Source organism: Nonomuraea sp. NPDC000554, assembly GCF_040300065.1.
Taxonomy (GTDB): domain Bacteria; phylum Actinomycetota; class Actinomycetes; order Streptosporangiales; family Streptosporangiaceae; genus Nonomuraea.
In genome coordinates, this window is the sequence record NZ_JBEPDC010000014.1 from 57055 (window position 1) to 168750 (window position 111696).

Sequence of the window (111696 nt, forward strand, 5' to 3'; positions counted from 1 at the left end):
CGTCGTACATGCCAGCGAAGCGGGGGTCGTCGACGTACATGGCCCCCAGGCCTTTCACCATCTCGATCGAGCGCTCCCGGTCGCCCTCGGCGGTGGGGGTACCCGGGATCTGGCTCAGCCACTGGACATGCCGGGCAGCCAGTGACTGAGCGTGTTCCGATGTCGGAGAAACCCCGGCCTTCACCGCTGCGACCCATGCGGCGACGAGGTCTTCGGTGGCCTGCTTCCAGGCCCGCTGCTGGTCAAGGGTCTTGCCGTGCCACCAGTCGTTGCTCACTTGGAACGCGCGCTCGCCCCAGCGTGAGATCACCTCGTCCTTGTAGCGGTCGTTGAACCCCGCCAACATGACGTCCATCCGCGGTTCCGCCCCCGCCTGCAGGGCCTCGAGCGTGTGACGCACAGACCGGATCTGCCGTTCGATGCGGTCCCGTTCCTCTTCCAGCGCGGCGATGTGGGCGCGGAGCCCGTCGCACGTGTCCACCTCGTCGGCCAGGACCTCGGCGATGGCCGGCAAGCCCATGCCGAGCTGGCGCATGAGCAGGATCCGCTGTAGCCGGGCGACCGCCGCAGGGTTGTAGTAGCGGTACCCGTTCGCGCCGACCCGGGACGGGGCCAGGAGCCCCACACGGTCGTAGTGACGCAGGGTCCGGCTGGTGATGCCGGCCCTCGCCGCGAGCTCCTGGATCGTCCACTCCATCGTTCCAGTGTTACCCGCGGCGGAGCGTGGTTGCGATGATCTCCGAGCTTTCGGCGTGCAGGGCCTGCGCCGCCGTCTGCCCGGTCGCCGCCAGGTAGGTGTCGACCAGCCGGTTGCCCGCGGAGTACCCGGCGCCCATCGGCAGTCCCACCGGGGTGAGGCCGAAGCGCTCGGCACTGGGGTCGCCGTGTACCCAGGCAGTGAAGTTCTGCATGCCTGTCACGTCGAGCCCGGTGAGTACCTTGCCGAAGATCTCGTCGTCGTGCAGGTGTGGCACGCCGATGCGGGTGGGGCCGAGCTCGTCTCCGTAGAGCTGTCGGGCGAAGGCGTCGGCCAGGCCCTCGGAGACGATGTGATCGCCGACCGTGACGGTCATCGGGTCCCACACAACCCCGCCCGGGCCGAACCGCAGGTTGTGGTTGAGTTCGTGCACGGCGGTGGCCTCCAGCCGCTCCACGTTCTCAGGGAAGGGCCAGAGCGTGATCACGATGTGGCCCGAGATGCCGCCGAACCCGGTCACTCCTTGGCAGGGCCCCATGAAGTGCTCGTCACCCGGATCACCGAGCACGAACAGCACAGTGATGTCCGGGGCCTCCAGCCCCGGCGTCGCCTCCAGCAGTACGGTGAGCGCGTCGTCGAGGGCGCGTTGCATCCGCTCCCAGGCTCCGGCCGCCGCCAGGGTTTCGAGCGCGTCGAGGCAACGCTCCTCGTCGCGGTCGATGGGGAACCCGGACGCTTCGAGGTGCATGGCCACCAGGTCGACCTCGCCGGGGTAGTAGCGGTACATGCCCCTGGTGGGCTCCAGCATCGAACGCAGCAGGTCAACGCGGTCCGCGACCGGGGCCAGCAGGATCCGCCTCATGGCGGAGTAGGTGTCAAGAACAGTGATCGACATGGCCCCGATGCTAGAAGTTGACGCAGCGTCAAGGTCAACCAGCGGCGCCTTTCGTCGAGGTACGGCTGGCATGCCGTCATGACCGGCGATTCGCCGCTGCGATGGACTCACGCAACCCTGCTGCCGTGCCGCCTGCGCTCCGGCTCACGCAAGAACGCCCACTACGCCGCCTTCCGCGAGGTCGGGCGCGTGATCAGTACCGTCCAGCTGCTGCGGTACCTGTCGGACGCGCCGCTGCGCCGGCGGGTGATCGCGGCGAGGTGGTGTCGCACCGGCTCGACCGCGACACCGAGTTCGCCTGCCGCCGCTGCGGCGCGCGGCAGCGCGGCCGATGGGTGGCGGCCGGGCCAAGCCGCTGTGCAAGAGCTGTTTCCGGGCGTTGCCCGATCACACCGGCCCGGCAGCGAGCTGACCAGCCGGGACTGGGTTGAGCGCGCAGCCAAGCGGGGCGTCCTGTTCGGTATCAACCTCGCGATAAGTCCCGCCTCGCGTAGCCGAAGGCGGCTCACGTGTCCTCGAGGGTGGCCAGGTGGGCCGTGACGTCGTCGGCGAAGTGGGCGAGCAGGCGGCCGAGGTCTGCGCGGTCCTGCTCGGACCAGTGGGCGATGGCGCCGGTGAACCAGCCGATGAGCGTGCGCGCGTAACGGTCGGCGGCCGCTTTGCCCTCGTCGGTGGGCTCGATGAAGCTGACGCGGCGGTCGTTGGGGTCGCCGATGCGGCGGACCAAGCCGCGCCGCTCCAACTGCTGGACCTGCCGCGTGACGTGGGGCTGGACGAGCTGCATCTGTTCCGCGATCTCGCTGATCCGCAGCGGCTTGCCGGCGAGATGTACCGAGGCCAGGACGGAGAACGCCGGCCGATCCACCTCGACCCCGGCGGATTTCATGGCGTGCTCGGTCAGGCGGCCGCGGCTGATGGCGTTGCTCAGCTGCGCGAGGCGGGGCATCACGGCCAGTACCTGGTCGTCGTCTCCACCGACGGGACTCTTGGGTCCGGCGTTCATCGCAGCTCCAGTTGCATACTTAAAACATGTATCTATATGGTGGGGTCTGCGGTCATGCTTCGAGGCCGCATCGCACCTTCAATAAGGATACCTAAAGCATGCATCTATTTCCTGGTGTACGTCTGACGAGGAAGGATTCCTGATGAACCGCAGGGTCAACCGTAAGATCCTCATCTCCGGGGCCAGCATCGCCGGCCCGGCGCTCGCGTACTGGCTGGACCGCTACGGCTTCGAGGTCACCATCGTCGAAAAAGCCTCCCACCTGCGCGGGGGAGGGTACGCCATCGACATCCGCGGCACCGCCCGCGACGTCGTCGAACGGATGGGCGTACTCCCACGTCTCCGGCAACTCCACGTGGACACCCGCCAGATCACCTTCCTCGCCCCCGACGGCACCGTCCTCGCCAGCCTGCGCCCGGAGGCCTTCACCGGCGGCACCGAGGGCCTCGACCTCGAAGTACGCAGGGGCGACCTGGCCGACTGCCTCTATGACCAGGTCAAAGACAAGGTCGAGCTCCTGTTCAACGACTCCATCGCCACCCTCGACGACCGCGGCGGCCACGTGGAGGTCACCTTCGACAGCGGCGTCCGGCGCACGTTCGATCTGGTGGTCGGCGCCGATGGGCTGCATTCCCACCCCCGCGGCCTGGCCTTCGGCCCGGAGGAGCGCTACCACCGCTACCTCGGCTTCTGCTTCGCCGGCTTCACCATGCCCAACGACTTCGGTCTCGAGCATGAGGGGGTGCTATGGAACCTTCCCGGCAGAGCGGCCGCCCTGTACGCGCACGAGCCCGGCGAGCCGATGCATGGCTTCCTGACCTTCGCACAGGATGAACCGCCCTTCACGGCCTTCCGCAGCCCGCAGGCACAGCGCGAGCTCGTGGCTTCGACGTTCCCCGACACGGTGTGGGCGATCCCTCGGATGGTGGCGGCGATGCGTGCGGCCGAGGACCTGTTCTTCGACGTCGTCAGCCAGATCCACATGCCTGCCTGGTCCACCGGCCGCGTCGCCCTTGTGGGCGACGCGGCTTACGCGACGTCGTTCATGTCGGGTCAGGGGTCGAGCGTGTCGCTGGTGGGCGCGTACGTCCTGGCGGGCGAGTTGGCCACCCACGGTGACCACGTCACCGCTTTCGCGGCGTACGAGAAGATGGTCCGCGACTTCGTGGAGCAGAACCAGGCCCTCGCCACGGAGGGCGGGGGCGTAGTCGCCCCGCGCACACGGCAGCGCCTCGACGCGCGTAACGCGATGTTGCGCACCCAGACGGCGCTACCGTCCGGCACCGAGGGCCGCGCCGCCAACACCGCCCTCGTCCTGCCCGACTACGAGCGTGCACTCGGGAGCTAACCCGCGGCCAATTGGTGTCGATGGGGGTCAGCCCACATGACCCCAAAACCCACATTGGGATGATCTTGAAGTGGGTACCGCGATCGACCGGCTGATGGCCCACCGCGACGTCGGCGTCCGGGAGAAGACCCTCAACCGCCTCCTGTACGAGACCGCCGCGCGCGCCCTCAACATCGAGAACCTGGACCTGACCGCCCGCCAGGCGCGGGTCAAGGCCAAGGGCGCCCGCGCCAAGACCCGCCGCCGCGGCCAGACGCGCGAGGACGTCTATTGGGACGTTGGCTCAGCCCAGCTACTACCCCGCCTGCTCAAAGGCCGCAGTCGCCAGCCGCCTTGGCTGGACCTGCTTGGCCGGTAGCGCGTTACCGGCAGCAGCACCGCCGCGCCCCAGCCTGCGACAGCAGGTCAGCAATTCAGCGGGCAGGAGCGCCTATCAGAAAATCGCTTTCGAATCTGATGCGGGAGATCCCTATTTCCCAGATAGGAAACGATCTTCTCGCGTGAACGATCAGACCGGCTCATCAGCTCCAAACCCGGACCGTCAGGTTGGGGGACGCGGCGACCGCCCGCTCCAGTCGCAGGTGCTTTTGCCGATCGACGTAGGTGTGGAGTGCGTGACCGCGCCTGATGACAGCAGCACGACATGCTGGAGGCCGGCCTGCCGTGCGGCTTGGAGGAAAGCGTCGCCCTCGTTGTGGACGGGAAACAGGAATGCCCGGTCGGCTCCGTCCAGCACCGGGGGGAGAGTCTCCGGTTGGGTCAGATCGCCGGCACGACTTCGACCTCGTCCGGGAATGAATGATTGCTGGGGTTTCAGGTCATGACGCGCACCTTCTCGCCCGCGTCGAGCAGCTGGCGGACGACGTGGGCGCCCACGTTTCCGGTGCCACTGGTTACGACAAATCCCTTCTTCAGTGGGCCGACGAGGCACTAGGCCTGGATGAGGCCGAGTTGCTGCAGCTGTGAGTAGACGTCGACGACTCCCCAGATGTCGGCGACCTGGCCGTCGGCGAAGCGGGCGATGAAGATCTCGTTGTAGGTGACGGATTTACCGGTCGGAGGCATGCCCCGGTATTCACCGGAGTTGGTCCCGGTGACCGTCTGCCGAGCGACGATCTTGTCTCCGTCGGCGAGCAGGTCTTCGACCGTTACGTGAATGTCGGGGAACGCGCGCAGGAGGATCTCCCATACGCGCTTTTGTGCCTGCACCGCGGTCACGCCAGTCCGCTCAGCCGTGTGGAACCGCCCGTCCGGGTGAATGAACTCGTCGATCGCCTTCGAGATGACCTCCAGATCGCCGCTGTTGATGGCGTCGTGGAAGCGGTGGTACGTCTCCTTGTTGCGTGCTTCCTGGGCTGTTGACATGTCGCCTCTCCTTGGATCGAGACGGTGCGGTCATAGATGCCCGCAACGGGACGCCTGGCGGTGAAACCAGCGTCTCGGTGGTTACGACGACATAGCCCCTCGGATTGTGAGGTGGCGCCAACTTCACATTCGAAGAGGATGTCTCGTCGAGTTGGCGAGAACGGATGCGATCAAGGGAACCGCAACACCATGACCACCCCATCCGATCCGGGTCTGAGCGCGATCATGAGCGGAGTCAGCTCATCGGTCTCGCGTACCGGCTCCTTCGCTCCCTGTCCGAGGCAGAGGATCCTGTCCAGGAGACTTATGCCCGCTGGTACGCCATTAGGTCCCCCGGCACCTGGCTGACCCGCATCTGACGCCGAACGCGAACAGCTGCGCGCCGAACGACTGGCCCGCGGCGAGGCCCACGACTATGGCCTGTGGGACGACGAAGACTGAGCCGCGATCACGGCCACCACGGCGAGCATCTCGGACGATGATCTCGCCGAGCTCAACGTGGGCGTTGCTATTCGGATCAGGATGCCAGGGGTCGAGCGCTCGATAGTCAAGGCGGGCGACGCTGGGGTCAGGGCGTCGCCGCTCGTGCCCGGTAGTTCAGTTCTGTGAGCGACGGGGCACGCGTCGCCCTGAGGAGGTGGAGCGGGAAAAGGAGCTATGGCAACGCAGCAGCCACACCGCTGCGATAAGAAGATCAGCGGCGATCAGTGCGGTGATCCACGTTGGATTGAGTCTGGTCGAGTTGTCGCAGTGCGTGGGAGAAGTCGGCGGCGTTCGGGTGCCGCTGGCTTCGGCCAAGGTGCCGGCGGCCGGTGGACGGGAGCGCGGCCGTGATCATGGCGGCGGTCGCCGAAACCGCCATGAGCGGGCCGACGACGAGGGCGACCATTGCGACGGATGGTGGCCCTCCCGCCACAAGGTATTGCGCGCTGACGCTCAAACCGTGCAGAGCCGCCGTGCCGCCGGTTGCCATGATCATCCAGCGTCCGGCCATCTTGTGCTGGAACAGCAGCAGCGCGCCCGTGGCGAGCAGGGCCGCCTCCACGATGCCCACTGCCAGATTCACCGCGATCAGCTTGGTCGGCGCAGACGGGTCTGGGAGGAACCCGACAAGCAAAACGATCATGTACAGGAGCTCTGGAAGGCACAGGAATGCCAGCGTTGCCGCGATGGTCGCTGTGCCGTCGCTGTCCGACGTGCCGCGGGCCGACCGGGCCCGCCGGGTCTTGATGTCGCGGTAGCAGTACGTAGCGGCCGTCAGGACAGTCAGCAGGTAGTAAAGGGGCATCATGTCGGATAAAGCGCGTCCCTGCTCAAGCAATTGCGGGATCCACAGGACGCCGCCGACAGTGAGCGTTGTGGCCACGTAACCTGCCCCGCGCGCCAGGCTTCTGGAGCACGGCGTGAGTGCCGCCGTCAACACTAGGGCAGCCCCCAGGACGAACAGGTATGCGAAGATAGTGTTGTCATAACCGGCTATGCCATGCCGCTCACTGAGCGGCAGAGTGATGAGCAGCACGAGCAAGACCGCCGGGGGGCCGAACCGCTCCAGCGTTGCGAGGCCTGTGCCCGCGGGCGGGCCACCAGGGGGTGCCGAGCTCTTCACCGCCCGGGGTGGAGCCACAGGCGGGAGCGGAGTCGTGCCTACCTTCGTGGGGGGTGGGGTGGACTCCTCTGACGGTGGAGGCTCGGGTGCACGGTCGAGCCGTCGCAGTGCCTGGGAGAGGTCGGCGGCGGTCGGGTATCGCTGGGCGGGGTCCTTGCGCAGCAGGGTCAGCACGAGGTCGTCCCAGGCGGGTGGGATGCCCTGGGCCACCGAGCTGGGCGTGGGGGGCTCCTGGGTGAGGTGAGCCGACAGGTAGCCCACGGTGTCGGGTGACTGGAACGGCAACCGGCCTGTGGTCAGCTCGAAGAGAAGGCAGCCGAGCGCGTACAGGTCGCTGCGCGGTTCTGGGAAACCACGTGCCTGTTCGGGGGCCATGTACGGGGGTGTGCCCACGATGAAGCCGGTCTGGGTGAGTCGGTCGGCGGTCGCGTAGGGGTCGGCCGCCCGCGCGACGCCGAAGTCGAGGACCTTCACGGTGCCGGAAGGCGTGATGAGGATGTTGGACGGCTTGATGTCGCGGTGCATGATGCCGGCATCGTGGGCGTCAGTCAGTGCGTCGCATATCTGCGCGCCCCAGCGGGCAGCGTCGGGCAAGGTGACGACGCCTTGGCGCAGCATCGTGTCCAGGCCCTCGCCTCGGACCCGCTCCATCACCAGGAACGGGACCCTGTTGTCTCCGGTGCCGGTCTCTCCGAGGTCGTGGATGGTCACGATGTTGGGGTGCTGCAGCTGGGCGGTGATCCGTGCCTCGCGCAGGAACCTGGCGCGTGCCTCGTCACCGCGGCTTCCGCCGCCGGCGAGCAGGGAGATCACCTTGACTGCGACGGGCCGGCCCAGTGTCTCGTCCTGCGCTTCCCATACTTGCCCCATGCCGCCTTCGCCGAGCTGTCGCACTAACCGGTAACGGCCCCCAAGGAGCTTGTCTTGCACTGTTACGCCTCTCCCGTTTTCGAATCTTCGAGTTTTCTGTCGAGCCGACCGGGGGCTCGGTCCAGAACGCGGTAGACGGTGGCGCGGCCGATGGAGAACACTTCCATCAGGTCAGCGATGGTGTACTCGCCGGTGGCGTGCATCCGCACCAGTTCGGCTTGCTGGCGGGTGGTGAGCTTGGGCTGACGCCCCTTGAGCTTGCCCCGAGAGCGAGCAATCGCCATGCCCTCCCGGGTGCGCATCTTCAGCAGGTCGGCTTCGAACTCGGCGAACACGGCGAGCATGTTGAAGAACATCTTCGACATCGGGTCAGCGGGGTCGTAGATGCTGCCGCCGAGCGACAGGCGGATGCCGCGGGCAACCAGGGTGTCGCCGATGTCGCGAGCGTCGGGGACCGAGCGGGCGAGACGGTCGAGTTTGGGGACGACCAAAGTGTCGCCGGCACGTACGGCCGCGAGGGCTTGGTCGAGTCCGGGCCGGGCGCGGTTGGTGCCGGTGAGTCCCTTGTCGAGATAGATCCGGTCGCCCGCGACGCCGAGCGAGGTGAGGATCTCGCGTTGGGCGGCGAGGTCTTGCAGGACCGTCGAGCATCTGGCGTAGCCGATCAGTTCTGCCACCCGGGCAGCGTACCGTTTAGGCCCCCATCACCGGACAGTTTCGTGGACCACCTATCTGAGATGGCATTGCCGCAGGTCGGTCGTCCCGATGCTCGCATCCAAGGATGTCTCGCTGAACGTTCCTCTAACGGACATGACCAGGCTGCGAAAGGCGGTCTGATCTTGCTCGGGGATCTCCTCCACATAGGATGTCGCCGAACGCGGCCTTCCATAAGGTGACGCCGCCCCTTGGAAGAAGCATCCATGGACGACATAGTCGCCCGCATCCGATCCAAACTGGCCGTTGCCTGTACGGAACCCGTTCCCCGCCCGCGGACCTTCGTGCGGGCGCCCGGCGGTCAACGCTTGGGCACCCCTCTCAGCGAAGAACGAGTGGTCGCCTACGAGACAAGACACGGCGTCCGTCTTCCCCATAGCTATCGGACGTTCCTGCGCGAGATCGGCAATGGGGGCATTGGACCCGACTACGGACTACTCCCGCTGACTCGTTGGTCTGCCCACGACATCCCTACCGCCGGTCAGCAGCTTGGGCGCGCCTTCGCGCTGGAGCCGACCGACTCCGTCGCCGCTGATTGGGCTCGGCTCCGCGACGTGCAGAACAACTCGTACGCCGGCACCCACACCGTTGTCCATCGCGGCTGCCTGGAGATGACGCTGCTGGTCATCTCAGGACCCGCCCGAGGTCGGCTCCTCGACGCCAACCTCGGAGACCTTGCCGCACCTCCGGTCTTCCATCCCCAGCCAGACTTCCTGACCTGGTACGAGCATTGGCTCGACACCCTGCCGGAGGGTGAGCTCGTCCCCGACTTCCGCGACCAGATACGCGGCAGTTCCGAGGCGCTCATCGAGATCCTGACCGCCTCGGGTTCCCCCGGCGAACGACGAGCCGCCGCCTACACCCTGGGCGGGCGTCAGCCCCTTACCGATCACGCCCGGAACGCGCTCGTCCAGGCCCTGGCCGACGACCCCGACCGGGGAGTGAGAATGGACGCGGCACGGACTCTGGCCGAGCTCGACAGCAATACTGCAGACGTGCTGGCTTCGGCACTCAAGGATCCGGACCACTGGGTTCGACGTCGAGCCCTGGTCTACCTGCTCCAGGTCAGCAACGACGAGACCACCCATGGGTCGGCAGCCCGCGAGCTTCTGCAGGACAAGAACCCGAACGTTCGGATGGCTGCAGCAGATCTTCTTGGCCGTGCTGGGTGGACGTCCTGCGGGCACCAGTGATCCGGGGCCGGAGGCGCGGCCCTCATCCGACCGGTGCCGTGTCAGAGGAAGCGGCATCGGTCTGGGTCGTTCGCTGCCGCGGGAGAAGCGGGCCGAGGTGCAGGTGGCGGTTCATGTCCAGCTCGAACCTGCCGTAGATCTCCTTGTCTGGACACCTTCGAGTGACGCCCTACCTGGTTCAAGATCACGTCATGGCTGGACCCCGACTTCGGTCCCGGCCTGGAGGGGCTGGGGCCGATCGACGCCCGCCAGGCCGCGCTCAGATCTCCGGTCAGCCGTCGAAGAGCTGGGCGACGGTGACCTTCTTGACCCGGTCGTAGCTGTCGACGATCAGGTACCAGTAGTCGTCGGCACCTGCAGGGTGATGGGGCTGTAGTCGTAGAAGCCGCCGTGGTACTGGTAGGCCTCCTCATCGAGGTACGCCTGGTATTCGTCGCTGTCCATGAGGCAGACCCGGGCGGTCGAGCCGCGCCAGTCCACCTCAAAGCAGGCGCCGGCGCCGGTTTCTCCGAGGTCCCAGTACAGATGCCTCACAAACCATTAGTAGCTGGTCATGCGTCGGCCGGGAAGCCGCCTGCCGATGATGACCCGTTCCCCTGGAATTGCCGGTGTCGCCGCGTACGCTGCCCTTTAGTGGCCGCACGCGCTGGCCCGCTTCCGAGTCATCGCCGCCCACGTCGGCGGTGGCGACGAGGACAAGGTTCCCCCGGGAATCGCGCACTGTGAGACGACGCTCCGCCACCTGGTCGAACCGATCCCTGGCGGGGTGACGTGGGCACCCTCGCCGGACGGGACTCAAGATGACCAAGGGCAACGGCCGCAATGAAGATCAGGGCGCGCATGGCCGCCACCGGCGAGGCATACAACGCCGCCCGCCGCGCTCTCGACCGTGACCACCTTCCGCCCCACCTCCCGCTCTTCGACGACACGACGCTGCCCGAGGGCGAGCGCCTGGTCGTCGACGGTCTGCGGGCGCTGGCGGCCGAGGGCGAGCCGCTGGCGGTGCGCATGGCCGAGCCGGACCCGGAGGTGGTCGAGGCGCGGGTGCAGGCCGAGGAAAAGGGCGTCCGCCCGCAGTGGCAAAGGCGGGCGTCGGTGGAGGCCGCCGTCGACGGCTACGTGCTGCGCGAGACCCCGTACGGGCCGAACCGCTCCGGCTACACCGCGACCAACCGCGGGCCCCGGGTGCCGGTGCCGGTGCGCGCGGCCGACGGCACCGTGACCGTGGTGGCGATGCCCGAATGGGCGCGGCTGCACGACGGCCGGTGGATCTGGGCGCACACCGGCTGGCCGGTGGATGCGCCCGGGGCGATCGTGGACCCGCCGCAGGAGTTCGCGCCGGCGCCGGGGCTGCGCTGGCAGGTCGCGGTCTGGCTCGACCTCGGGCACAACGAGGGGAAGGTGATGGGCGAGGACCACGGCGGCAGCACCTCCGGTTGGCAGACGGTGGGCTGGTGCTCGACCCGGGACGACGCCCGCTTGATCGCCCGCGCCCCTCCACCGCGCCCGGCCCGCGCCCGGCCTCCCCGCACCGGTCCGAGATCCCCGAGCCCGCCTGGTACGAGCGCCAGGGCAACCCGCCGAACTCATCGCTGATCGTGTGGACCGGCACCAGCTGGAGGACCCTGGTCTGGACCGACTGGCAGACCGGGATCATCGCCCAGAATCTCGGCATCGGGGTCGGCGGCCCGTGCGAGTGGGCGGAGGCATGGGGGCCGCGCCACCCCGACCGAGACATGCACGACTGGACCCAGGAAGGCCGCGAGCTGCGCGAGCGGTTCCCCGAGCCCACCTTCGAGGAACGCATCCAGCGCATCAACGCCGCGCGCCCCGCCCGTGAGGATGCTCTGGTGGACGCACTCGCCGAGCGGGGCGGCCTCACCCGGGAGCAGGCGGCCGCCCGCCTGGCTCAGGGCGGGGAGAAGTACCGCGAGCTTCTCAACGTGGGGCAGGCCAGCATCGCCCGCGCCCTGAACACCGCCCGCCGCGCTCTTCCCGAGGGCCCTGAGCGCACCGCGATCCGTCACGCCCTGGACGACCTCACCGTCCGCCACTTGCCGCCTGCCGACGCGGAGCGCATCGCAGGCGCCCGGCTCAACAGTGAGATCGAGGCAGAGCGGGCCCCCGAAGTGACCGCCTGGTGCCGCCGGGCCGTCGCCGAGTACATCGCGCCCGCCCCTGACCCGGTCGCGGCTGGCATCGACGGGTTCCGTCCTCAGGACACCTGACGAGCCGAGCAATTCCCTGCACGACCGAACCCCCGGCCCGGCCCGGGGGTTTCGCTTTTTCCAAGGTCGTTTGAGGCAAGCCGGGTTGGCGTGTGAGATAACGCGAGAGACCGTAGCGCGGCGATCCTGTCGGCGCTCCGGCGTACAACGGCGTCATGGACACATTCGAGGTGAACGTCACGGCTCACTCCAACCGCGACCTGACGTCGCAGGAGTTCGACCGCCAGGTGGAACTCATCAAGCCGTACATGGCCTGGGATCAAGGCTCCTGGGCATGGCGGACGCGGCTCAGCGGCTCGGACGGCGAGCACGCCGCCAGAGTCCTCAACACGCTGTTCGAGGCCGCACGGGTGTACGGCACCGCCGTGACGGTGCAGCCGGTCCCTGCGGCGCAGGCGGACGGGACCGCCGTTCCCGGCTGACGAGCTGGACGGCCCCCACCTGGTCCCGAGCGTAGGGTGAAGGTGTGAACTCCGGCGGCGGCACGTCGCGGTGCTGCGCCGAGTGCGGGTGCGCCCTGGCTGCGGGCGCTCGCGCCGACGCCCGGTACTGCTCACCGGCCTGCAAAACCCGCGCCTGGCGGCAACGTCGCGCCGCTGGCCGCTCGCCAGCCGTGACGGCTAACCGACCGGATCCTGCCGTCCCGCGCCTTATTTCAACGTGCGCCCCCGCCAGATCGTCATCCGCGATCACGGGCCAGGCTTCCCACCTGACCTGCTTGCGAATCTGAACAGGGGACAGGCCCAGCGCTTCCGCACTGGACGGACCGAGCGCGGCCGCGGGCACGGACTCGGCCTGACCATCGTGCTCGGCCACGCCCGCATCATCGGGGCAACCCTCCAGTTCGCCAACCCGGTCGACGGTGGTGCGAGCGTCACCATCACCCTGCCCGATTGAGGTGCCCAACATAGGCGCCGACCTGCCCCTGGCCAACGCCCCCGACGCCTGGCACCGTCGCCAGGCGGCCGGGCTGATGCACGGTTGATACACGGTCAAGCCCGGGCGGAGACGCGGCCACGGCCGGACGGACACGTGGGTGGCCCACCGTGTTCGGCATGCGACGTTCCTTCGTGCTTCTCCTGCTGGCGAGCGCCCTGTCCGGCTGCGGAACCGTACCGCCCGTCTCCGGCGCCACCGTGCCCGCCGTACCCCTGCCGTGGCCGGCAGAGGGACAGGCGGCGGTCGAGGTGGAGGGCGTGGGCCGCCTGGGCGTCAGCGGCGACCCCGACCCGCTGCCCATCGCCAGCGTGACGAAGGTCATGACCGCCTACGTGATCCTGCGCCGCCATCCGCTCCGGCTCGGCGATGACGGCCCGCTTATCACCGTGGACCGTACGGCCGCCGACGAGTCCTACGTGCCGCAGGAGTCCACCGCCCCGGTCAGGGAGGGCCAGCGGGTACGGCTGCGCCGTCTCCTGGAGCTGATGATGGTGCCGTCGGGCAACAACGTGGCCCGCCTCCTGGCCCGCTGGGACTCCGGTTCCCAGGAGCGCTTCGTCGAGCGGATGAACGCCACCGCCCACCGCCTGGGCATGGCCGCCACCACGTACACAGGCGCCAGCGGCAACGAGGACAGCACCGTCAGCACCGCGGCCGACCAGCTCAAGCTGGCCAAGGAGGCCATGCGCGACCCAGTCTTCCGCGAGGTGGTGGCCCAGGCCGACACGGCCGTCCCCGGCGACGCGAGAAGGCTGCCCAACACCAACACGCTGCTGAACAAGCACGGCGTCATCGGCATCAAGACCGGCTCCGGCACCGTCGCGGGCGGCAACCTGATGTGGGCCTCCCGCGTACGAGGCCGCCTGGTGCTCGGGGTGATCCTCGGCCAGGTGGCGAACACCAACCCGATCGCCGCCAAGGCGGCGGCGCTGGAGGCGGGTGGGAAGATGAGCGCGGCGGTCGAACGGTGGCTGCTCAACCGGCCGGAGCCCCGCCCCACCACCCCTCGCCCTGCCGAGGCGGTCGGCCCCGCTCTCTGGTGAGCCGTCAAAGCCCGTCCCAGGCCCCGCTCACATGATCGGCAATCCAGGGGTCCAGAGCGCCGCCCACGTACAAGATCACTGGATGGCGCGATGGGGCCTCCAGATTCGCGGCACCCGGCGGCACCGTGACCGCTCGGCCGTGTGGGGCGGTGCGTGGCCAGGGGGCGGGATCTCGCCGTGGAGTGTCTGCCAGATCCAGAGCGAGCGGCCGACGTTCCCGGCGATCACGGGGCTGAGCCCGGACGGCCGTGCGGGGCCGGGGGAGTAGAAGAGCCACGCGGCGACGACCACGCTTGTGGACGTCTCGGCCTCGGCCAGGACGCGGGCCTGGTAGCCGGGGACGTCGAACACGGCGCTGGGAGCGCATGCGCCGTGCGCCAGCTTGGCCACGGTGAACAGGCCGTCGCGCAGGAGAACGAGGGCGGCCGGCTGCTCGGGCGTGCGGCCGACCTGACCGCAGGCGGCGCATGTGTACGACGCGGCGGCCTGGCGGAGACGTTCGAGGTCCTCAGCGGGGACCAGCGCGGCCACCTCCGGAGCTACCAGCAGACCCTCCATGAAGCCGCCCCGCGAGCGTGAGAACCGACCTGCGGGCAGCGTACGCCCGGCGGCGATCGGGCTGCCCGTCGAACTCGACGGTGACCGACAGCACGTCCCAGTCCGGGGTGTAGGACCGGCCTCGCACCTCACTGGTGACGGTGTAGAAACTGCGGAGCACCTCGTAGTCAGGTATCGGCGTCCCTACCCCTCCCTGGAACCCGGATGCAGATCCCGCACCGACGGGAGCCCCGGGTACATGAGACGCTTCGCGTAGTCCCTGCTGCGGTCCAAGGGCGGCGGCGGCCAGCCGGTCAGCACCTCCGCGAGCGTGATCGGCTCCCCGTGAGGCTTGCGCCGCATGACCGATCCGGCCCGCTCGAACAGCCTGCCGTTGGAGTCTGAGGTCTCAAGCACGAGTGCGTCGCCTTCGAGGCGCATCCACTCTGGCTCGGTGATCACAAGGAAACGGATGACCCGGTCGGCATGCCAGCGACCGGTCGGAGAGGCGCCGCGGACGTGGGTCTCGTATTGGCCGTACTCGCGCACCCAGGAGTCGAGCAGTTCCTGCTGGGCTTCCGGCTCCGGGTAGCTGACCACCCGCAGATCTTCCCTCGGCAAGGGTGTCGGCGACCGCCCGGACGGTCTCGACGTCGATGAGCTCGTGAATGCCGCCGCGGCTGCGCGAGGCGTACCCCTCCGAAACGAGCGTGGTGCGTAGATGCCCATACTGGATGGCGAGCGCGACGAGACCGTTCGGCCTGCGAGCGATATGCCAGGCCAGCGACCTGCGGAAACGGCTGGTCCCCACATTGCCGTGCGGGTCGGGTGGGATGATCTGATCGCTCAGCCCGCGGGCCTCCGCCTCTGCGTTCGCCCAGACGATGAAATCCTCGATGCGCGTTCTGAACGCGGCAGGTTTGAGCGAGCCCGTGCGTGACCGGGTCGCGTGTAGGTCGTGGGCGTCGTGGCCGAACAGCAGACCACTTCGGGAACCATGCGCTCCAGAACCCGGATGGCTTTGACAACCGGCGTGATCGCCACCCAGGGGACGTCACGTTCCGTCCCGGCGGATCGATGGTTGCCGTGTTCGTCGACGGAGGTCTTGTATTCGTGGCCGCGGATCAGATGCCGTCCGACGTTGCCGTGCTCGTCTGGCTCGGGGTCAGGGCAGCATCCCGCCCGCAGGCCAAGCACTACTGGTGCAGGGGTGTTATTCCAACCATGCCCAACTCCCCGCTCAAGGAGGTGGATGGGGCCAGCAATCTGATCGCCGGCCTTGGGACCGTGTCGCCCGAACGTCCGCTCATGCCAAAGACCCGGGAGTCTGGCTCAGTCTGGTGGGAGGGACCACCAATGCCCAAAGTGAGGGTTGCTCACCGCTCGAGTACCTCCCCTATCCATAGGGTATTTCCTGTGTTTGACTGAGCGCGCACTGGCGGGGATCCATGTTGCTCTTGAGGGGTGGGTGCTCGGGTCCATGGTTCGCGACGAACCGTTCGGTCTTGCCGCGATAGGAGCGACGTCGCAGTTCGCGGCCCTGGAGCCGATCTGGGCGGGAATCAGCTCGGCGAGACAATTGCGTGCTCTGCTTGTTTTTGGCGCTTTGTTCAACGAGCGCGTCTTCGTCCATGACACGCAGCTGATCGACAACCCCAGGGTCGTCGGTGATTTCGGCCGGGGCGATCTGCGAGGGATCAACTTCTATCGGCTGCTCCGTGAACTCGTCGCGGCCAAAGTCGTGGCGGTGGGGCTCCGCAATGACACCTACCTTCGCCTGGAGGACCGGCGCGTTCCGGTCAATTCCCTGGCCGATGTGTTGAGCAGCTGGAAGAAGAACAGCCCGGATGGCAGCGGGTGGGTCATCTCTCCGATCTCCGAGACGCGGGAGAGGATGGTCGCTGACCTTGACGGGGTGCTCGCCGCCGACGGTTCCATCGTCGTTCCCTACGACCACGCACTGGCGAAAGACGGCTTCATGCGGCAGGTTCGCGCGGCGGCGAACTCAGCGGACTCGGTTCTAGCCGGGCTGTTGGCTCAGCAGCCGAGTGAGCTGCGCCGCCGTTATGACGAGATCTTGGCTCAGCCACAGTTCTCGCACGCTCCGGTCTTCGCCTTGCTGCGCGACTCCGGACTACCGGTCTCAAGTCCGCTCGTTCAGATTCATGGCCTGTTCGACGAGACAGCCCACGCCGACCTCTTCAACGCCCGAATTCTGGGCTCCGACTGGGACTCGGGCCAGAGCACGGGCCTGGCCGAGGCCGTTCTCGCCGGTGACAGGACCGAGCGGAGCAGAGCCGACTCCCGGCTGGGCTCGGCCGAGTTGATGGAGACGGCCTACCGTATGGTCGAGGGCCCGCCACCCGATCTCCTCGCCATGCTTCGCCTCGAAGAGATCATGGAACTGCGCGAGCGGGCCGCCGAGCTGTTCGAGATCCAGTCGTACTTCGAGGCCCGCGACGTCGAGACCGCGGAGAACGTGCTAGAGACCGCGCTGGCCGACTGCGCGGCAGATCACTGGCAGCGCATCTGCGAACACATCCGGGCGACCCGCCCCCACCAGACGGTCGAGCCGACCAGGCTCGGTATCTTCCTGCGTCGCAAGCTCCCGCGGCTCGCGCGGGTCGCGGAACGCTGGGCGACGTCCGGTCTGTCTACGCTCACCGAGGTGGCGATCAGCGCGGTGCCACTGGTCGGAGGCGGAATTAGCGACGACCTGAAACAGCGAATGGTGAGCCGTGCCACCCTGGAGTTCGTGTTCTTCACCGAGTCATCGCGCATGCGCGAGCTGCGGGACTTCTCCCCTAACCGCAGCTGGATCTCACCCAGCACACGTTCGATCGAGGGCCGCTGAACCAATGCCCGCGACGACCAGGCTCGTCGAGAGCGACGGGTTCCGGTGGACGGTTCGGCCCGATAGCGGCGATCGCATGGGCCCCGGCCCGCACGAACAGGACATCTGGCGCCTGCTCCGCTCGTTCGGCGCCGCGGACGCCGTCTTCGTCGACGTCGGCGCCCATGTCGGCCACTTTGCCATCCGCCTGGCCGGATCGTTCTCTCAGGTCGTTGCGATTGAACCGAACCCGGCCGCCGTGGACGTCCTGCACGCCAATCTCCGGCTCAACGGGATCGGCAACGTCACCATCCATCCGGTGGCGGCCCACGATGCCCCGGCCCGCTTGCGCTTGTGGGATCCCTTCAACGTAATGGCAGGCCCATGTACCCGCAGCCTGGCACCCGATGAACCCGCGGCCCCACCCATCGACTGCATTCCCTCGACCCTGTTCACGGCGGACCGCCGCATTGGCGCCTTCCTGGCCGAGACGGACGGGGTTCCGATTGACACCCTCATGGCGGGTTCCAAGGAACGGGTGGCCCTCATGAAAGTCGACGTCGAGGGCCAAGAGGCGAAGATTCTCGCGGGAGCCGCCGCCACCATTCGAGCGCACCAGCCGACGCTCCTGATCGAGATGCACGACCCGATGTACGGCCCGCACATCAGGCATGAAGTCGTCGACCAGCTGAGTCGACATGGCTACTCGTGGTGCGAGTTCTCGCTCTACCAGAGGTCGAAGATGACGCCCTCGGAGATGTGCCCCTACATCTACGCCGAGCCCGCTCACCAGAACCGTGCTGACGAGTTCCGCCGTTTCGCCGACCATGTCAATAAGGATGCCGCCTCACGCTGGATCACTGCGCCTTGAAACGTCCAGCACGATGAGATTCATCTGTTCCCGTCGAATCCAGCACAGCGCGTCGAAGTCGCCGATGGCAGCCTTGGCTAGCCCCGCCCCCTTGTCGATATCCCGCAGGCCACCGGACTCCAGGTCGGTGGAGATAAACTCCAGCCAGTCCACCACGAAGCGAGCCGCCAGAGGATCTTCCTCGTGCAACGCTCGCAGAGCATCGGCAGCCGGCTCGGCCAGCAGGATCTCGAAGTAGCCTTTCATCGAGCTAGCTCCCGCCTCAGGTCGTTCAGCCGAACGGCGGTCAGCCCCATTCCCAGCTCTGCGATCAGCCGCAGCCCCAGCACGCGATCAGCCGCATCCACCGAAGCCCGCAGCGCATCCACCCCGGCCAGCGCCACGACGTAGGGAACCACCGCAGCCACCGTTCGCCCGTCGCGCTCGACCAGCACGACTTCCCCGGCCCCGGCATCATCCATGGCCCGCTCGATCGCCCCCGTGCCAGCGGGCAACCGCAACATCCGGTACTCCACGACAGCTGTGCTCCGTTTCCCCGCCCACAGTAACACCCGCCGATGGGACCAACCCGAGGACCGCTTGACGCCCCTCCGAAACCGTCCGCTCATGCCGATAAGCGTGGGCTATCGATCTGGACGTTGCTCCTGGTCTTGTGTCGTACGGGCGGTCTTTCTCGCTGAGCTGGTCGGCGGTGAGGTGGCGGATCCGCTGGGCTTGGAGGGCGAACAGGATGATGAGTGCTCCGGCTGCCCGGGCCTCGATAGGGAGGGTCTCGTCGGTCAGGCAGCGCTGCATAAGCTTCCAGCGTTCGTCGTCGTCGAGCAGGTCGGCGGGTTCCTGGCGTGGAATGGAGGGGACGATGAGCCGCCGACTGAGGCGACGGTCGGCGGTCCAGCCGAGGAAGTAGCGGACGCGGTTGCGGCGTTGGGTGTTCTCCTCGTCGAGCCATCGGTCGAGGTCGTCCTGGTGAAGGTCGGTGAGGGTGGTTCCTTGGGCGTCGATCCAGGCCAGGAGGTCGAGGGCGACCAGGATGCGGCGACGCAGGTCTCGGCCGACGATGCTGGGGAAGGCGTGGCGGCTCGAGCGGCTGCGGGCTCGGCGGTGCACCATCATTTGCCGGAGGTGTTGGAGGGCGGCGCCGGGCGGAAGCTCGTCGAGGAGGTCGTGGCTGATCTCGCGGCCGCCTGCGACGAGTTCGGCCAGGACCTTGGCGTTCGGGTGTTCGTGAACCCACTGGATGGTCTTGAACGGCGTGTGAGTGTTGGCGAGGCCCTCGGCGAGCGGCTGGAGTTGCGGCGGGATGGTGCCGTCGGGTCGGGCGAGCAGCCTGTTGACCTTGTCGGCGAGGACGCAGTGGGCGCAGCGGCCGCGGTCGGCGAGTCGAGGAAGAAGGGGCCCGGCGACGGAGGCGGAGCCGAGGACGACCCCTTCGATCCAGGGGACTGACCAGCCGCCCGGCCCCGGTCACAGGAACAGAGGGATCAACAGCAGGGGCAGCGCCAGGATGAGCATGAGACATCCCCCCGCCGGCGGGGTTCTGCGGACCTGTTCATTCAGTTTCGCCATCATGCGCTGCTGTGCCGGGCAGCCCGGAGTCACGACGTCCTCACGGCTGAAGACGCGACAGGGCAGCCCTGTCATGAACTCGGGGTCGTACGGCCGTTGGCACATGGAGCAGATGGGGTCGCTCATCGTCCCTCCCGATGTCGCGATGGCTGTCCTGCGCAGTGCGCCAACGCTACGGCACCCATGGGCGCCGTGACGGGGCCGCGGCCTCATCCGGCCACCCGCCCCGGCCGCGGGACGTCTGGTGACACGTGTTCCGTCTCGTTCAATCTGAGGCATGGAGCGCCTCTGGCCTGCGGTGCCTCAAGTTCGATGAGACGGTCCACAAGGTGCCCGTCTCACCGATCATGAGGCATCTCCGCGTTCTCCCGGCGTGGTCGATCCGTCGTACCTGGCCTGGACCTCCAACAGCTACGGCGAGCCGCCACCCCCGGCCTTGAGGCCATTTGGGCGATATGCGAAGAGTTATCCACGGGCGCGTAGCCGGTGTTCAGCGCCTGGGCGGTCAGGCAGGCGCACTCGCCGAGCAGTGCGCCGCCAACCTCGACCCCCAGTCGGGTGAGCTGCAAGAGTGGTGGGCGACGCACGGCCGCTTGACACAGGCTGAGTTCATCGAGCAGGTGACCGGCAAGGCGCAGCGGTGGGCGGCCGGCGCCCGCGTCAGCGAGGCCGACCAGCAGGCCAAGCGCTGAGCGCGTGGTTCAAAGCGTCGTTGTGCGGCTGACCAGCGAGGTACGACTCAGGAGATGGGTTAGGGCGCCGTTCGCGAAGAGGCCATGGTGACGGGTCGACGCCCCTCTGTCATCGTAATGGCATGTCCGAGAATCCGACCGGCGCGCCGGTCCCCCTTCCCTCGCCCATGCGCTACCTGACTAACGACGAGTACAGCACGGCCATTTGGTACGCGATCAAAGCAGGCGCCGCCTTAGACGACAATGACGTGGACAGCAGAGTCATCGCCCGTGCTGCTCTGGCCTCGGTGGGCCTGTTCGCGCCCCCGGACTCGGAAGTGGAGGACCCGGACCCGAGTCAGTGCACCGCGCTGAGTCTGAGATGGGACATCAAGAGCGTGGATAATCCGGCGTTTATCGGGAAGTGGGACCAATGCTCAAGCGAACCCGGCCACGGCACCACCGACCACGTCAGGGACATTGACTTTGTTCGTTGGTCTGACGGCGAACCTGGCTCTGTGCCCGCTCGACCTCCCGTGCCCCTGTCCAGGCAGGCCGACCGCGACGAGTAGCACGCCCCACTGACACCTCCGCAAGGCCACCGAGGAATGGGATGCCGCCGTCCGGCGCCCCGAGGTGGTCGAGGAGATGTACGGCATTACCGGCGGGCTGGAGACCCACCTGGTCAACTGGATGCCCGCCGGCACCGCCCGCCCGGAGGAGACCGCCGCTGACCTGGACACCTGGGCGCTGGCGCACGCGGCCGCCCACAACCGCGAGGCCCCCGGCAGCGACAGCGACCGGCCGGTGTCGGGCGGCATGGTCCGCATGGACCCGCCGACCGAGCTGATGACGCTGACCAACCGTACGAGCGCCATCCGCGATGAGTTCATGGGGCCGCCGCCGGACCTGCTGGCCGACGTCTACGAGCGTGAGGCGCTGCTGTGGGACCGGGTCGCCACCGACGGTGGTCCTGGTGGCCGGACCGTGCGCGACGCCAAAAAGCACGCGGCCGCGGCTCGCGAACGCGCCGCCACCTACCGCGCCCAGGACGCCCACCTCAAAGACGTCGCCGAGACCCAGACCCCGGACGAGCACGCCGCCGAGCACGCCCGGCGCTGGTCACCGGAGATCTGGGGGCCCTACCGCACCTGCGGTAGCGCTCAGGCGGGCGGCGTGGTGTCAGGTCTGCTCGTGGAGCTCGGTGCGAGTGGTTTCGACTTGTTCGGCGATGGTGGCCAGGACCGGCGGCGGGACGTGCTGGTCGCGGAAGGTCTCTACCATCTGGTCCAGAACGGCGTCGGCCTGTTTGAGGTCATGGGCGCGGGCGTGCGCGCGGGCCAGGCGGCGCATGGTGGCGTTGAGGGTGATGTTGTCGACCCCGGCGTCGGTGCTGGTGTCAAGGGTGGTCTCCACGACCGCGCCGAGTTGTTTGATGCTGGTGTCGGTGTCGGCAGGCCGCACGCCGATGCCGTCCTTGCCAAGGGTCAGGAAGTGACGTCCGGCGTTGGTGCCTTTGACCATCAGCGCGTAGACCGCGAGCGGGTGGTCGGGATAGGTGGCGATGAGCTGGTCCAGAGCGGCGTTGCCTTCGGCCAGTTGCGGGGCGTCAGAGCCCAGCAGGGCCAGCAGAGTGCCCTGCTGTGAGCCCATCAGCAGGTCGCCCGCCTTCCGGTCCTGTTCGCTCTGCGGCGGGCTGACCTCGATGGCGTGCTCGGGTGAGGTGACGGTGGAGCCGTCGGGAGCCTTGCACAGGGCGCGCAGCCGGTAGGTGCCGGGCTGGGCGAAGGTGAAACCGTCGGCGCCGAAGCCGAGGTAGGCGCTGTCGTAGAGGGCGGGGGTTTGGGCGTCGAGGGTGATGCGGCGGTCGGGGTTGCCGCAGTGACGGGCGATGGGCCGGAAGGGACGGACGGCTCCGGCCGGGTCGGTGACCAGGATGGTTAGGTTGTCGCCGCGGGGGCTGAGGTTGGGGAAGGCGTCGGCTTGGGGGGTGCTGCCGTCCAGGGACAGTTTGATCTCGGTGACGACGGGTTCCCCGTGGGAGAAGGTGTCGCGTCCGAACAGCTCCAGCCGCAGTCCCGACCGGCTGGCCGGTGGCGCATCGAACCGCTCCAGAGCGGGACGATCGGCGGCACCGGTCAGGAAGGCGTTGCCGCCCATGACGACGTTGCGGTAGAAGCCGTGGCGCAGATGCCGCAGTTCACTGTCGGTGAACTGGTAGGGGAAGGCCGCCCAGTAGGCGTCCTCGTCCTGCTCTCCGTTCGGGCCCTGGTAGTTCTGGGGGTAGTTCATCCACGACAGGTCGCCGTAGCCGTCGCGCGGCCCGAGTGGCTGCGGGGGATTGGCGAGGTTCTTTTGCCAGCTGTGCAGCAGGTTGAGGGTGTGGCCGAGCTCGTGGACCCAGGTCCGGATCTCCTTGCGCGTTCCGGCCATCTGCTGCTCGACCAGAGCGGTGTGGAACACGGCCATCCCCTGGCGTGGGGATCCTTCGTTGTCGAACTCGACGCCCCGGATGCCGTCGCCGTCGGCGGAGCGGGTGGCGATGAGGCTCCACACCTTCCACTGCTCGATGTCCCGGTGGCCGCTGAAGTTGCTGACCATCGCGGCATGCAGCTCGGCATCGGACCACTTCAGGTCCGCGCCCGCCTGGTCGATGGCGATCTCGTTGACGACGGCGCCGGAAGTGCGTAGCTCGATCCCGGCGTCGGCGTAGGCCGACTGGACGGTGATCAGCTTCTTGGCCAGGCCGGGCGGGCGGGGGTCGGTGGTGGTGGCGTACTGGGGGGCCGGTTTGGTGCCCGCTACGGCGTCGACCTCCCAGTCGATGGTGCGCAGGAACCGGGAGACGTAGGCGCAGGTGTAGGTGGTGGCTGCTGTTCCGTCGGCCGCGCTGCGGGTGAGGGTGGCGGTGCCGCCGGGAGCGAGCTTGTCCACGACCACCGAAATCTTCGGCATCTGGGTGTCGGAGGCGAACGTCGCGATGCCGGAGATGGTGGCGGGCAGCGTGACGGGCTGGCTGCCCTCCAGGACGAAGGAGTTGAGGTACTTGTCGCCGGGGGCGGTGAACGTGTCACCGGAGATCACCGGCAGTTTGCCCGTCAAATCGACGCGGAGATCGACCCGCACATCGCCGGTCGTGCCGGAGAAACGCCCTGCGGCCGGCAGCCGAGGAGTTTGGTAGGCGGCGGGTAAGGCGCCGAGCCCCGGCAGGACCTGCGCCCACGGGCCGATCTTCGTGGGCCCGTCGATCCAGTGGAAGTCCATCGCCTGGTCGCCCTTGATGAACACGGTCCGGTTGTTGCCTCCGGCGTAGAGCATCAGGGCGTCGTCGAAGTCGCCGCTCATCTGCGCGGGCAGTTTCTTCCACCCCGGCTCGCCTCGTGCGGTCAGAGGTCCTTCGTACTCGACGCCCTGGCCCCAAGCGATGATCGCGCACCGCTCGCCCTTGATCAGGAGGGTCTTCCACGGTGTGCCCGGCACCTGCATCGCGACGTCGATGTCGCTGCGGTATTCGGCCGGGAGGTAGGGCCCGAAGTCCGGCAGGCTGGTGATCGGCCCCTCATACTTCTGTCCGACGTTCCATTCCCAGTCCAGGCACCGGTCGCCGGCGATGAACACCATCCGCGTGCTGGTGTATGGCACGTGGAGGTCGAGCGCCGCCTCGCTGCAGCTGGCGTACGGCTCGGGCAGTCTCAGACACCCCTTGTGGATCTCCGTCAGCGGCCCTTCCCACACCAGCCCTGTCTCGCTGATCTGTGCGACCCGCTCGCCCCGCAGGAACATCGCCCTCCACGGGGCTTCCCGTGTCGGGATGATCCCGGTGAATCCTGTGGTCTTGGCCCGCATGAACGCCATTGTTCGCCTCCCGGCCGGGCCCTGAGGGCCCACGCCGCTGACGCTAAAAGAGCACACCAATACCCGCAATGATCACAACATGTCAGGTCAGACCGGAATAAACGGAGTGGACACCTCATTTCATTGCGGACCGCCCACTACCTTCTCGGCCACGACCAGCAGCGCCCGCACTGCCTCTCTGCCTCGGCGCGAAACCGCATGTCCGAGTCGAAAGCGCCCAAGCCCCGACCTGGCCGTCAAAGGGAGTAGATCACATCGACTCTGCCATCCCCGCCCCGTCAGCCTCGGAAGAGGACCGCCGTAAACACCGCCATCCGATGGCCTCATCCGGCCAACATCAGCGCAGCAGCCGCGGCACCCCAAACCGACTCATGACTGTGCGGCGAGGCCGCGTAGCGCTACACGACGGCTGGGCCACGTTCGGCAGAAGATCCCCTAACCATCATGTCTGGGCTCCTCCGGCACCTCCTCGGCGTGCAAGTTCACGGCGTAGTTCAAGGTTTTCGCCGTGTGCCTGTTCCAGTGCAGCTTGAAGCTCAGAGATCTCTTGACGGTGCTGGCGTTTCAGCCGGGTTACTTCGGCGGCGAGGGCGTGCGCGATGGTGTCCTCACCTCGGGTCGGGGGTGGCGATGATGCGGACCGGTTCTGAGCTCGGAGACGCTCTATGCACCCTCGCAGGTCGGGATGGCTGTAGAGGAACGAGTGGGAGACGCCGGCCTGGCGCTGGACGGCTTGAAAGGTGATCGGCTCACCGCGCTTGATGAGAGAGCGGATCGCGTCTTCGGCGGCCTTGGTTTTGTCGATGGACCGGCGGCGGGCTGCGGTGGTGAGGACGGCGATGCGGAGCTGGCGATGGCTGTTCATGGCTGGCTTCTCCGATGCCTGTTGAGATCAATGGTCACGGGGATCGGGCTGCTAGGGGTCCCGACTCCCTGGAGAGCCTTGCCGGGGGTGGCCGTTATCGTGGCTAGGAGTTTCGTTAGGGCTTGGTGTTCCGCGGTGCGCTGAGCGAGCCAGACATTGTCGGTGGGCATGGGTATACCGTGGCGGGCTTGGAACTGGGCCTTGGCGCGTTCGATCAAGGCGCTGGTTTCGTTGAGCTGTCGCTGGAGGGCGTCCAGATGGGTGGCGTCTGTGACGAAGACGCCGCAGGTCAGGCAGGCGTTACCCTTCTCGCAGTTCTGGAGCGGCGGGAGCAAGCAGTAGCCGTTGGGAAGGACACGGTCAGCACGCTCGAACAAGCGCATTCCGTCGTGATCTTCGCGGGAGAAGCTCACGCCGGTGCCGTCGGCTCTGAACTTGCGGGTGGCGAGAAATGCCTGTTCAGCGTGTTCTTCTCGCTGGGCCACGTAGTGCATGGACATGGTGGGGTTGGAGTGTCCGGCATAGCGCTGCAGGACGTGAATGGGCAGGCCGAGCTCGGCAAGGTGGGTGAGTCGCGTGTGGCGGAATCTGTGCGTGTGGCTGAGCCGGACGAGGTTGCCGTTGCTATCGGTGATCTGCACCAGCTCGCTGAACTCGCGAAGCGTGGTTCCGTAGCTGCTTGGGCTGTATGGCTTGGTGGCGTTGGCGTTCGCCACCCGCTGGCTAAAGAGGTAGCGAGGGGCCTGCTCGGGGTGTTGTTGGCAAAGCCAGAGCTGCTGTTCCTCGATGAGCGCGATGACCTCGGCGTCGACCAGAATGGTGTCCGGGGCCCGGTCGATCTTGCTTTGCGCGTAGTGGAAGCGGGCGACTGCTTCACCGTCTGAGATGCCCAGCGCCTGACTGCTGACCGTGGTGAGACAGTGGAAGTCACAGAGACAGATCTCGCTGGCGCGCCGCCGGTCAGGATCTGCAGAAGCAGCATGCGCATCGCCTGCGGGTTGCCCTGCCCGGGAAGCGTCTTGAGCTGGCCATCTATGAGCACGTCGACGCTTTCGCCAACGTCGGCGCCAAGCACCGCGAGTGAGGCAGTGATCTGCCGTAGGGCATGATCGTCAACGTAATGCCGGTCGTTGATCGCTCGCGTGCCCTTGGCGCGACGAATCTGCTTGGTCCATGCCCGAGGATGAGCCTCTGTGAGGGTGTCCCATGGGCTGGATCCGAGTAGCAACTGTGCCTCGGTCTTGTTGTCGATGAGGAAGGACATCAACTCCGCGATGGCCAGGAGGTCCTCGTTGACGCGACGCGCACTGGGCGGGTTGAGCGGTCGCGTGGCGCAGTTTCGGCTGTCCAGGTTGAGTCTCCAGGTCCGGAAGGCGGCCGCCAGGCCGGCGGCCGCAGCGGGATCGCCAGCGACCAGCGAGGGATCCTCCAGAGTCCCCAGCCATCGGTCGAAGCGCACGAGGCCTCGGACGCGTTTGCCCTTAACGGTGGACCAGGTGAGGGTGCCCGCCTCCAGACTCGTGCCCACCGACCACTTGATGGCCTCACGCGCCCACGGGATCGTGGCATCACCTGGTGAGCAGCTCTCCATGGAGTAGGGCTCCCGGTCCCGGAGCGGGATGCGCGGGTCGCATCGGGGAATCCAGTGGTCCAGCGACCACCAGGGACCCTCATGGGTTCGGGCTTTGAGCGCCAGTGAGGCAAAACGCAGGGACTCACGCAGGCGACGCATCATCGAGGCGGCGGCTAGGTGGCCGTAGTGGGCTTGGAACCGTAGCGCGACCAACTCATGCAGCTGGGTCCACGTCACTTCGGTGAGCGAAGCGGGAACGGGCATGCCCTTTGCGACAGCCCAGGCCAGGGCAGAGGCGACCTGGTTGAACTGACCCACCGTGATCTTCATGCCGTCCTGGAGTTGCCAACATGCCATCCAGGCCAGCTCGGTGCGCAAGCCTTCGGGGAGATCGTGAAGCTTCAGCAGGGCGCCGCTGGCGGAAACAACGCGGCTGCGCCAGTCCGCGATGCCGGGCCCGATGACCTCTCCGCGCCACTCGGGGGTGAGATCGGCCAGAAGCCTGTCCAGCGGGTGAGGCTCCTTGGAGAAAGTGCTGGGCAGTGGAGAGAGGTCACTGATCATGGGGCGCAGTTTCCGACCATGCTGCGCACCCGCGAACGTCTCTCTGCGGCCGTTGACGGTGTCGACGAATGGGCCCGCGTCGACGCCATCCCGACTCAGGAAGAAGTCACCCGGATCCGGCGGCTCATCAACCGGATCAAAGGCGACATCACCCAACTCTCCGCCGCTGAGCGGGCTCAGATCGACGACGCGGTCACCGTGATCCGCAAGCACCGTGCAGTCAACCTCGGGATGCCATCAGCTCGCCTCCGCCCGGCCTCACCCGCAAGCGAGGCCCTCAAATGACCATCTCCAAATCCACCCAGCCGACAGCAACGGGCTTCAGGACCGAAGCGATGATGAAAGGCCGGCAAGCCGACTCCGCCAGGCGCCGCCAGCGTGTGATCGCCGCCCTCAACAAAGCGATCACGGACGGCACACAGATCAGCGTGTCCGGCATCGCGCGCGCCGCGGCCGTGGACCGCACCTTTCTCTACCGACACCGCGATCTGCTCGAGAAGATCCACGCACTCGAAGCCGCCCCACCCACCATCAGCCAGGGCACCGGGCCGACCGTCACCAGGGCATCACTGCAAGCCGACCTGCTCGCTGCCCACGAACGGGCGGTCCGACTCAACGCCCGCGCCCAGCAACTCGAGAAACGCCTGTCCGAGGCGCTCGGCGAACAGGTCTGGCGCGAGTCCGGGCTCGGCACACCCACCGATGTCGACACGCTCAACGACAAGATCACCCATCTGGAGCAACAAGTCGTCGATCTACGCCTCCAACTCGAAGAACGCGACGAGGATCTGTCCGCCGCACGCGCCACCAATCGCGAACTCATGGCTCAGCTCAACCAGGCAACCGCTCGCCGGTGACCGGGGTCAGCCGAGATAACAGAAATTCCGGCCATGAGCGGATCTTGAACTCTCTGACCTGCGAAAATATCGAGGTAACGGGCTCCGTCGCGGGCCTCGCACCAGCCGTACTCTTGCTCTGAGGAGGCTATAACCGGTTGCGCGCCGACCTGGGCATGCTGCCAGAATTGGCGTGTGACCGCCTCCGCCGACCTGGAGTTCCTGGCCCGGCTGCTAGCAGCGTGGGGGTTCCCTCCGGACACGACGATCATCCGAGCCGAGCAGGGGACCAACAACCAGACATTCCTGCTTCGCCAGGGGGGCCTCCGATTCGTGCTCCGGGTCAGCCAGACCCAGTCCGCCGCGCAGGCCGGCGCCGAGCACCGGATCCTGCGGCGGCTACGGCCGGCCGGACTTCCCTTCCAGGTGCCTGAACCAGTCGCCGCACCCAGCGGGGACACGGTGATCGAGACCGCGGCCGGGCCCGCCACCGTCTGCCGGTGGATCCCCGGCGTGCAGCCCGACCTCACGGTCCCGACGGCACTCGAGCGCTTCGGCCGGGCTGCCGGGCTGCTCGGCGAGGCGATGCTGAGCGTGCCACCAGAAGATGGGCTGGGGGACTGGCGCGGTAATCCTCTGGCGCACCCCGCCGTGCCGCACGTCGGCGCCCTTTGCCGTCAGCTGCGCGCCGCCGGAATCAGCGCGGAGCGGGTCGCCCGCCTCGACGCCGTGGCGCGCCGCGTCGGGCAAGCGTGGCCTACGGGCGGCGGCGCACTGCCGACCCAGGTCATCCACGGTGACCTAGCGGCCTCGAACGTGCTGGTCGACGAGGACACCGGGGAGGTGAGCGGGCTGCTTGACTTCGAATTCGCCGGGGTCGGCTTCCTGGTCCAGGACATGATGGCGGCGCTGTTCTACAGCGGGGCCCTGGAGACGCGCGACTGGCAGCTCCGCACGGTGGCCTTCCTCCGCGGGTACGCCTCGGTCCGCCCGTTGGACGCCGCCGAGGCCGACGCGCTGCCCCGGCTCCTCCTCGCCCGGGCGGTCGGCAGCGCCCTGTCGCGGGGAGGCCGCTGGCTGAACGGGAAGGCACAGCTCGGCGAGGTCACCGACCGAATCCGCAAGCTGGAGGACACGACCCACTGGCTCGACGCCAACGGCGGAAAGCTCCGGTCACTCGCGGTCGCCAGCGGGCACCAGTGACTCGGAAGTACGGCTGGCGCGAGCCCCACGGCGGAGCCCGTTACCTCGATATTTTCGCAGGTCAGAGAGTTCAAGATCCGCTCATGGCCGGAATTCCAGTTATCTCGGCTGAACCCGGTGACACGCCGCCTCAGATCCTTGCACCACACCTGTCGTGATCGCTACCGTTCTTACCAACAGCCTCTGAGCTGCACAAACGCGAGGATCAAACCCTCCAGCGCCCGGGACGACCCCCAGAGAACAGCCCGGTCTCGGCCAGCAGCGCGAACAAGAAGCGGTCGCGTAAGTTGCCGTTCCACTCGCCCGTGGTGACGTCGAAGACGGCACACCCGTCCAAGATCGCCTGGACCTGCTGCGGCAACAGGAGCGGTGGTCGGTCCCGGCGCCTGGTGCGTCGTATCCGCACCAGGGAAGAGGGTGCGGGGCCACCGCGCCAGTCCAGGTGGGCCAGCAATCCGCGACTGGCGACTCGCCGCGGGGCGCCTTTGAGGAGTCGTTCGGCTACCGGCACGCTATTGACGGCCTGGTGCCAGCGATAGAAGGAGATCAGCGTAGCCAAGCGGGCTTCGAGCGTGCCGGCCGAAGGTCCTTCGCCAGACTCGCCGGGGATTGTTTTGGTGGTTCGACCATTCCGCAGCCACGACAAGAACGCGTTGAAGGATGGAACGCCCACCTGATCCCAGGCGTCGGCCTCACAGCGTTGCTCGAGGAACGTCCACCACTGAGCCAGGGCGGTGGCGTAGCCGCGAACGGTGTTGGGCGACCAGTCTGCACGGTGAGCTTCCAGCCACTCCTCGACCGGGCTCACGGTTCGATGTCCGGCATCTATCACCGTCCACGTACGCCGGCTGTTAGGAGGTTGCACCCTCAGGCTGTACGCCACAGCCGTCGATTCCTCTCGTCAACGAAGACCTGTGGACAAGAGAGCATCGACGATGACAGAGCAGCATCGATGGCGGTCGTCGTTTACGTCAAGTCGGCTGGCTGAGCTCCCCTCGATAAGGCGGAGCCCCCAGACACCCCGTGCCAGACACCAGCCGGTCACCCGACCTGCTCGGCCGCGCCCGGCGCGAGAGCTGCGTGGGTGAATGGATTCCCGAGCCGCTGCCCGAACGTATGGAGTGGTCGGGTGGCGCCACCGTTGACCCGGCCGATCACGTCACCCTCGACGAGTCGGTCAACATGGCCTTCCTCGTCGTGCTCGAATCGATGACCCCGGCCGAGCGCGTCGCGTTCATCCTGCACGACGTCTTCCGCTACGCCTTCGCCGAAGTGGCCGACATCGTCGGCCGCACGCAACCCCGACAAGCTCCGCCCAAGGACGACTGGCTGACGATCATCCTGCGGTTCGCCGATGATCCAGTTCCAGCTGGCGACCGTGGTGCGCATCAGGCGGGCGGCGGTTGACGGGTGGCTGTCGGCGCCCCAGAACAGGGTGAGCGCGCGACGGCAGTCGGGGCTGTCGACGGCGATCCAGGCGAGAGGAGCACGGGTAGCGGTATGCCGCGCGATGGCGGGGACTGACATGGGCTCGACACCGCCGATTCGATGGAGGAACAGTCCGGCCCCACCTGACCGTGGCGGACGGCTCATGGATAGGAGCGCGGGGTGAGGAAATCGGCCTGGGCGTCGGTTCGCTCCTCCAGGCGGCTGCCACGCGGCGGGGTGATCGTCATGATGGTGCTGCGGATGTCCAGGTGGAGGCGGTGCCATCGCCCGCGCGGGACGATGGCGGCGGTTCCGGCCAGCAGCCTGACCTCTTCCTCTTGCTGTCCCGGCTCTTCGGGACGCAGGTAGAGGCGCATCTTGCCGATGATGCAGGCCACGATCTCCTCGGCCTCGGGGTGGACCTGCCAGTGGTCGGCGTGGACGTCGGCACCGGTCTTGGCGTGGAAGGCCCTCAGGTGCCAGCCGTCCCGGCCGGAGTCCACGGGCCTGGTCCCGGCGTGAATCTTGCCACCTTGGTGGAGGTGGATACAGGACGCGAAGAGCTCGATCGGGGTCAGGGCCATGCCGAAACAACCTTCCTTGGGTGCGAGCCGATGTCATGCGCCGGTGCGACCATTCCACTGGCGGACGAGGAGCACATGCTGGTCGCGGCACCCGGCTGGGCAGCGGCGCGTCCAGAGACAGCCGGCGTCGGCAGCGGACGGACTCTGCGCCGCGCTCCCGGGACATCCCTCTGATACTTATGCCGAGCGTGCGGCCGGATGCGGGCGCCGACCCGGACGTCTGCGCGCTGCCCGCTCCTGGTAGCCGACGCTTTCTTCCTGCACACCAAGGCGGGCACATCCGGGGGAGAGCCGGGAACGGCTGTAGGAGCAACCACGTCGCCTCCTACAGCCGTTCCCGGCTTCGGCGGTCAGGCGGGGATCTCGGCGGTGGCGGTCAGGACCGCGCGGCCGAGAATGTGGCCGGTGATGGTGAAGCCGAGGTAGGCAGGGGTGGCCTCGGCCGGGACGCCGATGGTCTCGACGTCGAGGGCGTGCACCACGATGAAGTAGCGATGCGGGCCGTGCCCTGGCGGCGGGGCCGCGCCGATGAAATGCGCCGCGCGGGCGTCGTTGGGCAGTTGGTAGGCGCCCTCGGGGAGGCCCGAGCCGGTCTCGTCGCCCGCGCCCTCAGGCAGCTCGGTGATGGTGGCGGGGATGTCGGCCACCGCCCAGTGCCAGAACCCGGAGCCGGTCGGCGCGTCCGGGTCGTACACCGTCACGGCGTAGCTTTTCGTCCCCTCGGGGGCGCCGCTCCATGACAGCTGCGGAGAGACGTCCTTGCCGCCCGGGACGCCGCCGGACATGTGCTCAGTGGGCCAGGGAGCGCCGTCGGCCACAGTGGTGCTGGTGACGGTGAAGGAGGGCACCTCGGGGAGACGGGCAAAGGGGTCGTTGGTGCTCATCGCATTGTTCCTCTTCGGAGATGGTGGGTCAGTCAACACGCCGGCGTGGCAATCGTTCGGTTGCGGCAGGTGGCTGCTGCGCCGAGGGACGCCAACCGGACACAATCGACAGTAACACAGATAATCGATTATTCGCTGGACCGTCTATGCTGCAGGCATGACGCAGACGGCCGACACATCGACGAAGCAGATGCTCTCCGAGCGTGTTCACGCCCGGCTCCGGGAAGCGATCATGAGGGGCGAGTACGTCCCGAGCGAAGCACTCAAGCCGCAGGAGCTCGCCCAGCAGCACCAGGTCAGCCTGGCGGTCGTCCGCGAGGCCCTGGTACGGCTGGTCGGCGAGGGCATCGCAGTGCGGCTGCCCAACCGCGGCTTCGCGGTCCCGGACTTCTCCGATCGCCGCTGGCAGGAGATCGCCGAGGCACGCCGCACTATCGAACCGGTCATGCTGCGTCTGGCGATCGAGCGCGGCGACCTCGACTGGGAAGCACGGGTGCGCGCGGCCCACCACCGGCTGGTCCGCACCCCGGCGTACGTGCCGGAGGAGGGCGAGTACTACAGCAGCGTGTGGTCCGAAGTCCACCGCCTCTTCCACCGGACCTTGCTGGAGGGATGCGGCAACCCTGTGCTGCTGGACACCTTCGACAGACTGTGGACCGCCAGCGAACTGGCCCGCCGCTGGTCGGCCCACCGCACACCCGACCGCGACGGCGCCGCCGAACACCGCCGTCTGGAGGAGGCAGCCCTCGCCCGCGACCCCGACACCGCCGCCGAAGTACTGGCCAAGCACTTGACCCTTACGGCCGTCGGCCTGACCTCCTGCTCCCGCGACAGACAGAGGGAAGGACTTTGACACCCATCGCTGTACGGCGCCACCTCATTCCCTGGACGATCTCCGAAAGCGGAGACCACCCCTGAACAGGACGGCTGCGAGCGCAGCCGGAGGCTGATGACGGCGGCGGCCGACGCCGAGCCCGCGCGGAGGTCCCAAGCGCCCGACCTACCAGGCGATCGAGGAGCTCGGCGACGCCGCCTGTATGGGAAGAAGGCCGTTCGTTGCCGCCACTGATTTCGCGGCGGTGAACTAATCTGCGTTCAGCCCCGGCTCGTGGCCAGGAGTTCGCGTCCGCGCTCCGGCGTGATCAGTCGTGCGGCCCTGTGGTCGGCCAGCAGGACGATCGGTGTGAGATGGTTCATGCATGGGCTGAAGCGCCACCCCGTCCCGCTGCCCGGCTCGCCGTCGACCGTCGAGCCTGTGGCGATGGGTCGTTCAGGAGCCCTTGACCAGCGTGAACGCACCACGGGTCAGCCCCAGTTGCTCCGAGATCGTCCGTGCCCCGTCGAACGGGATCTTCGGGTTGATCGCCAGGGTCGTCACCACGAACGACCTCCCGTCCGCCGTCCTGGCGAGGTGGCCCAGGTCGTGCACCCCGGGCTCCGACCCGCCCTTGAACCAGACGGACGGCCACTGTGCCTTGTCCAGCGCGAGCCCTGCGTCGTAGACCGACAGGGCCTCGCCGACGCGCTTGTCGGGCAGCATCGAAAGCCGGGCGAAAACCTGGCACACCTGGGCGGGAGAGGCGTACCACTCGAGCGTGTCCAGCTCGCGCGGCGCGGTCCACCCGGCGATGCGGGACAGCGGCACTTCGGCGACCACCCTGTCCAGGTACGTCCGTTGCCCGGCCGTTCCGAGCGACAGGTACTTGTTGGTGTGCCGCGGATAGTCGGCCCCCTTGAGCACGAACATCTCCCGCGTGGTGAGCAGGGGCGTGTTTCGCTTGTCGCGGGCGCCCCAGGCCCGCGCCGTACGCTCGACGTACTTGCGGCCCGCCTTGTGGATGAGCAGGTCGGCGGCGGTGTTGTCGCTGATGGAGATCATCAGCTTGGCGGCTTCCAGCACCGACACCTTGCTGTTGTCTGGGCGGTTCTGCAGTTCGCCCGACCCCAGGCTCTTCAGCTCCGGTGTGATCGTGAGCTGGGTGTCCCACCCGAACGCCCCGCTCGCGATGCGCTCGGCCACGGCCCCCAGCACGTATAGCTTGAACATGGAGCCGAGCGGGCGCGCCGTGCCGGGGGCGACGGCGTGCACGGGACGGCAGGCCCCATCCTTGGTCACCTCGGCGGCGATGAAGCCCGCCTGCGGCGCGAGCTTGCTCAGCCGCTGGTCCAGTTCCGCCCAGTCTTTGGGGGCTGGGGCGATGTGCTGGCTGAACCGCAATCCGTCGATGAGGCCGGCGCCGTCCGTCGTGAGCGACAGGTTGAACAGGACAGCGGCAGCCTCGACCGTGGCGATCAGCAGGGTGCTCTCCGACCTGGTGAGCTCCTGGAGCCGCATGCCCTTGAAAGCGGTCAGGGTCTGGTTGAGCTGGTCGGCGGGGAAGTCTTGGAGGAAGTCGACGGCGAAGTGCTCCTTCAGCTCGCTCTCCGGGATCGGCGGGCGGCTGGCCGCGTCGAGCAGCCAGCGTAACTGCTTGCCCGCGGGCGTGTCGGGGATCTCGGGAGCGGCGACGGCGACGGCCGTGGCCCGAACCGGCGCGGCCTGGCCCACGCAGACCGCCGTCATCGTTACCACGGCGGCCGCTGCCAGGAAACGGATGGGCTTCAACGAAGTGATCAAGATAAGGCTCCTTCTGATGAGGGTGGCGCCTCTTGGGCAATCGCGACAGGCGGCGGGCCACCAACCGAGCCGCCGTTCTTGCTGGTGAGGACGGGCGTACACATATGCGGGGCAAGCTCTGGCCAATCGGCTGGCGCGCGGTCGTGTGCTTGGCGACGACGCGGCGCGCGGCGGGCAGGGCGTCTCCCGCCGGCTGGTAGAGGCTCCGGCGTGGCGCTCTCCCTGCAGAGTCTGGCTCCCAGGTGGGGATGGCTATCCGCTGCGCTCCAGCCGGTCGAGTATGAAAGAGACGGCCCCCGGGGCGCGACCTGTCGCCTTGACGATCTCCAGCACCCAGTGTGTGTCTAATGGGGCCATCAGGCCTCGATCACGTTCACGGTAGCGGGGTGATCTGCAGTTCCTGCGTCTCAAGCGTGATGGGGTCCCTCCGTGATCTGCCGAAGTATGGACGTGTAGTCCTGGAAGGCGTTGCGCCCTTCGTCGGTCAGCGCCAGCCAGGTCCGGGGACGTTTGCCGACGAAGCCTTTCGTCACCCGCACGTAGCCGGCCTTCTCCAGCGTGTTGATGTGCTTGGACAGCAGCGAGTCGCTGACCTCGATCGTGTCCCTCAAAAAGGCGAACTCGACCGTTTCCGCCGCCGCGAGCAGGGCCATGATGGACAGCCGCACCGGAGCGTGGATGATCTCGTCGAGCGCGTGCCGTGGATGGCTCACCGGTCACCCGTGGAGCGGAACACGCGCACCGCGCCGTACAGCGGAGGAGCGCTCGCGACCAGCGCGACCAGTACACCGGCCACCGCACGCAGGGGGCCCGGCTCCTGCGGGTGCAGGAACATGTTGTAGAGCGCCGCGACCACGGTCGTCCCCACGAACGCGTAGGTGACGGGGAACGCGAGCCGGGACAGCAGCCGGTCGTAGACCCGCTGGCGGGAGATGTAGATGAACCCGGCCACGGTAAGGGCGCCGAGCGCAAGATTGACGTAGCTATACACCGTTTCGGGGCCGAGCAGCATGGCCAGCCAGCAGCCGGTGCTCCCCAGCCACATCCCCAGGAAGAAGTACGCGCCCCGTCGGGTGGCCTTCCGCACCGCACCCTGCGCGCGGTCCACTTCACGAAGTGCGGCATCAGCTGACATGTCATCATGTTCCGGCATGTTTCCTCCTGATCATTTATTTGACTCTTAGGAGAGTACTCAACTAGCGTTCAAGTGTCTAGAGGTGAATGGATAAGCCCAGATGGGACCGGCCGATCTATTAGCGGGCCTGGCCCGCCGCGGGGAGCGAGGTATGACACCCGCCCCACGTTCAACGCCTCGGCAGCGGGTGCGCCTGGGGTGATTACGACTGCTGCGTGAACTCGTGGAAGGGGTGAAGCCCGTCAGCGACATCGGCCCGGGTATAGGGCCGTGTTTTCGGGCCAGACGCCCCCAGGAACACAGCTTTCCTAGGCAGCCTCGGCCAAGTCGGTGAAGTCGACCTGGGGTAGGTCGGCCAGCTGCGCGGCCGCGCCGCCGGCCCGCTCCACCACCTGGCGGACCGACCCCATCCCCGCCGCCTGCATCCGCACCGCCTTGACCAACACCTGGACCGCGGCCCCGAGATCGGCCCTGTGGTCAGATGCCTCGGTGTCCCCACCGGCCTCAGTACTGCCGCCGGCGTCGGTGTCCTCGCCCACATCACCGACCTGACCGGTCATGGCCGTCAGGGCCATCATCACCGTCTGCGCGGCCGCGGCCTCCGCCACCTCGACCGGCCCGCCCGGCACCAGGCCTGCAGCACTCCCCGGTAGGTGCCGATCAGGTTCTCCACCACCTGCCGTTGCCGCTGATGGATCTCCTCCAGTTTGGCCTTGGCCTTCTTAGCGGTGGCCGCCATCCGCTTGCACAACATCTCGGCCAGGTCATCACGCGCCCGCGCCTGGGCGGTGTGCACCAGGCACACCAGCAGCGCGACCCGGCTTCTTCAACCGGTCCAGATCGCTTTAGCCGCCCGGCCCGACCACCAGCAACGCCTCGATGCGGGCCCGGTCCTCGGCGTTCAGTCGCCGCCAGATCGTCTGGAAGATCTGCCCGTTGACCTGAGTGCGGATCGTCGACTCCATGCTGTCCAGCGTCGAGAACGCCGGCAGCTCCAACCGTGCCTGCGCCAGCCGCTCCAACGCCACGTTGATCAGATCCGGCGGATGGTTCTTCACCCAAGCCGCCCAGGTCATCGCCTTGGCCGCGATCTTGCGGGCCTTGCCGGGCGCGTAGGCCACCCCCTCCCGTCGGCGTACCAGCACCCGATGAGACTCCGCCGTACGCGGCGACGCATACACCGGCGCGACGTCCTCACCCACCTCCAGGCAGCGCCGTATGTGCTCCACCACCACGGGCGGCATCTCGCGGGCCTTGGCGAAGCGGCCCAGCCGCTGAAAACACTTGAGCGCGAGCGTCAGCGCCAGCAGGTGCTCATCGGTGTCGGTCTTCTCCCGCGCCCACACCAGCTCCTCGGCCGAGGGGGAGTAGAAGAGGTACAGCTCGCGCGTCATCATCAAGCGCGGGAACACCCGATAGGCGGTCCGCTCGACGGACGTCACCGCACGTGCCTCCCGGCTCAGTTTGTTGCCGCACTCGGTGCAGATGAGCCGGTCGTAGGCGGCGTCCACCACTCGCCAGAGGTGCCTGTTGGGCTCGTCGATCACCATCTCGGTCATCCAGGGCGGTCAGGGTGCCGAACTCCTGCGCGACGAACTCCCGCCATCCCGATTCGACGATTTCGTCAACGAGCCCGGTGCATCCCTCGCAGTCAGGCGCTCCGGCAGGTTCCCACTGGTCGCATTCCCTGCACCGCCGCATCCTCGAACGGTACTCACCGCCCCAAGACGAACTCCACCCGATTTGTGCCCTCGTGACGAGGTGGGGTCCCGGTAGGAATGGAACGGGAAATCGGTGTTGCTGTCAAACTTTTTGACAGCTGATCGGCTCTCGGTCGTTTCCCCAGATCACGCACTCGCTCTGGTGGACCGTGGTGATCATCACGGTGCCGCCGATCGAGATCCGCTTGGTTCGGGTGACCGTGCAGCAGTTCGGCAGGGGCTGGGGCGGTGCGGGGCGCGGGACCTCGGCGGCGGGCCGGAACACCAGGGCGTCGTCCGCCAGCTCGCGCGGCGTGATGCCGAGCGCGGCCGCGAGGGTGCGGCGCCGGCTCTTTCGGGGCCTCGTCGGTTCATCGCCCAAGGATGCCCGTCAAGACGCCTGGCAGGGCGCGCTTTCACCCGCCCGCGCGTGCGGCTTCTACCAGGTGTCGCTGCTGCCGAAGCTGAGCTGTACGACGACCAGCTGCAGGAGGCCGGAGGCGCCCGCGGCGCGGAACTGGCCGGGGTGGGCGAAGGGGCCGGTGATCTGGAGAACGGCACCGTGGTTGCGTGCGGCCCGTCGCCATTCCCGGATCACGGGCAGCAGCCCGGTGAACCACGGCAGGCCGCCGGGCCGGGTCACCGTCAGCTGCTGCCCGTCCGGTTCGAGTACGGCGGCCCAGCCGGGGTGGGGCCGGTCCGGCCCGCCCAGCCGTCGGCGGCGAGCACCGGCAGACCGGGCTGACCGGTCGGTTGCGGATAGAAGACGGCAGGTCAGCCGGATGCGGGCCGCAGATTGTTCATGAGCAGGCCGAGGGCGAACTCGAAGCGGTCGTGTCCGGTGCCGGAGATCAGCTCGGCGGCATGGCGTCGAGTCTGTGGGAATTTCTCGGCAGGCAGTGCGGTGAAGCGGTCCAACAACTCCTCGTGGCTGAGCACCCATTCCTGATCCTGGTGCCGGCGCCGTTGCTGGACCAGCGACTGCTCCAGTGCATAGGCGCTGACGTAGAGGGACAGCGCGTCGCGGGCCCATCCGGCCGTCCTCGGTTCGATGCCGCCCGCGAGCAGGATCGCCAGGATCCCTTCGCCGACCCGCAGCGTTTCCAGGTTGGTCGACACCATGGCCAGCGCGGCGCGCGAGACTCCGGGGTATTTCAGGTACAGATCGCGGATCTGTGTGTACACCGCGAGCAGCTGCTCGCGCCAGGCAGCCGGGTCCGGTTCGGGGAGCACGACCTCGGCGTAGAGCCTGCCGATCAGCAGATCGTCGATGTCGTCCTTGTTGACGATGTGCGCGTACAGCGACGACGGACCGGTGCCGAGTACGGCGGCGACCCGGCGGATGGTCAGCGCGTCATACCCCTCGCTGGCGACGACTTCCAGGGCGGCGTCGGTGATCCGTTCGACGGTGATCGGCTTCTTGCGTGGTGCCGACGCGGCGACCTCCGCCGCAGGTTGGGCGTGGCGAGCTGCGCGGCGTTGGCGGGGATCGGCGGACATGCCGACCACTATACCTTGACACGATCTAAGTTCGTTAAGTAGAACTTAGATCGTCAGGACGAACTAAGTTCGCATCGATGTTCCGGAGGTGTGTGATGCGAGTTTCCGTTGTCGGAGCCGGTCTGGGAGGTCTGGCTCTCGCGCAGGGTCTGCGTGGTGCCGGGATCGAGGCCGACGTGTTCGAGCGCGACCCGGGGATCGTCGCACGGTTCCAGGGCTACCGGCTCGTGCTGAACCAGACCGGTTTCCAGGCGGTGCGCGACTGCCTGCCGACGCGCTGGCACCCGCTGCTGGGCGAGATCGTCATGGACGCCTCTGCCGAACAGCTGATCCTGGACCCGCAGCTGAACGAGATCGGCAGGCTCGGCGCGGGCCGGACCGGCATCGTGGTCGACCGGCAGGTGCTGCGACACCTGTTGCTGACGGGCCTGACCGTGCACACCGATGCCGCGCTGACCGGCTACGACGTGATGGCCGACGGCAAGGTCCAAGCCGGGTTCGCCCGCCGCGACCCGGCCACCGCCGACCTGCTCGTCGGCGCGGACGGCGTCACCTCCGCAGTCCGCGCGGTGCTCTCGCCGCAGACCACCCCGACCGACACCGGCGTCCGGTTCGTCATCGGCCGCACCCCGCTGACCGACGAGTTCGCCGGCCTGTCCAAGGCCTACGGCTCGAAGATCACGGGCGACGGCGTCAGCCTGCTGCTCGGCGCGATGCGCTTCCGTACCCCGCCGAAGCAGGCCGCCGAGCAACTGGCCCCCGAAGTCACGCTGCCCGACATCGGCGACTACGTGCGCTGGGCCATGATCCTGCCGCCGAACGGCTCGCTGGGGGACCTGACCGCGCAGGACGCCGTGCTGTCCAGGATGGAAGGTTGGCACCCACAGCTGCGCGCGCTGATCGAGCAGGCCGACGCGGACAACAGCACGCTGCTGTCCATCCGGGTGGTCAAGCCCGGTGAGCGCTGGGCGTCCGGCCCGGTCACGCTGCTCGGCGACGCGATCCACGCCACCTCCCCGACCGGCGGCAACGGCGCGAACACCGCGCTGCGCGATGCCGACCTGCTGCGCCGCTGCCTGATCGAGGCCAACGAAGGCCGCCAGGATCTGCTCAGCGCGGTCGACGACTACGAGCGGCAGATGTTCGAGTACGGCGCCGAGGCCGTGCGCAGCAGTCTCGAGAAGCTGCCCGCCTTCGCCCCCGAAGCGAAACTGTCCTGAGGCCGAAGTTCACCTTGTGCGCACGACCGGACCCGCCCGGTCGTGGACATGAACGGCGTCGTACAGGTGCTGGTGCTGGTCGTGCATCCGGCGATGCCTAACCCGGCAATCCCGTCCGGCCGTCGCGCTCGGGCTGGTCAGGCCGCGGCCCGGCACTCGGGTACCGCCGTCGGGGACTCCGCCGACCCCTCGACGAACGACAACGTGTTCCCGCTGGTCAGCGGCTCGGACACGTTCAAGGCCGTGGCCTTGTTGACGGCTTCGCGGACCCGTGATGGTGGCCGGTCAAGCCCTCTGCCAAACGCGCCGGGAACCGTGCGGCGGCAGCGCTGTGAGGCCGTCGCGAAAATGGTGGCGGCCGGTTGGGTCAGCGCATCACCGAGCCTGAGGACGTGTTCGACCGCGAGGTCCTGCGAGACGCTCCCGCAGCGCCCCCTCGGTTGAGCTGTCCAACATCCTTACCCTGCAGACCCATCCCGGCGCCCTCCCATAGCCCCAACCAGCTACGACGCTGGTCCGCGATCCCTTTCTGGCGTATTCCGGCCGTCCCCCGTCTTGAGCAGGTTGCCCGGATGCGGCTCGCCGTGCAACAACTGCTCGCGGGCTTCCCCGCTGCCAATCGCGGTGCTCAGGCTACTCAGTGTGTTGCTGAGGAGTTCCCGGTCGGGGCCGAGCAGCGCTGGAGTCCGCTCTCGGTCGGCCACCTCTCTCAGCGCGCCGGCGACTCGCTCGGTGACGTGTGGCGCCCCCAGATCTACCTGGCGCAGGGCGGCATGGTGCCGCATGAGCGCGTCTGCATAGTGGGCCGGCGCGATCTCTGATCCCGCAGGTTCGTAGTAGGTCCAGAACGAGATGGCGAAGTCATCACGCAAATAGACTCGGGGTTCGGCCCGAGGCTCAAGCTCAGCCACCGGACCATCGACCTCGGCGAGACGGCGAGCAACCTCTACTTCGAACTCCGAGCCGGCTCGATGCGCTGAGGGTGCGACCCGCACAAGAACATCGCAAGGGACCAGGCGCAACGCGATGCGGTCCGAGTTGTGGATGACGACCGCATCGTCGACCTGAAGGCCCAGCGCAGAAGCAGTCGCCCCCGCGGCCTCGACCGCGCGACGGACTTCCGACGCCTCCATACCGTCCTCCCTCAATCTTTGAGTACACGTCTGGGGACCACAACGACGTCGTCACACATGCCAATCCTCCAAAACCCAGCCAAGCCGGACCCGGACGCCCTACCAGCAGCCATGAGCCTCACCTGTCTGTCGCCACCACATTCACCGTTCCCGCGGCGTCAGCCGGGTACTCTGCGGGCGTCTTGACAGCGCCTGGTAGGTCCGCAACGCAGTCCGGGGTGCCGTACGCGGGCGTGGCGGCGCCGCAAAGCCGTTCGGGAGGGAGTCATGGTGACGCCGAAGCGAACGGATCAATCCTCCGGTTTTGCGTGAATCGGTCCGCAGGGAGACGGTCCTATTCCAGCCCATTGTCACATGATGCGATCACGAGCACACTCACGGTCAGTCATTCCCGGGGCGTCTTGGAACACCGTGAGAGGAGCGAGGGATGACCGTCCCCGTGAGCATCGACAACAGGATCGGACAGGTGACCACCGAACGCTACGACCAACTGGTCACCGAGGCACGCGAACTGGTCGACACGATCTCCAAGGCCCAGTTCGCCATCGGCGACAAGATTCTTGAGATCGAGCCTCTGCACCAGGCCAGCAACATCGCGTCGGTCCAGGAAGACGCCGGCGTGGAGGCGTCGATGCGCCGCTGCGCCGAGGACATCGGGATCAACTTCTACACCCTCAAGCCCCACCGCTGGGTGTCCTCGCGCTGGCCGGTCGAACACCGCCAGCCGGGCGTCTCACACACTGTCCACACGATCCTCGCCTCCCTACCGGACGAGGCCCGGCGGTGGGAGCTGACCAAGAAGGCGCCGCTGGACGAGCGCATCGGCCGGCATCGCTGGACCCCGGACGCCGCCAAGCGCGTGGTCGGCTTCCAGGTCGACCACCCCTTCACCGTCAAGGAGAAGGGGTGCGCGCGACTTTCGAGTCGCTGGTCACCGGCCAACAGCGGCCCTCTCGCCGCTGCACTATTTCGCCCGGGCTGTCCGCACCCAGCCCCCCTTCTTCCTCACCTTCTTAGACAGAACGGGTCCAGCCATGCGCCGACGCCGCTACCCGTCCGACACCAGCGCCGCCGAGTGGGCGCTGATCGAGCCCCTGCCTCCGCCGCCAGCTTGCCAGAGCCCTTATGGCGGCCGCCCCGAGGTGCATCCGCGCCGGGAGATCATCGCGGCTACGATGCCGGGAAGAAAATCAACGGGACGAAACGGCACATAGCGGTCGACACGCGCGGGTTGCTGCTGCACGCGATCGTCACCCCGGCCAACCTGCCGGACCGGGCCGTTGCCCGTGACATGCTCCACCCCCAGCTCACCCTGGTCTGGGCCGACTCCGCCTACAGCGGCGAGCTGGTCGAATGGGCCCGCACCCGCCTCCGCCTGACCCTCAAGATCGTCTCACGGCCGCGCGATGCGAGCGGATTCGTCGTATTACCCCCGGCAGGGGGAGACCGCAGTTCGCGCACGTCCGAGCTGCCGCGCGCTGGCCCACGCCGCCGATTGTCGCAAGCCGATATGTTGATCGCTGTTACTCCCTGGACACGGTCGCGAGACCCTGAGGCTTCGAGGAGGGGGACCAGGGCCGGGGTGAATGGCATGGCCGGTCTGTTGTTCAGAAGCGGAACATCTCGGCGAACCGGCTGAGTAGCACGGGATCGCCTTCTACGCGCACGCTGCCGTCGTGGAGTACTTCGCTTGGGGTCTTGCTGCCACTCATCAGTTCGCGGATAGGGTGGCCGGTTAGCCGTTCGATGACGAGGTGGGGGGCGGGGTGCGGGCCGATGCCGACCGTGAGTATTCCATCGATGATCTGCAGGCGGAGCGTGAAGTCGCCCATGCGGACCTCGTAACCGATGGTGATTCCTAGGGCTGCTTCCGGCCGGTAAGTGGTGCGGAAGGACATGGCGACCGATTCGGCGGTGACGAGCTCGCCGGGGCGAGGCTCTCTGAGCGTCCGCGCGCCCCAGCGGCCCAGCGCGATGAGCGCCGGTTCGAGGTCGCGTCCGTAGTCGGTGAGCTCGTAGACGACTGCGCGTTCGGGATGCGGGAGCGCGCGACGGGTGGCCAGTCCTGTCTCTTCGAGTTGTTTGAGGCGGGCCGACAGGATGTTGGTCGGGATGGCGGGCAAGCCCTTGCGCAGGTCCGTGAAGCGCTGGGCCCCGGTGAGCAGATTGCGGATGATCAGCATGCTCCACCGTTCGCCGACCATCTCCATCGCGCGGGCCAGGCCGCAGAACTGTCCGTACTCCCGAGACGCCATGATGCAGATCTTACCGCATGCTTCAGTTGACAAATCGTACTTGCAAAAGACAAGCTTGCTGCTCGCAGGTCCTCCCACGGAATGGAGAAACGCATGTCGTTCCAGGCATATCTCGACAACATCGAGGACAAGACCGGACTGGCTCCACGTGAGTTCATCGCTCTGGCGAAGGAACGCGGCTTCGACGAACCGTCCGTGAAAGCCGGAGTGATCATTGACTGGCTGAAACAGGACTACGACCTTGGACGTGGACACGCGATGGCGTTGGTGCACGTGATCAAAAAAGGGCCGAAGATCGACGCCAAACACGTCGGCAGCTCGGGTTCCCATCGCGATGAGTCCGACACGCTATGGCTGGACGGCAAGAACAACCGGCCCTGACGAGTTGACCCGGTAACCCGCGAATCTCGCCTAAAGCCAGCGCTCCTCGTCGATGCCCTATATCCCCTTGAGCGACACGTTCATCCCCAAGGCGAGCGTCCACGAACAGCCAGTCCAAGATCAAGAGTTCAGGAACAGGCACTAAGAACTCCTAACAAAAAGGATCTTGGAATAGGTTGATCACCTCTGCGGTTTGATCACGGCGTGAGGAAGGGTCAACAGCTTCCGTGGATCGTGTCCGATGAACTGTGGGCGCGGATCGAGCCCTTGCTGCCGGTGGTGCTCCGGCGAGCTGACCACCCTGGCCATATACGTCTGGATGACCGGAAGGTCCTGTCGGGGATCTTGTTCGTGCTCTACACCGGGATCCCGTGGGAGTTCCTGCCTCAAGAGTTGGGCTTCGGCTCCGGCATGACCTGCTGGCGGCGCCTACGCGACTGGCATGAGGCCGGGGTCTGGCAGCGGTTGCACGAGTCGCCGCTGTCCGAACTGCACGCCGCCGGGGCGCTGGACTGGTCGAAGGCGGCGGTGGACGGCTCCCACATCCGAGCGCTCAAAGGCGGCCCAAAACTGGACCGAGCCCGGTCGACCGTGCCCGAGCAGGCTCCAAGCACCATCTGATCACCGAAGCGCACGGTATCCTGACCGGCGGTAACCGCGACGACGTCACCCAGCTCATGCCGCTGATCCAGGCTGTCCCGCCTGTCCGTGGCCGGCGCGGGCGACCCCGGCAACGTCCCGACACGATCTACGCCGATCGCGGCTACGACCATGACAAGTACCGCAAGCAGGTCCGAGCAGCCGGGATCACCCCGATCATTGCTCGCCGCGGTACCGAACACGGCTCCGGCCTGGGCGTACATCGGTGGGTGGTCGAGCAAAGCCTCGCACTCCTGCACTGGTTCCGACGTATCCGTTGGGAAATCCGCGACGACATCCACGAAGCCTTCCTCAGCCTCGCCTGCGGCATCATCTGCTGGCGCCGGCTGGTCAACCTCCCAAATGGCCGTGGCTGCTTCTGCTGACCGCCCTCGGTCGCCGGTTTGGATTAGTTGTGTGGAATGCTGTCCGCCCCAAGGGAAGGGCGGATCATCGTGCACGGGATGGGCGAAACGAGTACGGCGGAGCGGTACCGAAAGTTCGGGGAGATGGAGGTCCGGGGTCACTCACCCAGCTACGGGCAGCTATGCATGGGCGTCGGCGCCGACGCCGAACTCCTGGCCCTGATCGATACCCTGCCCGCGGCCAAACGACAACCCAACCTCCTGTTCGGCGCGGTCCGGTTCCTCGGCGGTCCAGTGCATGATTTTGGGGCGTTTCGCATCTGGGTGCTCAAGCATTGGGCGGAGGTCAGCTCCGAGATGCTGGCCCGCAGCACCCAAACCAATGAGCCGGGCCGGTGTGCGACGCTACTGCCGCTTCTGGCGCGCCTGCCGCAGCCACTGGCATTGATCGAGGTCGGCGCCTCGGCCGGACTGTGCCTGTTCCCGGACCGTTACACCTACCGCTTCGATGACCGACCCGCTCTGGGTCCGGCCAGCCCAGTCATGCTGACCTGCCGGACCAGCGGAGCGGTACCGATCCCGCAGCAAGTGCCGTCGGTGGTGTGGCGGGCCGGGATCGACCTGGACCCCCTCAACGTCGCCGATGCCGACCATCTGCGCTGGCTGGAGGCGCTGGTCTGGCCCGAGCAGCAAGATCGGCTGGCACGGCTACGCGCCGCGACTCAGATCGCGCGCGCCGAACCGCCCCACCTCGTTCAGGGTGATCTGAATGCCACCATCGCCGACCTGGTTGGACAGGCCCCGCCGGACGCCACGCTGGTCGTGTTCCACAGCGCGGTTCTGGCCTACTTGCCGCAGGACGAACGCGATCGGTTCGTCGAGACGATACGTGGCTTGCCCGCCCGGTGGATCTCCAACGAGGCGCCCAGCGTAATACCTAGCGTGGCCGCTCGGCTGACCCGTAGCCCATCGACCGACCGTAGCGCGTTCGTCCTGGCCCTGGACGAAGAGCCGGTCGCTTTTACCGGACCACACGGGCAGTTCCTGGACTGGTTGCCAGAATGAAACCGATTTGCTCGCTGAGCAAATCGGGATGCCGCCTGCACCTCCTCAATGCCGACAGGAGACCGTTGCCCCTTCCTCACAGTGAGACACCGCGGGGGACCTATTCCAAGATCCGTTTTGTTAGGAGTTCTAAGGAGTAATGATCGACTACCGGCAGAAGCACACCGCCGACTGGCTCCAGTACTTCGCCTACCGCGCCGCCCGGCCGCTGGCCGCCGGTGTCAAGTGCGCGGTCTACTGGCTGGACGAGGGGGTGGTCGCCAAGGTGCATCAGTCCGGACGCGACCTGCCTGCCGGAGATTGACGTGCTCCTCACGGTGCTCCGCGGCCTCGCCGCCGTTCCGGGGACCGAAGCCATGCGGCGCCTCACGGTCCAAGGCGATGACCGGCCGCTTTGGCGGGGCCACACCCGCTTCCCCGACGCCCTCGCCGCTGTCGTCGATCGTTATCTGGGGTTGTCAAGCGAACCTGCTGGTCAGTCGCACGAAGGTCGCTAAGGCACGTAGATCTCAGCATGCCGAGCATGGTGGGGTCCGGCGCGAAAGTTTTCGAGCGCGTGGAGAGGTGATCGATCCGCGATGGGCCGTTGCGATGAGGCGTCGCAGTGCCGCGTGGGCGGGTGGGCCCCACGTGGCCTTGCCGTCTGGCCGGCCGTGGACACCGGCGTCGCCGATGTGGAGGCTGACGAAGGTGCGGATCACAGCCCATCCGCGGGCGCGGCGCAGGGTTGCGGCGTCCGGGTCCGGCTGGTAGGCGCCATAGGGGGTGCGGCCGAAAAAACGGGCCGTGGTGACCGGGCTTGGACTGACCAGATCATTCCGTCACGGGCAGGCACTCGGCGAGCAGGTCGACGACGTCGCGCCAGGCTCGCTGCGCGTGCCGTGGGTGGTAGCCGACGCCGGGGACCACGGGCTGGTCGACCGGCGGGTGGTGGAAGGCGTGCAACGCGCCGCCGTAGACCACGAGGCGCCAGTCGACGCCCGCGGCCTGCATCTCGGCGGTGAACGCGTCCCGTTGCGCGGGCGGCATGATCGGGTCTTCCGACCCGACCCCGGCCCACACCGGGCAGCGAATGCGTGCCGCCTCGCCCGGTCGGCCCGTGGTCAGTGCGTTGACTGTCGCGATCGCGCGCAGGTTGACGCCGTCGCGCCCGAGTTCCAGACCGATGGCGCCCCCGGTGCCGTAGCCGACGGCGGCGATCCGGTCGGGGTCGGTCCGCGGTTCGGCGCGCAACACGTCGAGCGCCGCGTGGCCGATGCCCCGCATCCGGTCGGGGTCGGCGAGCAGCGGCATGCAACGGGCCAGCATCTCCTCGGGGGCGCCCAAGTAGCGCCCGCCGTGGAGGTCGAAGGCCAGCGCTACGTATCCCAGCTCGGCGAGCGCATCGGCCCGGCGGCGCTCGACGTTGCTGAGCCCCGGGCCCTCTGGTCCGAGCAGCACCGCGGGCCGGCGGTCGACACCGGCCGGGAGCGCGAGGTGCCCGATCATCGTTAGGCCGTCGGCCGGGTACTCGACCGTGCGCGTTGTGATCGTCGTCATGAGACCAGGACTGTAGTGATCGTCGAGCCCGGTCGGGCCGGTGTTCACCGCTGGCAGAGTTCACCGCTGGCAGAATGGGGTCCCGGTATCCAACGAACCCTTCTCTGACCTGGCTCTTCATAAAGGCGGTCCAGCGCGCCCGGGTCGTCCGGGAGGCTGAGGGCGGTGAGCACGTCCGCCCGGACCGCTGCCCACGCCGCGCCTTCCAAGAGCCTGGCCTGGGGATTGCGGTGGAGGCGTTCGCGTAGATTTCGCGGCGCTTGAGATGGCGGTAGAACTGCTCCAGAACGCAGAAGGTAAGGCGTGCCGGTTCACCGAGCCGTCCTCGTGGGCGGGGTGGCCGAACACCAGGCGCTTCCATGGGCCAGTTACCACGGATGCCTCGATCAGGCGGGTCGGGATCAGCGGCGCGGTCAGTCGGCTGCGATTCACGTCCCGGCAGCACCGAGGCTCTCGGACGAGGACCGGCGCGGCCTGGCCGCCCTGTTCTGGTCGAACGTCAACCCGTACGGCACTTCCGCCTGGACATGGACAAGCGCCCCGCACCCGCCGGACACCGCCGACCGACCGTTCACGAAGGCACGAACGTGACCGCGGATGCGGTCGAGTTCGTGCCTGGCATCGGCGCAGGGCCCTTACTTGCTGTGCACGATCTGGATCAGGTTGCCGCAGGTGTCGTCCAGGACCGCTGTGGTGACCGGGCCCATCTCCAGTGGCTCTTGGGTGAAGCGGACCCCGAGCTCGCGCAGCCGGTTGAACTCCGCAGCCACGTCCTCCACGGCGAAGGAGGCGGCCGGGATGCCGTCCTTGACCAGCGCCTCCTTGTACGGCTTCACGGCGGGATGGCCATCGGGCTCCAGCAGCAGTTCGGTCCCGTCGAGGTCTTCCGGTGAGACCACGGTGAGCCAACGGTCCTTGCCCAGCGGGACCTCGGTCTTCTTCACGAAGCCGAGCACGTCGGTATAGAAGCGCAGGGCCTTGTCCTGGTCATCGACGAAGACGCTGGACAGGTGGATCTTCATGGGGTACCTCCGGTGTGTCGGGGCTTGAGCCACCGGGTCACGATGTGCTCAAGCGGTTCGGTGTTCAGATCGTGGAATTTGTAGCGGCCCTGGCGCCGCGAACGGACCAGCCCCGCGGACTCCAGTACGGCCAGGTGCTGGCTGATCCCCTGGCGGGACAGCTCCAGGCCGTGCTTGGTCACCAGCCGTGTGCAAATCTCGAACAGGGTCTGGCCGTCCCGTTCCACCAGCTCATCGAGGATGCGCCGGCGGGTGGGGTCGGCCAGGGCCTTGAAGACATCCTCCGCCATACCCCCATGATAGGCAAGTCGTGACTTGCCTATCATGTTGAGGTCTCTGCGCCCGAACCCGCTCGGCCTGGGGCTATCGGAGCCAGCGATCGAGACGTTCTGGCCCGACGACGAGGAGACGGCGGCCGCCTGCCGCTGCTCCTTCAACGAGGTCGTGGGCCGCCAGTTGCTGAAGCGCTTGCGCACGACAGTCGCAGGTTTGGAACTGGAGGACCGCAGCCGGCAAGCGTTGTCGTCTGGCCGCGGCGCTCGGGACGCGTGCCATGCAGTCCACCGGAGCGTTGTACCGGATCACGCGGTGGCGGATTCGACCCGGGGGTGCGGACGCAGCGCGGGCCACTGACCCGCCTGCGGGGCGGGGGAGTCGGTGGCGAGCGGAAGGATCTTGCGCCGCCGCCTGCTCATCCGCTGGGGCTGACTCCGTGGCCGCACAGCTCCACGGTGCCGCCCAGACTCAGGTAGAGGACCTGTCCGCCGCGCTTCAGAACTCGCCGGGTGCGTCGTCGTCCTCGGGGGGCGGCGTTCCAGGCCTCCATCCGCGCCCGGGCCTGGCTCACCAGGTCAACCTGGTCCAGGACGATGCCACCGGACTCGGTCTCCCGCTCGGCGTCGAGCACCCGTCGTACAGGCTGAAGCGGCCGTACGAGATCGGTACCTCGTCCTCGACGCCCATGTAAGGCGAGCAAGCCAACCGCGGCCGCCGTGCCGAACTGCCGGTGCTCTCGATCAGACAGGTACAGCAGCCGCTCAAAAGCTCAGTCGACGCCTGCTCATCGGGGCATGATCGAGGGCCGCACCTCCGGGCAGCGGACCCCGTTGGCCGGGACCGACTGCGAGATCAGGTAGCGGTCGATCGCGCCCATAGTGCACTCGCTCCGGCCGTACACGCTGTGCCCCGAGCCCTCGTACGTGAGCACGCGGGCCTCGGCGCCGATCTGCTTGGCCGTGCTGAGGGTCCACGGGTAGCCGGTGGCGGGGTCGTTCAGCGAGGAGGCCAGCAGGATGGGCGGGGTGGCGTCCACACGCAGCCGGTGCTGCGGGTTGGGAATGGGCGTGGGCTGCCCCAGGCAGTCGGCGATCCGGCCCAGCGCGGGCGGGCTGTACCTCATGTCCCTGGCCGGCGGCGCCTGCTGGCGCAGGAGTGAGGCGTACTGCGTGTAGTCGGCGACCGGCAGGTGGAAGTCCTGGCAGAACACGGGCGTACTGACCCTCACCTCCTCGTCCTTCTCGGCACTCGCCGCCGGGTACGGGCCGCCGGTGTCGATGGCCACCAGCATCTGGGCGAGTTCCGCCCAATTAGGGTTGTAGAGTCCGGCGAACGCTGTGTCCACCAGCTCGTAGGCGCCCAGGGGTACGTCCGGCAGACCCGGCTCGTGAAGCTCCCCGCGGTCGGCCCGCTCAAGAAGCCTCTTCCAGAACGCCCGGATGTCCTTGCCGTTCAGCGCGCACGACGCCGTTGCCTCACACCAGGTGACGAACTGGTCGAACGCCCCCGCCGTTTGGGTGGCTGTGGTGCTCAGGTAGCTCGCGGTGTTCACGCTATGGTCGAAGTTCGAGTCGAGCGCGAGCGCCCTGACCTTGCCGGGGAAGCGCTCGGCGTATGCCTGGCCGATCAGGGTGCCGTGCGAGACGCCGTAGTAGGTGAGCTTGTCGTCGCCCAGCGCCGCCCGAAGAGCCTCCACGTCACGTGCGACGTCCAGCGAGCTCACGCGGTCGTACAGCGGTCCGGTGCGCGCCCGGCAGTCCTCCCGCAGGCGCTGGTTGAACGACACCCAGGCGTCCATGTCCGCCTGATTCTTGATGAGCGGGTGTGGACGTTCACGCACCAGGGCCGCCGAGCAGACCACCGGGTGGCTGCGTCCCACCCCGCGTGGGTCGAACCCGACGACGTCGAAGCGGCCGCGAAGCTCGGAGCTGAAGTAACTGCTGCCGTGCACCACGAAGTCGACACCGGAGCCGCCCGGCCCGCCGGGGTTGACGACCAAGGAGCCGACCCGGGAAGCCGGGATGGCGGCCTTGCGCCGGGCCACCGCCAGGTCGACGGTGGCGCCGCCGGGGGTGTCCCAGTCGATGGGCACCTTCAGCGTGCCGCATTCGGCGGTCGTGTCCTCGGGGCACGGTGCCCAGCTGATCGTCTGCGAGGAAGTGGCGGCACTGGCGACGCCTCCTGGGATCAGGCTGATGACCAGGGACGAGACGGCTGCGAGCAAGATATGACTCTTCATACGATCCTTCGTGGTCGAGACGGGGCCGGTGACTTCAAGATCATGCGACCACCCACATAACCCCGCCATAACCGTCGCCTCGTCCACCAGCCACCGCATCATCGCCATCAACTGCGGCAGACTCGGGCTCGACCAGTGGTTCTCCGTCGCCCTCGGTCAAGGCGTCGCACGGGAGCGCGACACCGGCACGCCGTGATCAGAAGGCCAGGCTCTGCCAGGTGCCGACCTCGGCCGCGGTCAGGGATCGGGCGAAGATGGCCATGCGGTCCACGGCGCCGGTGAGCCGCTGCCCGCCGCCCTGGTCGGCGCCGAACTGCAGCGGCCTGGCGGCGCATCCGACGATGCCGTCCGCGGTGACCCGGCCGCCTCCCGCCCGCTGCCCGTCGACGTAGACGGTCACCGTGCCGTCACGCTGCATCGTCACCACGACGTCGAGGTAGCGGCTGGTCGGCAGCACCGCGTCGGTCGTGATGTTGAGCCCTCCGCCGATGAACCGTACGTTGTTCGACGGGGTGAGGTCGATCAGCACGCCCTCGGTCCCGGGGTCGCCCGACCGCTGGGAGTCGAAGAGCCGTCGGTATCCGCCGGTGGTGCCCACCTTGACCTCGGCCGCGAACGTCGCTTCGCGCAGGAAGCCGAGCGTTGTCGGTGCCGTCTTGAGATAGGTGGCGCCGTTGAGCACCAGGCCGCCGTCGGCGTCGTAGGCGGCCGTTCCGACGACGGCCGCGTCCCTGCCGTTGCCTGACACATCGGCGACAGCCGTACCGGATGCCGGATCCCAGGCCACGATGGGTCTGTTCGCGGCGGGGACCGCGCAGGGAGCGACGGCCAGTGTCGTGCTGCCGGACGCCGACCAGCCGTCCCCCGCAAGCACGCCGGTGATCCGCGCGCTGCGGTTTCCGTCGGCCGGGCCCGCCGTGACGATGAAGGTCGCGGTCCCGGTACGGCCCGGCGGTACGGCAGGCACGAAACGGGACCGGGGCTCGGCCGTCCATCCCTGCGGAAGCCGTGGCTCCAGTTCGGCCGCGGGCACGGCGCGGCGGCCGGTGGCGGTCACGGTGACCTCGACGGGGAACGAGTCGCCGGGCCCGGTCTCGGCGGGGGCCTTGACCGTCACCCGCACCTCGCCCACGGCGCGGTAGGTGCGCCCCTGCTGCGCGGTGAACGTGATCGTGGAACCGTCGCGGGTGTGCGGCACCTGGCGACCCCACGCGTCCACCAGACGGTAGCGGGCGCCGAAGATCTGGTTGTGGACGGTCAGCGGGCCGTCGGCGCCGGCGTGCAGGACGACCTCGGAGGTGGCGCCGTCCTTCCAGGTGGCGTCCACGGTCACGTTGCCGCGGGCGCGCAGCCCGGAGACGGAGCCGGTCGGCCAGGACGACGGGAGTGCGGGCAGTACGTCGATCGTCGAGTGCTGGCTCTGCAGCAGCATCTCCGCGATGCCGGAGGTGGCGCCGAAGTTGCCGTCGATCTGGAACGGCGGGTGGGTGTCCCACAGGTTCTCCAGCGTGGAGAACTTGAGCTGCTCGCCCAGCATCTTGTGCGCGTGGTCGCCGTCCAGCAGGCGCGCCCAGAAGTTGATCTTCCAGGCCTTGCTCCAGCCGGTGCCGCCGTCGCCGCGCGCGGCCAGCGACACCTTGGCCGCCTCGGCCTCCCGTGACCCGGCGACCAACTGCCGTCCTGGGTGGAGTGCGAACAGGTGCGAGACGTGCCGGTGATCGTCGGTCTTGGAATCCCAGTCGGACTTCCATTCCTGGAGTTGGCCCCACGAGCCGACGCGCAGCCCGGGGTCGAGCTTCTGGAGCGCCTTCCGTATCTCGGGTTCGTCGGTTCCCAGCGCCTTGGCCGCCTCGAGCACGTTCGTGAACAGGTCGAAGACGATCTGCTGTGACATCGACGCGCCGGCCGAGAAGTCGCCGTGCTCGGGAGAGTAGCTCGGCGAGACGACCAGTAGGCCGTCACGCGGGTCGGTGTGCAGGTTGTCGACCCAGAACTCGGCCGCCGCCTTCATCACCGGGTAGGCCGTCTCGCGCAGGTAGGCCAGGTCGCCGCTGAAGCGGTAGTGGTCGTACAGCTGCTGCGTCACCCACGCGGCGGCCTCGGGGAACCAGAACGCGGTCGCCCAGTCGTGCACGCCGGTGAAGCCGAACGGGTTGGTCTCGTTGTGCACCACCCAGCCGCGAGAGCCGAACATCTCCTGGGCGGTCCGCCGGCCAGGCGCGACCATCGCCCGGATGTAGTCGTCGTAGGGGCGGGTCGTCTCGGCGAGGTTGGTCTGCTCGGCGAGCCAATAGTTCATCTGCAGGTTGATGTTGACGTGATAGTCGGCCGACCACGGCGGGCTGGTCGAGTTGTTCCACACGCCCTGCAGGTTGGCCGGCAGCGATCCCTCGCGGGACGAGGCGATCAGCAGGTAGCGGCCGTAGGCGAAGAACATCGCCTCCAGTGCCCGGTCGTCGGGGGAGGATCCGCCGGTGTACGCGGCGCGCAGCCGGTCGGTCGGGATCGTCGGCGTCTTCTGCCCGATGTCGAGCTTGACCCGGTCGAACAGCTTCCGGTAGTCGGCCAGGTGCTCCGACAGTTGCTCGTCGAAGCTCCGCCCGGCGGCCCTGTCGACTGCGGCGGTGACCTTGTCATGCGGGTCCGCGCCCCGGTAGGCGGGGTAGGCGTCGGCGTAGTCGGTGCCCGCCGACAGTACGAACATCGCGCTGTCGGCGCCGGTGACGGTGATCCGGTCGGTTCCGTCGGTACGGCTACCGCCCTGCGTGACCACCTGGACCTGCGACTCGAACCTCATGCCGTTGTCGGTCAGAACGCCGCGAACGGTCAGCCTGCCATCGCGGACCGTCACCTGCTTGTCGTCGCGCGGCGAGGAGGTGCGGAGCGTGAAGGACACCTTGCCGGCCTGGTCGGCCGAGATGCGGCCGACGATGACGTTGCCGGGGTGGCTGGCAAAGTATTCACGTGAGTAGGTGACACCGTCGGCGGTGTAGCCGACTCTGGCGACCGCCTCACGCAGGCTCAGTTCCCTGCGGTAGCCGGTGGCGTTCGTGTGGCCCGTGTCGAGCCACAGGTCGCCGAAGGTCTGGTAGGCGCCGAATCCGCTCTTGGGCTGGCCGAGCTTCTTCGCGACCTCGTCGGGCGACATCCTGCCGTCACGGTCGATCCGCTGCTGCACCTCGGCGATCGCGTGGGGTCTCGGGCTGGTCCAGTTGCCGAAGTTGTAGCTGCTCTTGGAGCCGGGGCCGCCGGTCCAGAGCGTCTTCTCGTTGAACTGGACCTGCTCGGTCGCGACGCCGCCGAACACCTTCGCGCCCAGCGCGCCGCTGCCGATCGGCAGCGCCTGGGTCTCCCAGTTCGTGGCCGGCTTGTCGTACCAGAGCGTCAAGTCATCGGGTGTCTGGCTGGTGTGGGCTGACGCGGGGTTTCCTACTAGCAGGCCGGTAGTCAGGGGTAGCGCGGAGAGTAACGCGATGCTGAGGCGCCGCCGTGACGAGAGGAACAAGGATACCTCCGAGGATGGAGCGAGCTGCATCACTTGTTAACACTCGAAAGCGGGTCACAGCAAGGGTTCTCATCCGATGTTTTGGGGGCGCGATGACAAGGATGTGGACACATGGCTTGGTCGCCTCCTCCGACGTCAGAGGTCGAGACATCCGATGTGTGACGACGTACCGGCATCGGGTCGTCAGCTCGGTCCTGGCGCAACCGCTGTATCCCCTCCCGACAGCTCTACTTCGCCACAGCCCGTCCAACCGACCACGCCGACATCGTCGTGTACAACGATCAGCTCCAACGGCCGACCTGGGAAGTCCGACCACACTCATCGATACACAGGATTCGACAATTGCTCACGGCCGGGCGGCGGAGATGGCCGCCGGCATGGCCAGGATGACGTGCCGGTGACGGCGCCGTTGGCGCGCGCCCGTCCCGACAATGACGAGCCCGCCCCAGAGGGGCCCGAGGCGCCCTCATAGGGGTTCTTCCGGTGTCACGCGGCGTGAGAAGGCTTGTTCTATCGGGGTTTCTGTTCTGGGTTCGGGCGGTGGGAATCCGGTGCGGTGTCGGCGGGAAGTGGTTCGCGGTGGTCGGCGCGCAGGCCGTCGAGGGAGATGCGCAACAGCCTGTTCCACATCTGTGGGCGGCACTCGGCGGTGATCTGGACGGCGTGGCCCAGTGAGACCAGAAGAAGCAGCAGGTCATCAGTGGTCACGCCAGGGCGCAGCAGGCCCTTGGCGTCGGCGCGGGCGCACAGTTGCTCGATGACGAGACGAAGCTGATGGATGCCCTCTAGATCGGGGACCGACCAGGTCAGCGCGAAGTTCTCCATGATCGCGCGGTGGCGGGCGTAGCCGGTCAGGGCCTGCTGGTAGAAGTCGGTCAGTGCCGCCCAGGGGTCCTCGGCATCGATCGCCGCCTGGCGTGCCGATTCCGCCCATTTCGAGAAGTCCCTGCGCAGGACCGTATGAACGAGATCTTCTTTCTTCGGGAAATGCCGGTAGAGGGTGCCCATGCCCACCCCGCTGCGGCGGGCGATCTCGCGTACGTCCACCGCGGCGCCCTGCTCGGCCAGCACTTCGGCGGCGGCCTCGACAATCGCGTCCCGGTTACGGATCGCATCCGCGCGCGGCGTGCGGCGTCGGGTGATGCTCTCCGGTTCAGCCACTGCCATGCGGCCGAGCATACCTCCTTATGCGGAGCGCATGCTCCGCTCTGTGCTACTTTCAGGAGCAAGTGCTCCGGATAGCGAAGGGGATGCCATGTCCGACTCGTCCACGACCACCGCAACCGAGGCCAAGACTCCTGCCTTCGGCAGTTGGAACGATCGGATCATCGCCGAGTTCCGAGCGAACGCCGGGTACGTGTCTTGGAGCAGCGAAGAGGATTTCGCCGCGGGCCGACCCATCCCGCCCCGGATTCCCGGGTTCGACGAGCAGGGCATGCCGCTCATCTTGGTGCACCACACCGGGGCCAAGACCGGGCGCGAGCGGATCAGCCCGTTGTTCTACCAGCCGGTCGGCGATGGCTGGGCCATCTTCGGAACCCACGGCGGCAGTCCGCATCATCCGGTCTGGTACCACAATCTCATGGCGAATCCGCGGGCCACAGTCGAGGTGGGCACGGAAAGAGTGCCGGTCGTGGCTCGGCTCGCGGAGGGAGCGGAGCGCGAGCGGATCTGGGCGAAAGAGGTAGCGCTCGTCCCGAAGTTCGCCGAGTTCGAGGCAGCCGCAGGCAGGCAGATCCCCGTCGTCGTGCTGGAGCGTGTCCACGGACACCCTTCACCCCACCCCTCCCCGAGAAATGACTCCACGGCCTGATGAACCAACCGTGCGCCTGCCGATAACGTCATCCGCCGATGTCGGCCGACGAACAAGCCTTCGTCCTGACCCGGTCCTGGTCCCACCTCAACCTCGGCGATGCCGACGACTGCGCCACCACCGAGCGGCCGATCCCCTACGGGTTGCTGATCGCGATCTACACGGTGGCCGCGCACGGCTCGCGTCGCACCCGGGCGTGGGCGAGCCGGAAGCGGGCGGTGTGGTACTGGACGGCCACCTTCCCGTTGCCGGTCCGGCACGGCGAGCCGGCGCCGTGCGACACCTCGCCTCCGGGATCCGGACCGCCCTCCACGCCTCCCGGCGCGTGCAAACATGCATCACGGTGACCGCGTTGAACAGCAGACGCGGCGTAGCGATGAGAGCATGCACCCCGATGGCGACCGTGTCCGGGCGGCGTCCGCCGCAGCGCGTCAGTCTTCGAGATCACCGAGCCAGCGCAGGGCGCTCAGCCCGGGCATGAAGCAGTACTCGCCGCCGCGCGTGACGACGAAGCGCGGCAGCGGGTGCAGGCGCCGTCGTACCGGCCGCCGGGGGATCGTGAACTCGCCGGTGCCGTCGCCGGCCCCGACTATCGGATCTCTGGCGTCCCCGGCGCCGAAGAAGACGCCGTCGTTCATCCATTCGGACTGGACGAACTCGAACTGCCGCCCGAGGTGCGCTCCGATGAAGGTGAACATCAGCCCGCGGTCGGCCCCGTCGTCCTCCAGGACCCCCTCGGGCAGCGGCGGGCCGTACACAGTGGCGCGCCTGATCATCCGGTGCAGCCTCGGCGCCCCCGCGACCGCGGCGTCGCGAGGGTTGGCCCGGCGGATGTGGCAGCCGGGAGGGGTCGTGAACCCCGCCGGGTCGTCGCGCTCGTAGAGGAAACGGTTGTTCCGGCGTGGGTCGGCGCCGAGGACGGGGTCGTCGCGCAGCGGGCTGAGCGCCAATGGAGCGCCGCTGCGCCAGCGTCCCATGATCTTGGCCGCGAGCAGTTCCTCGTCTTCGGGGCCGGTGGAGTTGTCCTTCAGATGCTGCCGGAAGGCGGCGACACGTTGGTGGAGTTTGCGGAAGGCCACGTAGGTGCCGTTGCGTCCCAGAATGTCGGGCTGCGGGGTCTGGACACCGCCGAGCTCGTCGCGGTAGCCCAGCACGAACTCGCCTGCCTTGAGCGGCGCCTCCAGCGGGTTTGACCCGGCGATGCCACTGCCTTCGACGGCCGGGTGGCTGATGCCGTCACGGTAGCCGAAGGGCTCGGTCTCGGTCGGCAGTGTGTAGCAGTCCTGCCGCCAGATCGGGACCACACCGGACAGGCGCCGGAACGCAGGTCGGGCGCGATCGACGGCCGCTTCGAGCTGGGCGCTGTCCGGCGCGAGCGCCACCAGCACCACGTGGACGTCGGGCGTGCCCAGCGGCGGTTCCCAGTTCTCGGGGCCGCTCTCGCCGGTGTCGCCCAGCGCGTTCGCCCGTGGGGCCATTCCCTGCCGGAACTCCCAGGCGAACGTGTCAAGCGACTCCTGCGGCACGCCCAGGGCCCTGAGGCCCTGACAGGTGAGCGCGATGCTCACCCAGGTCTCGCCCAGAGGACTCATCGAGTCGGTGGCCGCGGTCACCACCTCGCTCGCGCGCCGCATGAGCTCCCGCCCGTGCGCGCGGTCGTCGATCCGGAACAGGATGTAGGTCGCCGCGTACGGGGTCGGCCGAAGGCTGAGAACCCCGCGCTGGATGTCGTCGAGTTCGAGCGCGGCATGGATTTGCTCGGTCACGGATAACCACCTCCCCGCGGCACTACTTGGACGAGACGACGTTTCTCCAGAAGTTGCGCAGACTCTCGTCTCCGCCGAACAGCGAGCTGAAGATCGTGGAGTCCGCCAGGAGTACGTCGCCGCCCCGGTCGCCGGTCGGAGGCATCCACAGGAACATGTTGAACTCGGTGTTTCCGGCCTCGGTGAACGGGTGCGGCTTGGACAGGTCGATCGGCTGCCTGCCCAGCACGTGGATGGCGTTCGGGTCGTCCGTCGTCAGGGCGTAGTGCGGCAGGTGCATGTGGAAGTTGAAGGTCGTCACCCCTTCCAGCCATCCCTTGGTGTCCAGATCCCGGGCGATGGACAGCGGGGCGATCTTGCCCGGGCCCTGTGTCGCGGGGCGCAGCCCGTAGCGGTTCTCCACCGGCACGCCGAGCCCCTGCATCAAGGAGCGGGTGTACCTGCCGAACTGCTGCTGGCGTGGGACCAGAGGGTCGCCGTGATGGTGGTACTCCATGTCGCGCACGGCGAGGTCGTCAGAGGCCCCGACGTCGTGGTGCGGCCCCAGGACCAGGCAGGTTCCTTCCCGGCCGACGAACTGCCGCAACGCCTCGATCTCCTCGGGCGCGGCCTCCTGCCCGGTGATCAGGTGATCCAGCCCGAACACGAACAAGGTGTCGGTGTCGGCCAGCACCCGCTCGTCGAGCGGGGTGCGGAAACCGGCCTGATCGATGCGCTGGTACACGGGTACCGGGTGTCCGGTGGTCTCCTCGACGAACTGCTGGAACGGAACCCAGGCCCAGAAGAACAGCTCCAGCGTCCCGGCGATGCCCTGCTGGAACCGCATCGGGTCGGACCACTTCGGGTCCTCGTACGCGGGCCAGGCCACGCGCCGGACCTCGGTCATGGTGGAGAACCGGTTGTCGAGCTCGGCCGGGTTCCGGCCAGCCTCGGCCGGGTAGCTCCACGCGACGTAGATGCTCACGCGTCGGCGTCCGGGGGTGTACTCGCGCAGCACATGGTTCTGGTTGTAGGTACGTGCGGTCCTGAACTCACTCATCTCGTCTCCATTGACGGGGCGGCGGGCGGGCGGTGGCCCAGCCTCACTGCAGTTGGTCGAGCATCTCCGACAGGGCGCGCTTGATCCCGAGCGCTTTCTTGACCTCGTCCGAGGTGACGTGCGGATACTCGCCGTACTCGATGAAGCTCGGGCACTGGTGCTCGCGGACGAACCTGATGAACGCCTCGGGGTTGGTCTTCCAGTCCTCGGGGAACCCTTCGAGGTTCTCGAAAGCGGTGCTCACGCCCGACTTGGTGAACAGCGCGATGGCGTCTTCGGTGTACTTGTCGAAGTCGGTGTCGAAGATCCCCTGGTACATGAACCGGGTGTCGTCATCGAAGAGCACCCAGCGCAGGTAGTGCAGTTTCAGCGGTGCGAGCAGATGCGGGTCGGCTTCCAGCGCCTTGGCCAGCGCGTTGCCGTAGTCGCGGATCGCCGCCGCCCGGCCGGGCTTGACCTTGGCGATGACAGTGAACCCGTAGCAGGCCGGGGTCCTCGGAAAGACGGGACCGTATTTCCCCTGTTCGAGGTGGTCGGTCTCCTTGGGAATGACGACTGCCTGTGGCTTGATCTCCATGCTTCTCCCTCCGTCACCAGTCAGTGGGGGGAACCTGCCAGAGCAGCTAACCGGAAACTACCCCAGACCGGGATAAATGGGACGTAAGTGTGTCGGGGCCGCCGCGTCTACGCGGTGAACGACATCAGCCCGCGAGGCTGTCGACCAGGCCCTGCGGATGAGCGCCCAGCGCACCACCGACGCCTTCGGCTGACCGTGCGGAGCCGCCGCCCAGCCTGCGGACGGCGGGCGGCATGCTCAACACCCTGCACATGGCTCGTGAGGTCCCTCAGGCCGTGGACTCCGCCGACGCCGCTCTGTGACCAGGCCTGACAGCGCCGGTGGATGCGGCCGAGAGCGAACCGCGCGACTCTGCTTGATCCGGCCACCGCGGGCGGTCGGCCGCGGTAGCGGCCTTCGGCTTCGGCGGCGGCGATCCCTTCGGCGGTCAGCTCGTTCTGCAGGTCGCGCTGGAACTGCCCGACGGCGGTGATGACGTTGATGAGCAGCGCTGTCGTGGCGTCGTTGGCCGCGAGGTCGTGGAAGTTCGACAGCGGTCCCGACGAGACGCGCAGGGCGACGCCGCGGGCCTGGCACCAGTCGCGTACGGCGTGGATGTCGACCGGGCCGCGGCACAGCCGGAACCGCTCCGACACGGTCAGGATGTCCCCTGGGTGCGCAGCGGCGGCGACCTTCGCGAACGCGGGCTGCTCCAGCGTCGGGATCGTCGACGTCGTCGCCGGGCCCTCGAACAGCAGCACCCCCTCGGCGACGCCTTCGGTTCGCACCAGTAGTCCGGCCTCGGTGAGGATGTGCCGCTGCCGCAGCAGGGACTGGGTGGCGGTGGACGAGCGGGAGTAGACGATCCGCACCGGCGGCTCCTCGGATGGGGGGACGGAGCCCCCTCCTGTCTGTCGGAAAATCCTGTCGTCAATTCGAGCTCGAAAGCACCCATCCGGAGCGGCGTTTTGTGCCGCGAAGTCCTATTTTCCGGGCCGCGGGGAGCCTGGCCGGCGGGGTGTCGGGAAATCACCTAATTCCGACATCTCGGGGAGTTGGGTCACTCGTGCGGAGATGGATCGGGTTCGGGGCAGGGATGGCCGTGGCGATGAGGCTGTCCAGCTTGTCGCGGGTGTCGGTCAAGCTGCTGATCTGGGCGTTGATCCGGTCTCGCTCTGTGGCCAGTCGTTGGAGGAGTTGTGGTGTTACCTCGCCGGTCACGACGCGTGGCATCAGGCCCACGATCGATCTGCTCGGCAGGCCTGCCGCGTACAGCTGCTGGATGAGAAGCACCTGGTCGGCGGCTTCGTCCGGGTAGTTCCGTTGCCCGCTGGGGCTGCGTGCGGCGGCGAGCAGGTGCTGTTCCTCGTAGTAGCGCAGCGCATCCTGCGCTTCACTGAGTTCTTGTCATCGGCGGCCAGGGCAACATCGAACCGGCCGTTGCGTACGCGGTCGAAGTCGACGGGTCAGGATGTTCCGGGGTTCAGGATTGCATCGACGGCCATGTAGAGGGTGTCGTTCTCGGACTGCAAGATCGAGCCGTCGGCGGGGAGGGCTCGCTCCAGCGCGAGGCCGTTCAGGACGGTAAGGAGGAACTTCGCGCGCCGAGAGGTGTCGCCGGGGGCGAGAGCGCCTTCCTGTGTGAGCACCGTCAGCCAGTACTCCACGCGACGTCGCCCCTCCCGTTCGAGGGCGAAGTATGCCTCCCGCACCTGCTCAGTCGGTTCCGAGGCGATGAACTGCTCGTGGACGGTGCGGTGCGCTTCCCGTGCGCCGGCGCCGACTCCGGCGGGGGCGAGGACCTGGCGCAGGCAGTCGACAAGGCGGTCACGGGCTGGCACGTCCCGATCGTGGATCCGCTCTTCGGGGACGACGAGGTCGTACAGACGGGTGAGTACCTCGTCCTGGAGCGCGCGCTGCGTCGGGAAGTGGAAGCGGAGGGATCCCGTGCTCACTCCCGCGCGCGCGGCGACCGCTCGCACGCTGAGCTTCGCCCCGGGGTTTTCCCCGATCAACTGCATCGCCGCCAGGAGAACCTTGTCCCGGCTGCTGAGCTGCTCGTTCTGATCCGTCATCGCATGGGCCTCCGCCTCACTCGTTCACAGCACTATCACACTGTACTAGCACACTGTGATAGCTTCATCACATCCCGACTAACACAGTGTGTTAGTCGGGATGTGATGAAGCGACCCAGGGAGCATCGGCCGGATGGCCGGGGAGCGGAGGGAACGTGTTGAAGGCATGGCGGCGCAGCTGGGCGACCCGGCGGGTCAAGCAGGGCGACGGGCGTCCTCTTCGGCGGTTTCGCTGGTGGCAGTTGCCGTTAGGGCGCGCGCTGTTCCACCTCCGGCCCTCATCCGATGGCCGACGGCCGGGGACTTATGTCGTCGACGTGCGGCACTGGGGCAACCAGTCGGGCGGCGAAAGTACAGCACACCTGTATCTCGACGGTCGCCATCACGCCCAGTCCAGGATCCCCGCCGTGTTCCCTGTGGAGGGCGGCGCCATCGAGGTCGAGACGAGCAGCTTCGGGATCAAGCGCTGCCACTACGTCACCACCACGGGCGAGGAGCACCAACTTGTTCCCGACCCGAAATCGGGCGAGGGCAGACGGGCCCGTCTCGAGCGTGATCATCCGACGGTGAGCCGCATGGTCGCCGCCACCTCGGTAGTGATGCTCGTGATCGGCGTGGGGCTGAACCTCCCGCAGATCATCGGGCCGATCTCGCAGGTGCCGCCCATCGCTGAGAACCTCGGTACCTTCACTTCCCCCATCCACCTGCCGCTCTGGCTCAACATCACGCTCGCCCTCGGCGCCGCGCTGGCCAGCATGGAAAGGGCGCTGCGTCTGCGCTACCACTGGCTGCTCGACGCCGGGGGCAACTGACCGACTACCCAGGCTGCGGCTGACAGGCCGGGTCCGCACGCAGCACTCGGGCCGGTAACACCCAGGGCCCGCTCCAGCAGGCGTCGATGACACATCACCAGAGAAACGGACACGAGAATCATGAACCGCCTTCGCAGACCGTTCCAGATCATCCGCGCTGACCTGCGCGCTTACCTGCTGATCAATGCCCTCGTCTACGGGGTGCTCCTCCTGGGCATGGGCCTGGCCATGATCTTCCCCGATCTCCACGCCGCGCGGACGTCCTCGTTCGTCGACGGCGGCCAAGGGGCGCTCGTCGACACCGTGGTCGGCAGCCCCTGGGTCTTCGGCGCGACCATCTTCTTGGTCAACGTGTTCGCGACAGCGCTGCTGCTCATCGTCCTGCCGTCGCTCGTGATCCCCTTCGCGGGCCTTATAGTCTTCGTGATCAAGACGATCGACATAGGGATCATCCTGGCGCCCGTCAACCGGACATCGGCACTGATCCTCATCCCGCACTCGCTGACCATCCTCATCGAGTTCCAGGCCTACGCACTGGTGATGTTCGGCGCCTACCTGCTGGGCAGGTCCTGGCTCCGGCCGGCGACAGTGGGTGCCACCACGCGACGACAGGCCTATGTGCGCGGTCTGAGCCGACTCGGCTGGCTCTGGCCCACGGCGCTTGCGCTCTTCGTCATCGGCGCGGTCTACGAGGCCGTCGAGATCTACTTCCTCGTACCGCTGGTGCTCGGCACCTGACTGTCCCCATGGAACGCGGGAAGAATCATCTCGCGGGCGACGTCGCTCGTCTGAGGGAGAACGCTGGCGCGACCACGGTCGGGCTGTCTGCGGACGAGCGGGCCGACCTGGACGCTCTGGCCACCAGGGTGGGTGTGGCAGGTGATCGGTATGGGCAGGCGCACATGAACCTCGTCGGGCGCTGACCAGCGTCCCCTCACTCGTGGATCACACCCATCGTCTCACCGCAAGCCCAACAGCGCTGCTGGCCCTCTCCTGCGATCGAGGCTGCCGGGCTCGCCCGCCTGAGCGAGCCTGGCCGGCCGGGCGTCATCCTCGCCGGATGTTCGGCCACGGAACTCAGATCTGGTTCAGGCCGCCGTCGACGTACAGGCTCGAACCGGTGACGAAGCTGCTCTGCTCGGAGGCGAGGAAGGTCACGGCGGCGGCGATCTCCTCCGGGCGCCCGAGCCGGCCCAGGGGCACCTGTGTGGCCAGGTGCTGCTTGAGGCCGGCGGCCTGTTCCGGGTCGGGAGCGAGCCCTGACAGACCAGGGGTGTCGGTCGGGCCGGGCGTGATGGTGTTGACCCGGATGCCGCGTCCCTTGAGTTCGTTGGCCCAGGTCCGGGCGAAGGATCGGGTGGCGGCCTTGGTCGCCGCGTACACGCCGAACGCCTCCGCGCCGACGTCCACGTTGGTGGAGCCGTTCAAGATCACCGAGGCGCCGTCGTTGAGCAGGGGCAGCGCCTTTTGAACGGTGAACAGCGTGCCCCGGACGTTGATACCGAAGAGGGTGTCGAAGTGCTCCTCCGTGACCTGCTCAAGCGGCACGAATGCGGCGACGGAGGCATTGGCGAACAGTACGTCCAAGCCCCGTCCCCGGCTGCGGATCATCTCGTAGAGCCGGTCCAGGTCGGCCAGATTCGAGATGTCGCCGATCACCGCGGTAGCCGCTGAGCCGATCACTTCGACGGCCGCGTCGAGTTCGGTCTTGCGCCGGCCGGTGATGAACACGTGTGCGCCTTCGGCTGCCAGCCGTACGGCACTGGCCAGGCCGATTCCGGTGCTGCCGCCGGTGACGAGAGCGGTCTTGCCCTCAAGTAGTCCCATGTGAATATCCCCTTCCGACTTCGGCATCGATCGCTGCCGAAGTCGGACGATAGCACTTCTGCAGCGATCACTGCAGAAGGGGTAGGCTGCGGGAGTGGAGACCAACCAGAGCGGCCTCATCGGCCGACCGCGAGGATTCGACGCCGACGACGCTCTCGAGCGCGCCATGCTGGTCTTCTGGGAGCACGGCTACGAGGGGGCCAGCCTGGCCAGACTGACCGAGGCGATGGGCATCTCCGCCAAAAGCATGTACGCAGCCTTCGGCAACAAGGAAGAGCTGTTTCGCAAGGCCCTGGAGCGCTACACCGAAGGCCCGAGCGCATACCTGGCCCGGGCCCTGGAGGAGCCGACCGCCCTCGGCGTCGCCACCGCGATCCTGGCCGGCACCGTCCGAACCACCACCCACCCGGCCCATCCCCACGGGTGCCTGGGCGTCCAGGGCGCCCTGGCCGCCAGCGACTCCGGGCGTGGAGTGCGTGACCTTCTCGCCGCCTGGCGCAACAACGGCTGCTCCCGCGTCCGAGAGCGGTTCCAGCGAGCCGTCGACGACGGCGACCTGCCTCCAGATACCGATCCGGGGCTCCTGGCCCGCTATGTCACCACCTTGGCATTCGGCATCGCCGTGCAAGCCGCGAGTGGCGTCGGCCGCGATGAACTCCAGGAGATGGCCGACGCCGCCCTACGCAACTGGCCGCTCCCCTGAGAACCATCCGACGTTCGCCGTCGCGAGCAACCGCTCGCTGTAACGGCCGGGTTTCACGAAGCCCCCGTTTGCGAGAAAGCATGCCGACGGACTGAGGCCGGAAGCGATCAAGATGATCGTCGTTGTTGGGCCGGCCCGGGCGCCCTGCCGTGATCGCTCACGGTGGGTACCCGGCCCGCCCGCCGCACCCGGCGTGCGCGTCTCCACGCACCGGGCGCTCCACGTGTCGTTACCGTGGTCAGTCGCTTTAGGCGGGGAGTTCAGGGGGTTGGAATTCCGTGCCCCCGGTAGCGGTATCGGATCACCTTCACGCTGGCAGCGCCGGTGAACTCGACTCCGTCATGGGCGATTGCCGGCCAGGATGACGGCAATTCCGGCGACCAGGAAGATCAGGCCCCCCATGCCGGTCAGGACGCTGGGCAGGACGCGATAGCGCGCGGTGAAGACCCGGGCTGCCTGAGGCTGTCCGTCGAGGTAGGCGATCGGGACCTGCTGGCCGACGGTCAGCCGCAGGCCGATCCCGGCCACCTGCGGCGTGAACTCGATGTGGTGGCCGGCGTGGTCGGTGAAGGCGATGACCGGATGCTGGGTCGTGTCGTGCACGACCGCCCTGGTCACCGTGCCCCACCCGTGCACGCCGTAGCGCTGTAACCGGGAGATCAGGCGCCGCTCCCTGACCGCGAAGACCAGACACCCGAGCGCGGTGGCGACGAAGACGAAGCCAGCCACTATGGTCATCATGCCGGGAATACTACGGAAATCCGCGAAACAGCGAGCGGCGGCCGCCGTACTCGAGGCCCGGCCCCGCGGCTGGGCGCGTCTGGGAAATGGGGCGGCGTCATCATCCTCCTCGTCCAGGTCGTCGACGACCTCGTCCCACGCCGCGTTGCATCTGTTCAGCCACCGCCCATCCTCCGAAAGATCGCCAAAGGACAGGATCACGCACCCCGCCCGGCACGGCGGATGATTCGCCGCCAAGCTCAAGGAAGCTTCAGAACAAGGACGCCTGCGGTGGCCGCGATCCCGGCATCTACGCCCCTTCCTCGTCCACGCCGCCGTCGCCCTCAGGCACGTCGGGGATCTCACCGAGCTGCCGCAGCTGGCCAGCCTCGGCCACTACGCGAGACTCGGCGAAGAGACCTCCGCCGCATCACCACCGAACCGGCGCCTCGTCCGGCATCGGCGCCGAAACCGCCCGCGCGCTGGCCCGCGCCGGCGCCGAGGTGACCCTGGCAGTCCGCAGCCTGTCGCAGGACATCATCGCCGCCACAGGCAACAAGCAGATCCACATCGCCGTGCTGGACCTCGCCGACCAGGCCTCGGTGGCAGCGTTCGCCGCCGCCTGGCAGGGCCCGCTGCACATCCTGGTCAACAACGCCGGAATCATGGGGGTCCCGCTGACCTTCTCCCGACAGGGCTGAGGTTCAGTGGGGAGAGATGCCGCCCGGCCAGCCGGCCCTGGGCGGCAGAGCCCGTCCCGGCCGAACGCAGAACAGGTCAGATGGCGTTGCCTGGCTCCACCGTCGCCGTTGGCGAGGTCGCCGGCAGGCCGGACAGATCCAGGCGGCGGTCGGGCCGCAGCTGGATCTCCCCGTACGGGGTCATGTTCGAGTGGAAGATCGGGGTCAGGCCGCGCCGGTCGGCGTCGGTCAGCAGGCCCAAGCTGCCCGAACCCGCCCGGCGCTCCATCCGCCGCAGATACGCCGAGGGCGAGGTGTCCCTGGCCGACCTGGCCACCGAGTACAGCGTCGGGCGCTCCACCATCCACCGCATCATCCACGGCCCAGAAGTCTCCAGGTAGAGCGATCACACGCCGAAGCCGGACGTCACATTGCGCTCAAGATCATTCTCAGCGCCAACCGCTGTTCCTGGTTCCCCAACCCCGGATGCGGCCGAGAGCGAACCGCGCGACTCTGCTTGATCCGGCCACCGCCCCGCCGACCGACGCCTTGCCGCAGCCGACCCAGACAGCCGGGTGCAATCACGTAGGGTAAAGCTTGGTCACCCTACGATGCTTAGGTGAACCATTCCAGTCGATTGTGGCGTCGCGCGGACATTCTCTGGGAGGAGCCGGTGCTCCTGGCGCCCCTGGCGCTGACCGCCGTCGTCACCGTGGTGGCCGTTCTGACTCCGAGCCACCTCTACTTCAGCCGCTTTCTCGTGGTCGCCCTCGCTTTCGCCGCTTCGATGTGGCCGGTGGTCGAAACGGTGGCCCTCGGCCTGCTGGCCCTGGTCATCGACGTCCTGATCGCCGTAACCATCGGCCGTCCGGAGGAGTCGCACCCCCACCTGTTCACCATCGCGGTGATCGCGGGTGTGACCGCCGCGGCCGCCTCCGTCAGCCATGTGCGCCAGCAGCGGGAGGAGACCCTCGCCCAGGTCCGCTCCGTCGCCGAGACGACACAGAAGGTCCTGCTGCGCCCTATGCCCCACCGCCTCGGCCGGTTGGACATCGACGCGCTCTACCTCGCTGCCGCGGCCCAGGCCCGTGTCGGCGGTGACTTCTACGAAGCTCTGGAGACGCCCCACGGCGTCCGCCTGATCATCGGAGACGTTCGCGGCAAGGGACTCCCCGCGGTCGGCGTGGCCTCGGCGATCGTCGGATGCTTCCGGGAGGCCGCGTACGACGAGCCGGACCTGGCGCGGCTGGCCCGCCGACTGGACGTGAGCATGAACCGCTACACCACGCTGTTGTCCGGCGACGACCTGGAGTACTTCGCCACGGCCCTGCTCGCCGAGTTCCCCGACGACGGATCGGTGGTCGAAATCGTCAACTGCGGCCACCCCTCGCCGCTGCTGCTCGGCGCGGGAGCGGTCCGCGAGGTCACTCCCGCGGCTCCCTCGCCGCCCATCAACATGGGCGCCCTGCTCGGGCAGGAGTATCACATCGACCCCCTCCCCTTCGCCGCCGGCGACCAACTGCTGCTGTACACCGACGGCGTCACCGAGACCCGCGACCACACTGGCGCGTTCTTCCCGTTGACGCAGCGCGCGGGCCAGTGGGACGCGGACTCCCCTTCCCAGTTGCTCGAGCAGCTGCACAGGGACCTGGTCCATTACAGCCACGGCCGGCTCGACGACGACATCGCGGCCGTCGCCGTCCGCGCGGCGGACGACCGGCCGGGAGGCCCGTCCTCACCGGGCCGCCCGTGACGGTCGCCTTGCCGCCGGACGCGCGTAGGCCGATCAGCCCACCGAAGAGCCTGTAGGCCAATCAGACGAAACACACCTGACAAGGTCGCGCAGATAGGCGGTTGGTCAGCGTCGGCGGGGAGGTTGAGTGTCCCAGCGATCCAGGCCTTGCGGATGCGGCTGCGCACGGTGATGATCGTGTCGGCGAGGTCGAAGAACGCTTCGATGACGGTTAGGCGGCGCTCGTAGCAGCGGGCGAGCCGATGGAAGGCGTTTTGCCAGGCGTGGGTGCGCTCGATGTGCCACCGCCGGGTGGCCTGGACCGGAGCCTTCATCCCCTTCATGGCGAGCTGGCGGTGCAGGCCGCGCTTGTCGAGCAGAGTGCGAGGCTTGGTCGAGTCGTAGCCGGCATCAAGGCGCACGGTGATCTCGTCGGGAAGCGGCCCAAGTTCCTGCAGCAGATCCGGCTGATGGCCGCCCGTCATACCGGACACCGAACCAGTCCCGTAGTGGCCTGAAACCAACCGCTACCGCTCGGTTGCCCCGATACTCACTCGGTCAGGATCTTCGCCGTTGTGGTGGGTCGGTACCGTACGTTCACGACCGACGTGGGGTCGCCTTCGCAGAGCCGGTGGAGGCGGATCGGTTCACTGCCGGGGTTGTCGTACAACCGGATGCCCTCGCCGAGCAGGACCGGCGCGATGTGCAGATCGATCTCGTCGATCAGTCCCCGTTCGAGAAGCTGACGGCCGATGGTGGGCGAGAACACTTCGAGGTTCTTGCCGCCGGCCGCCTCCAGCCCGATCCGCACCGCCTCGGCCAGGTCACAGCTCAGGAACGTGACTCCGTCGGCGGGCGTCGCGTCCTCGGGGTGGTGGGTGAGCACGAAGAGCGGTCCGTTCCAGGCGCCGCCGTACACGCTGCCGGCGTTGGGGGAGTGGTCCCAACCGTCTCGGCCCCCCAGCACGGCGCCCGTGGTCTTGACGTACTCGTCGATCAGGCTCGGACGGGACGAGATCCCGGTCATCCAGTCCATCGCGTGGTTCGGCCCTGCCACGAAACCGTCCAGCGACATCGTGAAGTGCCAGAGCACCTTCCCGCCCGCGGTCTGCGGCTCGGTGTCGCTCATTCGTCGCCTCCTGCGATCTGCTTGTGATGTGCAATCGGTAGACGCACGCTAGGCCACCCGATAGTAGATTGCAACCAGATCGGCGCCCTCGGCCTCGTCCTCAACCCAGTGTCGTGGCGACGCAGCGCCACGCGGTCGGGCTCCCACATGCCGCGCAGAATCTGCTTGGACAGCGGCGGCCGATCGTAGGGGGCCGCCCCTCCTCGCCGGCCAGGGTCAACGAACCGGTGAACCCGTGCTGGCGCAGGGTTTCGGCGACGGCCAGACCCGCCACCGAAACGCCTACGACCATGATGCGGGAGAGCTGGTTCAGGGCGTGGTCAGCGTGATCGCCAGGGCCGGGCAGATGCGGGCGGCCTCGCGGACGTCCTCTTGCAGCCCGGGTTCTGGGCTGTCGTGGAGGAGCGTGACGATGCCGTCCTCGTCGCGCTGGTCGAACACGCCAGGGGCGATGAGGACGCATTGCCCCGAGCCGGCGCAGGCGTCTTGATCGACGATGACTTTCATACGCTTTCTCCTTCTGTGATCTACCAGGTGACGGGCAGTTCGCGAACTCCGTAGAAGACGGCGTGGTCCTTGAAGGTCAGGTGTTGCAGCGGTACGGCCAGGGCCAGCGTGGGGATGCGCCGGTAGAGGGTGCCGTAGACAACCTGCAGTTCTACTCGGGCCAGTGGCTGGCCCAGACACTGGTGGGCGCCGTAGCCGAAGGCGACGTGGTGACGGGCCCTGCGGTGGACGTCGAGGGCGTCGGGGTCGGGGAAGGCCGACCGGTCCCGGTTGGCGATGCTCTTGACGACGATGATGCCTTCGCCCTTGCGGATCAGCCGGCCGCCGATCTCGAGATCCTCCCGCGCGACACGGCGGGCCTCGGTGTGGGTGATGGACAGGTAGCGCAGGAGTTCTTCGACGGCGTTGGCCACCACGGCGGGGTCGCCGTCACGGACCGCCCTGAGCTGGTCCGGGTGCGCCAGCAACGCGGCCGTGCCCAGCGCGATCATGTTCGCGGTGGTGTCGTGCCCGGCCACCAGCAGGAGCTGACCCATCGTGGAGATCTCCCGCCGGGTCATCGCGCCGCTCCGATACTGCTCGACGGCCAGCCTGCTGAGGACGTCGTCGCCCGGGTCTGCGTTCTTCCGGTCCACCAGGTCATCCAGGTAGACGTTGAGCTCCTCGCTGGCGGCCATGGCCTGGGTGGGATCGCCCTCGTCCATGACGAGCGCGCCCGCCACGCGCTGGAAGAAGGCGCGGTCGGCGTAGGGCACTCCCAGCAACTCGCAGATCACCAGCGTGGGGACCGGTAGCGCGATCGCCTCTACCAGGTCGACCAGCTTCGGGCCGGCGAGCATCTCGTCGATGAGATCATCGACGATCTGCTGGATCCTGGGCCTCAGCGCCTCCATTTTTTTGATCATGAAGTCCGCGGTCAGGAGCCGCCGCTGTGCGGTGTGCTCCGGCGGATCCATCTGCATCAGCGTCTTCATCTGCGCGTCGCGTTCCTTGCTCACCGCGTTGGTATGCGGGAAGCCAGGTTGTGCGACGTCGACGCTGATGCGCGGATCGGCGAGCACCGCGCGAGCGTCCGCGTAACGGGTGACCATCCACGGCGTGCTGCCGTCCCACAGTCTCACTCGCGAGATCGGCGCTTCTTCGAGCCGGCGGCCCAGCTCCGGTGCCGGATCAAACGGGCACTTCGGCGCACGGGCCATGGGGAACGTCTGCGGCTCTGATGGGGCGTCGGTCAACGGATCTCCTTGTCTCGAATGCGGTCAGCGATGATGCCGGGCGTGTGCTGACCAGGGGGCGAGGTCCTGAGCCGGACAACCGGTCACGCCCCTCGGGGCAGCGGGGCCCGATCGGCCGGTTCCGTCAGGCTCGTACGATTGGCGGCGTGGGCGCTGAGGGCGCCGATCGCGCAGATGACCGCGAGTCCGAACAGCACGTTCCGGGCCGCGTCGAGCATCGAGGCGCCGCCCAGGTTGAGCAGGACCCCGGCCACCGCCGTGCCGAACGCGATCGACAGGCTCGTCACGGTGGCGATCGCCGCCGCCGCCCGTCCGCCTTCCTCGGGATCCTGGGTGCTGGACATGGCGGCCACGGACAGGTGCGGGTAGGCGAGACCGATTCCCGCCCCGGCGACGAACAGCACCGGCACCCACACGAGCACCAGCCAGATCGGCGTGTCTTCGCGCTGCAGCAGCCCCTGAACCAGGAGGCCGGCGGCGAGCAGCACCGGGCCGAGCACGCACAGCCGGCGCATCGCACGGTGCCCTGTCACCGACGAGCTGCCGATCTGGGTCACCGACCAGCCGAGCGAGATGGCCGCGGCGAAGAACCCCGCCACGAGGGGTGGCAGGCCGGCCAGCCGCTGGCCGAACAGAGGCAGGAACGACTCGACCGCGACGCCGAAGGCCAGCAGCCCGAGCGTCAGGTAGACCCACTTCAACGACGACCCCCTCTGGTAGGTCGTACGCGGGAAGACCCGCAGCTCGCTGCGCCGCTCATGGACGACGAACCCGGCCATCAGCAGCAGCGCCACCCCGATGCCGGCGGCCTTCGCCGGCGTGCCGGCCACGACCCCCGCCACGCTCACTGCCCCAGCCGCGGCCGTTGACATCAGCAGCGACACGACCGGGACCGGCACCCGTGTGCTGCCGCGTTCGCTGCGCGGCAGCACACGGGGCACGATCGCGCCACACACGGCCCCGATCACCGCCATCGCCGCGAACGCCAGCCGCCACGAGCCGACCTGGGCGAACAGGCCGCCAATCGCTGGGCCGGCGAAGTTGCCGACGCCGTACATCGCCGACATCAGTGCGGTGCCGCGTGTCCAGAGCCGGGCCGGCAGCGCCGCCCGGATGACGGCGAACCCCAGCCCGGACAGCAGCCCGGCGCCCAGTCCCTGGACGCCCCGGGAGACCAGGAGCAGCGCCATCTCCGGGCTCACCGCGCAGGTCAGCGAGCCCGCGGTGAACGTGGCGAAGCCGAGGAGGTAGGCGCCGACGTTCCCCCATCGGGACAGGAACCGGCCGGTGAGCATCGTCGCGATCACCATGGCGACGAGGTAGATCGTCATGTTCCAGGCGTAGAAACTCGCGCCGCCGAGCTCGGCCACCGCGGTCGGCAGCAGGCTCGCCGCCAGGTAGATGTTGATCGCGCCGACGAGCACTCCGCCGGCCAGCACGATCGCCGCGCCGAGATGCTCCCGGCCCAGCAACTCCCGCCACGCGGGCGGGACGAATGTCTCGATGGCGGGCTCCGCGCCGCCGGGCTGTTCGTGGTCGTCAGAACTCATGACTTCAAGGCTGTCGTTGAACTGTCCCCGGAGACTTTTCCGCCGCCTGTCGTGGACGGTGCGGGGCCGATGGATGGGAAAGCCTCAAGCCTCGATGGAACCTTGCCTGCCGCTGGGGCGCGGGCGCTGGCCCGAAAGGCCCGGACCCTCAGTTCAGTGCGGACGCCCGAGGGCGGCGGCGAGATCGCCCAAGTGCTTCGAGACCGGACCGACGGTGAGGAGCCCGCTGCCCGCCCCGGCCAGCTCCGCCGCCGCGGGGGCGAGCTCGGCGTGGGCGCGCTCCATCGTCTCGCGGTCGCCGACGGTGATGGCCGCTTGGCCGGTGAGGCACCACAGGGCCTCGAACAGCAGGTCGCGAGGCGGGTCCGGTATGTTGCGCAGCGCCGCCGCGGCCTCTGTGCGGCAGCCCTGGGCCAGCAGCAGAGGGCGAGTCCAGGGCTCGTAGGGCCCCCAGTCGGTGTGCTCGCCGGCCTGGACGGGCAGCGCGTGCCGCACACGCAGGCACAGCAGCGCGAGCGGCAGCAGGCCGTGCTCCAGCCCGGGCATGCCGGCGCCGTCCAGCCGGGCGGCGGCGTCCCTGTAGGCCGCGTCCGCCTCGGCCGCCGGGCCGGTCTCGGCGAGCCGCAACGCGGCGTACCACTGGGTGAACACGCCCACCAGCGGCAGCTCGTGGCGCTCGGCCAGGCGGTCCGCGGCGGTCGCATGGCGGTCGGCTGCGGCGAAGTCCGCCAGGGCGCTGCGCGCCTGGATGCGGATGAGGTGGCCGAGGACCTCGAAGCCGGCCAGGCCGTGCCGGGCGGACAGGGTGACCAGCTCGGCGCCGATCTCGTCGCGATGCGGCGCCAGACCGGCGCGGTCGAAGCTCTGCATGAACACGGCGTTGAGCGCGAACGCCAGCAACGCCGGATCGTCCAGGCGGCGGGCGATCTCCTCCGCCTGCCGGGCGGCCTGAGGCCCGCGCGCCGCGCGGGTGCCGCGCGTCTCCAGGGCGATCGTCGCCAGCAGCCGGGCCCGCGCCGCCTCGTGCCCGCCAGGCAGCGGGGCCGCCCCGTATCCGCTCGGCGCGAGGGCGGTCAGGGTGCGCTCGGCCGCCGCGACCGCCTGTGCGGCCTGCTCCGGGTCGTCGACCCGCGTCCAGATCGCCGGGACGTCGTAGGCGCCGATCACGCGGGCGGTCAGTTCCGCGTCGCCCAGTTCCTCGGCCGCGGCGATGGCCGCCACGCGGTGCCGGCGGGCTTCCTGAAGGCCGCTGCCGCCGGTCACCGCGAGGTTGCGCAGCAGCCCCACTGTCGACTCCAGGCGTGCCCGGGCCCCTGACGGGACGGCGCGGTCGTAGGCGGCCGCCGTCTGCGCCCACACCCGCGCCGCCCCGCCCGGCTCGGGGTCGAGGTGGACGGCGTGACCGAGGATGTCGGCCTCCAGGCCCCGCAGTCGTGGACCCGGGTCCACGCCCAGCTGCTCGGCCAGAAGCGTGCGCGCCCGGCGCAGGACCGCCAGCGCGTCGCCCTGGCGTCCGGTGCGGTATAGCGCCAGGGCCAGCAGCCTCCAGGCGTCCTCCCGCCACGGGTGCTCGGCCACGTGCGCGTCCAGGTCCGCCGCCGCCTCGGCCGCCAGGCCCAGGGACAGGCGGGCCTCGGCCACCCGCTCGACGGCGTGCAGCCGCAGTTCGGCGAGGCGGGAGCGCTCCGCGCGGGCCCAGGGCTGGTCGGCGAACTCGGCGTAGGCGGGCCCGCGCCAGCACTCCAGCGCCTGGCGAAGCCGCGCGAACACGTCCTCGGGCGACAGCGTGGCGGTGGCGGCCACCGCCTGCTCGAAGCGCCAGGCGTCCACCGTGTCGGGCTCGGCGCGCAGCGCGTATCCGGGCCCCTCGGTGACCAGCAACCGAGCCGGAGCGCGGGGCGGACGTCGGGGTTCCAGCGCGCGGCGCAGCGCGGCCACGAAGGTGCGCACCGCGCCCACCGCGTCAGCGGGCGGATCCGGCCACAGGTCGTCGACCAGGCGGGTGACGGGGACGACGCGGCGACGGGCGATGATCAGCCGGGCCAGCACCGCCCGGTGCCGAGGGCCCTTCAGGGCGATCGCGTCCCCGGCGTCGTCCCAGGCCGTCACCGGCCCCAGCACGCCGAACAGGACCTGCACCCCTGACCATCCTTTCCCCGGCGGTTCGCCCCCAGGCCACGGTAGCGCGCTCATTCGATGCTCATCCGCGCCTGGAACGCTGAGGCCAACCCACCACAGGAAGGGGCGGAACCATGGCGCCTGCCATCACCGGCTTCGACTATCAGCACGTCCCCGTCGCCGACGGCGTGTCGCTCAACGCGGCCGTCGGCGGCTCGGGCACTCCGATCGTGCTGCTGCACGGCTTCCCGCAGACCCACCTGATGTGGCGGCACGTGGCCGCCGACCTCGCGGCCGACCACACCGTGATCTGCCCCGACCTGCGCGGCTACGGCTCCAGCGACAAACCCGCCGACACCGACGGCACCGCCTACGCCAAGCGCACCATGGCCGCCGACATCGTCGCGCTGGCCCGCGCGCTCGGACACGAGCGCTTCGCGCTGGCCGGGCACGACCGCGGCGCCCTGGTCGCCTTCCGCGCCGCACTCGACCACCCCGAGACGATCACCCATCTGGCCTGCCTGGACGTGCTCCCGACCCTGGACATGTGGGACGTGATGCACGGCACCACCGCCGCCGTCGGCTTCCACCTGTACCTGATGGCCCAGCCTCCCGGCCTGCCCGAGCAGCTGATCGCCGCCAGCTCGGACGCCTTCTTCGGTCACTTCCTCGACATCTGGGCCGCCGACCCGCAGGCCGTTCCCGCCGACGTCCGCGCCGCCTACTTGGACGCCTGCCGCGAGGCGGTGCCCTCGATCGTCGCCGACTACCGCGCGTCCGCCGGCATCGACGTCGAGCACGACCAGGCCGACCGCGCGGCCGGCAACCGGTTGCGGATGCCGGTCACCGTGCTCCAGCAGGACTGGGGCGCCGCCCTCGGCTTCGACGCCGCCGCGCTGTGGCAGGCCTGGGCGTCCGACCTGCGGCACGTCGGCGTCACCTGCGGCCATTTCATGGCCGAGGAAGCCCCCGCCGACATCGTCAAGGTTCTGCGGGACCTGCTCGCCCGCTGAATGGCTGTTCCTGGGTTCCTCAACCCCGAGGATTCTACGTACGGGCTTGCCGACCGATCAGCCGCTCGTGACGTGGGGCGGCATGGGTTCTCTACTCGGCGTGCTCGACTGCGGCTTTCGGGAGTGCGAGCATCACGAGCGCCGTGATCAGGTAGAGCGCGGCGGAGGCGATCAGGACGATGCTGAGCGCGTGACTGTAGTCGGGCAGCACCGGTGCTCCGGTGGCTGAACCGGTGACGGTGGTGAAGAAGATCGTGCCGAGAACGGCGATGCCGACGGCGCCGCCGATCTGGTTGACGGTGGAAAGCACTCCGCCTGCAGCGCCTGCGTTGCGTCCGGGGACGCCTGCGAGGACGACGTTGACGAGAATGGGTGCGGCGAGACCGAGCCCGAGGCCACCGATGAAGAGCGCGAGGGCGAGGAGCCAGTATCCGGGATCGTTGCCGTCCTTGACGATGGACCACAGGACGAGCTGCGATGCCGAGATGGTGAGCGAGCCGATGATCAGAAGCGTTCTGCCCGCTTTGGCGGCGAGAGCGACGCCGAGGCCGGAGGTGATGATCGAGCCGAGCGCGTACGGGAGGATCACCAGGCCGGTCTCCCATGCGGTTCGGCCGGTTCCGTTCTGGAGGTAGACCGAGAGGGTGAGGAAGTACGACCCGATGCCGCCGAAGAAGAGCACCGAAGCGCTCAGGCCGACTGCGAAGGCGCGGATTCTCAGCAGAGCCGGGTCAAAGACAGGTTCGTTTCCGCGTCCGGTGAGACGGCGCTCGTAGGCGAGGAAGATCGCGAGCACGATGACTCCGGCTGCGAGGAGGGCGTAGCTGGCCCAGGTCCATCCCCATGTCTCGGTCTGGATGATCGGCAGCAGCAGGAGAAGAATGCCCGTGGCCGCGAGGAGCGCGCCTGGGAGGTCCAGTCGCGCGGTCGAGGCGGAGCGGGACTCCGGCAGGACCTTCGCGCCGCTGATGAGGGCCAGGATCGAGACGGGCACGTTGATCCAGAAGATCGTGCGCCAGCCCAGGTCGAACAGGTCGGCGTCGACGAGCAGCCCACCCAGCAGCGGGCCGGCGACCGAGGCGAGGCCCTGGACCGCTCCGTAGGCGCCAAACGCCTTGGCACGCTCGCCCGGAGCGAATGATGCCCGAATGATCCCGAATACCTGCGGGACCATGATGCCGGCGGTCAGTCCCTGCCCGGCCCGCATGCCGATGAGCATCCCCGGATCGACGGCCAGCGCGCACAGCGCCGAGGTGACCATGAACCCGGCCAGCCCGATCATGAACAGCCGTTTACGGCCGTACTGATCACCGAGCCGTCCGCCGGTGATCAGGCCCGCGCCCAGGGCGAGGGTGTAGGCGGCGATCGTCCACTGGATCTGAGTGTCGCCGGCACCCAGGTCTTGGGCTATCGCCGGGGCCGCGACGGTGACGATCGTCGCGTCGAGCAGGTCCATGAAGGAACCGAAGAGCACCACCAACAGCGCCGTGGTCGCGCCGGCGCTGGCGATGAGTGCCGGGGAAGCCTCAGCTGTGTGGATGCTCGCTCGGGGGCTCGGTGAATTGGTCATGTCGGCCACCATCGCGGGCATAGTTGCCATCGAGTGACCGCTATCGGGGAGAGAATCGGAGAATCATGGCTGCTACCTCCGCGCGGACGCTCAAGCTGCTGTCAATCTTCGGGATCGGCGCGACCTTGACCGCCGAGGAACTCGCCACCCGACTCGGAGCGTCAGTGAGAACCGTGCGTCGCGATATCGATACGCTCCGGGACCTCGGGTACGAGATCGAGGCCGTCCGCGGAGCAGGTGGAGGATATCGGCTCGGTCACGCTACCCGCTTGCCGCCGGTCGTATTCGACGAAGATCAGGCCGTCGCCACGGCCGTCGCGCTCCAGACCGTGCCGACTGTCCTCTCCGGCATCCGCGAGAACGCGGCCCGTGCTCTCGCCACGCTGCACCAGGCGATGCCCGCGCGCAGCCGCCTGCACGCCGAAGCGTTCACCGTCTCCTCAGCCCGCAACTACTGGGAGTTCCCCGCGCCACCGATCGACGCCGAGATCGTCCGCGCCGTTGGCAGCGCGATCAACCGGCAGCACCTCGTTCGCGTGGACTACACCGGTGACGGCGAACCCGTCACACTCACGCTGGAACCGCACGACCTCGTGGTCTGGGCCGCACGCTGGTACCTGGTCGCCTTCGACCTGGATGCGGACCGATGGCGCGCGATGCGCGTGGACCGCATCAAACCACACATACCCACGCACACCCCCTTCGACCGACGTGACATCCCGCACGGCGATCCCGTCGCCTTCGTCATGACCGCACACGACCGCGGAGACGCCGCCGCCGAATGGCAATGCCGCGGCTCAGCCATCCTCGCCCTGCCCGCCTCCACCGTCGCCCGGTTCGCGCCCGGCGGATCAACAGTCGAGTACGACACCGAAACCACATGCCGACTCACACTCGGCGCATGGTCATGGCCAGGACTGGCAGGACTGCTCCTCACCTTCGACGCCGACATCACAGACATCGAACCCGCCGAACTCAGGCAAGCCCTGCACTCCCTGCGCACCCGAATCACCAAGGGACTCCGACCCGACCGACCGCACCGGTGACCTGCACATCTGGCGTCCGCATGTCACCCTCCACGCAAGATCATCCGTGGGCTTACCCGGCAACACCGTTGCGTTTGAGTCTTGAGCGGCAGGTCAAGCTCTGGTGAATGACGCAACGGGACGTCCTGATAGATCAACTTGTTGCTGAGGCAAGGCGATCATCGGGAGTCCCGTTGCGGGAGAAGTCTGTCATCACACGAACGATCGAGGTGGCCGGGGGTGTGTACGCGCCCGGGCACTTGGGCGAGCTGACGCAGGTCGTGGACTTCGCGCTGGAGGAGACCGGGATGCGGGAGCGGCGGCTGCGCCTGCTGCCGTCGCGGGTGGTGGGACCTTGTTGCACACGCCCGACGAGCCGACGATCACCTGGCGCTACCCGAAGCGGGCCGGTGAGCATCTGGAATTCGGCTACCCGTTGCTGCGGCTCGTGGTCCTGGTCGGGTGTGGTACCCGTGCCGTCCTGGCCGCCGCGTTCGGACCCGAGAGCGACGATGAACTCACTTATGCGGGGCGCCTGTTGAGTGTGCTGGACCGGACGATGCTTCTGCTGGCAGATGCCGGCTTCGAGGCGAACGAGTCCGCCCGGCATGTCCACGCCACCGGTGCGCAGTTTCTGGCCCGGAGCACCACGGCGTCCTCGGCGATCACGATGCGCATGCGCTGTCCGTTCACAGGTGCAGGGGAAGTTCGACGGTGATCACCGTAGGCCCTCCTGCCGGGCTGTGAATGTCGATCATGCCGTCCAACGTCTGGACCCGGGCGGCCAGTCCGCGTAATCCGGATCCGGTGCCGATCGTCGCGCCGCCGGTGCCGTCGTCGCGCACCCGCAGGGTCAGCAGTCCATCACGCACCCGTACCTCGATGGCGGCGTGCCTGGCGCCGCTGTGCTTGGCCACGTTGGCGAGCAGTTCCGTCGTGCAGAAGTAGGCGATGGCCTCGATGGCCGGAGCCGGTCGCTCGGGCAGGTCGGCTTCGAACCGGGCGGGGATCGGGCTCCGTGCGGTGAGCGTGGCCAGGGCGACCTCCAGCCCTTGGTCGAGCGCCGGCGGGTGGATGCCGCGGATCAGGTCACGCAGCTCGGCCACCGTCTCCTTGGCGCTGCGGTGCGCGCTGTCGACGAGGACGCGGGCGCGCTGGAGCCGTTCGGGCTGGTCGGCCTGCTCGAGCTCGTCCTGAGCCATGCCTAGGCTCATGGCCAGCGTCACCAGCCGTGCCGCCGTCCCGTCGTGCAGGTCCCGCTCGATCCGGCGGAGCCTGGCGACCGCGTCCTCTGCTGCCAGCGCTCGCGCCTGCTCCAGCCGGCGGATCCGGGTGTCGCCCGGCGCGGGCCCGAGCAGCGTACGGGCGAGCATGCGCTCGGGGGCCAGGGCGAGGTGGACGCCCCACGGGGCGAGGAGCAGCAGCGCCAGTCCGACGGCGCTCACCAGCGCCGCAACCGGCCAGCCGGGGGGAGACAGGTGCGCCAAGGCGGAGGACTGTCCCCACAGGGGGCAGCCGAGCAGGAGCACACCGCCTCCCCACAGCCCGGCGGCGGCCGCGCAGGCGACCACGGCCGCCGGCAGCCGGAGCAGGCTATGGATGACGGCGCGCCATCCCGCCACGTCACCGAGCGCCGCGCCGAGCCGGTTCAACAGCCCCGGCCCGGCACGGAACGGGCCGGGATCGGGCACCCGCACCCCGGCCCACGCTCGTGCCAGCCGTCGATTGGCCGTGCCGAGCCCTCTGGCCGCCATCACGCTCAGGGCCAGCATCGGCACTCCGACGAGATTCGCCGTCAGGATGACGCTCAGCAGCACGAGAACGAGATGGAGCAGGCCGGCTCCCACCATGAACGGCAACATCAGCGCGTAAGCGAGCTCTCGCTGCGACCGCTCCCGCACCGGAGTAGTGATCAGCACACGTCACCTCTCTGCCTGCCTGTCCACGCTCCTCCTCGCCAGACGCCGCACGCCGTCCAGCCTGACGGACACGCACGCGCGAGAACAGCCGGACCGCCCGTGGGGGACATCCCGAAACCAACACGGAGGACGTCCCGGTGGTGGCCATCCGGTCGGTGTCACCAGAGTGATCACACATGACGACAACCAAGCAGAGGCGCAGGCGCGGCAGGACCAGAGGGCTGGTCATCGGTGTAACGATGGCGGCGCTGGCGGGAACGACCCCGGCGGCAGCCGCCGCTAGAGATACGCAGCCGACCTGGCGGGACTGCGCCGGCCAGGGCATACCGGCGGGCATGCAGTGCGCTGCGATCGAGGTGCCGGTGGACTGGGCCAAGCCGGACGGGCCGAAGGTCAAACTGGACCTGGCCCGGCTGCCCGCCACCGAGTCTGCGCGCCGGATCGGCAGCGTGCTGGGGGTTCCCGGCGGTCCCGGGGCCAACGGGATCGACGACCTGAAGCGCACCGCGACCGACCTCACCGAACTACGGCGCAGGTTCGACCTCGTCGCCTACAAACCGCGCACCACCGTGTGGCGTGATCAGCTGCCCCCATCCTGCATGCAGCCTGGAACGTCACTGTTTGAGCCGCAGGGCCAGAAGCAGTACAAGGCATTGGCCGCGGCGATGACCGAGGCCTTCAAAGAGTGCCAGAACGCGGACAAAACCGGTCTTTTCGCCCACATGGACTCCCTGTCAGTGGCCAGAGACATGGACGCGGTTCGCGAGGCTCTGGGCGAGGAACGGCTGAGCTTCATGGCCAACTCCTACGGAGGGGTACCCGCCGCCGCCTATGTCCGGCTGTTCCCGCAGCGCATCCGAGCCATGTATCTCGACGGGACGATCAACCAGGTCGACGGCTGGCGCGACCAGACGCTGCGGGCTCTGCCCGTCCTGGAACGGGTCTTCACCAGATTCACCACCTGGTGTGCGGACACCCCCGCCTGCGCGTTGCACGGACAGGACGCCGGGGCGGTCTGGCGCAAGCTCACTCGAGACGCCGATCGCAGGCCGATCCCGGTCACCTCTTCCGAGTTCGGCAAGGGCAAGCTGACCGGATGGCATCTGAGGAGCTTCGGCTTCATCGGCGATCCCGGACCGAACAACTCGCGGTGGCTGGCCTTCGCCGAGGCTGTCGACAAGGCCCGGGGCGGGGACGGGTCCGGGTTCGCCGATTCCGCTCTCGGCAACGCGCGGATCTGGGCCATGCCCGGAGTGCTGGCGATGAACTGCGCAGATGACCGTGGCTACAACAGCTACGCGCAGCTGCAGAAGTTCCGCCGTCAAGCGGAGAAGATCTCGCCGAACTTGGGGGGAGCGTCATTCGACGCGCTGGGATGCACCGGTTGGCCGCTACAGGTCGCCAACCCGTCCCGCCCGCTGCAGACTCGCGGCCTGCCGCCGTTCCTGGGAGTCGGCAGCACGTGGGGGGACTACGCATGGACCGAGAGCTTCACCAGGATGATCCCGGGTTCAGTGACCGTCGGCTACGACGGGCCCGGCCATGTCATGTACCTGTCGGGCAAGAAGTGTCCGATCCGACACGCGACCACGTACCTGACCGACCTGAGCCTGCCCGAACCGGGTACCACCTGCCCTGCCGAATGACAGCCATATCGATAGGAATCGGCTGCCCAACCGGCACCACCGCGAGACCATGAGGAGGCGCCAGGTTGATCGAGTGACGCAAACAGCTCTCACAAACGAGCGATTCCGATAGAAGATCATCAACGCGTCTCAGGGGATGGCCGGAGGTCTCGAATCCTTCTCACAACTCGTTCTCGCTCAAGTTCCCGATCGAGGCGGTTCTGAGAAATGTTTGTGAGAGGACTCGGGGCATGCTCGACGTCCCCCAGCCCCGAATGAGCGCCGTGTATCCGCCGCCGATTCCGGTACCGCCGACGACGTCACCCGTGACGCCGATGAGGTCGAACGTCACCCCTGTCCGCGATGCGACGTCCAGCCCGGATCACCCTGCCGGTCACGGTCCGGCGCCGTCGCCGGCACCTACCACACCGGCCGCTTCACCAAGGTTCCCCGGCTGGCCAAACGACTGCGCGTCCAAACTCCCGCCGACCGCAGACCAGGCCAGCCCTGGCGGCCCCGCACCCCGCCCGCCCCCATCGACCCCGACGCTGTCGAACAGGCTCCCGCCGAGTACGCCGCCTTCCATAAAGGGCTCTAACCTCGCTGACCCGCGGATCAGCCGTCAGCACCAACAACCACGACGAAGTCCTTCTACCTCGGCGCGGAACACCACGTCACTGGATTCTGCTCCATTGCTACCGGGACCCCACCAACGAGGACTCTTGCAAGATCAACACGGTTCCGGGTGCATGGCGTGATTCTTCGGTGCTCTTGTACCGCCAAAATCCGGTCCGATCCTCCCCGGAGGCCGATCGTGATGAGGACGCAGATCGCCGCAAGGACAAGGGTTCCGATCAGGACTTCGGTGGGGCTGTAGTGCGGTAGCCGGGCGTGTGCTGCGAGGACGACGGCGGCGGTGATGGAGGCCGGGACCGGCAGGGGGGCGGGGGGGAGGAGGAGGGCGCAGCCGCGCCTCGTCCATCAACCGGCCGGACATGACGTCGCCGCCCGCACCGTTACCGTGGCGAGAGTCCCCACGCCGCGGCCTCCTCACCGCCTCGGGGACCTTCCCCGTCCTCGGCTGCCTGCAGGGCGACCAACCAGGTCTCCTCCAGCTACTGGGGGAGGTACTCGTTCGGAGCGTGCGGCAGCCCTATTGATGATCGGTTTCGAGCAGCCGCAGGCCGAACCAGCCCCAGTAGACGCGGTGACGCTGGATGAGTCCGTCGGCGATCTCCATCACCTCGACGAGGTCCATCTGATCTCCGTCCGGCGCGGAGCGCGGATACTCCCAGATCAGCGTCCGGCCGTCGGTGAAGTAATCGGTGCGGAACCGCTTGCGCTGCGGCGGCTGGCGGTCGAACACGACCTGGATGAACTCGCGCAGTTGCTCGTGGCCCTGCCGGATACCGTCGTCGACGCCGAGATGGTGGCGAATGAGCGGACTCTCAAGGACCGCATCGGGCGCGTAGAGGGCGAGCGCCGCGTCGAGATCCCTCGCTCCCAGTGCTTCGTCCCATGCATGAAAGATCCGCTCGATCTCTTGTCCTGTGCCCTGGTCTGATGCCGTCATGAACTCCTGGCTCCTACTCAGCCGTGCCTCATGGTGAACGAGGCCCAGTCTGGTAGCGAACCCTTTCGACGAGCGCCGAAATATCGCCGGAGCGCCGCCGGTAGGCCGCGACCGCGCCGTCTTTCGTCCCGCCGGTGCGGTCAGCCGGCCCGCCCCCTTACCCGCAAGGCTCCGTGCGGCTCAACCGTCTGCCAGGCACTTGCGCACAGCCTCGATCAGGCGGTTGGCACGGGCGTCGCCGTGGCCGATCATTCGGTTGGCGACGTACCCGAAGCCCACGCCGAACTCGTCGTCAGCGAAGGCGAACTGTCCGCCCGCTCCGTCGTTGCCGAAACTGCGCTGCCCCAGCATCGGCCGGAAGGCCGAGTCGAGCAGGAAGCCCGAGCCCCAGCGCGCCCCGGCGTCGAAGCCCAGCCATCCCTTGCCGGAGGCAACCTCGCGGACCGCGTCCGCCACGGTGTCCGGCGTGAGCAGCCGCTCTCGTCCCTCGATGCCGGTCACGGCCGCCGCGTACAGTCCAGCGAGGCCGCTCGCCGACGCCGTGGCACCCGCTCCGGGCAACTCCATGCCGAGCAGCGCCGGGTCGTTCCAGCCGTGCGGCTCGTCGAGGCCGGGGAAGACCAGCGCGCCGTTCATCGTCACGATGCGGGTGAGCAGGTGTTCAGGTCCTGGCATCCCCGGCCGCCCTTCGGCCTCGACGAGCCGGGCACGACCGTCCATCTCCTCGGCGGGCAGGCCGATCCAGGCCCGTAGCCCCAGCGGCTCTCCCACGGCACGGCGGAAGTAGGCGCCAGGGGTGAGCCCGGTGATGCGCCGGATGACCTCACCGATGAGGAACCCGAAGACGTGGCCGTGGTACTCGTACGCCGTGTCCGGCTCCCACAGCGGTTCCTGCTCCTCGATGGCGTGGATCACCGGTGTCCAGGCGGCGATCTCCTCGAAGCTGAGCACCGGGTCAAGGGTGGGGAGCCCTGCCCGGTGTCCGAGGACCATGCGACAAGTGATGGTCTCCTTGCCGTGCTGCGCGAACTCGGGCCAGTACTGGCTCACCGGGGCATCCAGCTCGAGGTGTCCCTCCTGTGCGAGGAGGTGGGCGCAGATGCCGACGATGCCCTTGGCGCAGGAGAAGACGGGCACGACCGTGTCCTCGGTCCACGGCCGGCCGGTCCGCTCGTCCGCGCCCCCGCCCCACAGGTCCACGACCTTGCGTCCGTCGACGAACACGGTGACGGCCGCGCCGAGTTCACCGTATTCGGCGAAGTTTCGGGTGAAGGCGTCTGCGACTGCTCCGAATCGTTCGTCGGCCCATCCGCTGTGCTTCACGGTGATCATCTTTCTCTTGGTGTGTCGATGGTTGCAGTGATACGCGTGGGCCTGGCCGCCCCGGTTCACACCATGATCTTGTCCAGGAACGCGGACAGTTTGCCCCTGGTGCGATCGATCTGCTGCTCCACCGTCAGGGTCTCTTCGAGGCGCCCTCCCAGGTCCGGGATCTTCTTGCCCCGCACGTACAGGGAACAGGCGAGGTCGGTGCACACGTACACGCCGACCGAGTTGCTGTCCCGGCCGGCCTGCCCCGCTCGCCGGGCGGTCATCAGGGAGACGCCGCTGCCGGGATGCGTGGTGAAGCACAGGGAGCACATTCCACGGCGGAGACTTCCGCGCCGCTCGGCGGCCAGGCGGAGCGCCACGCCGACGACCTCGCCACCGCGATCGGTGACGAGGTAGCTGCGATCCGGAGCGCCGGAGTCGCGCCATCCCAGGAAGTCAAGGTCGTCCCAGGGCTGCTCGGCGAGGCTCCGTGGGAGCGTCAGCCGCTTGGCCTCCCCTTTGGAGCAGTTGACGAACGATGCGCGGATTTCCTGTTCATTGACTGCTTTCATGGCGCGGAACGCTACAATCCCTAGGAACATTATGCAACTGCCTATTACCCCTAGGAAGCGTGGAGGTGGCGGATGGCTCGTGCGGGACTGACAGCCGAGCGCGTGACGACGGCGGCCGCAGACCTGGCTGACGCCGTCGGGTTCGAGAACATCACCGTGTCCGCGCTGGCGCGGAGCTTCGGAGTCAAGGACGCGAGCCTGTACGCGCACGTCAGGAATCTTCAGGATCTGCGGGAACGGGTCGCGCTGCTGGCCGCGGGAGAACTGGCCGACCGCATCGCCGCGGCGGTCGCGGGCCGGGCCGGGAAGGACGCCATGGCCGCGTTCGCCAACGCCTACCGCGACTACGCACTGGCCCACCCCGGCCGCTACACGGCGACCCAGGCGGTCCAGCTGGACCCCGCCGTCCTCGCCACGTCCACCGTCTACGCCCGCACCATCGAGCTCACCCACGCGATGTTGCGCGGATACAAGCTGGTCGAGCCGGACCTGACCGACGCGGGCCGCCTGGTGCGCAGCGCCTTCCACGGCTACATCACCCTGGAGGCCAACGGCGGGTTCAGGCACTCCCGCGACGTGCAGAAGTCCTGGGAGCGGGCCCTTGACGGCCTCCACCTCCTGCTGGAGAACTGGCCTGCTCACGCGGCGGAGGAAGAAGGGGCATAACGAGGTGCGCTCGCCTCGCTGATGGCGACCTGGCCCGACGTGCCGGAACGAGCACCCTGTGGCCGCGGGTCGACGGGCAACTCGAAGAGGCCCTCACCCACGGCCCCGACCCACTCCACCTCGCCGCCGTCTTCGGCCTCGCCCTCAAGACCGCCATCGGCTACGCCGAAGAGGCGCGTCCTCCTCATCGGCCGCGGGCGGCGGCGTGCTGTCCGCGACGCGACGGGCACGGATGATGCCCCATCCCACCAGTGCCGCAGCCACGACCGTGAGCGCGAGGCCAGCCCAGGTGACCGCCTCGCGGAACTCCGTGGTCTGGTAAGTGCTCCAGCTCGACGTGGCGATATCGCCGGTGAAGAGCGCTGCGAGGATGGTCCCGCTGACAGCGATGCTGATTCCGGTGGTGACTTCGCTGGCGGTGTCCACTAGCGCCGCTCCGATGGTGGTGCGGTTGGTCGGGAGGCCACGCATCACGTTGGTCCCGGCGACGACACCTACGACGCGCATACCGGCGGCGACGAGCACGAGCGCGAGGGCGACCCACACGTACCCGAAGCGGCCCAGCAGCCCGTAGACGGCGAGCCCGCACACGACGGCTCCGGCGCTGAGCCAGGCGGCCTTGTCGAGACCGACACGCGTCACCAGCGGACCGATGAGAGCACCGCCGGCGATGAGCACGACAACCTGCGGCACCATTCCCATAGCCGCTTGGGCGGGCGTCCAGGCCCAATCGAGCTGGAGTTGCAGGGTCACGAGGTAGCCGAGGCCGGCGGCGGCCTTGAACGCCAGGCCGCTCGACACGAGTGGGCGAGCGACGAGTTCGAGGTCGAGCAGCGGATAGCGGGCAGAACGCTCGCGGACGACGAACAGCACCGCCATCACGATGGCCGCCGCCGTGGTCAGCCACGGGAGAGGCGATGCGGTGCCCGCGTCGACGAACTGCGTCGGTGCGACCAGCGCGAGCACGATCGTGGCCGTGCCGAGCAGGGCACCCGCGCCATCGATCGGGTCGCGGTGCAGCTCGTCCGCCTTGTCAGCGGGGATGCCGCGTCGAATGCCGATGAACGCGAGTGCGGCGATCGGCACGTTCACCAGCAGCAGCGCCTGCCACGGAGCGAACGCGAGCACGAAGCCACCTACCGTGGGCCCGATCGCGAGTCCGGCCAGGCCCACGGTCGAGATCAGCGTCGTCGCACGGACGCGGAGCCCGTCTTCGTCGAACAGGCGGAACGCCAAGGCGAGGGAGCCTGGCGTCGTCATCGCGGCCGCGACGCCCATCGCCGCGCGGATCGCGATGAGCTGCTCCACCGTGGTGACGAACGCGGTTGCCAGACTTGCCGCACCCAGCAGCGCCAGCCCGACCAGCATGACCTTGCGGCGGCCAACCCGGTCAGCCAGCGCGCCGAGGGCCAGCATCAGCCCGCCGAACACGACGGCGTACACGCCCGTGACCCACTGCAGCGCAGTCGTCGACGCCGACAGTTCGCGGCCGATGGTCGGCAATGCGACGTTGAGGATCGAGTTGTCGAGCATCTCGAACAGAAAGACCGCTGACAGCCCTGCGAGGGCTACCCCCGCTTCACGGAGGGAGCGCGGCGAACGAGAGGCTTCGGTCGGGGCGCCGACATTCTCGACAGCCCCATGACGACGGACATTCACTGCGCACTCCGGCATCCACCTCGGAAAACCCCCAGGATCTCCGCCGCGCGCTCCAGCAAGGAAGGCGTCCGTCGCCGCGCGGACGGTCAACGCCTGCCCCCACGACGGTGGGCAGCGCTTCCCCTTGCCGCAGATGATAGGCCTCAGCCCCCATTCGCCCGCCGCTCACTCCTGCCGACCCGATGGCGGCGACCTGCCGCTGAAGCCTGGTGTCGGCGCCGATTTGCCGTTCAAGCAAGGCGACGTTGATACGCGGCGGATACATGGCTGAGCACCCGCGGATACCCGGTCGATACGGAGCGGACGGAAACGGGCTCCAGAGTGGCCACGGCGTCGTGAAGGACGGCGTGATCCCACCGAGAAGGAGTGCTTGATGCGTGTGTTGATGTGCGGTCTGCTCGGTCTGGCGGTGCTGACCGGCTGCGGGGGAGCGCCAACCCCCGCAGCCGACGGCGGCGGTGCCACGATGGACAAGCTCAGAGAGCGGGAGACCGTCATCGCCACCTGCATGAAGCAGAAGGGTTTCTCCTACACCCCCTCGGTCAGCCGGCCCAAGCAGTCCGATGCCGACCCCGCTGACTACGCGGCGATGAAGGCGGCCCGCAGCAAGGAGGGCTTCGGCGTCTTCTCCGCCGTCGTCTATCCGAAGCCGCCGGAAACGCAGGCGCCGGACCCCAACCGGGCGACGATCGACGGTCTCTCCGGCGCCAAGCGGGACGCCTACCTCAAGACCATGAACGAGTGCCGGGTCAACGCCCTCCGGCAGGTGGACGGCCTGAAAGTCACCTCGGTCGCCGACTATCAGGACCAGATGAGCACGGAGATCGAGAACATCGACAAGGTTCTCGACGGCGACCCCAAGCTCCTGGAGCTCGCCGCGCCGTTCGCCGAGTGCCTGAAGTCCAAAGGCGAGCGGGTGACCTCCGCGAAGCCGCTCGCGCTGAGCGTCCGTGGCTGGGAGGTGTGGAACGAGCAGGCCGACCAGCTCGGCAAGGCGGGCAAGGTCACGGCGGAGGCGGCCAGGCCGTACCTCGCCAAGGAGATCAAGTCGGCGCTGGTCGACCTCGATTGCGGCAAGGACTTCTACGCCGCCTTCGTCCCCCTGCAAAGGCGGCTCACCAACGAGGCCAGGGTGAAGTACGGGTTCGAAGAGCGGTGATGCGTACCCCTCGTGGCAAGCTGCTGCTCGTGCTGGCCGTGGTCGTGGTGGTCGCGGGCACCGGCTGGGGAGTGGGCACCCTGCTGCGCTCCCCGGCCGACGAGGCGGCGGCGCGCAAGCCGCCCAAACCGTCGCTGGTCACCGCCGCGGTCGAGCGGCGCAAGCTGGTCGCCACCGTCGTGGTCAGCGGCACGTTGGAGTACGGCTCGCCGTATCCGGTCTCGCTGGCCGGAGTGGTGGGCGGCAGCGAAACCGCTCAGCGCGCCACCCGCGCTCCCCGGCGGGGCACCCTCGCGGAGGGCGCGGTGCTGATGGAGGTGAACGGGCGCCCGGTGTTCGTCTTCGCCGGCACGGTGCCGATGCACCGCAGTATCGCCTCCGGCGCCAAGGGGGCCGATGTCAAGCAGTTGCAGAAGGCGCTGCGCAGGCTCGGCTACCGCGTACCCGCGACCGGCGTGTTCGACCAGGCGACCATCACCGCGGTGTCGCGCTTCTACGCCAAGCGGGGCTATGAGGCGCAGCAACCCACCCTGGAACTGCGGCAGAAGCGCGACGACCTGCGCCGGGCCGTACGGGCCGCGCAGGAAGTGCTCGCGACCGAGCGTAAGGCACTTGACGAGGGCAAGGATGTGCTCCCGTTGAAGGTCAAGTTCGCCAACGCCCGGCAGGATCTGAAGGAGGCCGAACAGGCGCTGAAGAGCGCGCGGGCACAGGATCACACCACCGAGGACGAGGCCAAGGTCGAGGCCGCCGAGAGCGCCGTGCGGGCGGCCGAGGAGAAACTGCTGACGGCCCAGCAGGAGCTCGCCCAGGCCACCGCGACGCCCACCCCCGTGCCCAACCCCAGCCCCACCGCAGGTCCCACTGCCGGGCCGCCTGCCGACACCCGCCTGCTCGAACTCCGGGTCGCCAACGCCAGAGCGGATCTGACCGCCGCCAGGTCGGCGCTGGAGCGCGTACTGGAGGAGGCCGGGACCGCGCGGGCCAAGCGGCTGACCGAGCTGACGAAGAACGTCCGGGTGGCACGCGAGGCCGTCGTCACCGCCGAGCAGGCGCTCAGGCAGGTCAGGCAGCTCTCGCCCGTCAAGCTGAAGGTGGCCAACGCCCAGAGTGACCTGGTCGCGGCCCAGGCGCTGCTGGCCGAGTTCTCCCGGACCTACGGCACCACCGTCCCGCCGGGAGAGGTCGTCTTCCTGCCCAAGCTGCCCGCCCGCCTGCACAAGTCGTCCGTCAAGGCGGGGGAGCTGGTGGACAAGTCGATCGCCACGGTGACCAGCTCCGCCTTCGTGGTCTCAGGCTCGGTGGACGTGGCTGAGGCCGAGCGGCTGAAGACAGGTCTGAACGCGAGCATCGAAACCGAGGCCGGCAAGACCGTCCCGGGCACGCTGACCTCCCTCGGCGGACGTGACGCGAAGGGCGCCGTGCCGGTGACGATCACTCCTGCCTCGATGAAGGGCCTCAAGAAGCTCGCCGGCGCGCCCGTCACGGTTCGCGTCACCATCGGAGCAACCGACCAGGAGGTGCTCGTGGTCCCCGCCGCGGCGGTCGTCACCGCCGCGGATGGCAAGGCCCGGGTGCAGGTGGAGACCGCGCCCGACCAGACCAAGGAGGTCGAGGTACGCACCGGCCTGTCCGCCGACGGAGCCGTGGAGGTGACCGGCGACCTCAGGCCGGGCGACATGGTGGTGATCAACAGTGCCTGAGCCGGTCATCCTGCTGCACGACCTGACCAAGGAGTTCCCCACCGATCCTCCCGTCAGGGCGCTCTCCGCCGTCAACCTAAGAGTTGAAAAATCGGACTACGTCGCCATAGTCGGCCCTTCGGGATCCGGGAAGTCCACCCTGCTCAACACGCTCGGTCTGCTCGACCGGCCGACCAGCGGCAGCTACCGGCTCGACGGCATCGAGACCATCTCACTGAAGGACAGCGTGCGGACCACCATCCGCGGCAGCCGCATCGGCTTCGTCTTCCAGTCCTTCCACTTGTTGCCGCACCGCAGCGTGCTGGAGAACGTCATGCTGGCCGAGGTCTACGGCGCGGCACGGCGCGGGGGGCGGCGGGAGCGCGCGATGCGCGCTCTGGAGCGGGTACGGCTGTCGCACCGGGTGGACTTCCTGCCCGGCAGGCTGTCCGGCGGTGAGCGGCAGCGCGCCGCCATCGCCCGCGCCCTCCTGGGCGAACCGTCGCTGCTGCTGTGCGACGAGCCCACCGGCAACCTCGACAGCAAGAACACCGACGCCGTGCTCGACCTGTTCGACGAACTGCGCGCCCAGGGGATGACCATCGTGGTCATCACGCACGAGACCGACGTGAGCGACCGGGCCGGGCGCCGGGTGCGCATCACTGACGGCGTCCTCACGGAGGAGTAGATGTGCACCCTCGCGACCTGCTGAACGAGGCCGTGGCGGGTCTGCTTGCCCGCCCGGTGCGCTCGGCGCTGACCACGCTGGGCACCGTGCTGGGCATCACCACGCTCGTGGTCACTCTGGGCATCGCCGCGACGGCGGGCAACCAGATCGTCGGCCGCTTCGACGAGCTCACCGCCACCTCCGTCACGGTCGAAGTCCCGGAGAACCCATTCCCCCTGGTCGATTGGGCCGACGTCAGCCGGGTGACCCGGCTGCGCGGGGTGGTCTCCGCCGCGGCGCTCGCCGAGTCGAAACAGAGCGCCAACCTCAGCGTCCGCTCCAACGACATCGTGGACCCGACCCGGGTCACCGACCAGACTCTGACCGTGGTCTCCAGCAGCCCCGGCCTGCCCGCCGCGGTCAAGGGCAGAATGCTCGAGGGCCGCTACTTCGACGCCGGGCACATCGCCCGCGGGGACAAGGTCGTCGTGCTGGGCCAGCACGCGGCCAAGCTGCTGGGCATCACCCGGCTGGCACGGGCCCCGGCCGTCTTCATCGGCACCGAGGCGTACACCGTCATCGGCGTGCTCGGCGACCTGAAACGCGAAAAGAGCCTCGCGAGCGCGGTCCTGTTGCCACCGGCGGTCGGCAAGCGCTACGGCCTGAGCACCGTGACCCGGGTCCTGGTCAACACCGGCCTCGGCGCCGCGGAACTGATCGCCAAGCAGGCGCCGGCCGCGCTCAGCCCCGGCAACGAGGCCCTCCTCCAGGTCATCTCGCCGCCCAGCCCCACCAGAGCCCGCGATGCGGTGGAAGGCGACGTCAACGCCCTCTTCCTGATCCTCGGGCTGGTCTCCCTGGTCGTCGGCGCGGTCGGCATCGCCAACGTCACGCTGGTGACCGTGATGGAGCGCATCGCCGAGATCGGCTTGCGCCGTGCCCTCGGCGCCGCCCGCCGCCACATCGCCGCGCAGTTCCTGCTGGAGTCCACCCTCACCGGGCTGACCGGCGGCATCATCGGCGCTTCCGGAGGGATCGTCGTGATCGTCGCGGTCTGCGCTGCCAAGCAGTGGACTCCGGTCTTGGATGTACGGCTGGCTGTCATGGCACCTGCCGCCGGTGCCGTCGTCGGGCTGCTCGCGGGCCTGTACCCGGCCCTGCGTGCCGCTCGTATGGAACCAGTCAACGCACTTCGGTAGATATGGTGCATTTTCATGACATCCCTGCTGCTCGTCGAAGACGACGCGGTGATCCGCGCATCGGTCAGCCTGGCCCTGGAACGCTACGGCTATCGCATGACCACCGCCGCTGACGGGCTGAGCGGCCTGGAGGCGGCCCAGGCGGGCGGCCACGACCTGCTGCTGCTGGACGTGATGCTGCCCAGCCTGGACGGCATCAGCTTGTGCCGCAGGGTCCGGGAGACCAGTCAGGTGCCGATCCTCATGATGTCGGCCCGCGGCGACGGCCTGGACATCATCGCCGGGCTGGAGGGTGGCGCCGACGACTATGTGGTCAAACCAGTCGACCTGCCGGTGCTGGTGGCCAGGATCCGCTCGCTGCTGCGCCGGGCCACCATCGCTCAGCCCCAGCCCACGACCGGGCAGGCCGCCGCGAGGCTCACCTTCGGCGAGCTGAGCATCGACACCGGTTCGCTGGAGGTACGGCGGGCTGGGCGACGCGTCGAGCTGAGCCCGACCGAGTTGCGGCTGCTGCTGGAGTTCGCCGCCCATCCCGGCATCGTGCTGGAACGGGCGACGCTGCTGCGCACCGTGTGGGACTACGGATGGGACGGCGACAGCCGCGTGGTCGACCTGTGCGTACAGCGCCTGCGCAAGAAGATCGGCGCCGAGCGCATCGAGACGGTCCGCGGGTTCGGCTACAAATTGAGCGCCACTTGAATCCGGCTTCGCTGCGATGGAAGATCGCCGCTCTCGTCACGCTCGCCTCCACCGTCGTCGCCGCCATGGTTGGGCTCCTGGTTCACCGGGCGACCTGGCAGCGTGCCCTGGACATCGGCGCGGCCCGAGCGCAGACGGCCCTCGACAAGTCACTGGCCCCCGCTGACCGGCCCGGCGGCACGCCCGACGACGTGGTGACCGTCGAGGAGCTCCCTGACGCGCTGGCCGCCCAGCTGCGGCCCGGCCGGCCGGTGATCTGGTATGGGCTCGATCACCGGGACGAGCCGTGGATGTGGGCTGCCCAACCGTATGGCAGCGACGGCCGCCATGCGGTGAGCGTACAGATCTCGATGGGCTCGGAGCTGCGCAGCCTGTACGCGCTGGACCGCAACATGGCCAAAGCCGCACTGCTCGCCCTGTCGGGGGTGGTACCGCTGTCGGTGCTGGCGGCCGAACTCCCCAACCGGCGGCTTCGGCGCATGGCCCGCACCGCCCGCGAGATCGCCGAGGGCAACCTGGCCGCTCGTACCGATGCGGGTGGCCGGGACGAGATCGCCGAGATCGGCACCGGGCTCAACTCCATGGCCGCCAGCCTGCAGCGGCGGCTGCTGGCCGAGCAGCGCTTCACGGCCGACGTCGCGCACGATCTGCGTACCCCGCTGATGGGGTTGCTGACCGCCAGCCAGTTGCTGCCCGACGGGCAGGCCACCGACATGGTCCGCGACCGAATCGGGGTGCTGCGCAGCCTGGTTGACGATCTGCTGGAAATCTCCCACCTGGACGCCACCGGCGAACAACCGGATCGACAGTCGGTGCCGCTGGCCGACCTGGTACGCGAGTCGCTGCACCGTGTCGACGTGCCCGCCGACCTGCATATCGTCGGCGACCAGGGCGACACGACAGCCGTCACCGATGCGCGCCGCCTGGAGCGCATCGTCGCCAACCTGCTCCTCAACGCCCGCACGCACGGCGCCGCCCCGGTAATGATCACCGTGCGCGCCCGCCAGATCGTCATCCGCGATCATGGGCCAGGTTTCCCACCTGACCTGCTTGCGAGCCTGAACAAGGGACAGGCGCAGCGCTTCCGCACCGGACGGACCGAGCGCGGCCGCGGGCACGGACTCGGCCTGACCATCGTGCTCGGCCACGCCCGCATCATCGGGGCAACCCTCCAGTTCGCCAACCCGGTCGACGGTGGTGCGAGCGTCACCATCATCCTGCCCAGCTGAGGTGCCCAGCGGTACCCACTCAAGGTGGCCGATCCCAGCCCGACGGCGAGACACCGGCCGTCCGCAGCACACCCGCCTCGCCGCACCGGCCAGCCCGTCATGCACAGGCCAAACCGCCACCGGCCGGATCCCGCCCGGACTGGCGGCCAGGGGGCTGCAGGTCGAGCACGCCGGCTTCGGACGGAGCCGGGCGTCGGGCGCGAAGGTCGCGCGCGTCCACGAGGCGCTGTCGAGCAGCCCCAACCGGCACGACGTGATCGCCTCCCGGCGGCGACCGACGCTGACCGGCCCACCCGTACCGCTGAATCCTGTACTGATCCTTCTCAGTCGCGAGGTCAACCGGTTTCCAAGCCGCCCGCAGTGTTCAGGGCCCTGGCTGTGCTGTACGTGGCACGCCAAGTAGCGGGAGGCATGTCGGCCTGGCGTCGGAAGAACGTGGTGAAGTTGCCGACGTCCCGGAAGCCGAGGCGTCGGGCGCAGCTGCTGACCGGCAGGTCGGTGTGGGCGAGCAGCCGTTTGGCTTCCAGCAGGATGCGCTGGTCGAGGAGTGCTTTGGCGCCTGTGCCAGTGGCGGCACGAGTAGCGCGGGTGAGGGTGCGCACGTCATAGCCCAGTGCCTGCGCGTAGTCGGCCACGTGGTGCCAGTCGGTGAAGTGCTCTTCGACAGCGGCCCGATAGGTGCGAAACACGTCCATATGCCGGTTACTGGAGCTTGTGGCGCCGGTTGAGGCCGGCGTGTCGGGGAGTGCGCGCAGGATCAGTGCCGCCAGCAGGTGGGAGAGCAGTGCGGGGGATGCCAGGCGTGGTGTTCGTACTGCTGTGTCGTGTTCGCGGCCGAGATGTTCGGCTGCGAGCAGGGCGAGGGACAGCCGCTGCTGGTCCAGGTGCCAGCACGCCGGTGTGGTGGCCTCTGACGCTGTGAAGCCGGGGAGGAAGCCGGGCCGGAAGAGGGCCAGCGGGCCGTCGCAGGCGTCGATGTCGCTCCAACGGTGCACCATGCCCGGCCGGATCCACACGGCGCTGCCTTCCTCCAGCCGGTAGCCGTGGAAGTCCGCTTCGTGGGCGCCGGTTCCGGAGCCGACCAGAGCGAACACGTGGAAGTCGGGGCGTTGCAGCTGTACGCGACGGCGGTGGACGTCCATCGAACGCAGCGCGGCGAAACTGAGCACCTCCACCCCGTACGCCGATCCGACGGCAGGCAGATAGTGCAGTTGCCGCACAGCACTCTGTCCGCTTTTCACAATGACGGTGCTCCTTTCCGCCAAGGGAGGGGACACCCCCTCGAATACTGTCGCGGCTGAGCCTGACAAGCAGGTCAGGTTACCCGGTTCAGAGCTGTGGCAGGACGCCGGGCGCCGCTTTCCACAGCCGACAGGAAAGGCGCGATGATGACGGAAACGACAACGACGGTTCCCGTGGCGGGCGGGTCACTCCCCGTGCGAGTAGGGGGCCGCACCGGACGCACGTTGGTGTTCGTTCATTACTGGGGCGGCTCCGCCGACACCTGGGAAGGCGTGATCGGCCACCTGCCGCCTGGGCAGGCGACGGTTCGCTTCGATCAGCGCGGCTGGGGCACCTCGCAGGCGTTGCCGGGGCCCTACCACCTGGACCAGCTCGCCGACGATCTCGCCCATGTGGTCGAGACGAGCGTGTCGGGGCCGTTCGTCCTCGTCGGCCACTCGATGGGCGGTAAGGTGAGCCAGCTCGTCGCGGCCCGCCGACCGGCCGGGCTGGCCGGCCTGGTGCTCGTCGCGCCCGCGCCGCCGCAGCCGCCCGCCACGGTCACCGAGGAGTACCGGAAGGGCCTGTCACACGCTTACGACTCGCCCGAGACGGTGCGGCACGCCCTCGACCATGTCCTGACCGCCACACCGCTGCCCAAGACCGTGCGGGACACCGCGGTACGCGACAGCCTCACCGCCGGCGCTGAGGCCCGGCACGAGTGGCCCCTGCACGGAATAGCGCAGGACATCACGCTCGCCGCGCGGGACATCGAGGTCCCGGTGACGGTGCTGGCCGCGGAGAACGACGTGGTGGAGCCGCCACGCGTCTTGCGCGACCACCTCCTGCCCTACGTCCCGCACGCGACCCTGACGACTGTCGCTGACGCCGGCCACCTGCTCCCCGCGGAAGCCCCCGGCGCCGTCGCGACAGCCCTCGGAGACTTCCTCACGGCCATTCAGCGCTGAACTGCGCGCCGACGGCGAGTCGCTGCACGCAGCTCGGCTGCGGCACCTTGAACGTCGAACGGATCACGGACGTCGGCCGGGGTCACATCTTGTAGCTGAACTCGTCCGCCGGGCTCGCGGGGGACGAGTAGCCGTCCGACAGCACGGTCACGTTCACGGTCATGGGCTTGCCCACACCGACGCTGGGCGCGGGCGCGGTGGCAACGATCTGGTCGGGCGAGGTGACCTGGACGGACTTGGCGGCGTTGTCGCCGAAGTAGACCTTGGCGCCGGAGCTGAAGTTCACGCCGGTGATGGTGACCGAGGCATTGGTCCATCCGCTGTCCGGGCTGATGCCGGTGACCACCACGGGCGCGGGGCCGCCGTAGGCGAACTGGCCGAACAGGACGGCCGGGGAGGTGCCCACGATGGTGGTGACGCGGACGGCGACGACGCCGACGCCCTCGGGCGCGTAGGCGGTGATCTGGGTGCCGTCGTTGCTGACGCCGAACCGGGAGCACGGCACCGTGCCGAAGTCGACCGCGGTGCCGGCGCCGAAGCCGCTGCCGGTGATGGTGACCTCGGTGCCCGCCGCGCCGACGCTGGGGCTGATGGTGGTCACCACCGGGCCTGGCGGAACGTCGGGTGCGCCAAGCAGGCCCAGGTAGGTGGAGTTGGCGTGCTGGAAGGCGACCTGAGCCATGAAGTCCTGGAGCGACTTCTTGACCATGTTCGGGTTGTAGGTCCCGTAGCTGGCGTTCAGCGGGAATGCGTCGCCCGGCTGCTCGTAGACGTTGGGGCCGGGGAGGGTGGCGATCGCCGAGATGACCCCGGCGACATCGTCGTTCGCCGCCGGGCCGGGCGGCTCGGGGTACCACTTCTTGGCGTCGTCGAGGCTGGTCCAGGCCTGCGGTACCAGGTCGTAGGCGTTGTAGTAGCGCTCGTTGGCGACCCAGCCCACGGAGTTGACGTAGGCCGCGAAGTCCGAGCCGCCGGCGGTGGGCGCGGCAAAGGTGTAGAGCGCGAACCGCGGGGTCGTACCGGGCCAGGGCTGCGCCTGGAGGTAGGGCGCGACCATGGTCGCGACACAGCCGCCGAGGCTGTGGCCGATCACGTAGACCGTCGGGTTCGGCGGTGCCTGGCGGAACGCGTTGGTGAGCGCCTGCACCAGGGTGACGCCCGCCGTGCTCGCGGCGATGACCTGCGTGAACGCCTCCAGCGCACCCTTGGAGACGGAGACCGGGCTCGGCGGCGATCCGACGGCGGTGAACGGGACCACCGTGCCGACATCGAGGTCTTCGAGGATGTCGGTCACGTTGGCGACCGTGCCACGGATGACCACGGCGAACTCGTTGGAGCCGTCGGTGTTCCGCGCGAGGTACGCCATGTTCGCGTTGTCCGGGCTCAGCCCGACCCACTGCAGGATCCAGGTGCCCCGGGTCGCGAGGGAGGAGTCGGCCAGCTGCTGGTTGATGCCCAGGAAGACCCGGTTGCTCTGCTGTGCCGGCGTCTCTCCCGACGGGCGCGGGGTGGCCGCGGTCGCCGCGATCGCGGCCAGCGTCATGGCCACCTGGGGCACCGTCGATTGGAGCGGTTCGTTCGACATGTTCACTCCCCTGGGCTCGCCCGATCGAGCCGAAGTAGGTCGTATCCAAAGCGCACACCTTGCACGCCCCGAAACTCCGGAACGTAGCATTCCCACTACCGATAGTGACAAACGATAGAGATTCGCCCAGGTCACTGATCGGGGCGCAGCTCAGACGCGGGCGTCGGTCGGGCGGCTGGCGGTGAGTCCGACGTGCACTGGCGGGCGAGGGTGGTGCCGGAAGGGTCGACCGGCCTCACGCATGGGTCGGGCCCGCGTACGGCGACGTCCTCACGCTGCTGTCGAGCGCCTCGCTCAGCGGGCTGGACCCGCAGGCATTCGCCGAGGCGCGGTCGGGAACGTTGGCGCAGAAGTCCGTCCCCTGCCTCGGAGCATTTCGCTGAATGCCACCTCAGGCCAGAAAGACAGTTTGAGGTGTTCAGCCTAGGTTGCACAGTTTGGGCTGAAGATTTAGGTTGAGCGCATGAGCGAGCAGCATGACGAGGTCTCGGAGTCGGCGGAACGGGCGGCGCGTGACGCCTGGGTGGCGGTCGGCCGGCTCGTGCGCCGGCTCAGGGAGCTGGCCGTTGAGGGAGACCTCAGCGCCGGTCAGGCGTCCGTACTGGTCCGGCTGGCCAAGCACGGCGCGGCGTCGGCCAGTGATCTGGCGGCGGCCGAACGGGTGCGGCCGCAGTCCATGGCGAAGATGGTCATGGCGCTGGAGGATGCGGGCCTGGTGGAGCGGCATCCCGACCCGGAGGACAGGCGCCGTCAGCTGGTGTCGTTGACCGCGCTGGGGCTTGAGCGCCGGCTGGGGGATCGGCGGGCCCGTGAGGCGTGGCTGGCGCGGACGCTGCAGGAGCGCTGCACCGAGCAGCAGTTGCACACGATCATCGAGGCGATGGCGCTGTTGGACGAGGTGGCGCAGTCGTGACGCGAGTCTGGGCGCGCGCGCTTTCCGTGTGCCGTCCGGACGCCAGGGGGTCCGACCGGGCATTCGACCGACGCCTGATCGCGCCGATGATCCTGGGTTCGATCCTGAACCCGATCAACTCCTCGATGCTGGCCGTGGCGCTCGTCCCCATCGGCCGCTCGTTCGACGTCCCGCCCGCGCAGACCGCGTGGCTGGTGTCGGCGCTGTACCTGGCCACGGCGGTCGGGCAGCCGGTCATCGGCCGGCTGGTCGACACCTACGGCCCGCGTCCGCTGTATCTGACGGGCACGGCGCTGGTGGGGATCGCCGGTGTGCTGGGCGTGCTGGCCCCCGACCTGGGCATGCTGGTCGTCTCCCGGGTGCTGCTGGGGTTGGGCACCTCGGCCGCCTATCCGGCGTCGATGTTCCTGCTGCGAGCCGAGTCCGACCGTACCGGGATGCGCAGCCCGAGCGGCGTCCTGGCCGCCCTGTCGATCTCCAGCCAGGTCGTCGCGGTCATCGGCCCGACGCTGGGCGGGCTGCTGATCGGAGCGGGCGGCTGGCACCTGATCTTCGGTATCAACGTGCCGCTGTCGGCGGCCTGCCTGGTGCTGGGTGCGCTGTACCTGCCCCGGCGCTCGATGCTCATGCAGCGAGCAGCGCGTGTGGACGCCGTGGGCATGGCGGTGTTCGCCGGCATGCTGACGGCGTTCATGCTGTTCCTGATGGCCCCGGCGCTGGACCACGCGTACCTGCTGGTGATCAGCCTGGTCGGCGCGGCCGCCTTCACGGTGTGGGAGCTGCGTGCCGCGCGGCCGTTCCTCGATCTGCGGGTGCTGCGCGGCAACGCGCCGCTGCTGGCCACCTACGGCCGGCAGTTGCTGGCCTACACCACCTCCTACGCGTTCCTGTACGGGTTCACGCAGTGGTTGGAGGAGGGGCGCTCGCTGAGCCCCTCCGCAGCCGGGCTGGTCCTGTTGCCGATGTCGGCGGCGGCCATCGCGGTGACGGCCGTCACCGGTCGCCGGGCCGAGGTGCGCGGCAAGCTCGTCGTCGGCGCCGTGACGCAGCTCGCCGGCTGTGCCGCACTGCTGCTGGTCGGCTCCTCCACCGCCGTCTGGCTGCTGGCGCTCGTCGGGGCGCTCATCGGCGTTCCGCAAGGCCTCAACGGCCTGGCGAACCAGAACGCGCTGTACGCCCAGGCCGATCCGTCCCGGATGGGTTCATCAGCGGGGCTGCTGCGCACCTTCATGTACCTCGGCGCGGTGCTCGCCTCCGCCGCCAACGCCGCGTGCTACCGGCACGGCGCCACGACCGGCGGGCTGCACCAGCTGGTCTGGCTGCTGCTGGGCATCGCGGTCCTGTTCCTGGCCGTCACCCTCGCCGACCGTTCACTTCGCCGCATCGACACCGCGGCATCCGTTCCAAGAGAGAAGGACACCGTCATGGCAGTCACCACCATCGACCCCCGGACCGCGCTGGTCGTCATCGACCTGCAGAACGGGGTCCTGGCCTTGCCCGGCAGCCCGCACACCACGGCCGACGTACTCGCCCGCACCGTACAGCTGGCCGACGCCTTCCGCGCCCACGACCTTCCCGTGGTCCTGGTGCGCGTCACCTTCGCGCCGGACGGCTCCGACACCGCCCCGGGGCGCACCGACCACCCCCGCCCCGCCCACACTCCACCCGCCGGATGGGACGAGGTGGCCGACGACCTGGCGGGGCACCCGCGGGACATCGTCGTCACCAAGCGCAACTGGTCGGCCTTCTACGGCACCGACCTGGACCTGCAGCTGCGTCGCCGCGGCATCACGCAGATCGTGCTGACCGGTGCGGCCACCAGCATCGGCGTCGAGTCCACCGCCCGCGCCGCCCACGAGCACGGCTACAACGTCGCCCTGGCCACCGACGCCATGACCGACCTGGACGCCGACGCCCACCGTCACAGCATCGAGAAGATCTTTCCCCGCCTGGGCGAGACCGGCACCACCGCCGACATCCTCGCCCTGCTGGCCAAGACCCACTCCTGATCTCGTCGCCGCATCACCGCTCGGCCGAGCTCGTTCAACCGGGCAGTGTGAGGTCCAGTTCGAGCCAGTGAGCCAGATCTGTGATCTCGCGATGCACGGCGTCGGCCATGGTCTCGGTGAAGGTCACGTCCTGGTGGACGGCGTCGACCCGGAGCACCCCGGACGCGCGGTCGGCGGTGGCGTCGAGCTTTCCGACCAGCTGGTCGCCGTACAGGATCGGTAGCGCGAAGTAGCCCCACCGGCGTTCGGCCGCGGGCTTGTACATCTCCAGCTGGTAGTCGAAGTCGAAGAGCTCGAGGGTGCGCTTGCGGTCGTGGATCAGCCGGTCGAAGGGCGACAGCAACGCCGCGCGCCCCGAGAACGGTTGGTCCAGCAGGGTGAGATCGACTCGCCACCGGCCCTTGCCCCCCTCGACCACGGCCGGCTCGCCGACCTCGCCCACGTCCACCGGTTCGACCGGACTCGCCGCTCCCCGGGCGCGGGCGATGCCCAGGGCACGGAGCCGTCGCTGGTTGCGGCGATGACGCGCCTCGTCTGACGGGACGATCGGGTCATCGGGGTAGACCCGGGTCGCCAGATCCCACAGTCGGTCGCGGCCCAGCCGCCCGGCGACCGCGACCTCGCCTCGCAGCACCATGAGCTCCAGGAGCTGTGTGACGTTGCGGTTGTTGGTCCATCCGGTCGACCTCCAGGGGACGGTGCAGGTGTCCGGTATCTCACGCGACGGCAGCGGCCCCGAGCGGCCGAGCCGATCGAGGATGTCGCGGCGGCAGGCGTCGTTGGCCTGCACCCAGGCGCGGTACGCCTCCTGCCAGCTCCGCAGCTGCCCACGCCCGGGCCATTCGGCCATCGCCGCACGGTAGAGCGTCAGGTCTTCGCTGGGCCGGATCATCGCACGGAACTCGAGAAGCGCCCGGTCGTTGAGGGCGGCGCCCAACCCGGCGGGGGAGTACGCCGACCCGAGGCGGCTCCAGAGGACCAGATCGGCGTTGGGCGCGATGGCCGCGGTCGGGTCGATCTGGAGCAGGGTCAGCTGCCGCACCACGTCAAGCAGGCCGGTCGGCCGCGAGCTGTCCAAGAGTTGCGCGCGCACGGCGAGCCGGCGCGCATCGACGCGGGAGAGCTTGTGAACGACCACGAGTCGAGACTAGGGGGCGGCTCCGACGAAAACCGTGCCGGATGCGACCCCGCGAATCCTTTGCTGCGGCCACCCGGGTGAGCAGCGCGTCAGCCCGTCGTCCAAGGCCGGAGCTTCTCGGGGTTGCGTACTGCCCAGAGGTGCTTGATCCGGTCGCCTGCGACGTCGAACGCCATCACCACCACGGTGACGCCGTCTTGCTGAGCCACCAGACCGGGCTGACCGTTGACCCTACGCTCCAGGAGCGTCAGGTCGGGTGCCTTGCGAGCGATGTCGACCAAGTAGCGCGCGATCTGCTCGCCGCCGTCAACGGGGCGGAGCACGGCGTCGGCGAGGCCGCCGCCGTCGCCGGTCGCCGTGGCGTCGGGGTCGAGGAGGCCGATGAGGGCGTCGATGTCCTTGGCCTCCCAGGCCTGCTTGAAGTCCCTGACGAGGTCGGCCTGCCGGGCCGCCGGAGCCGCGTGAGCCTGCGACGCGCCAATGCGACGGCGGGCCGACGAGGCCAGCCGGCGGCACGCCGCCGGCGTACGGCCGACGATCTCGGCCACTTCGGCGAAGGCGTAGCGGAAGACATCGTGCAGGATGAACGCGACACGCTCGGCCGGGGTCATCGATTCGAGCACGACGAGGAAGGCCATGTTGACCGACTCGTCGAGAGTGACCCGGTCGGCCGGGTCACTTGAAATGCCGCCCGGCCGCCCGCTGATCCACTCCGTACGATCGGGCAGCGGCTCCGGGATCCATTCGCCCACGTAGCGCTCCCGCCGGGCCCGTGCCGAGCCGAGCAGGTCGAGGCAGATCCGGCTGGCGACCGTCGTCAGCCAGGCGCCGGGGGACACGATGGCCTCCTGCTGCTGCCGGGACATGGCGTACCAGCGGGCGTACGTCTCTTGTACGACATCCTCGGCATCGGCCAGGGAGCCGAGGAGCCGATACGCCAGATTGATCAGCTGACGCCGCTCGCTCATGATCGCGCTCAGGCTCGGATCGTGCCGTGGCTCGGACTGGGTGGTCATGGTGTCGCCGACTTTCCTTGGGTGCATCTGCCCTCACCAGATCGACGAGACAACGCCGCGGAATGTGAGGTCGGCGGGTCGCCTCACATTCCCAGCGGCTGTGTCGTCGGACTGCTGACGAACACCATGACCGGCTGCTCCGTCCTGCGAAATCGCCTCGTCGGCGCCCACACCCACCTCGCGAATCATGACCCGCCCGAATCCCCTCTGGGAGCGACCAAGCATGACGACCACGACCACGCTCAGCGAGCTGACCGGCGACTACGTCCTCGACACCGCCCACACACGGATCGGCTTCGTCGCCCGGCACACGATGGCCACCAGAGTGCGCGGGCAGTTCGACGCGTTCGAAGGCAGCGCGCACCTGGACGGCGACGACCCGTCGAAGTCCAGCGTCCAGCTCACGATCCAGGCGAAGAGCATCCAGACCCGCCACCAGCAGCGCGACGACCAACTGCGCAGCACGTTCCTGGAGGTGGACGACCACCCGGCCATCACCTTCACCTCGACCAAGGTGGAGCAGGTCGACGCGACCACCTTCAAGGCCGCCGGTGACCTGACCATCCGCGGCGTGACCAAACCGGTCGCCGTGGACTTCGAGCTGACCGGCGCCGAGGACGACCCGCGGGGCGACTTCCGGGTCGGCTTCGAGGGCAGCATCACGATCAACCGCAAGGACTGGGGCGTGAACTGGAACGCCGCGACCACGGTCCTGGTCAGCCCGAAGGTGACGCTGGAGTTCGACGTCGCCGCGATCCGGCAGTCCTGACCCGGGGCCGAATGCGTGATGATCGCGGGCGCGCGTCTGGTAGGTGAACGCAGCGGTTCGTGGACCTCCTCCAAGGGAGGCTACGCGCGTCCTCGAACTCGGCCAGGGCTCCTCATCCGGCCGCCCGTCGTGGGTGGAACAGCTCATCGAGGTGGCCGGTGAGGATGGCCAGCGCCGCCTCGCCGGTGCGTTGCGTCCCGAGCACGCTCGAGACGAGCCCGTTGGTCATGGCCAGCAGCCCGGCGGCTTTCACCTCGGGGTCCACGTCGTCCGAGACCTCGCCGGCCTGCTGGGCGGCGCGGATCTGCTTGGCCAGGAAGGACTCGAGCATGTCCGGCTGCGGGGTGCCGTGCTTCTCGACGAACTCCGGATCGCTGAGGACGAGGGAGTAGAAGGCGGCGTACGTACGGGCGATCCGGCGGCTGTCGGCGTCGACGGGCAGGATGTTGGTCAGGACGGCCGCCACGATCGTGCGTGGCGTGGGCGGAGCCTCGGCGGCGGCGATGGACTCCCGCACGCGGGCATCGAGTTGTGCGCTCAAGCGCTCCAGGGCGTCCACGAGGAGGGCGTCCTTGGTCTGGAAGTAGTACTGCACCAGGCGGAGCGAGACGCCGGCTTCGGCGGCGACGCCGCGCATGGTCACCTCCCGCAGGCTCTGCGCCTCGGCGATGCGCAGCACCGCCTCAGCGATCTGCTTCCGCCGCTGGTCGTGATCCACACGTAGGGGCATAGCGCTTTACCTCCCTTTATGATACATAGGTATCATGAAAATCGGTGGTTTCGTGGACGATGCCGCAAGAGCCAAGTTCCTCGACATCTATGAGCGGGTCTTCGAGCAGCTCTGGCCGGAGTCGCCGGTGTCGCTCGACGTGCCGACCGCGTTCGGGCCCACCCGCGTCTACCGCGCGGGCCGCAGCCAGGGCCCGCCGATCGTGCTGCTACCCGGCGCGGGCGGAAACGCCCTGATGTGGCACCGCTACATCAGGGCCCTCGGCGACAAGCACCCCGTGATCGCCATCGACACGATCGGGGAGGCCGGAGCCAGCGTCCAGCAGGCGCCGGTACACGACGGTCGTGACGGCGCGGCGTGGCTGGGCGAAGTACTGACTGCCCTGAAGGTGGACTCGGCGCACGTCGTCGGCTGCTCATATGGCGGATGGCTGGCAATGCATCACGAAAGCCACCACCCCGGCCGCTTCTCCACCCTTGTCCTCCTCGACCCCGCCGGTTTGGCCCTGCCCGGGCCGCGCTTCTACGGCTGGGTGATCGCGGGCGCGCTGGCCGGTCTCGCCCCGCGCGCGTTACGTCCCCGTCTGGCCAGACTGGTGGCCAACAGCACGATCCTGGAGACGGAGATCATGAGTCTGATCCCGGCCACAGCACGATACCGCCGCCGCCTGCCCGACGCCCTCGTCTTCAGCGACGACGAACTCCGCGCTCTTCGCACCAGTCGTGCCCTGTTCCTGCTCGCCGGACGCAGCGCCCTGCACAAGTCCCGCCAGGTCGCGGACCGCTTGGCCCGCGTCGTGCCGACCGCCCGCGTCGAGATCGTACCGGGGGCCGGGCACGCCCTCCCGATGGACCGCGTGGATCTCGTGACGGAACGCATCCTCCAGTTCATCGCCGCAGGCGACGACCGCACGTCCTGACGGTTACCAGCCCCCCGTACCGGCCACCGGCAGGAGCGCGACTGCGCTTGGGGCGGCTTCTCGTCAGCCGTCCGCTGCGCCCTCACGGCCGGCTTGCTCCTCCACCAGGGCGGCGAAACCGTCCAGATGGCGGGCAAGGCTGTACTCGAACAGTCCGTCCAGGTCCGACACCGCTTCCTCCGGAATCGTCGCCAGCAGTGGAAATCGTCCGCTGTCGAGGAGTTCGTCGGCCCGCTTTCGCTGTGTCAGCCACCACCGGTCGAGCGTCACGCCGGTCTCCTGCTCCGCTTCGACCTCGTCCGCCATGGACAGGGCAACGGTGACGACCAGCGCGTGCAGTGTGAGTGCCTCGCGGATCTGTGTCGTCATGGGCAGCCCAAGGCCGTCAAGTGCGCGCAGGGTCCACTCGGTGTGCGCCATCACGTTGGGAACGAGCAACGGGCGAACGAACGAGACGGCTCTGGGCAGCCAGAGGTGTCGCCGGCACAGCTCCCATTGCCGGCGGCAGATCAGTTCGAGCTTGGCTCGCCACCCGTCCGGCCCCGGGATCGGTAGCTCTGGTTCGCCGAAGACTTCGTCGACCATCTGCGTCACCAGTTCGTCCTTGTTCGCCACGTGCCGGTACAGCGACATAGGCCCGACGCCGAGCTCGGCCGCGAGTCGCCGCATGGACACGGCGTCGAGTCCTTCGACGTCGGCGATCGCGATGGCGGTGCGGAGAACGTGCTTCCGGTTCAGTGCCTGTTTGGGGACGCCGGCCTGCCGTGGTCTCGGTGACGCGGTCGGGCCGACCGGCTGCTTCTGGCTTGTGCGTGCGCTGACCACCGTGCCGGAGCCGACCTTCGCTTCGACCAGCCCCTCGTCGCGGAGAGCCGCCATCACTTTGGTCGCGGTCGCGACCGCGACGCCCCATCGCTGGGCGACCTGCCGGATGGACGGCATCCGATCGCCGGGCCGCAGGTCGCCAGTCAGGATCCGGGCACGGATCTCCGCGACGATCTGCCGGTAGGGCGGATCCGGTCGCTGCGTTGACGACGACATGGGAGCTCCCGATTCGCTGGTGATGCCCACAGTGTACTAGTACAATCTCCACAGCACCAGTACACTTTCTTCAGCTAAATCGCCGAGGAAACCGCACCTATACGGCGATCTCACTACTATGTACGCATGGCACTAGATACGCCGTACGCATCCGTGCGACAGGTGGATGACGCAGACCAGCAGGCGGTGTTGGACGTCCTCACCGAGGCGTTCATGAACGATCCCCTCGTCTGCTGGCTCTTCCCCGAGGTGGGCGAGCGAGGTCGGCTCCAGTCGCACTTCTACCGCCCCCTGCTCACTCATCCCGCCGCCGAGGCGTACCTGGTCGGCAGTCGCGAGGGTGCCTCGGTGTGGCTGACGCTGGCCGCAGGCCAGACGCCCAATGAGGAGCCTTCGGACGCGCCCGAGGCGGGCTCGAACTCGGTCTTCGGTGAGAACGGCGCGCGGTTGCTGGCCCTGGGGCAGGCGCTGGCCCCACGGCACCCCGATCGCGAACCGCACCTCTACCTCCCGTGCATGGGGGTGGTCAGCGGGCGGCAAGGCGCCGGCCTCGGCTCGGCCATGTTGCGGCACCGGCTGGAGCGAGCCGACGCCGACGGGCTCGCCGCGTATCTGGAGGCGAGTTCGCCCCGGAGCCGCGCCCTCTACCAGCGGCACGGATTCGAGGATCTCGGCGAACCGGTTCGCGTGGCCGACAGCCCGCTCCTGTGGCCGATGTGGCGCCCGCCGCACCGTTGACCGCCGACTCACACCACCCGTCCAACAGACAAAAGGAGAGAACGTCAATGACAACGAACTATCGGGCCGAGGCGCACGACGCCGATCGGCGACCGCCGACGCTGGTGTTCATCCACGGCACCAACTCCTCGTCGGCCTGGGCTTCGGGGCTGACCAGCGAACTCACCCTGCGTGGGCACCGGTGCGTGGCCGTCGACCTTCCGGGACACGGCCGCGAGGGGTTCTACCCCCGTTCGTACCAGGCCCCGCAGGACCTCGAGGCGCTGGCAACCGAACCGTCGCCGCTCGCCAAGATCACCATCGATGACTATGTCGAGCGCGTTGTGGATGTGGTGCGCCGCGCCCGCCGCCACGGGCCCGTGATCCTTGCCGGCATGAGCCAGGGCGGCGTCACCGTCAGCAGAGTCGGCAACGCCATCCCCGAACTGCTCGAACGGGTCGTCTATGTCGCGGCGTACTGCTGCGTGGACCTGCCGAACATGAGCGCTTATCTCAACACGCCGGAGAACAGCGACAGCCTGCTCCCTCAAGTGACCCAGGCGATGGTCGCCGATCCAGCGGTCCTGGGGGTGAGCCGGCTCAACTGGCGCTCGGCCGACCCGGCGGTCATCCAAGGCATCAAGGAGTGCCTTGCCGGCGACTTCACCGACGAGGGAGTGAGCCGGCTGCTCAACATGCTCGAACCGGACGAGACCGCCAGCATTCCCCTGGCTGAAGCCCGGGGCGAAGCGCACACTTGGGGCCGGATTCCCCGGACGTATGTCCGCTTCACCCTCGACCGGCTGATTCCGCCGGCGCTGCAGGACCGATTCATCGCCGAGGCCGACCGCCTCACTCCGGACAACCCGACTGACGTGCGAAGCGTCGCGGCACCGCATGTCGGCCCGTTCGACCGTCCCGAACTGGTGGAGATCTTCTCCGAGCTCGCCAGCCGCTGACCCAGCGCAGTGTTCTAGCTGGTGAGCAGGAGTTGACACGAGGCGGAATGAGTCCGGTGCGCTGGACCCCACCACCCGACCGCCTCGTCATCCACGGCACGGTCGCGGCCGTGACTCCGGCCGTGATCCGCCGGACAGGACCTACGAGGCCGCTTGGCCCAGGTTCTCGGTGAAGAAAACGGGCAAGCACCACGTACTGATTCCTGTCGCAGAGGTCGCTGATCATCATCGACGGTTATGCCCTGCCGGTCGCCGGCGGCCCGGGGCGGCCCTCGTGCAGCAATGAGCGCAGTTCGGCGGTGTCGATGACGTGGGCCAGTTTCGGGAAAATGCCGGTCATCAGGGTGTGGTGGGTTTGCGGGTCCGGGTCGGTGACGCAGTCGGACAGGATGTAGAGCCGATAGTCGCGGTCGGCGGCGTCGGTGACGGTGGAAAGCACGACGCCGCTGGTGGTGATGCCGGCGATGACCAGGGTGGTGATTCCGCGATCCCGCAGTTGCCTGTCAAGGTCTGTGGTGGACAGCGCGCCGTAGCGGGTCTTGCGGACCGTGATGTCACCTGGCTCGGGGGCGAGCCGATCGTGAAAGGCGGTGTCGGGCTCCTCGTGGTGCATGAGGTGCTGCCGGCCGATGAAGGAGAACGTCTTGTTGGCCGGCGGGATCGCCGCCCACTCGGCTTCGGTGAAGCCGACCCGCACATAGGCGATGGCAGCATCGTGCGCTCGCATGTCGGCGATGGTGTCGGCCACCCGGGACAGCAGCGCTTCAGGGTTGGCCGGCCCGGGCAGCGAGGCCAGGATTGCCTGCTGGTAGTCCATGACGAGCAATGCGGTCGTCCGAGGGTCCAGCGCCGGGGTTGTGACGGTCACGTCTCTCCTTGGGTGATGAGGGTGCTCTGGCACGCGAGAGGTGCGCACCGGGGACCGGCTGAGGCTTGCCGGCCGCTGGCGGCTTCACTGTCTGGCGGGTTCGGCGGGCGTGGCTGGCGGGGCGTCGATGGTCGTGCGCAACGGCAGTTCCCTGATCAGCAGGGCGAGGACGAGGGCGGCTGCCATCACTGCCGCGGCGGTGAGGAAGGCGATGTCCAGGGCGCTGGTGAAGCCCTGTCGGAAAGGCAGGGCGAGAACAGGATGCAGGTGTTGCAGGAACGCCGTGTCGTTGAGGGCGGACTGGCCGCCGGCCGAGGCCAGGCGCAGGAGCCCGGCCTGCTCGGGATGCTGCGCCACAGCGGCGCGGAAGGCGGGGGCGGATCTCGCCGTCGCGTAGGCCGACCTGATCGTGCTGTCAGCCGTGGAGTAGGCAATGGACAGGAACACGGCCGCGCCCGCGGCGCCGCCCACCTGCCGGAAGAACGTGTTGGATGACGTGGCGACGCCAAGGTCGGCCTGGGTCAGCGCATTCTGCATGGACAGCGTGATGGTCTGTGCGTACAGACCCGAGCCGGCGCCGAACAGGAACATCGCGGACTCGACATAGGGGAGGGGCGTCTCGGCGGACAGCCGCCACAGCAGCAGCATGCCGGCCAGCAGCAGAAACGATCCCGTCACCGGCAGGATCTTGTAGCGGCCGGTTCGCGAGGTGAACTGGCCGGCGATCACCGAGCCGGCAAGTGTGCCGGCAGCCTGCGGCAGCGTGAGCAGGCCCGCCTCGGTGGGCGAATACCCCTTGACGAGCTGCAGATACAGCGGCAGCAGGACGATGCTCGCGAACATCCCGATGCTGGAGACCAGCGCCTGCCCGGCGCCGACGGCGAACGCGCGGTTGCGAAACAGCCGCAGCACCAGCAGCGCGCTGTCGCCCGCGCGCCGCTCTGCGAGCAGGAACCCGGCGATCCCCAGCGTCCCGATCGTGTAGCAGGCCACCGAGGCCGGCGCGCTCCAGCCCCAGGCCTGCCCGCGCTGTGCGACCAGCAGCAGCGGGGCCGCCGCGATCATCAGGGTCAGCGTGCCGGCCAGGTCGACGCGGCGCTGACGCCGACGCTGGTGACCTGACCGCAGCACCCTGGTCACGACAGCGCAGGCGGCGATGCCGACCGGGAGGTTGATCAGGAAGATCCACCGCCAGCCGTCCACGCCGAGCAGCGTCCGCTGGCCGGCCAGCGCGCCCCCGGCCACCGGGCCGGCGACACTGGCCACGGCATAGGTGGCGACGAAGTAGCCGCCGTACCTGGCGCGCTCCCGCGGCGGGACGATGTCGCCCAGCACCGCCGAGGTCAGCGTGAGGATGCCCCCGGCACCGATGCCCTGCACGGCACGGAAGACCGCCAGCACGGGCATCGAGGCGGCGAACGCGCACAGCACGGACCCGGCGAGAAACACGCCGATGGCGACCAGGAACAACGGCTTACGGCCGTGAGTGTCCGACAGTTTGCCGTAGACCGGGACGGAGATCGTCGAAGTGATCAGAAACGCGGTCGTCACCCACGCCTGAGCCGCGAGCCCTTTCAGGCTCTCGCCGATCCGATACATCGCCGCGGCCACGACGGTCTGATCGAGCGATGCGACGAACGTGACAAGCATCAGCCCGGCAAGAATCACCAGCACCTGACGCCGGCCATAGCCGTCCGACAGGGTCACTTATACTCCTTACGGTTGTCATGGGGTCCCTTGGCGCCGCTCATCAAACCGGAGCCTGTCTCACGGTGTCCAACAGCCGACACGCCGACGGAAAACAACCAGGAGTTGTTCATGGAGCTGGACCTCGGTGCCGTCAGGACCTTCCTCGCCGTCGTCGACGACGCGCATTTCACCGAGGCGGCCGCCCGCGTGGGCATGACCCAGCAGGCCGTGTCCAAGCGAATCGCCAGGCTGGAATCCGACCTGGGCGTCCCCCTGCTGACCCGGTCCCGCGCCGGGGTCAAGCCGACCGAGGACGGCGCGGCCTTTCTCCCACACGCCCGGGCACTGATCAGCCTGGCCGATCAGGCTGCCGAGATGCTCCGCGCACGCCGCCGCCCCCTGCGCATCGACGTGCTCGGACGTGGCGCGGCATCGATGGACATGGTCCGGGCCTTCTACGAGGCCGGCGACGTCGACGTCGACATCGTCGTCTCCCGGGGCGCCCCCTCGCGGGGGTCGATGCTCGCCGACGGCTCGGTCGACGCGGCGTTCGGCCGCACCA

At 68.5% G+C, this 111696-nt stretch carries 116 protein-coding genes and 5 pseudogenes (2 of these 121 cut by a window edge); 55 read left to right on the plus strand and 66 right to left on the minus strand.

The genetic code is table 11. The features are described from left to right. Window positions 1–697, minus strand: the 5' portion of a protein-coding gene (locus tag ABT294_RS25545; protein ID WP_350808772.1) for a MerR family transcriptional regulator. Its footprint begins 62 nt before the window's first position; the window shows 697 of its 759 coding nt (coding positions 1–697); its start codon is at window positions 695–697; the stop codon falls past the left edge of the window. Between the two features lie 10 nt (window positions 698–707). Continuing rightward, window positions 708–1592 carry a DUF2268 domain-containing putative Zn-dependent protease gene (locus ABT294_RS25550; RefSeq protein WP_350808773.1) on the minus strand — a complete coding sequence of 295 codons (885 nt, stop codon included), beginning with the start codon at window positions 1590–1592 and terminating at the stop codon, window positions 708–710. Between the two features lie 78 nt (window positions 1593–1670). Between ABT294_RS25550 and ABT294_RS25555 the strand changes: the two genes are divergently transcribed. Continuing rightward, window positions 1671–2132: a Tn3 family transposase gene (locus tag ABT294_RS25555; RefSeq protein ID WP_350808774.1), complete on the plus strand. Its 462-nt coding sequence runs from the start codon at window positions 1671–1673 to the stop codon at window positions 2130–2132. On the opposite strand, the gene ABT294_RS25560 is transcribed toward ABT294_RS25555, so the two are convergent. Beyond that, window positions 2098–2595, minus strand: a complete 498-nt coding sequence (locus tag ABT294_RS25560; protein ID WP_350808775.1) for a MarR family winged helix-turn-helix transcriptional regulator — start codon at window positions 2593–2595, stop codon at window positions 2098–2100. The genes ABT294_RS25555 and ABT294_RS25560 overlap by 35 nt on opposite strands. Window positions 2596–2737: 142 nt before the next feature. Here ABT294_RS25560 and ABT294_RS25565 point away from each other — a divergent pair, with 142 nt between their 5' ends. Together ABT294_RS25565 and ABT294_RS25570 are read left to right on the plus strand one after the other, a co-directional pair. Next, entirely contained in the window at window positions 2738–3943 is a 1206-nt protein-coding gene (locus ABT294_RS25565; protein ID WP_350808776.1) for a Rossmann-fold NAD(P)-binding domain-containing protein, read from the plus strand. A gap of 70 nt (window positions 3944–4013) precedes the next feature. Beyond that, window positions 4014–4301, plus strand: a complete 288-nt coding sequence (locus ABT294_RS25570; RefSeq protein ID WP_350808777.1) for a hypothetical protein — start codon at window positions 4014–4016, stop codon at window positions 4299–4301. A 572-nt stretch (window positions 4302–4873) separates the two neighbouring features. On the opposite strand, the gene ABT294_RS25575 is transcribed toward ABT294_RS25570, so the two are convergent. Next, the gene (locus ABT294_RS25575) at window positions 4874–5308 is read right to left on the minus strand and encodes an ester cyclase (RefSeq protein ID WP_350808778.1); all 435 of its coding nucleotides are present in this window, start codon (window positions 5306–5308) and stop codon (window positions 4874–4876) included. 164 nt (window positions 5309–5472) lie between these two features. Between ABT294_RS25575 and ABT294_RS25580 the strand changes: the two genes are divergently transcribed. Then, window positions 5473–5667, plus strand: coding sequence for a sigma factor (locus tag ABT294_RS25580; protein WP_350808779.1), 195 nt, complete (start codon window positions 5473–5475; stop codon window positions 5665–5667). Window positions 5668–6002: 335 nt separating this feature from the next. Here ABT294_RS25580 and ABT294_RS25585 read toward each other — a convergent pair whose 3' ends face one another. Beyond that, window positions 6003–7844, minus strand: coding sequence for a serine/threonine-protein kinase (locus ABT294_RS25585; RefSeq protein WP_350808780.1), 1842 nt, complete (start codon window positions 7842–7844; stop codon window positions 6003–6005). Between the two features lie 2 nt (window positions 7845–7846). After that, window positions 7847–8461, minus strand: coding sequence for a recombinase family protein (locus ABT294_RS25590; RefSeq protein ID WP_350808781.1), 615 nt, complete (start codon window positions 8459–8461; stop codon window positions 7847–7849). Between the two features lie 243 nt (window positions 8462–8704). On the opposite strand from ABT294_RS25590, the gene ABT294_RS25595 reads away from it, so the two are divergent. Beyond that, window positions 8705–9691, plus strand: a complete 987-nt coding sequence (locus ABT294_RS25595) for a HEAT repeat domain-containing protein (protein ID WP_350808782.1) — start codon at window positions 8705–8707, stop codon at window positions 9689–9691. A gap of 330 nt (window positions 9692–10021) precedes the next feature. Here ABT294_RS25595 and ABT294_RS25600 read toward each other — a convergent pair whose 3' ends face one another. Beyond that, window positions 10022–10225 (minus strand): DUF1883 domain-containing protein, encoded by a 204-nt coding sequence (locus ABT294_RS25600; protein ID WP_350808783.1) that lies wholly within the window; start codon window positions 10223–10225, stop codon window positions 10022–10024. 288 nt (window positions 10226–10513) lie between these two features. Here ABT294_RS25600 and ABT294_RS25605 point away from each other — a divergent pair, with 288 nt between their 5' ends. From ABT294_RS25605 to ABT294_RS25625, 5 genes are all read left to right on the plus strand, one after another. Then, a complete protein-coding gene (locus ABT294_RS25605) occupies window positions 10514–11287 on the plus strand; it encodes a hypothetical protein (RefSeq protein ID WP_350808784.1) in 774 nt (257 codons plus the stop codon). A 2-nt stretch (window positions 11288–11289) separates the two neighbouring features. Next, complete coding sequence (locus ABT294_RS25610) at window positions 11290–11919, plus strand: hypothetical protein (protein ID WP_350808785.1); 630 nt, start codon at window positions 11290–11292, stop codon at window positions 11917–11919. 155 nt (window positions 11920–12074) lie between these two features. After that, window positions 12075–12341, plus strand: coding sequence for a hypothetical protein (locus ABT294_RS25615; RefSeq protein ID WP_350808786.1), 267 nt, complete (start codon window positions 12075–12077; stop codon window positions 12339–12341). A gap of 238 nt (window positions 12342–12579) precedes the next feature. Then, window positions 12580–12816, plus strand: a complete 237-nt coding sequence (locus ABT294_RS25620) for an ATP-binding protein (protein ID WP_350808787.1) — start codon at window positions 12580–12582, stop codon at window positions 12814–12816. Window positions 12817–12974: 158 nt separating this feature from the next. Beyond that, the gene (locus ABT294_RS25625; RefSeq protein WP_350808788.1) at window positions 12975–13901 is read left to right on the plus strand and encodes a D-alanyl-D-alanine carboxypeptidase family protein; all 927 of its coding nucleotides are present in this window, start codon (window positions 12975–12977) and stop codon (window positions 13899–13901) included. Window positions 13902–13976: 75 nt separating this feature from the next. Here the strand turns inward: ABT294_RS25625 and ABT294_RS25630 are convergent, their stop codons facing one another. Beyond that, window positions 13977–14459, minus strand: a complete 483-nt coding sequence (locus tag ABT294_RS25630) for a hypothetical protein (RefSeq protein WP_350808789.1) — start codon at window positions 14457–14459, stop codon at window positions 13977–13979. Window positions 14460–14642: 183 nt separating this feature from the next. Then, window positions 14643–15038 carry a hypothetical protein gene (locus ABT294_RS25635; protein ID WP_350808790.1) on the minus strand — a complete coding sequence of 132 codons (396 nt, stop codon included), beginning with the start codon at window positions 15036–15038 and terminating at the stop codon, window positions 14643–14645. Between the two features lie 880 nt (window positions 15039–15918). Here ABT294_RS25635 and ABT294_RS25640 point away from each other — a divergent pair. Further along, window positions 15919–17292 (plus strand): hypothetical protein, encoded by a 1374-nt coding sequence (locus ABT294_RS25640; RefSeq protein WP_350808791.1) that lies wholly within the window; start codon window positions 15919–15921, stop codon window positions 17290–17292. A gap of 4 nt (window positions 17293–17296) precedes the next feature. Continuing rightward, window positions 17297–18142: an FkbM family methyltransferase gene (locus ABT294_RS25645; RefSeq protein WP_350808792.1), complete on the plus strand. Its 846-nt coding sequence runs from the start codon at window positions 17297–17299 to the stop codon at window positions 18140–18142. On the opposite strand, the gene ABT294_RS25650 is transcribed toward ABT294_RS25645, so the two are convergent. Both ABT294_RS25650 and ABT294_RS25655 read right to left on the minus strand, forming a co-directional pair. After that, complete coding sequence (locus ABT294_RS25650; protein WP_350808793.1) at window positions 18119–18388, minus strand: type II toxin-antitoxin system RelE family toxin; 270 nt, start codon at window positions 18386–18388, stop codon at window positions 18119–18121. The two genes, ABT294_RS25645 and ABT294_RS25650, sit on opposite strands and share 24 nt — an antisense overlap. Next, window positions 18385–18657: a hypothetical protein gene (locus ABT294_RS25655; RefSeq protein ID WP_350808794.1), complete on the minus strand. Its 273-nt coding sequence runs from the start codon at window positions 18655–18657 to the stop codon at window positions 18385–18387. Before ABT294_RS25655 ends, ABT294_RS25650 begins: the two co-directional genes overlap by 4 nt. Window positions 18658–18748: 91 nt before the next feature. Between ABT294_RS25655 and ABT294_RS25660 the strand changes: the two genes are divergently transcribed. Beyond that, complete coding sequence (locus tag ABT294_RS25660; protein ID WP_350808795.1) at window positions 18749–19588, plus strand: hypothetical protein; 840 nt, start codon at window positions 18749–18751, stop codon at window positions 19586–19588. Window positions 19589–19606: 18 nt separating this feature from the next. On the opposite strand, the gene ABT294_RS25665 is transcribed toward ABT294_RS25660, so the two are convergent. Then, on the minus strand, window positions 19607–19834 hold the full coding sequence (locus ABT294_RS25665) for a hypothetical protein (protein WP_350808796.1): 228 nt from the start codon (window positions 19832–19834) through the stop codon (window positions 19607–19609). Between the two features lie 329 nt (window positions 19835–20163). Here ABT294_RS25665 and ABT294_RS25670 point away from each other — a divergent pair, with 329 nt between their 5' ends. Together ABT294_RS25670 and ABT294_RS25675 are read left to right on the plus strand one after the other, a co-directional pair. Further along, the gene (locus tag ABT294_RS25670; RefSeq protein WP_350808797.1) at window positions 20164–20400 is read left to right on the plus strand and encodes a hypothetical protein; all 237 of its coding nucleotides are present in this window, start codon (window positions 20164–20166) and stop codon (window positions 20398–20400) included. Between the two features lie 122 nt (window positions 20401–20522). After that, entirely contained in the window at window positions 20523–20951 is a 429-nt protein-coding gene (locus tag ABT294_RS25675; RefSeq protein ID WP_350808798.1) for a hypothetical protein, read from the plus strand. Between the two features lie 610 nt (window positions 20952–21561). Here the strand turns inward: ABT294_RS25675 and ABT294_RS25680 are convergent. The 3 genes from ABT294_RS25680 to ABT294_RS25690 all read right to left on the minus strand — a co-directional run bounded on the left by ABT294_RS25680 (window position 21562) and on the right by ABT294_RS25690 (window position 25815). Continuing rightward, the gene (locus ABT294_RS25680; protein WP_350808799.1) at window positions 21562–24225 is read right to left on the minus strand and encodes a hypothetical protein; all 2664 of its coding nucleotides are present in this window, start codon (window positions 24223–24225) and stop codon (window positions 21562–21564) included. Window positions 24226–24676: 451 nt separating this feature from the next. Beyond that, window positions 24677–25099: a DUF6262 family protein gene (locus ABT294_RS25685; protein ID WP_350808800.1), complete on the minus strand. Its 423-nt coding sequence runs from the start codon at window positions 25097–25099 to the stop codon at window positions 24677–24679. Further along, window positions 25096–25815, minus strand: a complete 720-nt coding sequence (locus ABT294_RS25690; RefSeq protein ID WP_350808801.1) for a tyrosine-type recombinase/integrase — start codon at window positions 25813–25815, stop codon at window positions 25096–25098. The genes ABT294_RS25685 and ABT294_RS25690 overlap by 4 nt, the downstream gene beginning before the upstream one ends. Window positions 25816–25851: 36 nt before the next feature. On the opposite strand from ABT294_RS25690, the gene ABT294_RS25695 reads away from it, so the two are divergent. The 4 genes from ABT294_RS25695 (at window position 25852) to ABT294_RS25710 (ending at window position 29275) form a co-directional block, all read left to right on the plus strand. After that, on the plus strand, window positions 25852–25983 hold the full coding sequence (locus ABT294_RS25695) for a hypothetical protein (RefSeq protein WP_350808802.1): 132 nt from the start codon (window positions 25852–25854) through the stop codon (window positions 25981–25983). Between the two features lie 1271 nt (window positions 25984–27254). Beyond that, on the plus strand, window positions 27255–27521 hold the full coding sequence (locus ABT294_RS25700) for a hypothetical protein (protein ID WP_350808803.1): 267 nt from the start codon (window positions 27255–27257) through the stop codon (window positions 27519–27521). After that, window positions 27518–28093 (plus strand): DUF6262 family protein, encoded by a 576-nt coding sequence (locus ABT294_RS25705; RefSeq protein WP_350808804.1) that lies wholly within the window; start codon window positions 27518–27520, stop codon window positions 28091–28093. The genes ABT294_RS25700 and ABT294_RS25705 overlap by 4 nt, the downstream gene beginning before the upstream one ends. Before the next feature lie 174 nt (window positions 28094–28267). After that, window positions 28268–29275, plus strand: coding sequence for a phosphotransferase enzyme family protein (locus tag ABT294_RS25710; RefSeq protein ID WP_350808805.1), 1008 nt, complete (start codon window positions 28268–28270; stop codon window positions 29273–29275). A 205-nt stretch (window positions 29276–29480) separates the two neighbouring features. On the opposite strand, the gene ABT294_RS25715 is transcribed toward ABT294_RS25710, so the two are convergent. Beyond that, window positions 29481–30083, minus strand: a complete 603-nt coding sequence (locus ABT294_RS25715; protein ID WP_350808806.1) for a site-specific integrase — start codon at window positions 30081–30083, stop codon at window positions 29481–29483. 272 nt (window positions 30084–30355) lie between these two features. On the opposite strand from ABT294_RS25715, the gene ABT294_RS25720 reads away from it, so the two are divergent. Then, entirely contained in the window at window positions 30356–30682 is a 327-nt protein-coding gene (locus ABT294_RS25720; RefSeq protein ID WP_350808807.1) for a sigma-70 family RNA polymerase sigma factor family protein, read from the plus strand. Between the two features lie 182 nt (window positions 30683–30864). Here the strand turns inward: ABT294_RS25720 and ABT294_RS25725 are convergent, their stop codons facing one another. Together ABT294_RS25725 and ABT294_RS25730 are read right to left on the minus strand one after the other, a co-directional pair. Beyond that, entirely contained in the window at window positions 30865–31287 is a 423-nt protein-coding gene (locus ABT294_RS25725) for a cupin domain-containing protein (protein WP_350808808.1), read from the minus strand. A gap of 350 nt (window positions 31288–31637) precedes the next feature. After that, window positions 31638–32171 carry a YbhB/YbcL family Raf kinase inhibitor-like protein gene (locus ABT294_RS25730; protein WP_350808809.1) on the minus strand — a complete coding sequence of 178 codons (534 nt, stop codon included), beginning with the start codon at window positions 32169–32171 and terminating at the stop codon, window positions 31638–31640. Between the two features lie 157 nt (window positions 32172–32328). On the opposite strand from ABT294_RS25730, the gene ABT294_RS25735 reads away from it, so the two are divergent. After that, complete coding sequence (locus tag ABT294_RS25735) at window positions 32329–33024, plus strand: GntR family transcriptional regulator (protein WP_350808810.1); 696 nt, start codon at window positions 32329–32331, stop codon at window positions 33022–33024. A gap of 417 nt (window positions 33025–33441) precedes the next feature. Here the strand turns inward: ABT294_RS25735 and ABT294_RS25740 are convergent, their stop codons facing one another. From ABT294_RS25740 to ABT294_RS25780, 9 genes are all read right to left on the minus strand, one after another. Then, entirely contained in the window at window positions 33442–34788 is a 1347-nt protein-coding gene (locus ABT294_RS25740; RefSeq protein WP_350808811.1) for a serine hydrolase, read from the minus strand. Between the two features lie 407 nt (window positions 34789–35195). Beyond that, on the minus strand, window positions 35196–35501 hold the full coding sequence (locus tag ABT294_RS25745; RefSeq protein WP_350808812.1) for a winged helix-turn-helix domain-containing protein: 306 nt from the start codon (window positions 35499–35501) through the stop codon (window positions 35196–35198). Then, window positions 35498–35923 (minus strand): hypothetical protein, encoded by a 426-nt coding sequence (locus ABT294_RS25750; protein WP_350808813.1) that lies wholly within the window; start codon window positions 35921–35923, stop codon window positions 35498–35500. The genes ABT294_RS25745 and ABT294_RS25750 overlap by 4 nt, the downstream gene beginning before the upstream one ends. A 308-nt stretch (window positions 35924–36231) precedes the next feature. Then, window positions 36232–36531, minus strand: a complete 300-nt coding sequence (locus tag ABT294_RS25755) for a hypothetical protein (RefSeq protein ID WP_350808814.1) — start codon at window positions 36529–36531, stop codon at window positions 36232–36234. Continuing rightward, window positions 36501–36719, minus strand: coding sequence for a hypothetical protein (locus tag ABT294_RS25760; RefSeq protein ID WP_350808815.1), 219 nt, complete (start codon window positions 36717–36719; stop codon window positions 36501–36503). Before ABT294_RS25760 ends, ABT294_RS25755 begins: the two co-directional genes overlap by 31 nt. A gap of 49 nt (window positions 36720–36768) precedes the next feature. After that, complete coding sequence (locus ABT294_RS25765; RefSeq protein ID WP_350808816.1) at window positions 36769–37482, minus strand: DUF4158 domain-containing protein; 714 nt, start codon at window positions 37480–37482, stop codon at window positions 36769–36771. A 244-nt stretch (window positions 37483–37726) separates the two neighbouring features. Then, the gene (locus tag ABT294_RS25770) at window positions 37727–38005 is read right to left on the minus strand and encodes a hypothetical protein (protein ID WP_350808817.1); all 279 of its coding nucleotides are present in this window, start codon (window positions 38003–38005) and stop codon (window positions 37727–37729) included. 57 nt (window positions 38006–38062) lie between these two features. Further along, the gene (locus tag ABT294_RS25775) at window positions 38063–38266 is read right to left on the minus strand and encodes a hypothetical protein (protein ID WP_350808818.1); all 204 of its coding nucleotides are present in this window, start codon (window positions 38264–38266) and stop codon (window positions 38063–38065) included. Window positions 38267–38397: 131 nt separating this feature from the next. Next, entirely contained in the window at window positions 38398–39123 is a 726-nt protein-coding gene (locus tag ABT294_RS25780; RefSeq protein WP_350808819.1) for a TetR/AcrR family transcriptional regulator, read from the minus strand. Between the two features lie 95 nt (window positions 39124–39218). Here ABT294_RS25780 and ABT294_RS25785 point away from each other — a divergent pair, with 95 nt between their 5' ends. Further along, window positions 39219–40343 (plus strand): FAD-dependent oxidoreductase, encoded by a 1125-nt coding sequence (locus tag ABT294_RS25785; protein ID WP_350808820.1) that lies wholly within the window; start codon window positions 39219–39221, stop codon window positions 40341–40343. 503 nt (window positions 40344–40846) lie between these two features. Here ABT294_RS25785 and ABT294_RS25790 read toward each other — a convergent pair. Beyond that, window positions 40847–41476 carry a phosphotransferase gene (locus ABT294_RS25790; protein WP_350808821.1) on the minus strand — a complete coding sequence of 210 codons (630 nt, stop codon included), beginning with the start codon at window positions 41474–41476 and terminating at the stop codon, window positions 40847–40849. Window positions 41477–42107: 631 nt separating this feature from the next. Between ABT294_RS25790 and ABT294_RS25795 the strand changes: the two are divergent. Beyond that, window positions 42108–42368, plus strand: a pseudogene (locus ABT294_RS25795) (DUF6192 family protein); the annotation flags it as partial. Window positions 42369–42510: 142 nt separating this feature from the next. Further along, window positions 42511–42908, plus strand: a pseudogene (locus ABT294_RS25800) (transposase); the annotation flags it as partial. 175 nt (window positions 42909–43083) lie between these two features. Here ABT294_RS25800 and ABT294_RS25805 read toward each other — a convergent pair. Then, window positions 43084–43731, minus strand: coding sequence for a winged helix-turn-helix transcriptional regulator (locus tag ABT294_RS25805; RefSeq protein ID WP_350808822.1), 648 nt, complete (start codon window positions 43729–43731; stop codon window positions 43084–43086). 93 nt (window positions 43732–43824) lie between these two features. Between ABT294_RS25805 and ABT294_RS25810 the strand changes: the two genes are divergently transcribed. The 4 genes from ABT294_RS25810 to ABT294_RS25825 all read left to right on the plus strand — a co-directional run bounded on the left by ABT294_RS25810 (window position 43825) and on the right by ABT294_RS25825 (window position 46485). Then, entirely contained in the window at window positions 43825–44112 is a 288-nt protein-coding gene (locus tag ABT294_RS25810) for a DUF4287 domain-containing protein (RefSeq protein ID WP_350808823.1), read from the plus strand. A 204-nt stretch (window positions 44113–44316) separates the two neighbouring features. Beyond that, a protein-coding gene (locus tag ABT294_RS25815; protein ID WP_350808824.1) for an IS5 family transposase occupies window positions 44317–45137 on the plus strand; the annotation gives its coding sequence in 2 pieces (ribosomal slippage) (window positions 44317–44677 and window positions 44677–45137; 822 coding nt in all). 78 nt (window positions 45138–45215) lie between these two features. Beyond that, a complete protein-coding gene (locus ABT294_RS25820) occupies window positions 45216–46181 on the plus strand; it encodes a DUF2332 domain-containing protein (protein ID WP_350808825.1) in 966 nt (321 codons plus the stop codon). Between the two features lie 139 nt (window positions 46182–46320). Continuing rightward, complete coding sequence (locus tag ABT294_RS25825; RefSeq protein ID WP_350808826.1) at window positions 46321–46485, plus strand: hypothetical protein; 165 nt, start codon at window positions 46321–46323, stop codon at window positions 46483–46485. Window positions 46486–46994: 509 nt separating this feature from the next. Here the strand turns inward: ABT294_RS25825 and ABT294_RS25830 are convergent. From ABT294_RS25830 to ABT294_RS25850, 5 genes are all read right to left on the minus strand, one after another. Continuing rightward, on the minus strand, window positions 46995–47720 hold the full coding sequence (locus tag ABT294_RS25830) for a dienelactone hydrolase family protein (RefSeq protein ID WP_350808827.1): 726 nt from the start codon (window positions 47718–47720) through the stop codon (window positions 46995–46997). Window positions 47721–48355: 635 nt separating this feature from the next. Continuing rightward, window positions 48356–48742, minus strand: a complete 387-nt coding sequence (locus ABT294_RS25835; RefSeq protein WP_350808828.1) for a VOC family protein — start codon at window positions 48740–48742, stop codon at window positions 48356–48358. Then, entirely contained in the window at window positions 48739–49032 is a 294-nt protein-coding gene (locus tag ABT294_RS25840; protein ID WP_350808996.1) for an ArsR/SmtB family transcription factor, read from the minus strand. Before ABT294_RS25840 ends, ABT294_RS25835 begins: the two co-directional genes overlap by 4 nt. 401 nt (window positions 49033–49433) lie before the next feature. After that, the gene (locus tag ABT294_RS25845) at window positions 49434–49649 is read right to left on the minus strand and encodes a hypothetical protein (protein WP_350808829.1); all 216 of its coding nucleotides are present in this window, start codon (window positions 49647–49649) and stop codon (window positions 49434–49436) included. A 153-nt stretch (window positions 49650–49802) separates the two neighbouring features. Then, window positions 49803–51257, minus strand: a complete 1455-nt coding sequence (locus tag ABT294_RS25850; protein WP_350808830.1) for an alpha/beta hydrolase — start codon at window positions 51255–51257, stop codon at window positions 49803–49805. 28 nt (window positions 51258–51285) lie between these two features. Here ABT294_RS25850 and ABT294_RS25855 point away from each other — a divergent pair, with 28 nt between their 5' ends. Continuing rightward, on the plus strand, window positions 51286–51453 hold the full coding sequence (locus ABT294_RS25855; protein WP_350808831.1) for a hypothetical protein: 168 nt from the start codon (window positions 51286–51288) through the stop codon (window positions 51451–51453). Here ABT294_RS25855 and ABT294_RS25860 read toward each other — a convergent pair whose 3' ends face one another. Together ABT294_RS25860 and ABT294_RS25865 are read right to left on the minus strand one after the other, a co-directional pair. Further along, on the minus strand, window positions 51454–54645 hold the full coding sequence (locus tag ABT294_RS25860; protein ID WP_350808832.1) for a glycosyl hydrolase family 95 catalytic domain-containing protein: 3192 nt from the start codon (window positions 54643–54645) through the stop codon (window positions 51454–51456). It abuts the gene before it with no gap. 627 nt (window positions 54646–55272) lie between these two features. After that, window positions 55273–55929: a TetR/AcrR family transcriptional regulator gene (locus ABT294_RS25865; RefSeq protein WP_350808833.1), complete on the minus strand. Its 657-nt coding sequence runs from the start codon at window positions 55927–55929 to the stop codon at window positions 55273–55275. Window positions 55930–56017: 88 nt separating this feature from the next. Here ABT294_RS25865 and ABT294_RS25870 point away from each other — a divergent pair, with 88 nt between their 5' ends. Beyond that, window positions 56018–56575: a nitroreductase family deazaflavin-dependent oxidoreductase gene (locus tag ABT294_RS25870; protein WP_350808834.1), complete on the plus strand. Its 558-nt coding sequence runs from the start codon at window positions 56018–56020 to the stop codon at window positions 56573–56575. Between the two features lie 157 nt (window positions 56576–56732). On the opposite strand, the gene ABT294_RS50865 is transcribed toward ABT294_RS25870, so the two are convergent. The 7 genes and pseudogenes from ABT294_RS50865 to ABT294_RS25905 all read right to left on the minus strand — a co-directional run bounded on the left by ABT294_RS50865 (window position 56733) and on the right by ABT294_RS25905 (window position 62011). Next, complete coding sequence (locus ABT294_RS50865; protein WP_502912123.1) at window positions 56733–57023, minus strand: zinc finger domain-containing protein; 291 nt, start codon at window positions 57021–57023, stop codon at window positions 56733–56735. Next, window positions 57007–58341: a Dyp-type peroxidase gene (locus tag ABT294_RS25880; RefSeq protein WP_350808836.1), complete on the minus strand. Its 1335-nt coding sequence runs from the start codon at window positions 58339–58341 to the stop codon at window positions 57007–57009. The genes ABT294_RS50865 and ABT294_RS25880 overlap by 17 nt, the downstream gene beginning before the upstream one ends. 22 nt (window positions 58342–58363) lie before the next feature. Next, on the minus strand, window positions 58364–59380 hold the full coding sequence (locus ABT294_RS25885; protein ID WP_350808837.1) for a hypothetical protein: 1017 nt from the start codon (window positions 59378–59380) through the stop codon (window positions 58364–58366). 43 nt (window positions 59381–59423) lie between these two features. Further along, window positions 59424–59957 carry a hypothetical protein gene (locus ABT294_RS25890; protein WP_350808838.1) on the minus strand — a complete coding sequence of 178 codons (534 nt, stop codon included), beginning with the start codon at window positions 59955–59957 and terminating at the stop codon, window positions 59424–59426. Between the two features lie 107 nt (window positions 59958–60064). Next, window positions 60065–60808 carry a recombinase family protein gene (locus tag ABT294_RS25895; RefSeq protein WP_350808839.1) on the minus strand — a complete coding sequence of 248 codons (744 nt, stop codon included), beginning with the start codon at window positions 60806–60808 and terminating at the stop codon, window positions 60065–60067. A 157-nt stretch (window positions 60809–60965) separates the two neighbouring features. Beyond that, window positions 60966–61319 (minus strand): annotated as a pseudogene (locus ABT294_RS25900) (MerR family transcriptional regulator); the annotation flags it as partial. An 83-nt stretch (window positions 61320–61402) separates the two neighbouring features. Beyond that, entirely contained in the window at window positions 61403–62011 is a 609-nt protein-coding gene (locus ABT294_RS25905; protein ID WP_350808840.1) for a TetR/AcrR family transcriptional regulator, read from the minus strand. Between the two features lie 155 nt (window positions 62012–62166). Here ABT294_RS25905 and ABT294_RS25910 point away from each other — a divergent pair, with 155 nt between their 5' ends. Together ABT294_RS25910 and ABT294_RS25915 are read left to right on the plus strand one after the other, a co-directional pair. Next, window positions 62167–62823 (plus strand): hypothetical protein, encoded by a 657-nt coding sequence (locus ABT294_RS25910; protein ID WP_350808841.1) that lies wholly within the window; start codon window positions 62167–62169, stop codon window positions 62821–62823. Between the two features lie 120 nt (window positions 62824–62943). Then, the gene (locus ABT294_RS25915) at window positions 62944–63561 is read left to right on the plus strand and encodes a stage II sporulation protein M (protein ID WP_350808842.1); all 618 of its coding nucleotides are present in this window, start codon (window positions 62944–62946) and stop codon (window positions 63559–63561) included. 339 nt (window positions 63562–63900) lie between these two features. Here ABT294_RS25915 and ABT294_RS25920 read toward each other — a convergent pair whose 3' ends face one another. Beyond that, window positions 63901–64650: an SDR family oxidoreductase gene (locus tag ABT294_RS25920; RefSeq protein WP_350808843.1), complete on the minus strand. Its 750-nt coding sequence runs from the start codon at window positions 64648–64650 to the stop codon at window positions 63901–63903. A 94-nt stretch (window positions 64651–64744) separates the two neighbouring features. On the opposite strand from ABT294_RS25920, the gene ABT294_RS25925 reads away from it, so the two are divergent. Continuing rightward, on the plus strand, window positions 64745–65353 hold the full coding sequence (locus ABT294_RS25925) for a TetR/AcrR family transcriptional regulator (RefSeq protein WP_350808844.1): 609 nt from the start codon (window positions 64745–64747) through the stop codon (window positions 65351–65353). Window positions 65354–65692: 339 nt separating this feature from the next. Here the strand turns inward: ABT294_RS25925 and ABT294_RS25930 are convergent, their stop codons facing one another. Next, window positions 65693–66094: a DUF3592 domain-containing protein gene (locus ABT294_RS25930; protein ID WP_350808845.1), complete on the minus strand. Its 402-nt coding sequence runs from the start codon at window positions 66092–66094 to the stop codon at window positions 65693–65695. An 86-nt stretch (window positions 66095–66180) separates the two neighbouring features. On the opposite strand from ABT294_RS25930, the gene ABT294_RS25935 reads away from it, so the two are divergent. After that, the gene (locus tag ABT294_RS25935) at window positions 66181–66774 is read left to right on the plus strand and encodes an SDR family NAD(P)-dependent oxidoreductase (protein WP_350808846.1); all 594 of its coding nucleotides are present in this window, start codon (window positions 66181–66183) and stop codon (window positions 66772–66774) included. Between the two features lie 76 nt (window positions 66775–66850). Here ABT294_RS25935 and ABT294_RS25940 read toward each other — a convergent pair whose 3' ends face one another. Then, entirely contained in the window at window positions 66851–67117 is a 267-nt protein-coding gene (locus tag ABT294_RS25940) for a hypothetical protein (protein WP_350808847.1), read from the minus strand. Window positions 67118–67426: 309 nt separating this feature from the next. On the opposite strand from ABT294_RS25940, the gene ABT294_RS25945 reads away from it, so the two are divergent. After that, complete coding sequence (locus tag ABT294_RS25945) at window positions 67427–68506, plus strand: PP2C family protein-serine/threonine phosphatase (protein WP_350808848.1); 1080 nt, start codon at window positions 67427–67429, stop codon at window positions 68504–68506. A gap of 105 nt (window positions 68507–68611) precedes the next feature. On the opposite strand, the pseudogene ABT294_RS25950 reads toward ABT294_RS25945, so the two are convergent. From ABT294_RS25950 to ABT294_RS25975, 6 genes and pseudogenes are all read right to left on the minus strand, one after another. Next, a pseudogene (locus tag ABT294_RS25950) lies at window positions 68612–68949 on the minus strand (transposase family protein); the annotation flags it as partial. Between the two features lie 86 nt (window positions 68950–69035). Continuing rightward, window positions 69036–69614, minus strand: coding sequence for a dihydrofolate reductase family protein (locus tag ABT294_RS25955; RefSeq protein WP_350808849.1), 579 nt, complete (start codon window positions 69612–69614; stop codon window positions 69036–69038). A gap of 309 nt (window positions 69615–69923) precedes the next feature. Beyond that, window positions 69924–70121, minus strand: a complete 198-nt coding sequence (locus ABT294_RS25960) for a ferredoxin (protein WP_350808850.1) — start codon at window positions 70119–70121, stop codon at window positions 69924–69926. Between the two features lie 20 nt (window positions 70122–70141). After that, a complete protein-coding gene (locus ABT294_RS25965; RefSeq protein WP_350808851.1) occupies window positions 70142–71242 on the minus strand; it encodes a cytochrome P450 in 1101 nt (366 codons plus the stop codon). 197 nt (window positions 71243–71439) lie between these two features. Beyond that, entirely contained in the window at window positions 71440–72906 is a 1467-nt protein-coding gene (locus tag ABT294_RS25970) for an MFS transporter (protein WP_350808852.1), read from the minus strand. A 153-nt stretch (window positions 72907–73059) separates the two neighbouring features. Beyond that, window positions 73060–75045, minus strand: a complete 1986-nt coding sequence (locus tag ABT294_RS25975) for an AfsR/SARP family transcriptional regulator (RefSeq protein WP_350808853.1) — start codon at window positions 75043–75045, stop codon at window positions 73060–73062. A gap of 113 nt (window positions 75046–75158) precedes the next feature. Here ABT294_RS25975 and ABT294_RS25980 point away from each other — a divergent pair, with 113 nt between their 5' ends. Continuing rightward, on the plus strand, window positions 75159–76037 hold the full coding sequence (locus tag ABT294_RS25980; RefSeq protein ID WP_350808854.1) for an alpha/beta fold hydrolase: 879 nt from the start codon (window positions 75159–75161) through the stop codon (window positions 76035–76037). Window positions 76038–76128: 91 nt separating this feature from the next. On the opposite strand, the gene ABT294_RS25985 is transcribed toward ABT294_RS25980, so the two are convergent. Further along, a complete protein-coding gene (locus ABT294_RS25985; RefSeq protein ID WP_350808855.1) occupies window positions 76129–77607 on the minus strand; it encodes an MFS transporter in 1479 nt (492 codons plus the stop codon). Window positions 77608–77672: 65 nt separating this feature from the next. Between ABT294_RS25985 and ABT294_RS25990 the strand changes: the two genes are divergently transcribed. Both ABT294_RS25990 and ABT294_RS25995 read left to right on the plus strand, forming a co-directional pair. After that, window positions 77673–78653: a helix-turn-helix transcriptional regulator gene (locus ABT294_RS25990; protein WP_350808856.1), complete on the plus strand. Its 981-nt coding sequence runs from the start codon at window positions 77673–77675 to the stop codon at window positions 78651–78653. Between the two features lie 334 nt (window positions 78654–78987). Next, window positions 78988–79350, plus strand: coding sequence for a hypothetical protein (locus tag ABT294_RS25995; protein ID WP_350808857.1), 363 nt, complete (start codon window positions 78988–78990; stop codon window positions 79348–79350). On the opposite strand, the gene ABT294_RS26000 is transcribed toward ABT294_RS25995, so the two are convergent. Next, window positions 79322–80551: a sensor histidine kinase gene (locus ABT294_RS26000; RefSeq protein ID WP_350808858.1), complete on the minus strand. Its 1230-nt coding sequence runs from the start codon at window positions 80549–80551 to the stop codon at window positions 79322–79324. The two genes, ABT294_RS25995 and ABT294_RS26000, sit on opposite strands and share 29 nt — an antisense overlap. Window positions 80552–80727: 176 nt before the next feature. Between ABT294_RS26000 and ABT294_RS26005 the strand changes: the two genes are divergently transcribed. After that, complete coding sequence (locus ABT294_RS26005) at window positions 80728–82197, plus strand: alpha/beta fold hydrolase (RefSeq protein WP_350808859.1); 1470 nt, start codon at window positions 80728–80730, stop codon at window positions 82195–82197. A gap of 319 nt (window positions 82198–82516) precedes the next feature. Next, window positions 82517–82774, plus strand: a pseudogene (locus tag ABT294_RS50870) (zinc finger domain-containing protein); the annotation flags it as partial. 555 nt (window positions 82775–83329) lie between these two features. Here the strand turns inward: ABT294_RS50870 and ABT294_RS26010 are convergent. From ABT294_RS26010 to ABT294_RS26020, 3 genes are all read right to left on the minus strand, one after another. Next, a complete protein-coding gene (locus ABT294_RS26010) occupies window positions 83330–83749 on the minus strand; it encodes a nuclear transport factor 2 family protein (protein ID WP_350808860.1) in 420 nt (139 codons plus the stop codon). 180 nt (window positions 83750–83929) lie between these two features. Continuing rightward, window positions 83930–85081: a serine hydrolase domain-containing protein gene (locus tag ABT294_RS26015; RefSeq protein ID WP_350808861.1), complete on the minus strand. Its 1152-nt coding sequence runs from the start codon at window positions 85079–85081 to the stop codon at window positions 83930–83932. A gap of 56 nt (window positions 85082–85137) precedes the next feature. Further along, window positions 85138–85632, minus strand: a complete 495-nt coding sequence (locus tag ABT294_RS26020) for an FBP domain-containing protein (protein ID WP_350808862.1) — start codon at window positions 85630–85632, stop codon at window positions 85138–85140. 72 nt (window positions 85633–85704) lie between these two features. Between ABT294_RS26020 and ABT294_RS26025 the strand changes: the two genes are divergently transcribed. Further along, on the plus strand, window positions 85705–86298 hold the full coding sequence (locus tag ABT294_RS26025) for a TetR/AcrR family transcriptional regulator (RefSeq protein ID WP_350808863.1): 594 nt from the start codon (window positions 85705–85707) through the stop codon (window positions 86296–86298). A 144-nt stretch (window positions 86299–86442) separates the two neighbouring features. Here the strand turns inward: ABT294_RS26025 and ABT294_RS26030 are convergent, their stop codons facing one another. Further along, window positions 86443–87972: an MFS transporter gene (locus tag ABT294_RS26030; RefSeq protein ID WP_502912126.1), complete on the minus strand. Its 1530-nt coding sequence runs from the start codon at window positions 87970–87972 to the stop codon at window positions 86443–86445. Between the two features lie 358 nt (window positions 87973–88330). Here ABT294_RS26030 and ABT294_RS26035 point away from each other — a divergent pair, with 358 nt between their 5' ends. From ABT294_RS26035 to ABT294_RS26060, 6 genes are read left to right on the plus strand one after another with little or no spacing between them, the layout of a single operon-like run. Then, complete coding sequence (locus tag ABT294_RS26035) at window positions 88331–89116, plus strand: hypothetical protein (RefSeq protein ID WP_350808864.1); 786 nt, start codon at window positions 88331–88333, stop codon at window positions 89114–89116. After that, the gene (locus ABT294_RS26040) at window positions 89116–90819 is read left to right on the plus strand and encodes a peptidoglycan-binding protein (protein WP_350808865.1); all 1704 of its coding nucleotides are present in this window, start codon (window positions 89116–89118) and stop codon (window positions 90817–90819) included. The genes ABT294_RS26035 and ABT294_RS26040 overlap by 1 nt, the downstream gene beginning before the upstream one ends. After that, a complete protein-coding gene (locus ABT294_RS26045) occupies window positions 90812–91486 on the plus strand; it encodes an ABC transporter ATP-binding protein (RefSeq protein WP_350808866.1) in 675 nt (224 codons plus the stop codon). The genes ABT294_RS26040 and ABT294_RS26045 overlap by 8 nt, the downstream gene beginning before the upstream one ends. A 2-nt stretch (window positions 91487–91488) precedes the next feature. Beyond that, entirely contained in the window at window positions 91489–92664 is a 1176-nt protein-coding gene (locus ABT294_RS26050; RefSeq protein ID WP_350808867.1) for an ABC transporter permease, read from the plus strand. Window positions 92665–92679: 15 nt separating this feature from the next. After that, window positions 92680–93363 (plus strand): two-component system response regulator CseB, encoded by a 684-nt coding sequence (gene cseB / locus ABT294_RS26055; protein WP_350808868.1) that lies wholly within the window; start codon window positions 92680–92682, stop codon window positions 93361–93363. Beyond that, window positions 93360–94592 carry a sensor histidine kinase gene (locus ABT294_RS26060; protein ID WP_350808869.1) on the plus strand — a complete coding sequence of 411 codons (1233 nt, stop codon included), beginning with the start codon at window positions 93360–93362 and terminating at the stop codon, window positions 94590–94592. The genes cseB and ABT294_RS26060 overlap by 4 nt, the downstream gene beginning before the upstream one ends. A 335-nt stretch (window positions 94593–94927) precedes the next feature. On the opposite strand, the gene ABT294_RS26065 is transcribed toward ABT294_RS26060, so the two are convergent. After that, on the minus strand, window positions 94928–95857 hold the full coding sequence (locus tag ABT294_RS26065; protein ID WP_350808870.1) for a helix-turn-helix transcriptional regulator: 930 nt from the start codon (window positions 95855–95857) through the stop codon (window positions 94928–94930). 204 nt (window positions 95858–96061) lie between these two features. On the opposite strand from ABT294_RS26065, the gene ABT294_RS26070 reads away from it, so the two are divergent. After that, window positions 96062–96781 (plus strand): alpha/beta fold hydrolase, encoded by a 720-nt coding sequence (locus ABT294_RS26070; protein ID WP_350808998.1) that lies wholly within the window; start codon window positions 96062–96064, stop codon window positions 96779–96781. 82 nt (window positions 96782–96863) lie between these two features. Here the strand turns inward: ABT294_RS26070 and ABT294_RS26075 are convergent, their stop codons facing one another. After that, window positions 96864–98366, minus strand: a complete 1503-nt coding sequence (locus ABT294_RS26075; RefSeq protein WP_350808871.1) for an IPT/TIG domain-containing protein — start codon at window positions 98364–98366, stop codon at window positions 96864–96866. Window positions 98367–98829: 463 nt separating this feature from the next. On the opposite strand from ABT294_RS26075, the gene ABT294_RS26080 reads away from it, so the two are divergent. Further along, window positions 98830–99279 carry a MarR family winged helix-turn-helix transcriptional regulator gene (locus ABT294_RS26080; RefSeq protein ID WP_350808872.1) on the plus strand — a complete coding sequence of 150 codons (450 nt, stop codon included), beginning with the start codon at window positions 98830–98832 and terminating at the stop codon, window positions 99277–99279. Next, window positions 99276–101288, plus strand: a complete 2013-nt coding sequence (locus ABT294_RS26085) for a hydrolase (RefSeq protein WP_350808873.1) — start codon at window positions 99276–99278, stop codon at window positions 101286–101288. Before ABT294_RS26080 ends, ABT294_RS26085 begins: the two co-directional genes overlap by 4 nt. A gap of 34 nt (window positions 101289–101322) precedes the next feature. Here ABT294_RS26085 and ABT294_RS26090 read toward each other — a convergent pair whose 3' ends face one another. Both ABT294_RS26090 and sigJ read right to left on the minus strand, forming a co-directional pair. Further along, window positions 101323–102426 carry a DNA glycosylase AlkZ-like family protein gene (locus tag ABT294_RS26090; RefSeq protein WP_350808874.1) on the minus strand — a complete coding sequence of 368 codons (1104 nt, stop codon included), beginning with the start codon at window positions 102424–102426 and terminating at the stop codon, window positions 101323–101325. 89 nt (window positions 102427–102515) lie between these two features. Beyond that, window positions 102516–103442 carry an RNA polymerase sigma factor SigJ gene (sigJ, locus tag ABT294_RS26095; protein WP_350808875.1) on the minus strand — a complete coding sequence of 309 codons (927 nt, stop codon included), beginning with the start codon at window positions 103440–103442 and terminating at the stop codon, window positions 102516–102518. 223 nt (window positions 103443–103665) lie between these two features. Here sigJ and ABT294_RS26100 point away from each other — a divergent pair, with 223 nt between their 5' ends. After that, on the plus strand, window positions 103666–104211 hold the full coding sequence (locus tag ABT294_RS26100; RefSeq protein WP_350808876.1) for a YceI family protein: 546 nt from the start codon (window positions 103666–103668) through the stop codon (window positions 104209–104211). 112 nt (window positions 104212–104323) lie between these two features. Here the strand turns inward: ABT294_RS26100 and ABT294_RS26105 are convergent, their stop codons facing one another. Continuing rightward, window positions 104324–104941, minus strand: coding sequence for a TetR/AcrR family transcriptional regulator (locus ABT294_RS26105; protein WP_350808877.1), 618 nt, complete (start codon window positions 104939–104941; stop codon window positions 104324–104326). Window positions 104942–104993: 52 nt separating this feature from the next. On the opposite strand from ABT294_RS26105, the gene ABT294_RS26110 reads away from it, so the two are divergent. Further along, window positions 104994–105860, plus strand: a complete 867-nt coding sequence (locus tag ABT294_RS26110) for an alpha/beta fold hydrolase (RefSeq protein ID WP_350808878.1) — start codon at window positions 104994–104996, stop codon at window positions 105858–105860. A gap of 63 nt (window positions 105861–105923) precedes the next feature. Here ABT294_RS26110 and ABT294_RS26115 read toward each other — a convergent pair whose 3' ends face one another. Further along, window positions 105924–106931, minus strand: coding sequence for a GntR family transcriptional regulator (locus ABT294_RS26115; RefSeq protein WP_350808879.1), 1008 nt, complete (start codon window positions 106929–106931; stop codon window positions 105924–105926). A gap of 96 nt (window positions 106932–107027) precedes the next feature. Between ABT294_RS26115 and ABT294_RS26120 the strand changes: the two genes are divergently transcribed. After that, window positions 107028–107639: a GNAT family N-acetyltransferase gene (locus ABT294_RS26120; RefSeq protein WP_350808880.1), complete on the plus strand. Its 612-nt coding sequence runs from the start codon at window positions 107028–107030 to the stop codon at window positions 107637–107639. Window positions 107640–107686: 47 nt separating this feature from the next. Further along, entirely contained in the window at window positions 107687–108577 is an 891-nt protein-coding gene (locus ABT294_RS26125) for an alpha/beta hydrolase (RefSeq protein WP_350808881.1), read from the plus strand. A gap of 235 nt (window positions 108578–108812) precedes the next feature. On the opposite strand, the gene ABT294_RS26130 is transcribed toward ABT294_RS26125, so the two are convergent. Beyond that, on the minus strand, window positions 108813–109445 hold the full coding sequence (locus tag ABT294_RS26130; protein ID WP_350808882.1) for a cysteine hydrolase family protein: 633 nt from the start codon (window positions 109443–109445) through the stop codon (window positions 108813–108815). A gap of 84 nt (window positions 109446–109529) precedes the next feature. Beyond that, on the minus strand, window positions 109530–111152 hold the full coding sequence (locus ABT294_RS26135; RefSeq protein WP_350808883.1) for an MDR family MFS transporter: 1623 nt from the start codon (window positions 111150–111152) through the stop codon (window positions 109530–109532). Window positions 111153–111263: 111 nt separating this feature from the next. Between ABT294_RS26135 and ABT294_RS26140 the strand changes: the two genes are divergently transcribed. Then, a protein-coding gene (locus ABT294_RS26140; RefSeq protein WP_350808884.1) for a LysR family transcriptional regulator crosses the window boundary here: on the plus strand, window positions 111264–111696 show its beginning. It continues 515 nt past the right edge of the window; the window shows 433 of its 948 coding nt (coding positions 1–433); the start codon lies at window positions 111264–111266; the stop codon falls past the right edge of the window.

Coding starts and splice junctions, on each gene's coding strand:
- ABT294_RS25550 (WP_350808773.1), bottom strand. CDS start 1,592: ATGTCGATCACTGTTCTTGACACCTACTCCGCCATGAGGCGGATCCTG.
- ABT294_RS25555 (WP_350808774.1), top strand. CDS start 1,671: ATGACCGGCGATTCGCCGCTGCGATGGACTCACGCAACCCTGCTGCCG.
- ABT294_RS25560 (WP_350808775.1), bottom strand. CDS start 2,595: ATGAACGCCGGACCCAAGAGTCCCGTCGGTGGAGACGACGACCAGGTA.
- ABT294_RS25565 (WP_350808776.1), top strand. CDS start 2,738: ATGAACCGCAGGGTCAACCGTAAGATCCTCATCTCCGGGGCCAGCATC.
- ABT294_RS25575 (WP_350808778.1), bottom strand. CDS start 5,308: ATGTCAACAGCCCAGGAAGCACGCAACAAGGAGACGTACCACCGCTTC.
- ABT294_RS25580 (WP_350808779.1), top strand. CDS start 5,473: ATGCGATCAAGGGAACCGCAACACCATGACCACCCCATCCGATCCGGG.
- ABT294_RS25595 (WP_350808782.1), top strand. CDS start 8,705: ATGGACGACATAGTCGCCCGCATCCGATCCAAACTGGCCGTTGCCTGT.
- ABT294_RS25605 (WP_350808784.1), top strand. CDS start 10,514: ATGAAGATCAGGGCGCGCATGGCCGCCACCGGCGAGGCATACAACGCC.
- ABT294_RS25615 (WP_350808786.1), top strand. CDS start 12,075: ATGGACACATTCGAGGTGAACGTCACGGCTCACTCCAACCGCGACCTG.
- ABT294_RS25625 (WP_350808788.1), top strand. CDS start 12,975: ATGCGACGTTCCTTCGTGCTTCTCCTGCTGGCGAGCGCCCTGTCCGGC.
- ABT294_RS25630 (WP_350808789.1), bottom strand. CDS start 14,459: ATGGAGGGTCTGCTGGTAGCTCCGGAGGTGGCCGCGCTGGTCCCCGCT.
- ABT294_RS25640 (WP_350808791.1), top strand. CDS start 15,919: ATGGTTCGCGACGAACCGTTCGGTCTTGCCGCGATAGGAGCGACGTCG.
- ABT294_RS25645 (WP_350808792.1), top strand. CDS start 17,297: ATGCCCGCGACGACCAGGCTCGTCGAGAGCGACGGGTTCCGGTGGACG.
- ABT294_RS25650 (WP_350808793.1), bottom strand. CDS start 18,388: ATGAAAGGCTACTTCGAGATCCTGCTGGCCGAGCCGGCTGCCGATGCT.
- ABT294_RS25660 (WP_350808795.1), top strand. CDS start 18,749: ATGCCGATAAGCGTGGGCTATCGATCTGGACGTTGCTCCTGGTCTTGT.
- ABT294_RS25665 (WP_350808796.1), bottom strand. CDS start 19,834: ATGAGCGACCCCATCTGCTCCATGTGCCAACGGCCGTACGACCCCGAG.
- ABT294_RS25670 (WP_350808797.1), top strand. CDS start 20,164: ATGCGAAGAGTTATCCACGGGCGCGTAGCCGGTGTTCAGCGCCTGGGC.
- ABT294_RS25675 (WP_350808798.1), top strand. CDS start 20,523: ATGTCCGAGAATCCGACCGGCGCGCCGGTCCCCCTTCCCTCGCCCATG.
- ABT294_RS25680 (WP_350808799.1), bottom strand. CDS start 24,225: ATGCGGGCCAAGACCACAGGATTCACCGGGATCATCCCGACACGGGAA.
- ABT294_RS25685 (WP_350808800.1), bottom strand. CDS start 25,099: ATGAACAGCCATCGCCAGCTCCGCATCGCCGTCCTCACCACCGCAGCC.
- ABT294_RS25700 (WP_350808803.1), top strand. CDS start 27,255: ATGCTGCGCACCCGCGAACGTCTCTCTGCGGCCGTTGACGGTGTCGAC.
- ABT294_RS25705 (WP_350808804.1), top strand. CDS start 27,518: ATGACCATCTCCAAATCCACCCAGCCGACAGCAACGGGCTTCAGGACC.
- ABT294_RS25725 (WP_350808808.1), bottom strand. CDS start 31,287: ATGGCCCTGACCCCGATCGAGCTCTTCGCGTCCTGTATCCACCTCCAC.
- ABT294_RS25730 (WP_350808809.1), bottom strand. CDS start 32,171: ATGAGCACCAACGACCCCTTTGCCCGTCTCCCCGAGGTGCCCTCCTTC.
- ABT294_RS25735 (WP_350808810.1), top strand. CDS start 32,329: ATGACGCAGACGGCCGACACATCGACGAAGCAGATGCTCTCCGAGCGT.
- ABT294_RS25750 (WP_350808813.1), bottom strand. CDS start 35,923: ATGTCAGCTGATGCCGCACTTCGTGAAGTGGACCGCGCGCAGGGTGCG.
- ABT294_RS25765 (WP_350808816.1), bottom strand. CDS start 37,482: ATGACCGAGATGGTGATCGACGAGCCCAACAGGCACCTCTGGCGAGTG.
- ABT294_RS25780 (WP_350808819.1), bottom strand. CDS start 39,123: ATGTCCGCCGATCCCCGCCAACGCCGCGCAGCTCGCCACGCCCAACCT.
- ABT294_RS25785 (WP_350808820.1), top strand. CDS start 39,219: ATGCGAGTTTCCGTTGTCGGAGCCGGTCTGGGAGGTCTGGCTCTCGCG.
- ABT294_RS25790 (WP_350808821.1), bottom strand. CDS start 41,476: ATGGAGGCGTCGGAAGTCCGTCGCGCGGTCGAGGCCGCGGGGGCGACT.
- ABT294_RS25805 (WP_350808822.1), bottom strand. CDS start 43,731: ATGGCGTCTCGGGAGTACGGACAGTTCTGCGGCCTGGCCCGCGCGATG.
- ABT294_RS25810 (WP_350808823.1), top strand. CDS start 43,825: ATGTCGTTCCAGGCATATCTCGACAACATCGAGGACAAGACCGGACTG.
- ABT294_RS25820 (WP_350808825.1), top strand. CDS start 45,216: ATGGGCGAAACGAGTACGGCGGAGCGGTACCGAAAGTTCGGGGAGATG.
- ABT294_RS25825 (WP_350808826.1), top strand. CDS start 46,321: ATGATCGACTACCGGCAGAAGCACACCGCCGACTGGCTCCAGTACTTC.
- ABT294_RS25830 (WP_350808827.1), bottom strand. CDS start 47,720: ATGACGACGATCACAACGCGCACGGTCGAGTACCCGGCCGACGGCCTA.
- ABT294_RS25835 (WP_350808828.1), bottom strand. CDS start 48,742: ATGAAGATCCACCTGTCCAGCGTCTTCGTCGATGACCAGGACAAGGCC.
- ABT294_RS25840 (WP_350808996.1), bottom strand. CDS start 49,032: ATGGCGGAGGATGTCTTCAAGGCCCTGGCCGACCCCACCCGCCGGCGC.
- ABT294_RS25850 (WP_350808830.1), bottom strand. CDS start 51,257: ATGAAGAGTCATATCTTGCTCGCAGCCGTCTCGTCCCTGGTCATCAGC.
- ABT294_RS25865 (WP_350808833.1), bottom strand. CDS start 55,929: ATGGCAGTGGCTGAACCGGAGAGCATCACCCGACGCCGCACGCCGCGC.
- ABT294_RS25870 (WP_350808834.1), top strand. CDS start 56,018: ATGTCCGACTCGTCCACGACCACCGCAACCGAGGCCAAGACTCCTGCC.
- ABT294_RS25885 (WP_350808837.1), bottom strand. CDS start 59,380: ATGAGTGAGTTCAGGACCGCACGTACCTACAACCAGAACCATGTGCTG.
- ABT294_RS25890 (WP_350808838.1), bottom strand. CDS start 59,957: ATGGAGATCAAGCCACAGGCAGTCGTCATTCCCAAGGAGACCGACCAC.
- ABT294_RS25905 (WP_350808840.1), bottom strand. CDS start 62,011: ATGACGGATCAGAACGAGCAGCTCAGCAGCCGGGACAAGGTTCTCCTG.
- ABT294_RS25915 (WP_350808842.1), top strand. CDS start 62,944: ATGAACCGCCTTCGCAGACCGTTCCAGATCATCCGCGCTGACCTGCGC.
- ABT294_RS25920 (WP_350808843.1), bottom strand. CDS start 64,650: ATGGGACTACTTGAGGGCAAGACCGCTCTCGTCACCGGCGGCAGCACC.
- ABT294_RS25930 (WP_350808845.1), bottom strand. CDS start 66,094: ATGATGACCATAGTGGCTGGCTTCGTCTTCGTCGCCACCGCGCTCGGG.
- ABT294_RS25935 (WP_350808846.1), top strand. CDS start 66,181: ATGGGGCGGCGTCATCATCCTCCTCGTCCAGGTCGTCGACGACCTCGT.
- ABT294_RS25940 (WP_350808847.1), bottom strand. CDS start 67,117: ATGGTGGAGCGCCCGACGCTGTACTCGGTGGCCAGGTCGGCCAGGGAC.
- ABT294_RS25955 (WP_350808849.1), bottom strand. CDS start 69,614: ATGAGCGACACCGAGCCGCAGACCGCGGGCGGGAAGGTGCTCTGGCAC.
- ABT294_RS25960 (WP_350808850.1), bottom strand. CDS start 70,121: ATGAAAGTCATCGTCGATCAAGACGCCTGCGCCGGCTCGGGGCAATGC.
- ABT294_RS25970 (WP_350808852.1), bottom strand. CDS start 72,906: ATGAGTTCTGACGACCACGAACAGCCCGGCGGCGCGGAGCCCGCCATC.
- ABT294_RS25980 (WP_350808854.1), top strand. CDS start 75,159: ATGGCGCCTGCCATCACCGGCTTCGACTATCAGCACGTCCCCGTCGCC.
- ABT294_RS25985 (WP_350808855.1), bottom strand. CDS start 77,607: ATGACCAATTCACCGAGCCCCCGAGCGAGCATCCACACAGCTGAGGCT.
- ABT294_RS25990 (WP_350808856.1), top strand. CDS start 77,673: ATGGCTGCTACCTCCGCGCGGACGCTCAAGCTGCTGTCAATCTTCGGG.
- ABT294_RS26005 (WP_350808859.1), top strand. CDS start 80,728: ATGACGACAACCAAGCAGAGGCGCAGGCGCGGCAGGACCAGAGGGCTG.
- ABT294_RS26010 (WP_350808860.1), bottom strand. CDS start 83,749: ATGACGGCATCAGACCAGGGCACAGGACAAGAGATCGAGCGGATCTTT.
- ABT294_RS26015 (WP_350808861.1), bottom strand. CDS start 85,081: ATGATCACCGTGAAGCACAGCGGATGGGCCGACGAACGATTCGGAGCA.
- ABT294_RS26020 (WP_350808862.1), bottom strand. CDS start 85,632: ATGAAAGCAGTCAATGAACAGGAAATCCGCGCATCGTTCGTCAACTGC.
- ABT294_RS26025 (WP_350808863.1), top strand. CDS start 85,705: ATGGCTCGTGCGGGACTGACAGCCGAGCGCGTGACGACGGCGGCCGCA.
- ABT294_RS26030 (WP_502912126.1), bottom strand. CDS start 87,972: ATGCCGGAGTGCGCAGTGAATGTCCGTCGTCATGGGGCTGTCGAGAAT.
- ABT294_RS26035 (WP_350808864.1), top strand. CDS start 88,331: ATGCGTGTGTTGATGTGCGGTCTGCTCGGTCTGGCGGTGCTGACCGGC.
- ABT294_RS26040 (WP_350808865.1), top strand. CDS start 89,116: ATGCGTACCCCTCGTGGCAAGCTGCTGCTCGTGCTGGCCGTGGTCGTG.
- cseB (WP_350808868.1), top strand. CDS start 92,680: ATGACATCCCTGCTGCTCGTCGAAGACGACGCGGTGATCCGCGCATCG.
- ABT294_RS26075 (WP_350808871.1), bottom strand. CDS start 98,366: ATGTCGAACGAACCGCTCCAATCGACGGTGCCCCAGGTGGCCATGACG.
- ABT294_RS26080 (WP_350808872.1), top strand. CDS start 98,830: ATGAGCGAGCAGCATGACGAGGTCTCGGAGTCGGCGGAACGGGCGGCG.
- sigJ (WP_350808875.1), bottom strand. CDS start 103,442: ATGACCACCCAGTCCGAGCCACGGCACGATCCGAGCCTGAGCGCGATC.
- ABT294_RS26100 (WP_350808876.1), top strand. CDS start 103,666: ATGACGACCACGACCACGCTCAGCGAGCTGACCGGCGACTACGTCCTC.
- ABT294_RS26105 (WP_350808877.1), bottom strand. CDS start 104,941: ATGCCCCTACGTGTGGATCACGACCAGCGGCGGAAGCAGATCGCTGAG.
- ABT294_RS26120 (WP_350808880.1), top strand. CDS start 107,028: ATGGCACTAGATACGCCGTACGCATCCGTGCGACAGGTGGATGACGCA.
- ABT294_RS26125 (WP_350808881.1), top strand. CDS start 107,687: ATGACAACGAACTATCGGGCCGAGGCGCACGACGCCGATCGGCGACCG.